This is a genomic window from Chryseobacterium sp. FH1 (assembly GCF_000735135.1).
Taxonomy (GTDB): domain Bacteria; phylum Bacteroidota; class Bacteroidia; order Flavobacteriales; family Weeksellaceae; genus Epilithonimonas.
On record NZ_JPLZ01000006.1, the window covers coordinates 173,015 to 288,357 of the forward strand.

The 115,343-nt window shown below is 36.2% G+C and carries 120 protein-coding genes (1 of these 120 cut by a window edge); 96 read left to right on the forward strand and 24 right to left on the reverse strand.

Annotated features, from left to right (window positions below):
• Nucleotides 1-62 carry the beginning of a helix-turn-helix domain-containing protein gene (locus IO90_RS07770; RefSeq protein WP_034965585.1) on the reverse strand. Its footprint begins 1,048 nt before the window's first position, so the window shows 62 of its 1,110 coding nt (coding positions 1-62); its start codon is at nt 60-62; its stop codon lies beyond the left edge, outside the window.
• A gap of 172 nt (nt 63-234) precedes the next feature.
• Here IO90_RS07770 and IO90_RS07775 point away from each other — a divergent pair, with 172 nt between their 5' ends.
• The 8 genes from IO90_RS07775 to IO90_RS07810 all read left to right on the forward strand — a co-directional run bounded on the left by IO90_RS07775 (nt 235) and on the right by IO90_RS07810 (nt 7,868).
• Nucleotides 235-660 carry a hypothetical protein gene (locus IO90_RS07775; protein WP_034965586.1) on the forward strand — a complete coding sequence of 142 codons (426 nt, stop codon included), beginning with the start codon at nt 235-237 and terminating at the stop codon, nt 658-660.
• A 117-nt stretch (nt 661-777) separates the two neighbouring features.
• Nucleotides 778-1,956 (forward strand): acetyl-CoA C-acyltransferase, encoded by a 1,179-nt coding sequence (locus IO90_RS07780; RefSeq protein ID WP_034968706.1) that lies wholly within the window; start codon nt 778-780, stop codon nt 1,954-1,956.
• 140 nt (nt 1,957-2,096) lie between these two features.
• The gene (locus IO90_RS07785) at nt 2,097-3,578 is read left to right on the forward strand and encodes an MFS transporter (protein ID WP_034965587.1); all 1,482 of its coding nucleotides are present in this window, start codon (nt 2,097-2,099) and stop codon (nt 3,576-3,578) included.
• Nucleotides 3,579-3,586: 8 nt separating this feature from the next.
• Entirely contained in the window at nt 3,587-4,399 is an 813-nt protein-coding gene (locus tag IO90_RS07790) for an alpha/beta hydrolase (protein WP_228374658.1), read from the forward strand.
• Nucleotides 4,400-4,494: 95 nt separating this feature from the next.
• Nucleotides 4,495-5,421, forward strand: coding sequence for a mevalonate kinase (locus IO90_RS07795; protein ID WP_034965590.1), 927 nt, complete (start codon nt 4,495-4,497; stop codon nt 5,419-5,421).
• Nucleotides 5,422-5,570: 149 nt separating this feature from the next.
• Nucleotides 5,571-6,494, forward strand: a complete 924-nt coding sequence (locus IO90_RS07800; RefSeq protein ID WP_051878411.1) for a UbiA family prenyltransferase — start codon at nt 5,571-5,573, stop codon at nt 6,492-6,494.
• Between the two features lie 15 nt (nt 6,495-6,509).
• The gene (locus IO90_RS07805) at nt 6,510-6,998 is read left to right on the forward strand and encodes a GNAT family N-acetyltransferase (RefSeq protein ID WP_034965591.1); all 489 of its coding nucleotides are present in this window, start codon (nt 6,510-6,512) and stop codon (nt 6,996-6,998) included.
• 33 nt (nt 6,999-7,031) lie between these two features.
• Nucleotides 7,032-7,868, forward strand: coding sequence for a GLPGLI family protein (locus tag IO90_RS07810; protein ID WP_034965592.1), 837 nt, complete (start codon nt 7,032-7,034; stop codon nt 7,866-7,868).
• A gap of 106 nt (nt 7,869-7,974) precedes the next feature.
• On the opposite strand, the gene IO90_RS07815 is transcribed toward IO90_RS07810, so the two are convergent.
• Nucleotides 7,975-8,769, reverse strand: coding sequence for a S1/P1 nuclease (locus IO90_RS07815; RefSeq protein WP_034965594.1), 795 nt, complete (start codon nt 8,767-8,769; stop codon nt 7,975-7,977).
• A gap of 238 nt (nt 8,770-9,007) precedes the next feature.
• On the opposite strand from IO90_RS07815, the gene uvrA reads away from it, so the two are divergent.
• A complete protein-coding gene (uvrA, locus tag IO90_RS07820) occupies nt 9,008-11,836 on the forward strand; it encodes an excinuclease ABC subunit UvrA (RefSeq protein WP_034965595.1) in 2,829 nt (942 codons plus the stop codon).
• Nucleotides 11,837-11,933: 97 nt separating this feature from the next.
• Here uvrA and map read toward each other — a convergent pair whose 3' ends face one another.
• Nucleotides 11,934-12,698 carry a type I methionyl aminopeptidase gene (gene map / locus IO90_RS07825; protein WP_034968711.1) on the reverse strand — a complete coding sequence of 255 codons (765 nt, stop codon included), beginning with the start codon at nt 12,696-12,698 and terminating at the stop codon, nt 11,934-11,936.
• A gap of 129 nt (nt 12,699-12,827) precedes the next feature.
• Here map and IO90_RS07830 point away from each other — a divergent pair, with 129 nt between their 5' ends.
• The 15 genes from IO90_RS07830 to IO90_RS07900 all read left to right on the forward strand — a co-directional run bounded on the left by IO90_RS07830 (nt 12,828) and on the right by IO90_RS07900 (nt 32,371).
• Nucleotides 12,828-13,016, forward strand: a complete 189-nt coding sequence (locus IO90_RS07830) for a hypothetical protein (protein WP_034965597.1) — start codon at nt 12,828-12,830, stop codon at nt 13,014-13,016.
• A gap of 169 nt (nt 13,017-13,185) precedes the next feature.
• Complete coding sequence (locus IO90_RS07835) at nt 13,186-13,587, forward strand: hypothetical protein (protein ID WP_034968713.1); 402 nt, start codon at nt 13,186-13,188, stop codon at nt 13,585-13,587.
• Between the two features lie 301 nt (nt 13,588-13,888).
• On the forward strand, nt 13,889-15,274 hold the full coding sequence (mnmE, locus tag IO90_RS07840; protein WP_034965598.1) for a tRNA uridine-5-carboxymethylaminomethyl(34) synthesis GTPase MnmE: 1,386 nt from the start codon (nt 13,889-13,891) through the stop codon (nt 15,272-15,274).
• A 260-nt stretch (nt 15,275-15,534) separates the two neighbouring features.
• A complete protein-coding gene (locus IO90_RS07845; RefSeq protein ID WP_034965600.1) occupies nt 15,535-15,900 on the forward strand; it encodes a helix-turn-helix domain-containing protein in 366 nt (121 codons plus the stop codon).
• Between the two features lie 936 nt (nt 15,901-16,836).
• Complete coding sequence (locus IO90_RS07850) at nt 16,837-17,976, forward strand: tyrosine-type recombinase/integrase (protein ID WP_034965601.1); 1,140 nt, start codon at nt 16,837-16,839, stop codon at nt 17,974-17,976.
• Nucleotides 17,977-17,990: 14 nt separating this feature from the next.
• Nucleotides 17,991-19,190 carry a hypothetical protein gene (locus IO90_RS07855; RefSeq protein ID WP_034965602.1) on the forward strand — a complete coding sequence of 400 codons (1,200 nt, stop codon included), beginning with the start codon at nt 17,991-17,993 and terminating at the stop codon, nt 19,188-19,190.
• Nucleotides 19,191-19,290: 100 nt separating this feature from the next.
• Nucleotides 19,291-19,581 (forward strand): helix-turn-helix domain-containing protein, encoded by a 291-nt coding sequence (locus IO90_RS07860; protein ID WP_034965603.1) that lies wholly within the window; start codon nt 19,291-19,293, stop codon nt 19,579-19,581.
• Nucleotides 19,569-20,660 (forward strand): BT4734/BF3469 family protein, encoded by a 1,092-nt coding sequence (locus IO90_RS07865; RefSeq protein WP_034965605.1) that lies wholly within the window; start codon nt 19,569-19,571, stop codon nt 20,658-20,660. Before IO90_RS07860 ends, IO90_RS07865 begins: the two co-directional genes overlap by 13 nt.
• A 331-nt stretch (nt 20,661-20,991) precedes the next feature.
• Complete coding sequence (locus IO90_RS07870; protein ID WP_034965606.1) at nt 20,992-21,435, forward strand: lipocalin family protein; 444 nt, start codon at nt 20,992-20,994, stop codon at nt 21,433-21,435.
• A gap of 76 nt (nt 21,436-21,511) precedes the next feature.
• Nucleotides 21,512-22,396 (forward strand): hypothetical protein, encoded by an 885-nt coding sequence (locus tag IO90_RS07875; protein WP_034965609.1) that lies wholly within the window; start codon nt 21,512-21,514, stop codon nt 22,394-22,396.
• A gap of 190 nt (nt 22,397-22,586) precedes the next feature.
• The gene (locus tag IO90_RS07880; protein ID WP_034965611.1) at nt 22,587-24,059 is read left to right on the forward strand and encodes a hypothetical protein; all 1,473 of its coding nucleotides are present in this window, start codon (nt 22,587-22,589) and stop codon (nt 24,057-24,059) included.
• Between the two features lie 159 nt (nt 24,060-24,218).
• Nucleotides 24,219-26,240: a hypothetical protein gene (locus IO90_RS07885; protein WP_034965613.1), complete on the forward strand. Its 2,022-nt coding sequence runs from the start codon at nt 24,219-24,221 to the stop codon at nt 26,238-26,240.
• Nucleotides 26,241-26,244: 4 nt separating this feature from the next.
• A complete protein-coding gene (locus tag IO90_RS07890) occupies nt 26,245-26,964 on the forward strand; it encodes a UPF0489 family protein (RefSeq protein WP_081871789.1) in 720 nt (239 codons plus the stop codon).
• 129 nt (nt 26,965-27,093) lie between these two features.
• Nucleotides 27,094-29,685: a hypothetical protein gene (locus IO90_RS07895; protein WP_034965617.1), complete on the forward strand. Its 2,592-nt coding sequence runs from the start codon at nt 27,094-27,096 to the stop codon at nt 29,683-29,685.
• Nucleotides 29,672-32,371 carry a DUF4365 domain-containing protein gene (locus IO90_RS07900; RefSeq protein ID WP_034965619.1) on the forward strand — a complete coding sequence of 900 codons (2,700 nt, stop codon included), beginning with the start codon at nt 29,672-29,674 and terminating at the stop codon, nt 32,369-32,371. The genes IO90_RS07895 and IO90_RS07900 overlap by 14 nt, the downstream gene beginning before the upstream one ends.
• A gap of 149 nt (nt 32,372-32,520) precedes the next feature.
• Here the strand turns inward: IO90_RS07900 and IO90_RS18900 are convergent, their stop codons facing one another.
• The 4 genes from IO90_RS18900 to IO90_RS07915 all read right to left on the reverse strand — a co-directional run bounded on the left by IO90_RS18900 (nt 32,521) and on the right by IO90_RS07915 (nt 36,995).
• Nucleotides 32,521-32,766, reverse strand: a complete 246-nt coding sequence (locus IO90_RS18900) for a hypothetical protein (RefSeq protein WP_131450833.1) — start codon at nt 32,764-32,766, stop codon at nt 32,521-32,523.
• A 368-nt stretch (nt 32,767-33,134) separates the two neighbouring features.
• Nucleotides 33,135-33,572, reverse strand: a complete 438-nt coding sequence (locus IO90_RS07905) for a RidA family protein (protein WP_034965620.1) — start codon at nt 33,570-33,572, stop codon at nt 33,135-33,137.
• A gap of 451 nt (nt 33,573-34,023) precedes the next feature.
• Complete coding sequence (locus IO90_RS07910) at nt 34,024-35,445, reverse strand: hypothetical protein (RefSeq protein ID WP_034965621.1); 1,422 nt, start codon at nt 35,443-35,445, stop codon at nt 34,024-34,026.
• Nucleotides 35,446-36,044: 599 nt separating this feature from the next.
• Entirely contained in the window at nt 36,045-36,995 is a 951-nt protein-coding gene (locus IO90_RS07915; protein WP_034965622.1) for a T9SS type A sorting domain-containing protein, read from the reverse strand.
• Between the two features lie 393 nt (nt 36,996-37,388).
• On the opposite strand from IO90_RS07915, the gene IO90_RS07920 reads away from it, so the two are divergent.
• The 8 genes from IO90_RS07920 (at nt 37,389) to IO90_RS07965 (ending at nt 49,670) form a co-directional block, all read left to right on the forward strand.
• Complete coding sequence (locus IO90_RS07920) at nt 37,389-39,047, forward strand: T9SS type A sorting domain-containing protein (RefSeq protein WP_034965623.1); 1,659 nt, start codon at nt 37,389-37,391, stop codon at nt 39,045-39,047.
• A 5-nt stretch (nt 39,048-39,052) separates the two neighbouring features.
• The gene (locus IO90_RS07925; RefSeq protein ID WP_034965624.1) at nt 39,053-42,481 is read left to right on the forward strand and encodes a hypothetical protein; all 3,429 of its coding nucleotides are present in this window, start codon (nt 39,053-39,055) and stop codon (nt 42,479-42,481) included.
• 6 nt (nt 42,482-42,487) lie between these two features.
• Nucleotides 42,488-46,132 carry a DUF6443 domain-containing protein gene (locus IO90_RS07930; protein ID WP_051878414.1) on the forward strand — a complete coding sequence of 1,215 codons (3,645 nt, stop codon included), beginning with the start codon at nt 42,488-42,490 and terminating at the stop codon, nt 46,130-46,132.
• Nucleotides 46,133-46,877: 745 nt separating this feature from the next.
• Entirely contained in the window at nt 46,878-47,273 is a 396-nt protein-coding gene (locus IO90_RS07940) for an RHS repeat-associated core domain-containing protein (RefSeq protein ID WP_034965627.1), read from the forward strand.
• On the forward strand, nt 47,257-47,721 hold the full coding sequence (locus IO90_RS07945; protein WP_131450834.1) for a hypothetical protein: 465 nt from the start codon (nt 47,257-47,259) through the stop codon (nt 47,719-47,721). The genes IO90_RS07940 and IO90_RS07945 overlap by 17 nt, the downstream gene beginning before the upstream one ends.
• Before the next feature lie 691 nt (nt 47,722-48,412).
• On the forward strand, nt 48,413-48,931 hold the full coding sequence (locus IO90_RS07955; protein ID WP_034965631.1) for an RHS repeat-associated core domain-containing protein: 519 nt from the start codon (nt 48,413-48,415) through the stop codon (nt 48,929-48,931).
• A gap of 19 nt (nt 48,932-48,950) precedes the next feature.
• Entirely contained in the window at nt 48,951-49,331 is a 381-nt protein-coding gene (locus tag IO90_RS07960; RefSeq protein WP_034965633.1) for a hypothetical protein, read from the forward strand.
• 9 nt (nt 49,332-49,340) lie between these two features.
• On the forward strand, nt 49,341-49,670 hold the full coding sequence (locus tag IO90_RS07965; protein ID WP_131450836.1) for an SMI1/KNR4 family protein: 330 nt from the start codon (nt 49,341-49,343) through the stop codon (nt 49,668-49,670).
• 568 nt (nt 49,671-50,238) lie between these two features.
• Here the strand turns inward: IO90_RS07965 and IO90_RS07970 are convergent.
• The 7 genes from IO90_RS07970 to IO90_RS08000 all read right to left on the reverse strand — a co-directional run bounded on the left by IO90_RS07970 (nt 50,239) and on the right by IO90_RS08000 (nt 59,879).
• The gene (locus IO90_RS07970; protein ID WP_034965635.1) at nt 50,239-51,357 is read right to left on the reverse strand and encodes a DUF4236 domain-containing protein; all 1,119 of its coding nucleotides are present in this window, start codon (nt 51,355-51,357) and stop codon (nt 50,239-50,241) included.
• A 410-nt stretch (nt 51,358-51,767) separates the two neighbouring features.
• Entirely contained in the window at nt 51,768-52,688 is a 921-nt protein-coding gene (locus IO90_RS07975) for a hypothetical protein (protein ID WP_034965636.1), read from the reverse strand.
• Nucleotides 52,678-55,008: an ATP-binding protein gene (locus IO90_RS07980; RefSeq protein ID WP_034965637.1), complete on the reverse strand. Its 2,331-nt coding sequence runs from the start codon at nt 55,006-55,008 to the stop codon at nt 52,678-52,680. Before IO90_RS07980 ends, IO90_RS07975 begins: the two co-directional genes overlap by 11 nt.
• Nucleotides 55,009-56,241 (reverse strand): DNA cytosine methyltransferase, encoded by a 1,233-nt coding sequence (locus IO90_RS07985; RefSeq protein WP_228374659.1) that lies wholly within the window; start codon nt 56,239-56,241, stop codon nt 55,009-55,011.
• Between the two features lie 204 nt (nt 56,242-56,445).
• Complete coding sequence (locus IO90_RS07990) at nt 56,446-58,260, reverse strand: tetratricopeptide repeat protein (protein ID WP_034965639.1); 1,815 nt, start codon at nt 58,258-58,260, stop codon at nt 56,446-56,448.
• Between the two features lie 386 nt (nt 58,261-58,646).
• The gene (locus IO90_RS07995) at nt 58,647-59,327 is read right to left on the reverse strand and encodes a hypothetical protein (protein ID WP_034965641.1); all 681 of its coding nucleotides are present in this window, start codon (nt 59,325-59,327) and stop codon (nt 58,647-58,649) included.
• Nucleotides 59,328-59,630: 303 nt separating this feature from the next.
• Nucleotides 59,631-59,879, reverse strand: a complete 249-nt coding sequence (locus IO90_RS08000; protein ID WP_034965642.1) for a transcriptional regulator — start codon at nt 59,877-59,879, stop codon at nt 59,631-59,633.
• Nucleotides 59,880-60,849: 970 nt separating this feature from the next.
• On the opposite strand from IO90_RS08000, the gene IO90_RS08010 reads away from it, so the two are divergent.
• The 3 genes from IO90_RS08010 to IO90_RS08020 are packed head-to-tail and all read left to right on the forward strand — an operon-like array spanning nt 60,850 to nt 67,699.
• The gene (locus IO90_RS08010) at nt 60,850-63,864 is read left to right on the forward strand and encodes a SusC/RagA family TonB-linked outer membrane protein (protein WP_034965645.1); all 3,015 of its coding nucleotides are present in this window, start codon (nt 60,850-60,852) and stop codon (nt 63,862-63,864) included.
• A 12-nt stretch (nt 63,865-63,876) separates the two neighbouring features.
• A complete protein-coding gene (locus IO90_RS08015) occupies nt 63,877-65,256 on the forward strand; it encodes a RagB/SusD family nutrient uptake outer membrane protein (RefSeq protein ID WP_034965647.1) in 1,380 nt (459 codons plus the stop codon).
• Nucleotides 65,246-67,699, forward strand: a complete 2,454-nt coding sequence (locus IO90_RS08020) for an alpha/beta hydrolase family protein (protein WP_081871790.1) — start codon at nt 65,246-65,248, stop codon at nt 67,697-67,699. The genes IO90_RS08015 and IO90_RS08020 overlap by 11 nt, the downstream gene beginning before the upstream one ends.
• Nucleotides 67,700-67,728: 29 nt before the next feature.
• Here the strand turns inward: IO90_RS08020 and IO90_RS08025 are convergent, their stop codons facing one another.
• From IO90_RS08025 to IO90_RS08035, 4 genes are read right to left on the reverse strand one after another with little or no spacing between them, the layout of a single operon-like run.
• On the reverse strand, nt 67,729-68,004 hold the full coding sequence (locus IO90_RS08025; RefSeq protein WP_034965650.1) for a DUF6520 family protein: 276 nt from the start codon (nt 68,002-68,004) through the stop codon (nt 67,729-67,731).
• A gap of 33 nt (nt 68,005-68,037) precedes the next feature.
• Complete coding sequence (locus tag IO90_RS08030) at nt 68,038-69,567, reverse strand: MauE/DoxX family redox-associated membrane protein (protein ID WP_034965651.1); 1,530 nt, start codon at nt 69,565-69,567, stop codon at nt 68,038-68,040.
• A gap of 12 nt (nt 69,568-69,579) precedes the next feature.
• Nucleotides 69,580-69,750, reverse strand: coding sequence for a hypothetical protein (locus IO90_RS18980; protein ID WP_165570254.1), 171 nt, complete (start codon nt 69,748-69,750; stop codon nt 69,580-69,582).
• Nucleotides 69,751-69,774: 24 nt separating this feature from the next.
• A complete protein-coding gene (locus IO90_RS08035) occupies nt 69,775-69,987 on the reverse strand; it encodes a hypothetical protein (protein ID WP_034965652.1) in 213 nt (70 codons plus the stop codon).
• Nucleotides 69,988-70,259: 272 nt separating this feature from the next.
• On the opposite strand from IO90_RS08035, the gene IO90_RS08040 reads away from it, so the two are divergent.
• The 4 genes from IO90_RS08040 to IO90_RS08055 all read left to right on the forward strand — a co-directional run bounded on the left by IO90_RS08040 (nt 70,260) and on the right by IO90_RS08055 (nt 74,839).
• Complete coding sequence (locus IO90_RS08040; protein WP_034968722.1) at nt 70,260-71,960, forward strand: helix-turn-helix domain-containing protein; 1,701 nt, start codon at nt 70,260-70,262, stop codon at nt 71,958-71,960.
• A 160-nt stretch (nt 71,961-72,120) separates the two neighbouring features.
• Nucleotides 72,121-72,969: an RteC domain-containing protein gene (locus IO90_RS08045; protein ID WP_034965653.1), complete on the forward strand. Its 849-nt coding sequence runs from the start codon at nt 72,121-72,123 to the stop codon at nt 72,967-72,969.
• 293 nt (nt 72,970-73,262) lie between these two features.
• A complete protein-coding gene (locus IO90_RS08050; RefSeq protein WP_034965654.1) occupies nt 73,263-74,093 on the forward strand; it encodes a transcriptional regulator in 831 nt (276 codons plus the stop codon).
• A gap of 104 nt (nt 74,094-74,197) precedes the next feature.
• Complete coding sequence (locus tag IO90_RS08055) at nt 74,198-74,839, forward strand: AAA family ATPase (protein ID WP_034965656.1); 642 nt, start codon at nt 74,198-74,200, stop codon at nt 74,837-74,839.
• Between the two features lie 634 nt (nt 74,840-75,473).
• On the opposite strand, the gene IO90_RS08070 is transcribed toward IO90_RS08055, so the two are convergent.
• The 4 genes from IO90_RS08070 to IO90_RS08085 are packed head-to-tail and all read right to left on the reverse strand — an operon-like array spanning nt 75,474 to nt 77,097.
• A complete protein-coding gene (locus IO90_RS08070) occupies nt 75,474-75,665 on the reverse strand; it encodes a hypothetical protein (RefSeq protein WP_034965660.1) in 192 nt (63 codons plus the stop codon).
• 14 nt (nt 75,666-75,679) lie between these two features.
• On the reverse strand, nt 75,680-75,892 hold the full coding sequence (locus tag IO90_RS08075; RefSeq protein ID WP_034965662.1) for a hypothetical protein: 213 nt from the start codon (nt 75,890-75,892) through the stop codon (nt 75,680-75,682).
• Between the two features lie 57 nt (nt 75,893-75,949).
• Entirely contained in the window at nt 75,950-76,342 is a 393-nt protein-coding gene (locus IO90_RS08080; RefSeq protein ID WP_034965664.1) for a DUF5675 family protein, read from the reverse strand.
• Nucleotides 76,343-76,344: 2 nt separating this feature from the next.
• Nucleotides 76,345-77,097, reverse strand: a complete 753-nt coding sequence (locus IO90_RS08085; RefSeq protein ID WP_034965665.1) for a hypothetical protein — start codon at nt 77,095-77,097, stop codon at nt 76,345-76,347.
• Nucleotides 77,098-77,347: 250 nt separating this feature from the next.
• Between IO90_RS08085 and IO90_RS18605 the strand changes: the two genes are divergently transcribed.
• The gene (locus tag IO90_RS18605) at nt 77,348-77,539 is read left to right on the forward strand and encodes a hypothetical protein (protein WP_228374660.1); all 192 of its coding nucleotides are present in this window, start codon (nt 77,348-77,350) and stop codon (nt 77,537-77,539) included.
• A 433-nt stretch (nt 77,540-77,972) separates the two neighbouring features.
• Here IO90_RS18605 and IO90_RS08090 read toward each other — a convergent pair whose 3' ends face one another.
• Nucleotides 77,973-78,281: a hypothetical protein gene (locus IO90_RS08090; protein WP_034965666.1), complete on the reverse strand. Its 309-nt coding sequence runs from the start codon at nt 78,279-78,281 to the stop codon at nt 77,973-77,975.
• Between the two features lie 103 nt (nt 78,282-78,384).
• Here IO90_RS08090 and IO90_RS08095 point away from each other — a divergent pair, with 103 nt between their 5' ends.
• The 32 genes from IO90_RS08095 to IO90_RS08245 all read left to right on the forward strand — a co-directional run bounded on the left by IO90_RS08095 (nt 78,385) and on the right by IO90_RS08245 (nt 97,761).
• Entirely contained in the window at nt 78,385-78,639 is a 255-nt protein-coding gene (locus IO90_RS08095) for a hypothetical protein (protein ID WP_034965668.1), read from the forward strand.
• A gap of 16 nt (nt 78,640-78,655) precedes the next feature.
• Nucleotides 78,656-79,204 carry a LuxR C-terminal-related transcriptional regulator gene (locus tag IO90_RS08100; RefSeq protein ID WP_034965670.1) on the forward strand — a complete coding sequence of 183 codons (549 nt, stop codon included), beginning with the start codon at nt 78,656-78,658 and terminating at the stop codon, nt 79,202-79,204.
• Between the two features lie 131 nt (nt 79,205-79,335).
• The gene (locus tag IO90_RS19140; protein ID WP_262483374.1) at nt 79,336-79,470 is read left to right on the forward strand and encodes a hypothetical protein; all 135 of its coding nucleotides are present in this window, start codon (nt 79,336-79,338) and stop codon (nt 79,468-79,470) included.
• Complete coding sequence (locus IO90_RS08105) at nt 79,467-79,724, forward strand: hypothetical protein (protein ID WP_034965672.1); 258 nt, start codon at nt 79,467-79,469, stop codon at nt 79,722-79,724. The genes IO90_RS19140 and IO90_RS08105 overlap by 4 nt, the downstream gene beginning before the upstream one ends.
• Before the next feature lie 201 nt (nt 79,725-79,925).
• Nucleotides 79,926-80,384: a hypothetical protein gene (locus IO90_RS08110; RefSeq protein ID WP_034965673.1), complete on the forward strand. Its 459-nt coding sequence runs from the start codon at nt 79,926-79,928 to the stop codon at nt 80,382-80,384.
• A gap of 39 nt (nt 80,385-80,423) precedes the next feature.
• Nucleotides 80,424-80,714, forward strand: a complete 291-nt coding sequence (locus tag IO90_RS08115) for a hypothetical protein (RefSeq protein ID WP_034965674.1) — start codon at nt 80,424-80,426, stop codon at nt 80,712-80,714.
• A gap of 21 nt (nt 80,715-80,735) precedes the next feature.
• Nucleotides 80,736-80,936 carry a hypothetical protein gene (locus IO90_RS08120; RefSeq protein WP_034965676.1) on the forward strand — a complete coding sequence of 67 codons (201 nt, stop codon included), beginning with the start codon at nt 80,736-80,738 and terminating at the stop codon, nt 80,934-80,936.
• 33 nt (nt 80,937-80,969) lie between these two features.
• Complete coding sequence (locus IO90_RS08125) at nt 80,970-83,939, forward strand: primase-helicase family protein (protein ID WP_034965677.1); 2,970 nt, start codon at nt 80,970-80,972, stop codon at nt 83,937-83,939.
• A complete protein-coding gene (locus IO90_RS08130) occupies nt 83,936-84,772 on the forward strand; it encodes a phosphoadenosine phosphosulfate reductase family protein (protein WP_034965678.1) in 837 nt (278 codons plus the stop codon). Before IO90_RS08125 ends, IO90_RS08130 begins: the two co-directional genes overlap by 4 nt.
• Nucleotides 84,772-85,167, forward strand: a complete 396-nt coding sequence (locus IO90_RS08135) for a hypothetical protein (RefSeq protein ID WP_034965679.1) — start codon at nt 84,772-84,774, stop codon at nt 85,165-85,167. The genes IO90_RS08130 and IO90_RS08135 overlap by 1 nt, the downstream gene beginning before the upstream one ends.
• Entirely contained in the window at nt 85,167-85,814 is a 648-nt protein-coding gene (locus IO90_RS08140) for a DNA cytosine methyltransferase (RefSeq protein ID WP_034965681.1), read from the forward strand. The genes IO90_RS08135 and IO90_RS08140 overlap by 1 nt, the downstream gene beginning before the upstream one ends.
• Complete coding sequence (locus IO90_RS18335) at nt 85,780-86,142, forward strand: YopX family protein (protein ID WP_051878421.1); 363 nt, start codon at nt 85,780-85,782, stop codon at nt 86,140-86,142. The genes IO90_RS08140 and IO90_RS18335 overlap by 35 nt, the downstream gene beginning before the upstream one ends.
• A gap of 10 nt (nt 86,143-86,152) precedes the next feature.
• On the forward strand, nt 86,153-86,431 hold the full coding sequence (locus tag IO90_RS08155; protein ID WP_034968733.1) for a hypothetical protein: 279 nt from the start codon (nt 86,153-86,155) through the stop codon (nt 86,429-86,431).
• A 1-nt stretch (nt 86,432) separates the two neighbouring features.
• Entirely contained in the window at nt 86,433-86,642 is a 210-nt protein-coding gene (locus IO90_RS08160) for a hypothetical protein (protein ID WP_034965682.1), read from the forward strand.
• Entirely contained in the window at nt 86,642-86,854 is a 213-nt protein-coding gene (locus IO90_RS08165) for a hypothetical protein (protein WP_131450837.1), read from the forward strand. The genes IO90_RS08160 and IO90_RS08165 overlap by 1 nt, the downstream gene beginning before the upstream one ends.
• 30 nt (nt 86,855-86,884) lie before the next feature.
• Nucleotides 86,885-87,214: a DUF3127 domain-containing protein gene (locus IO90_RS08170; protein WP_034965684.1), complete on the forward strand. Its 330-nt coding sequence runs from the start codon at nt 86,885-86,887 to the stop codon at nt 87,212-87,214.
• Nucleotides 87,215-87,274: 60 nt separating this feature from the next.
• A complete protein-coding gene (locus IO90_RS08175; RefSeq protein ID WP_034965685.1) occupies nt 87,275-87,709 on the forward strand; it encodes a hypothetical protein in 435 nt (144 codons plus the stop codon).
• 129 nt (nt 87,710-87,838) lie between these two features.
• Entirely contained in the window at nt 87,839-88,183 is a 345-nt protein-coding gene (locus IO90_RS08180; RefSeq protein WP_034965686.1) for a hypothetical protein, read from the forward strand.
• A 12-nt stretch (nt 88,184-88,195) separates the two neighbouring features.
• Nucleotides 88,196-88,426: a hypothetical protein gene (locus IO90_RS08185; RefSeq protein WP_034965687.1), complete on the forward strand. Its 231-nt coding sequence runs from the start codon at nt 88,196-88,198 to the stop codon at nt 88,424-88,426.
• Between the two features lie 552 nt (nt 88,427-88,978).
• Nucleotides 88,979-89,362 (forward strand): hypothetical protein, encoded by a 384-nt coding sequence (locus tag IO90_RS08190; RefSeq protein WP_131450838.1) that lies wholly within the window; start codon nt 88,979-88,981, stop codon nt 89,360-89,362.
• On the forward strand, nt 89,359-89,913 hold the full coding sequence (locus IO90_RS08195; protein ID WP_034965689.1) for a hypothetical protein: 555 nt from the start codon (nt 89,359-89,361) through the stop codon (nt 89,911-89,913). Before IO90_RS08190 ends, IO90_RS08195 begins: the two co-directional genes overlap by 4 nt.
• 57 nt (nt 89,914-89,970) lie before the next feature.
• Nucleotides 89,971-92,310 carry a CotH kinase family protein gene (locus IO90_RS08200; protein WP_034965690.1) on the forward strand — a complete coding sequence of 780 codons (2,340 nt, stop codon included), beginning with the start codon at nt 89,971-89,973 and terminating at the stop codon, nt 92,308-92,310.
• An 11-nt stretch (nt 92,311-92,321) separates the two neighbouring features.
• Nucleotides 92,322-93,479 carry a hypothetical protein gene (locus tag IO90_RS08205; RefSeq protein ID WP_034965691.1) on the forward strand — a complete coding sequence of 386 codons (1,158 nt, stop codon included), beginning with the start codon at nt 92,322-92,324 and terminating at the stop codon, nt 93,477-93,479.
• 10 nt (nt 93,480-93,489) lie between these two features.
• Complete coding sequence (locus tag IO90_RS18985) at nt 93,490-93,645, forward strand: hypothetical protein (RefSeq protein ID WP_165570255.1); 156 nt, start codon at nt 93,490-93,492, stop codon at nt 93,643-93,645.
• A gap of 1 nt (nt 93,646) precedes the next feature.
• Nucleotides 93,647-93,958, forward strand: coding sequence for a hypothetical protein (locus IO90_RS08210; protein WP_034965692.1), 312 nt, complete (start codon nt 93,647-93,649; stop codon nt 93,956-93,958).
• Nucleotides 93,958-94,656, forward strand: coding sequence for a DUF6808 domain-containing protein (locus tag IO90_RS08215; RefSeq protein ID WP_034965693.1), 699 nt, complete (start codon nt 93,958-93,960; stop codon nt 94,654-94,656). Before IO90_RS08210 ends, IO90_RS08215 begins: the two co-directional genes overlap by 1 nt.
• A complete protein-coding gene (locus IO90_RS08220; protein WP_051878427.1) occupies nt 94,656-95,069 on the forward strand; it encodes a glycosyl hydrolase 108 family protein in 414 nt (137 codons plus the stop codon). Before IO90_RS08215 ends, IO90_RS08220 begins: the two co-directional genes overlap by 1 nt.
• A complete protein-coding gene (locus tag IO90_RS08225) occupies nt 95,069-95,443 on the forward strand; it encodes a putative peptidoglycan-binding domain-containing protein (RefSeq protein ID WP_034965694.1) in 375 nt (124 codons plus the stop codon). The genes IO90_RS08220 and IO90_RS08225 overlap by 1 nt, the downstream gene beginning before the upstream one ends.
• Nucleotides 95,404-96,273, forward strand: coding sequence for a hypothetical protein (locus IO90_RS08230; RefSeq protein WP_131450839.1), 870 nt, complete (start codon nt 95,404-95,406; stop codon nt 96,271-96,273). The genes IO90_RS08225 and IO90_RS08230 overlap by 40 nt, the downstream gene beginning before the upstream one ends.
• Nucleotides 96,273-97,145 (forward strand): hypothetical protein, encoded by an 873-nt coding sequence (locus IO90_RS08235; RefSeq protein WP_034965696.1) that lies wholly within the window; start codon nt 96,273-96,275, stop codon nt 97,143-97,145. The genes IO90_RS08230 and IO90_RS08235 overlap by 1 nt, the downstream gene beginning before the upstream one ends.
• Nucleotides 97,146-97,157: 12 nt before the next feature.
• Nucleotides 97,158-97,355, forward strand: coding sequence for a hypothetical protein (locus tag IO90_RS08240; RefSeq protein ID WP_034965697.1), 198 nt, complete (start codon nt 97,158-97,160; stop codon nt 97,353-97,355).
• A gap of 76 nt (nt 97,356-97,431) precedes the next feature.
• A complete protein-coding gene (locus IO90_RS08245; protein WP_034965698.1) occupies nt 97,432-97,761 on the forward strand; it encodes a hypothetical protein in 330 nt (109 codons plus the stop codon).
• On the opposite strand, the gene IO90_RS08250 is transcribed toward IO90_RS08245, so the two are convergent.
• Nucleotides 97,758-97,958 carry a hypothetical protein gene (locus tag IO90_RS08250; RefSeq protein WP_034965699.1) on the reverse strand — a complete coding sequence of 67 codons (201 nt, stop codon included), beginning with the start codon at nt 97,956-97,958 and terminating at the stop codon, nt 97,758-97,760. The two genes, IO90_RS08245 and IO90_RS08250, sit on opposite strands and share 4 nt — an antisense overlap.
• A gap of 115 nt (nt 97,959-98,073) precedes the next feature.
• Between IO90_RS08250 and IO90_RS08255 the strand changes: the two genes are divergently transcribed.
• From IO90_RS08255 to IO90_RS08365, 24 genes are all read left to right on the forward strand, one after another.
• Nucleotides 98,074-98,940 carry a S49 family peptidase gene (locus tag IO90_RS08255; RefSeq protein ID WP_034965700.1) on the forward strand — a complete coding sequence of 289 codons (867 nt, stop codon included), beginning with the start codon at nt 98,074-98,076 and terminating at the stop codon, nt 98,938-98,940.
• Between the two features lie 23 nt (nt 98,941-98,963).
• Nucleotides 98,964-101,108 carry a hypothetical protein gene (locus IO90_RS08260; RefSeq protein WP_034965701.1) on the forward strand — a complete coding sequence of 715 codons (2,145 nt, stop codon included), beginning with the start codon at nt 98,964-98,966 and terminating at the stop codon, nt 101,106-101,108.
• Between the two features lie 68 nt (nt 101,109-101,176).
• Entirely contained in the window at nt 101,177-102,034 is an 858-nt protein-coding gene (locus IO90_RS08265; RefSeq protein ID WP_034965702.1) for a hypothetical protein, read from the forward strand.
• Between the two features lie 69 nt (nt 102,035-102,103).
• Nucleotides 102,104-102,391: a hypothetical protein gene (locus IO90_RS08270; RefSeq protein WP_228374661.1), complete on the forward strand. Its 288-nt coding sequence runs from the start codon at nt 102,104-102,106 to the stop codon at nt 102,389-102,391.
• Nucleotides 102,381-103,772 (forward strand): hypothetical protein, encoded by a 1,392-nt coding sequence (locus IO90_RS08275; RefSeq protein WP_051878430.1) that lies wholly within the window; start codon nt 102,381-102,383, stop codon nt 103,770-103,772. The genes IO90_RS08270 and IO90_RS08275 overlap by 11 nt, the downstream gene beginning before the upstream one ends.
• Entirely contained in the window at nt 103,772-104,728 is a 957-nt protein-coding gene (locus IO90_RS08280; protein ID WP_034965703.1) for a hypothetical protein, read from the forward strand. The genes IO90_RS08275 and IO90_RS08280 overlap by 1 nt, the downstream gene beginning before the upstream one ends.
• Before the next feature lie 10 nt (nt 104,729-104,738).
• Nucleotides 104,739-105,095, forward strand: a complete 357-nt coding sequence (locus IO90_RS08285; protein ID WP_034965704.1) for a hypothetical protein — start codon at nt 104,739-104,741, stop codon at nt 105,093-105,095.
• The gene (locus IO90_RS08290; RefSeq protein WP_034965705.1) at nt 105,083-105,952 is read left to right on the forward strand and encodes a hypothetical protein; all 870 of its coding nucleotides are present in this window, start codon (nt 105,083-105,085) and stop codon (nt 105,950-105,952) included. The genes IO90_RS08285 and IO90_RS08290 overlap by 13 nt, the downstream gene beginning before the upstream one ends.
• A complete protein-coding gene (locus tag IO90_RS08295; protein ID WP_034965706.1) occupies nt 105,952-106,410 on the forward strand; it encodes a hypothetical protein in 459 nt (152 codons plus the stop codon). Before IO90_RS08290 ends, IO90_RS08295 begins: the two co-directional genes overlap by 1 nt.
• On the forward strand, nt 106,397-106,774 hold the full coding sequence (locus IO90_RS08300; protein WP_034965707.1) for a hypothetical protein: 378 nt from the start codon (nt 106,397-106,399) through the stop codon (nt 106,772-106,774). The genes IO90_RS08295 and IO90_RS08300 overlap by 14 nt, the downstream gene beginning before the upstream one ends.
• Before the next feature lie 135 nt (nt 106,775-106,909).
• Nucleotides 106,910-107,095 carry a type II toxin-antitoxin system HicA family toxin gene (locus tag IO90_RS08305; protein ID WP_034965708.1) on the forward strand — a complete coding sequence of 62 codons (186 nt, stop codon included), beginning with the start codon at nt 106,910-106,912 and terminating at the stop codon, nt 107,093-107,095.
• A 61-nt stretch (nt 107,096-107,156) separates the two neighbouring features.
• On the forward strand, nt 107,157-107,561 hold the full coding sequence (locus tag IO90_RS08310; protein WP_034965709.1) for a type II toxin-antitoxin system HicB family antitoxin: 405 nt from the start codon (nt 107,157-107,159) through the stop codon (nt 107,559-107,561).
• 153 nt (nt 107,562-107,714) lie between these two features.
• Nucleotides 107,715-108,104 carry a hypothetical protein gene (locus IO90_RS08315; protein WP_051878433.1) on the forward strand — a complete coding sequence of 130 codons (390 nt, stop codon included), beginning with the start codon at nt 107,715-107,717 and terminating at the stop codon, nt 108,102-108,104.
• Between the two features lies 1 nt (nt 108,105).
• Nucleotides 108,106-109,062, forward strand: a complete 957-nt coding sequence (locus tag IO90_RS08320; protein ID WP_034965710.1) for a hypothetical protein — start codon at nt 108,106-108,108, stop codon at nt 109,060-109,062.
• A 244-nt stretch (nt 109,063-109,306) separates the two neighbouring features.
• The gene (locus tag IO90_RS08325; RefSeq protein WP_034965711.1) at nt 109,307-109,513 is read left to right on the forward strand and encodes a hypothetical protein; all 207 of its coding nucleotides are present in this window, start codon (nt 109,307-109,309) and stop codon (nt 109,511-109,513) included.
• 16 nt (nt 109,514-109,529) lie between these two features.
• Nucleotides 109,530-109,820, forward strand: coding sequence for a hypothetical protein (locus IO90_RS08330; RefSeq protein ID WP_034965712.1), 291 nt, complete (start codon nt 109,530-109,532; stop codon nt 109,818-109,820).
• Nucleotides 109,807-109,977 carry a hypothetical protein gene (locus tag IO90_RS18990; RefSeq protein WP_165570256.1) on the forward strand — a complete coding sequence of 57 codons (171 nt, stop codon included), beginning with the start codon at nt 109,807-109,809 and terminating at the stop codon, nt 109,975-109,977. The genes IO90_RS08330 and IO90_RS18990 overlap by 14 nt, the downstream gene beginning before the upstream one ends.
• A 230-nt stretch (nt 109,978-110,207) precedes the next feature.
• Nucleotides 110,208-110,735 (forward strand): DUF4760 domain-containing protein, encoded by a 528-nt coding sequence (locus IO90_RS08335; protein WP_034965713.1) that lies wholly within the window; start codon nt 110,208-110,210, stop codon nt 110,733-110,735.
• A gap of 209 nt (nt 110,736-110,944) precedes the next feature.
• Complete coding sequence (locus IO90_RS08340) at nt 110,945-111,322, forward strand: hypothetical protein (RefSeq protein WP_034965714.1); 378 nt, start codon at nt 110,945-110,947, stop codon at nt 111,320-111,322.
• Nucleotides 111,312-112,238, forward strand: coding sequence for a hypothetical protein (locus tag IO90_RS08345; RefSeq protein ID WP_034965715.1), 927 nt, complete (start codon nt 111,312-111,314; stop codon nt 112,236-112,238). Before IO90_RS08340 ends, IO90_RS08345 begins: the two co-directional genes overlap by 11 nt.
• A gap of 38 nt (nt 112,239-112,276) precedes the next feature.
• Nucleotides 112,277-112,504: a hypothetical protein gene (locus IO90_RS08350; RefSeq protein ID WP_034965716.1), complete on the forward strand. Its 228-nt coding sequence runs from the start codon at nt 112,277-112,279 to the stop codon at nt 112,502-112,504.
• 68 nt (nt 112,505-112,572) lie between these two features.
• Nucleotides 112,573-112,917: a hypothetical protein gene (locus IO90_RS08355; protein WP_034965717.1), complete on the forward strand. Its 345-nt coding sequence runs from the start codon at nt 112,573-112,575 to the stop codon at nt 112,915-112,917.
• Nucleotides 112,910-113,527, forward strand: a complete 618-nt coding sequence (locus tag IO90_RS08360; protein ID WP_131450840.1) for a hypothetical protein — start codon at nt 112,910-112,912, stop codon at nt 113,525-113,527. Before IO90_RS08355 ends, IO90_RS08360 begins: the two co-directional genes overlap by 8 nt.
• Nucleotides 113,528-113,611: 84 nt before the next feature.
• Nucleotides 113,612-115,342, forward strand: coding sequence for a hypothetical protein (locus tag IO90_RS08365; protein ID WP_051878436.1), 1,731 nt, complete (start codon nt 113,612-113,614; stop codon nt 115,340-115,342).
• The last annotated feature ends 1 nt before the right edge of the window (nt 115,343 follow it).

Sequence of the window (115,343 nt, forward strand, 5' to 3'; positions counted from 1 at the left end):
ATCAGCAATACACACAACAATGCTACAATGATTCCTGAAAATGTAATGTTGTCGTTTATCATAGCATAAAAATTGTTCTTGAATATCCAGTAAAGTTTTCGATTTATTTAATAAAAAGTCCAATTTAATCTAAATATTTCAATGTCAAAAAAATAAATTGAACAATGAAATTTTAAATCAACATACTTTTGCCGGTCAGGAATTTTTATTTACATTGGCAAGTAAGATTTAAGAATGAAAAATTTACAGTTAATCGGATTGTTTTTGGTTGTGGCAGGCAGTTTTCTGCCGTTGGTCCATATTCCAATTGTTGGGAACTGGAACTATTGGAAAGTAGATAACACACTCGCCATCGTACTTTGGGGATTTTCTTTATTGACGCTGGTTTTCATCCTGATTGGTAAAAATAAATTGGTGAGAATAATGTCATTTTTAATGATATTGCTTTTTGTTTTCACAATTGTCGCCATTAAGTTAAAATCTTTGGATTATTTCAGTTTTTTACCTTTCAAACCCTGGCAATCCACATTCGCCGGAATCGTGAAATTATCTTTGGGATGGTTCATCGAGTTTCTGGGCGCAGTGGTTATTTTAATTGCATCAAGAAAAAGTATCATTAAACCACAAAGTCACAAAGATTTGCACAATGAGCACAATTGATTTTTGAAATTTGACAAAGTCAAACCTTGTGACCTTAAAACATTTAGTAGTTAAAAAAAAAACTTTGTGCACTTTGTGTTAAGAATTAATATTAAATCAAAAAAAATTAAAAATATTATGAAAGAAGTATTCATTGTATCAGCGGTCAGAACACCAATGGGAAGTTTTATGGGAAGTCTTTCGACGGTTCCTGCAACACAATTGGGAACTGTGGCTGTAAAAGGAGCTTTAGACAAAATCAACCTTGACCCGGTTTTGGTTGAGGAAATCTATATGGGAAATGTTTTGCAGGCTGGCGAAGGTCAGGCTCCGGCAAGACAAGTGGCTTTGGGCGCAGGTTTGTCCAATCATACACCTTCCACAACCATCAACAAAGTTTGTGCTTCGGGAATGAAAGCCGTAACAATGGCTAGTCAAGCCATAAAAGCTGGCGACGTCGATATCATCGTAGCTGGCGGAATGGAAAATATGTCGATGGTTCCTCATTATATTGATGGAAGAAATGGCGTGAAATTAGGCGAAATCAAAATGCAGGATGGCCTTTTGAAAGATGGTTTGACCGATGTTTACAACAAACAGCATATGGGCGTTTGCGCAGAATTGTGCGCGAAAGAAAACGACATCACGAGAGAAGAACAAGATGCTTTTGCAATCCAATCTTACAAAAGAGCCGCATCGGCTTGGGAAGCTGGAAAATTTGCAGATGAAGTTGTTCCTGTTTCGATTCCTCAGCGAAAAGGCGACCCGATTATTTTCTCGGAAGATGAAGAATATAAAGCGGTTAAGTTTGATAAAATCCCAACATTAGGCACAGTTTTTCAAAAAGAAAACGGAACAGTAACCGCTGCCAACGCTTCAACATTAAATGACGGCGCATCTGCTTTAATTCTAATGTCCAAAGAAAAAATGGAGGAATTAGGATTGAAACCTTTGGCGAAAATCATTTCTTACGCTGACGCTGCTGTAGAACCTGAAAGATTCACAATGGCGCCTTCGAAGGCTTTGCCAATTGCACTAAAGAAAGCAAACTTAACAAAAGCTGACATCGATTTCTTTGAATTAAATGAAGCTTTTTCAGTAGTTGGATTGGCTAATACCAAAGTTTTAGGATTGGACGCTTCAAAAGTGAATGTGAATGGTGGCGCAGTTTCTATCGGCCATCCGCTTGGAAGTTCTGGTTCAAGAATCATTGTCACTTTGATTAATGTTTTGAAACAAAACAACGGAAAATATGGTGCGGCCGCAATTTGCAACGGTGGCGGTGGCGCAACGGCTATAGTTATCGAAAACCTGTAATAGTCATTAATTAAAATATAATTTAAACCCTTTCAGATTTCAAGTTTGAAAGGGTTTTTGTTATTAAATTTTTGATACAAACGCATTTTTTTGTCAACTTGTAATTCCTTTTTTTACTTTTGTCTAAATAATTATTTCCAATGTCCGAAATAGAAAAAACAATTCCAGAAAACTCAATCAAAAATAATCCGAAAATTATGCGCGCCTGGGCGTTGTATGATTGGGCAAACTCGGTTTATTCCTTGGTCATCACGTCCACAATTTTCCCAATTTATTACGCAATTCTTACGACGGCGTATGAAAAGAAAGAATATGTTGCAGAAACCAAACAGTGGATTGATGTTGCTGTGCCGCATATGATTAAGATATTTGGCAAAGAATACCATCCAGACACGGTTTATGGCTATTCTCTCACGCTTTCCTTTTTGATTGTCGTTTTGCTTTCCCCGATTTTATCGTCGCTGGCAGACACGATAGGGAACAAGAAATCTTTCCTTCAGTTTTTCTGTTATCTGGGCGCGACATCTTGTATGGGATTGGCGATGTTTACAGGAATGGGAACTGTTTGGCTGGGCTTGTTGTTCAGCGTTACGGCGAGTGTCGGTTTCTGGGGAAGTTTGGTTTTCTATAATTCCTTTTTGCCGGATATTGCAACGCCGGACAAGCAGGATGCGCTTTCTGCAAAAGGTTACGTTTACGGTTACATTGGTTCAGTTATTTTGGTAATTATTTGTTTGATTTTGATTCAGGTTTGTGCGGAAACACCTAAGCAGGCGCAGATTTATACGCGTGTGAGTTTCCTTTTGACTGGTGCTTGGTGGTTTGGCTTTTCTCAATATACCTTCAAACATTTACCGCAATTTGGTCAGGTTAAGGAGCAATTGCCGAAAGATTTGGTTTTGCTTAATTATAAAAATATCTTCAAAAGTCACAGAGAACAAGGTGGTTTCTTCGAAGTTTTGAAAGATAATTTCGGGTTTTATTTCGATGTATTCAAACAAAGTTTCCGCGAATTGTTCAAAGTCGGTGGTCATCTTTTTGCCGATAAAAATCTGAAATTCTTCCTTTCCAGTTTCTTTTTCTACAGTGTTGGGATGCAGACGATTTTCCTAATGGCAACATTATTTGGAAAGCGTGAGATCAATATGGCGCAGGATAAATTGATAATGACACTTTTATTAATTCAAATCGAAGCGATTATCGGAGCTTTGTTTTTCTCTTGGTTATCGAAGAAAATAGGGAACAAGAATGTCATTAGTATCACCGTTGCCTTGTGGATTGGCGCTTGTCTTTCAGCCTATTATTTGAACAAAGAAAATCCGAATGTAGAATATCAATTCTACGGAATCGCTGCTGTGATTGGTTTGGTGATGGGCGGTTTGCAGGCGATGTCGCGGTCAACCTATTCCAAGTTGTTACCACAGGATTCTATGGACAACACGACGTTCTTTAGCTTTTATGATGTCTTGGAAAAAATTGCCATTATCTTAGGAACTTTCATCTTTGCAACGTTGATAGAATATTACAACAATATGCGTTACGCCGCTTTATCGATGACGATTTTCTTTGCCATTGGATTGATATTGATTCGTTTTATGAAAGTGAAAAATAATACCAAATAATTATCATTTTGAGAATATTAGGTTTCCTGTTCTTATTACTGTTTACAGCTTTCAACGCTCAAACTTCGGTTTCAGAAGATTTGATTATTGGAAAGAAAATCACTTTGGATTCTAAGATTCTTAATGAAAAAAGAATACTGAATATCTATCTTCCACAGACTTATGACAAGACGAAAAGTTATCCTGTCATTTACATTTTGGACGGAAGTATAAATGAGGATTTCCTGCATTTGGTCGGACTTCAGCAATTTTTCAATATGCAGTTCAAAATGCCGGATTTCATCATTGTTGGTATTGCGAACGTTGATAGAAAAAGGGATTTCACATTCCATACAGATTTGAAGGATTTGCAGAAAGATTATCCTACAACAGGACATTCCGACAAGTTTATTGAATTTGTTGAAAAAGAATTGCAACCTTTCATCAATAAAAATTATAAGACAGATAAGACAAAATACATCATTGGTCAATCGCTGGGCGGACTTTTGGCAACTGAGATTTTATTGAAAAAGCCAGAACTTTTCACCCATTATTTCATCATCAGTCCAAGTCTTTGGTGGGACGATGAAAGTCTTTTGAATAAGGCTAATTCATTACTTTCCCCACAAAAAGATGAAGAAAGATTTGTCTATGTTTCTGTCGGGAAAAATGAACATAAAACAATGGTGAAAGATGCGGATTCACTTTTTCAAATTCTCAAAAATTCAGGAAAAAAGAAACTGAAATTAGAATATAATCTAATGCAGGACGACAACCACGCAACCATTTTGCACAAAAGCGTTTACGAAGGATTTTTGAAATTGTATCCATCATCAGATTAATTTTGGATTATTAATAAAAATTTAAAATCGCGGTTCATTTTTTGATAATAGTCGAATAGTTTATTTTTTGTAAATTTGCAACATCAAAACACACTATGACAAACCCTTTATTTTACGCTAAAATTCTTCTCTTCGGTGAGTATGGCATTATTGAGGATTCTCAAGGGCTCACTTTACCGTACAGTTTTTATAAAGGAACACTCAAATTTTCCGATTTGGACAACGATTTTGAAAAGAAATCCAACCAATCTCTGGAAAAATATTCCAATTATCTTTTGGATTTGGAATTGCCTGAGGAATTTAAACTCAACGTACAATCTTTCAAAGCAGACATCGCAAAAGGTTTGTTCTTCGATTCCAATATTCCGCAAGGTTATGGAGTAGGGAGTTCAGGCGCTTTGGTGGCCGCGATTTTCGAAAAATATTCTTTCACAAAAAGAGAACCTGATACGATTTCCAAAAACGAACTGAAGGATTTGAAAATGATTTTCGGTCAGTTGGAAAGTTATTTCCACGGAAAAAGTTCAGGAATCGACCCGTTGATTTGTTTTATGAATCTTCCGATTCTGATTGAAAGCAAAGACAGCGTTGACAAAGTTTCCATTCCAGCAGAAGAGTTAGGCAAAGGCGCAATTTTCCTGATTGATTCTGGAACGATTGGCGAAACTGGGCCAATGATTCAAATCTTCTTTGAAAAATTGAAAAATGAAGGTTTCCGCAAGACTTTGAAAGAAGAATTCATCCGTTACAACAACGCTTGCATCGACGCTTTCCTTAGAAAAGATATGAATCCGTTTTTCAAAAACCTAAAGAAATTATCGGTTTGGGCTTACGAACATTTCCGTCCGATGATTCCGGAAAATCTTTTCAACATCTGGAAAAAAGGAATCGATTCCAATGCCTATTACCTCAAACTTTGTGGTAGTGGAGGCGGAGGCTATATTCTTGGCTTTTCCAAAGATTACGAAAAGGCGGAGAAAATGTTGGAAGGTTTTCACAAAGAAGTGATTTACAGATTCTAAATTATTTAAAATCAATAAAATATAAAAGTCTTCGACTCTGCTCAGACTGACAGCTCTAAAAAAAACATTATTAGTATAAGCGTTGTCACACTGAGCGGAGTCGAAGTGTTTTCATAATACTCAAAAGCTTACGCACAAAGAACTTTAAAATGACCAACGAAACGAAACCTGCTTCCCGAAATGCCCTGTACCGTGTTTCTCAGTTGATGGGTTTTCTGTTGGGTGCTCGTTTTTTTGTTGCGATTCTACTCACATTTGCACTTTACGTTTCGACATTTTTCCTGTTCAATCGCGAAGAAAGTTTCAGAAATTTTGTCTTCGATTATAAAGTTCATTTTATCATCATTTGTTCCGTTCTCAGCATTTTAGCAGGCGGAATTATCAATCGGTTTTATGATAAGGAAAAAGACCAGTTGGTCAAACCTTTCCGGTCTAGATTGCAGAATTTCCTCAAGGAGAAATATTTTTTGACCGCTTATGTCATTCTCAACGCATTGTCGCTTGGATTGGCGTTTTTTGTGTCGCATCGGGTTTTTATTTTCTTCTTGATTTATCAGTTTTTGATGTGGTTTTACAGCCACAAACTCAGCAAAATTATTGTCCTTAATAACTTCACTTTCGTAGCGTTGACGCTATATCCATTCTTCGGAATGTTGATTTATTATCAGACGTTTTCGCTGAAGATTTTGTTTTTGGCAATCTTCCTTTTCCTAATGCTTTTCATCATCGATGTTACAAAAGATACATTGACGAGAAATGCCGATAAAATGTTTGGTTACGAGACGATTGCGAACCGATTGGGATTTCAAAACACAAGGTCGATTTTATTAATTTTATTAATCATTACCTTGATTGTTTCATTAATTCTAAGTGTTGGAATTGGCTTTAAAAATATTATTGCTTGGTATTTTCTACTGACAATGGTTGTGATTTTGGGAACAGTTTATATGTTGTTCAGAAATCAGAAAAATGATAAATTTAAATCATTGAACCTATTAAGACTTTGGATTTTCTTCGGAATTCTTGCAATGCTTTTGGACGGAATTTATCACAAATATCCTTGGTTAATTTAAAATATTCTCAAAAAAATGTCAGTAATCATTAGAGAAAACAAAGCTGAAGACAACGCCATTCTTGCCAAAATTATCAGAACAGCATTCCACGATTTTGAAGTAAGTTGCACTGATGGAACTGCTTATTCTGACCCGACGACAGATGATTTATATTCATTATTTCAAACTGAGAAATCAGCTTTGTTTGTAGTAGAGGAAAATGGTTTGATTTTAGGCTGTTGTGGAATTTTTCCAACCGACAATTTGCCTGATGATACAACTGAACTCGCCAAATTTTACCTTTCAAAAGAGTCAAGAGGAAAAGGAATTGGAAAATTATTACTCGAAAAATGTCTTGAAAAAGCTGAAGAATTAGGTTATAAAAACGTTTATCTCGAAAGCATTCCGGAATTTAGCAAAGCAGTTTCTATTTATGAAAAACAAGGCTTTCAATATTTAGAAAAACCATTGGGCAACTCAGGGCATTCTGGCTGTAATCTTTGGATGATTAAAAAATTAGACTAAAATTTTCTTATCTTTATTTGAAATGATTTTCGAATGAGATTAAAGCTGTTTTTTATTTTACTCACCATTTCTTTCAATCTGAAATCCCAAAACCAACGATTTCTTTACGAATACAAATCTGTTTCGGATTCTCTCAATCGTGACAAAATTGAGTCTGAACTGATGGCTCTGGATGTCTCAAACAGATTTTCGAAATTCTACAGCTACGATAATTTTAAATATGATTCAATCTCAAAATCGAATGTTGACAAAGGGATTTCTGATTCAAATTTAAAAATTAAAAAAAGTAAAAACTTGTACTTTATCATCAAAAATTATCCTGATTTTTCTGTTTTAATGATTTCAAGAATTGGTCAGGTAAAATACAATGTCAAAGATGATAGAGTTATAAATTGGAAAATTTTACCTGAAAATGATGTTTTAGGAAATTTTAAAATCCAAAAAGCAGAAACTGAATTTGCCGGCAGAAAATGGACAGCTTGGTTCACGACGGAAATTCCAATTCAGGAAGGTCCGTACAAATTCAGAGGTTTGCCAGGACTTATTTTAAAGATTTACGATTCTACTAATTCTCATAGTTTTACGCTGGCTGGAATTCAGAAATTAAAAAGTATCAATGCAAAAGATGATAATTTTGTTTTCGATTTCGGAACCAATCAAAATGTGTCTCAGGAAAAGTATACACGGATTTTAAAAGAATTCAGAGACGACCCGAATAAGTCAATTCGGCAAACTTTGAGTGAGATGGAAGAGGTTAATGATAATGGAAAAATGGTCAACAAAAATGACTATCTCCGCGAAAGAGAAAAACGGTTGAAGGAAGAAATAAAAAAGTCCAATAACCTGTTGGAATTGGACTTGTTAAAATAATTTTTATTTAATAATTTTTTCTCGCTGATTAAGCAAATTCTAAAGATTTATATTAATCTGGAAAATCTATGAAATCTGCGCGAGCTTAAATTACTTTTCTATTAATTTACCCGAAAACATCATTCAGCACTTTCGCCAAACGCAATCCGCCGTACAACAATTGTCTTTCAACAGTCGATTCAAAACGGTAATTGTAATCGTAACTCAATTTGGAATCTTTCGGCGTGTGAAAATAGATAGAATTAGCAATTTTCTGACTGTCATACAACCAATCTTGCAAAGTTCCGCCTTGGATATTTTTCACATCATCTTTTGATTTGATGTCTAAAAGATTGGCAAATTCCGTGTAAGAATATTTTCTGTCCTCTACCATTTTCGAATCCCAAAGTGAATGCAAATTCGTGTTTTGTCCAAAATAAGTCACGTTGATTTTGTTTCCTCCCAAATCTTCAAAACGGCCTACGTGAAGCGGTTGATGAAGGTCGCCCACTAAGTGAACCAGGAAAATCAAAGCATTTCTTTTATCAGATTCCGATGTGTTTTTATCTTTGATTTTCGTCGCAAGACTTTCGATTTGTGTATAAAGATTCGGACTTTTCTGAGCCTCCAAAGAATCTTTGAATTGCTGAAAATTCTTTTGTGCGTTGATGTTCACATAATGCCAGGACGACGTTTCTTTCCAAACGCCAGTAGTATCAGACTTGATGAAATCCGGCCAGTTCGCATAGTAGGCCAATTTCTGATTTTCCAGAAGTTTCTTGATTTTTCTTTCTGCTTTCGAACTCAAGTGATGTTGCGCAATCTCTGCAATCACACGGTGTCCCGTCAATCCCCAAGCGAAGCAGTAGAACGATGAGAATATTAAAACAGCAAATGTGAATTTTGATAAAATACGTTTCATTTTTTTAATTTATTTCAAGTCGCAAAGATAGGTTTATCAAAAATTTATTTATGTCCAAAACTCTGTTAAATATTATTAAACTTGGATTAAGGTAAAGTGCAATCGTCAATTAATTTCCGTAAATTTGCGTTTTCCCAGAATTGGACTTTTCAATGTAATCGCTGTCATTAAAAAGTGAAGAAAACAATAAAAATTAGCGATTCCATTTGACCTTTAAAAAAGAAATGAATATCTATAAATGAAAGATAATCAGGAATTTATCGAAATATACGGCGCTAGAGAACACAACCTCAAGAACATTACCGTCAAAATCCCACGCAACGAATTGGTGGTCATCACTGGACTTTCCGGAAGTGGAAAATCTTCCCTCGCATTTGATACCATTTTTGCGGAAGGGCAAAGGCGTTACATCGAGACGTTTTCTGCATATGCAAGACAGTTTCTTGGTGGATTGGAACGTCCGGATGTTGACAAGATTGAAGGACTTTCTCCCGTAATTGCCATCGAACAAAAAACGACCAACAAAAATCCACGTTCAACTGTTGGAACTATTACCGAACTTTATGATTATTTGAGACTTTTGTTTGCAAGGGTTTCTGATGCTTATTCGATGAGTTCCGGAAAACGATTGGTAAGTTATACGGAAGACCAGATTCTGGAAACCATCAAAGAAAACTTCAAAGGAAAAAAGGTCTATCTGATGTCGCCTGTTGTGCGTTCCAGAAAAGGACATTACCACGAACTGTTCATTCATCTTTCCAAAAAAGGTTATTCGCAAGCCAGAATCGACGGTGTTCTTCAAGACATCGAATATGATTTGAAACTCGACCGTTACAAAACCCACGACGTGGAAGTGGTGGTGGACAGATGGATTATCGGAGAATCGGCGACGGAACTGAGGATGCAGAAATCCCTGAAAACAGCTTCTGATATGGGCGAAGGTTTGATTGCCATTCAGGAAATGGGAAGTGAAGAAATTCATTTTTTCTCTAAGAATTTGATGGACGACATCACGGGAGATTCGATGGCTTTGCCGGAACCGAATACGTTCTCATTCAACTCACCGAAAGGAAGTTGCGAAACGTGCAAAGGTCTTGGAACGGTTAAAAAAGTGAACACCGACTATTTCGTCGAAAACGATAAACTGTCAATCAATCAAGGTGCACTGTTACCTTTGGAGCAAATCAAATCCAACAAATGGATTCTTTCTCAGATTAAATTAATCCTAGAAGTTTTCGATTTGAGTTTGACAACGCCTTTCAAAGATATTCCGAAAGAAGCTTTGGAATACATCTATTATGGTCATAACAAAGACATTACGAAAGAACTGAGACACGCCGGAATCTCAAAAAAAATCAAAATCAACTTCGAAGGTTTGGTTCATATTCTTGAAGAGATTGTGGACGAACGTGAAAATTATGATGCTGTTTTGGTCGAAAGAAATTTCACAACAGAGGAAGTTTGCCCGACTTGTAAAGGTGCGCGTCTTCGTCAGGAAAGTTTGAGTTTCAAGATTGATGGAAAAAATATTGCGGAAATCAACGGCCTTTCTTTATTAGATTTGAAAGAATGGCTGGCCGATGTAAAAGATACTTTCAGCGAAAAAAATAAAATCATCGCGTACGAAATCCTTAGAGAAATCGAAACAAGATTGCAATTTCTTCTGGATGTCGGTTTGGATTATCTGAGTCTCAGCAGAAGCTCGAAAACCCTTTCCGGAGGCGAATCTCAACGAATCCGTTTGGCAACACAAATTGGCTCTCAACTCGTAAATGTTCTTTATATTTTGGATGAGCCATCAATTGGTCTTCATCAACGTGACAACGAAAGATTGATTAATTCCTTGAAACATCTTCGTGACATCGGGAATTCGGTTTTGGTGGTGGAGCACGATAAAGATATGATTTTGGAAGCTGACCACGTTTTGGATATTGGTCCAAGAGCGGGGAAATTCGGTGGAGAAATTCTTTGGCAAGGTCATCCAAAAGACATCAAAAAAGCCAATACAATCACAGCAGATTATCTGACTGGAAAACGGAAAATCGAAATTCCAGCAGAACGAAGAGCCGGAAACGGAAAATCAATTGTCTTGAAAGGCGCAACTGGAAACAATCTTAAAAATGTCAACCTTGAAATTCCATTAGGGAAATTGGTGGTCGTTTCGGGGATTTCCGGAAGTGGAAAATCGTCTTTAATTAATGGCACGCTTTATCCAATTTTGAACCGCCATTTTTACAGAGCGATTCAGGAACCTTTGCCTTACAAAAGCATCGATGGGATTGATAATATCGACAAAATCGTAGATGTTGACCAAAGTCCGATTGGTAGAACACCGCGTTCAAATCCAGCGACTTACACGGGGATGTTCACAGATATTCGTAATCTTTTTGCGGAGTTGCCGGAGAGTAAAATCCGTGGTTATAAAGCCGGAAGATTCTCTTTCAACGTAAAAGGCGGACGTTGCGAAACTTGCCAAGGTGGCGGTTTGAAAGTCATTGAAATGAATTTCTTACCCGACGTCTACGTTCATTGCGAAACTTGCCACGGAAAACGTTTCAACCGTGAAACTCTGGAAGTGCGTTACAAAGGAAAATCGATTTCTGATGTTCTGGAAATGACCATCAATGAAGCGGTAGAATTCTTCCAGCCGATTCCAAAAATCTACATCAGAGTGAAAACTTTGCAGGATGTTGGTTTGGGTTACATCACGATTGGTCAGCAATCCACGACTTTGAGTGGAGGAGAAGCGCAACGTGTGAAACTGGCAACGGAACTTTCCAAAAGACAAACTGGAAACACGCTTTATATCTTGGATGAACCGACAACCGGACTTCATTTTGAAGATGTAAAAGTTTTGATGGAGGCCATCAATCAATTGGTGGAATTAGGAAACTCTTTCATCATCATCGAGCATAATATGGACGTTATCAAGTTAGCAGACCATATTATCGATGTTGGTCCGGAAGGTGGAAAACACGGCGGACAAATCATTGCGGAAGGAACGCCTGAGCAGATTATCAAATCCAAAAAAAGTTTGACGGCGAAGTTTTTGAAGAAAGAAATGTAACTTAATTAGAAGCTAGAGCTTAGATTTTAGAAGTTAGACTTTGTAAATAAATAAAAAATGTCAGTCCAAGTGGAGTGACATTTTTTGTTTGATATTTTTAATTATAAATCCCGTTCGCCTCGGTCAAAATCATTGGTTTTCCTTCAGTTACAACAATCGTATGTTCGTGTTGCGCCATAAAACCACCTTTGTTTCCAACCATTGTCCAGCCATCTTTTTGAGTGTCAGCAATCGTAGAAGTTGTGGAAATGAAAGTCTCAATTGCCACGACAGAATTTTTCTTGAATCTCTGAGTATTGAATCGGTCTCGGTAATTTGCAATCTCGTGTGGTTCCTCGTGCAGACTTCTGCCAACGCCGTGTCCAGTCAGGTTTTTGATGACTTTGTAACCGCGTTTTTTGGCTTCGGTTTCCATCAGATGACCAATGTCCGAGATTCTCACGCCACCTTTAATATTGGAAATTGCTTTCTGCAGGATTTCTTTGGAAGCGTCAATCAGTTTTTGATGTTGGTTGATGTCTTCGCCAATCACAAAAGAACCGCCATTATCTGACCAAAATCCATCCAGCTCCGCAGAAACATCGATGTTAATCAAGTCGCCTTCTTTCAGAATCGTTTTCTCGGACGGAATCCCGTGGCAAAACTCATTATTCACGCTAATGCAAGTGTAACCAGGAAATCCATATGTCAGATACGGAGCAGATTTGGCGCCCATCTCTTCTAAGATTTTTCCACCAAAATCATCCAATTCTTTGGTAGAAATTCCTGCTTTGGCAAAGTTTCTCATTTCCTTCAAAGCGTATGCTACAGCTTCGCTTGCCTTTTGCATTCCGATTAATTCTGACTCGTTGGTGATGGACATATTGATATTTTTTAATTCAGTAAAATCAAATTTATCGATTATCATTAGAAAAAACAAATATGAACAACTTACTTCACCAATAATTTTCAAATGGTATCAATTTTGTCATTAATCGTAAAAATAAAAGTTATGAAATCTTTAAAAATTTATTTAGCAACTGGTGTTTTCCTTCTTAGTTTTTCTTGTGTTGCACCGCCAAGACCACCGAAACCTCCAAAGCATCCAAGACACGGCGCGAAACCAATGCCACCAGGACAAGCTAAAAAGCTTTATGGAACCAAATCCGCAAGACCTTTTGCGCCAGGCCAAAATAAATAATTAATAAAATATTAGTTTAGAATTCCAAGATGTGAAAATGTCTTGGAATTTTTTTTTGAATTCCAATATTAAATTTTCACTGTCAATGTTAATTTAATATGAACGGAATATTAAAATGTTGTAACTTTGTCATTAGGTAAGATAAATATTAACTCAAAATCAATTGATTATGGAAATGAAAATGATTAGCAAAATGGTTGCATTATCAATATTTGTATTGGCAGGTTTGTTCAGTGTGGCTCAAGCTCAGGAATCTGAGAAAAATATACAGGAAGTGGTGCTTCGCTCTGGCGATGCTTTCGGAGAACTTAGGAAACTCGTAAAAGATAATTTCGATTTCACGGCTTCGGAATATAAGGAAGGGATTGTCAATTCGGATGTGAGATTCAGTGTTGCGGAGAATGGAAAGATTACAAACATCCACGCAAACGGTGATTGCAAAAACGTGAGCAAAGAATTGGAGAATGTTTTGGCAAGCCTCATTTACAAAGTGGATGCGGATAAAATAAATTCTAAAATGATGGCGACAACTTACGTAATGCCCGTGAGTTTGAAGATAGATAATAGATAAATGTTTAAAATTGTTAGTAAGAAGCCGTACGCATTTTTGCGTATGGCTTTTTTGTGTTTTAAAGGAAACTTTCTAAATGAAAATGAATAGTTGATTGGATAAGAAAACCCATAGCCCTGATGGGAACGGCATCCTTTTTTGGCATTGCGACGCAGGCCTGAATCAAGATAAACTCCCGTCGATCGCAATGACAAAAAAGATATAGTGGACAGCAGGTTCCCGGCTCCTAATTATGGGAGATAGAGTTTGAGAGTTGGAGGGTTTGAGTTTGGGAGTGGGTTTAATTTCGTAATTTTGCGGGATGAATCAGGACACGATCTGTGCATTGGCCACGGCAAACGGAATAGGAGCCATTGGGATTATCAGGATTTCTGGGGAGAAATCTTTTGAAATTGTGAACCAAATTTTTGAGGGCAAAAACCTTGAAAAAGTGGATTCGCATACGGTGCATTATGGTTTCATAAAGGAGGAAAATGAGGTGATAGATGAAGTGATGCTGTCGGTTTTCCACGCGCCAAGGACGTTTACGACGGAGAATTCTGTGGAGATTTCTTTTCACGGGTCGCCCTACATTGCCAAAAGAATCTTGGAGGTTTTGATAAAAAATGGTGCGAGGATGGCGAAGGCCGGTGAATTTACGATGCGCGCTTTTATGAACGGAAGGATTGACCTGAGCCAAGCAGAATCTATCGCTGATCTGATTGCATCTGACAACGAAGCTTCAAGAAAAGTGGCTCTGAATCAGCTGAAAGGTGGGATCTCGCAGGAGATTTCGGTTCTTCGGAACGATCTTTTGAATTTTACTTCGCTGATAGAATTGGAATTGGATTTTGCAGAGGAAGATGTGGAATTTGCGGATCGGTCGGCTTTGAATCAGTTGCTCAATAAAATTGAAGTTAAATTGAGTTCCTTGATTGACAGTTTTCAATATGGAAATGCGATCAAAAATGGAACAGCGGTTGCGATTATCGGGAAACCAAATGCAGGAAAATCTACCTTGCTAAATGCTTTGCTGAAAGAAGAGAGAGCGATTGTGAGCAATATTGCGGGGACGACGCGTGATACGATTGAGGAGATTTTGCACATCAAAGGTAATGCTTTCCGACTGATTGATACAGCTGGACTTCGTGAAACTGTGGATGAGATTGAGGCAATTGGTGTGAAAAAGGCCAAGGAAAAAGTGGATTCTGCGGATGTTTTGGTTTATTTGGCAGATGCGTCAACGGAGGATTTTTCTGAGGATTTTGAAATTTTGAAACCTTTGTTAAGAGAGGATTTGAAACTAATCATCTGTGCGACAAAAATCGATGAAGTGCTTCCGACGAAATATGAACTTGTGGAAGAAGCGTTCCGAAAAGAGATTGAGACTGATTTTGATTTTATAAAGATTTCGGCGGTTGAAAATCAGAATATTCAGGATCTGAAAAACGAGTTGTCTTCGTTTGTTGAACATTTGAACTCCGAAGAGAACAACGTCATTATCACCAATCAACGCCACTTTGAAGCTTTGAAGAAATCGCTTGATTCGGTAGAAAAAGTTGAGGAAGCTGTGAGTTCTAAAATCACAACCGAACTTTTGGCTTATGAGTTGCGAAATGCGCTGGAACATCTTGGTGAGATCTCTGGGGAGTTCAGCAATGACGAGGTTTTGGGGAATATTTTTTCTAAGTTTTGTATCGGAAAGTAATCGCCATTTTCTAAGTACCATATTTCTACTATACAACCCGCATTAATAAAGGAAATTCAGAAAGTATTAAGTGACATTTTCTGACATTTGTTGACATCTTTTATACCACTAATTGTGATACTCCGTTGTTTTTAATCTCTAAAAAAATGAATTTTAGGATACTCTAAGGGAAATTTAAACGGTAAATAATCGTAGATACACGCAAATACCGCTAAATACTGAGAGAGATTATTAACATACAGAAAATCGGAAAGTATCAAATGAGCAGTAACATTAGGATTGAGAAGATTTGTATCTTCTGCAAAGAGAAATTCATCGCTAAAACATTCTCTACAAAGTATTGTACTCACAGATGTAATCAAAAGGATTATAAGAAAAAAGTAAAGGAGGAGAAACTCCAAAAATCAAAAGAAGAATTTCAAACGGAGATAAAACTCAAACAACTTAAAGTGGTTTCTATTGAAGATGTTCAGAAGAAAACATACCTTACTATAAAAGAAGTTTGTTTGTTGATGAATATCTCTGAATCTACAATCAGAAAACTGATTAAAAACGGAGATTTAAAAACAATCCGTGTTGGTAAGAAACATTTTCTTTTGAAATCAGAATTAAATAATTTCAGTTGAGATTAATCACAAATATTCAAAATTTCCGTTGTATTAAATCCAAAAATCGGTTTTAAACAATTTTCAATGGAACAATACAGATTTAAGAATTAAAATTGTTGTAACTTCTTTAAAATCGTTAATGGTGTTTTGAGTGTTGTTTTCTTAATAGAAATCGTTTCTTATTTCCATTTTGTTAAATTTTGTTGATTATTTTATATTTATATACCATTGAATATAAATATATTATATTAGTATATATATTATATATAATATAAAAGGATATTTATAAAGAGGATATTTTAAGTAGTAGTAGTAGTAGTAGTAGTAGTAGAGAAAAGTAGTAAGATATTTAGTAGTGGAGTAAAATCAGTTAAGACGGTAGTAAATTAAGAGGAGAAATAAAGTAAATCAAACGAAAAATCAGAAAATATCAAAAGAGAAACGAAAATTAAGGAGAAAATTTCAAACCGAAGAGGAGATTTCTTCTGTAAGGTTTGAAATTTTGTAGTTGATTTTCAAAATATTACAAAGATGATAGTATCAAATGATATTATAGAACAAACAGAAAATGATGTTAGAATGATTTTAATATCAAAATTGATGAATTATAATGAAAGAAAAATTACTATGTAGAACTTTTTTAAAAACAGTAGTTGTATTTTTAAAATAAAAGGAAGGACTTTACACCACTTTACAATTGAGGGAGTCGAAGTTTTAATGAAGTAAAGAGAATCCGAACAGAAATGTTTGGATTTTTTTGTTAAAAATTAGGTGAATAACTGATACAGACTACCACTACTTAACTGCTGTAATAATGTGGTTAGTTTCGTATAGAGAAAGTAAACTTAGAAATTCCGAAAAAATGTAATTAGGTTAATACCACACGTTTACTGTTGTCTCCGAAATGAGTTAGAGGGAATGTTACATCACAATTAGTAACAAAACCTAAGAAAAATGAAAGTTTATTTAAAAACCAGAGAGGGGAAACTCAGTAAAAAAAGTATTGAAAAAGGACGTGTAAAAATGAATAGTTTGTTTTTGATGTTCCACGATAGTTCAACTCAAAAAAGGAGTTATGAATTTTTGAAACTTTATATCTATGATAAACCGAAAACGATAATTGAGAAAGACCACAACAGAGAAACATTACAACTTGCAGAATCTATAAAAGCTGAAAAGGTATTGGAATTCAATTCGAGAAAACACGGATTTGTAAATAGTACAAGTGGTAAGATTGGATTTCTGAATTACTTTAATGAGTTAGTAGAGAAAAGATATGATACAGAGGGAACATATGGAAATTGGTTTAGTACCTTGAAACATCTAACTATTTTTTGTAAAGGAGTAGATATTCAGATTTCCAAAGTAGATGAAACATTCTTGGAAAATTTTAAGGAATATCTTTTGAAAGAAAAAATTTCAAACAACGGAGGGAGATTATCACAGAATACGGCGTTATCATACTTCAATAAGGTAAGAACAGCATTGAAAGAAGCGTATAGAAATAAAATGATTTCAGAAAATCCTACACTAAGGGTAAAAACAATAAAAGAGAAAGAAACCAACAGAGAATATCTCACTTTGGAAGAACTACAAAAGTTGGTGAAAACAGAATGTGAAGTACCGATTTTGAAACAATCATTTATCTTTAGTTCACTCACAGGATTGAGATTCTCTGATGTGAAATCTTTGAAATGGAAAAATCTCTACTACGATTCTGAAAATGGTTGGATTTTAAAATATATACAACAGAAAACCAAAGGAGTAGAAAATCTTCCAATAAGTGAACAGGCAATAAAACTTCTTGGAGAAAGGAAAGATGATGATGTGTTGTTGTTTGAGAATTTAACGTATAGTGCCTATCACAATAAAAAATTACACAAATGGGTAAAAGAAGCAGGAATCGATAAACACATCACTTACCACAGTTCACGACATACTTTTGCTACATTACAACTAACAATGGATACAGATATTTACACGGTTAGTAAATTATTAGGACACCGAAATCTGAAAACCACAGAAATTTATGGAAAAGTGATTGATAAAAAGAAGATAGATGCTGTATCTAAAATTCCTGATTTATATTTGTAGATAAAACTTTATCTATGAATGATATAAATGGAGAACATTCCCAAAATTCTTATTTCGAAGAGTTATCTTATAAAGAATACCAAAAGAGAGATATTCTTAATGAGAACAACGGTAAAATTAATTTCTCAGAAATTAAAGATCGATTGAAAGAAATCAGGAATGTTCTTCCCCATTATAACAGAAAGGAAATAATATCATTAGAAGAAAAGTTTTATGATATTAAATCCTATGAGGAAAAACTTCAATTTTGGATTGACAAGGATTTAGGATTGATAAATACTGATTTATCATATATAAAAAAAGATAAAAATAAAAAATTTCGAATACCATTTGCAATTGAACCAATTGATGATGTTGAAGATAATTTATACTTTAACTATCTACTAAAATGGTTTAACGAAAACACGGTAAACTCCAAAATAAAATATTTCACTTTTGAAACTCTTAAAACAAATTTGTTGGATAGTGGTCAGTTGAGAAAAAAATTAATCAATACAGAATTGAACCAAACAAAAAATCGAATAAATGATTTAATTTCCAATGAACAATTTTTCATGCAAAAGTTTGTAGATGGTTTTCGTTTGAATCAGAATCTACTTACAGATTTATATGATGGTTATCTGACTACTGATAAAATTATTGTAATAGCTTACTTATTATCTCCTGTTTTGGGATATTTGGAATATGAAAAATTCCTAAACGAAAAATTAAAGAATGAAGATTTTATTTCGGAAGTTATAATGAAATCAGAGGAGAAAGGAGTCAAAGGAAATCCTGTGTTGAAAGAATATACATTTAGGAAAATACATTTTTTCACAACGGAAAATTTAGATAAGCTAAGAACTGAACTAATTACAAAAAATATTATAGAAGATATTTCCTTTGATGATTTCAAAGATATTTTTTCTGAACAACCAACTACAAAGGTAAAAAGTAGAATAATTTGGAAATTGGAAAATAAGCGTTCATCTGCTACATACATAAGATATGACTGGCAATCATTACTTAGTTTGATAAACGAAGTAGTGGAACCCGATTTTGTAAAGTATAAAGGAGAAATAAAAGAACTACTAAAATGGTATTTCGATTTCCCCGATAACACACTTTCTAACAAAATTGAGGATTCATTTTCTGATTATCTAACCACATTTGAAAAAAATCATAGAAAATCAACCAAAGAAATCATAGAAATTTTCAAAAAAATAAATAAGTAACTGATTATCAGGTACTCATTAACCCCGAAACCTACCAGTTAAAAGATTTCAACTCGACTTAAACTAAATTTCCTTTGACATAAATATAAATTACAATATTATGTCAAAGAAAATTAATTTTTTACAAAGTGATGAGGTTAGATTCCTTTTTGAAAGAAGAATGCTCACCACAAAAGAAGCAGCCTTTTATTTAGGATTAAGTGTTATAACTGTAAGAAGAAAAGCTGGAAAAGGGGTGTTTCCATCATACCGACCAAATGAGGGTAAACTATACTTTGAAATCTCAGATTTGGATGATTACCTATTATCAAAACGTAGAAGCAGTACAGAAAAAGCGAAAGAAGTAGCCTCAATGTTGAATTTTAAAATTTCTAAGAAATGGAAGATTTAATTTTTAATCAATGGGGGTGTAATGCATTTCACGGTGATTTTGTCACGATGCCAAAGTTTATAGAAAAAATCAAAAATGGGTTCTGTGATTTAATTGTTAAGAGAATAAGAGATGAATTTAAATTAAACGGAAAATCAGATTTATATAAACAGAATAAAAGTAAACTTCCAGGCATTACAATTAGTGGTAGATTTTCGACTGCAAGAAGAAAATTAGAAAATTTGGAAGAATATTACGGTTGGAAGGTGTTAGATATTGACAATATTGACAGCGAAGAAAAGTATCAGTTTATTTTTAATAAAGTTAAAGAAATTCCCTATACTAAAGTAGCGTTTCGCTCTCCAACAGGAAATGGATTAAAAATATTTGTAGAAACAAATAATAGAAATTCTACGAAACATTCTGAGTATTATAAGGAAGTAATTAATTATTATGAATCTATTTTGAATGTAGAATTCGATTCTTCAACTTGTGATGTCTCACGTTTGTGTTATTATTCATACGATCCCGATATTTATTATAACGAAGATTCAGAAATTTTTGAATTCTCCATTGAAGAAAAAGAAAGCAAAGTTTTAAATGATGATGATTTTTTTTCTTTGAAAATGGAAGAGATGGTCAGATTCACAAAGAACAAACAACAATACAAATTTGGTAATAGAAATAATTATTTAAGATTGTTAAGTTGGAATTCGTCCAACCATGGTATCTATGAATCGGAATTTTTAGAATTCTGTTTACAAAATTATTTAGAAGATGATTTTGATGAATTTGAAATCACAGAAATTGTTAAGAATACATACAAAAAATATAAATCTGATTTTGGAAAGTGGGAAAATAAATTGAAAAAACTACTTAAAGAAAAATCGGATTCTAAAATTGAAATAATAGAATCAAAACCACAAATCAAAAATATTTCTTTTGAAGATGATATTTTCCAACAATATTATGATGAACTAAGTAAAACGTTTCCAAAAAAATACACCGATTTTATACAAAGTTTGAAATCTGAACGTGAGAAAGATATTGTAATACTAACTATGATGACGGTGTTAAATTCAATATATCGAACAGAATAGTTGGTAAATATCGGATGAAATAATACCTTTACACTAATAAATAAAAAATAAAATTATAGAATAAAAAATAAAAAAACATCATCAACATTTACGAACTGATTTCTGTCCTTGGAAAGTCGAAAATTTAAGTACAACGGAAAAAAGTTTAGCAAATGTTCAAGTCAATGGCTTGAGCGTTGCTTTACTTCGTTGTACAGGGCTTCGACTCCCTCAAGGACAGGTAGAGATTAACGTCTCAAGCCTGTTTTTTTGTTTTTATACCACAGAATACGGTTTTCCGTAAGGATTGTTGAGGAAAGATTTATAAAATTGAAACTTAAATAATTCAACTATGAAAACGAAAAAATCTATCATTACATTATCTTTTTTGATAATAATCTCCTGCAGTAGTAGTAACGATGATGAAACTACAACTGAAACAAAACCCAATTTAGTTAACAAGTGGAGTTTAACTGTTTGGAAACTTAACAATGTAAATCAAACACTAACATCTTGTGATAAACAGGGATACATTCAATTTAATACTAATGGAACCTTTGAACGAAAAGATTATAATTTTAGTAATGGTAATTGTATTTTGGAGGGTGAGGATAATGGTAAATACACTTATAATTCTTCTAACCACAAAATAACATTAAATTTTGTAGATAATACAGATGGACCACAAACAGAAATTTTGAATAATGTAGAATTCACTACCTCAAAATTGAACTATAGTTGGGATGAAGATGGAAATGGAACAGATGAACATTATTTAGAATATACTAAAAATTAAAGATTTGAAAATTAGATTATTACAAACATTAGTTATAGTTATTAATAATGAGAATGTTGATTTTAAACACTAAACTATGATAAGAATATTTTTATTTTTTGCACTACTAACAATTTTTTCGTGTAAACAGAGTAACTCATTAGATGGGATTTACGAATATGAACCAAACAAAGAGAACAAGGGAAATATTTTCCAAATGGGAAGAGAAATGGGATGTTCTATAATTGGAAGATTCGAGTTTAGAGATGGTAAATGTTATTTCAATGTAATGGGAGTTGAGCAAAGAGTAGATTACGAAATTGATAATGATGTAATTTATCTTAATTCTAATAGTCTAAATAATAACGCAGGAGCTGGAATCAGAATTATAGATGATAATACACTAAGTTTTGGAGGATGTACCTTTAAAAAAATAGTAGAGAAAGAAGATGAAACCGCAACAGAGGATAATAATACTTCTACTGAAAATAAATCTGGAAACAGTAAAACTCCTCGAAATGAAAATCAAACAACTGATTTTCCAATATATACGTATAATAAATTGATGGATAAATATAACTATGAAGATAGTGAAAGTATATCCTCAGAAACAATTAAGGGATATGAATTTTTATATGGTGTTGTTAAAAAAGTAATAACAGAAGATGGGTATAGTGATTGTAAAATTCACATAGCTAAAACTTCAAAAGAATTTGATAATTTACATAGTGATATGGGTTCCTTTGTAAATAAAGATATTATAGTTAATGTAGAACCTATTGATTTGTACGATAATAATGGTAATATAAAAGAGGGATGGGAAGGAAGATATGATTTAAGTTATAATGATTACAAAAAACTAAAAGAATTATTGGTAGAAGGAAGAAAGATCAAATTCTCTTATATAAAGGGAGGAGCAGGAACAACAGGAACAGCCACTGCTGGAATATTTTATTTCAATTACATTGAAAAGATGGATTAGATTAAGTTATTCTACGTGCAGAAAATATTCAAAAATCAAATTTAAATATAAATATGAGTTTGTAATCATTTAAGAAAATATAATTGTAGAATCAATTGATTTTATGATGATTGTGGAAAAGTCTTCTTTAGTAAAGAGGACTTTTTTAGTTAAATTTGTAGAAAGACAAACTCATAATCAATAACAAATTATGATTGAAAAATTATCTAATTTTTTTAGAAAGAAAAAAATAGAAGTAGAAAAGAAAACTTTGTTAAGTTCACTTGCACCAAAGGTTCTAACAAAAATAGAAGATATTGAAAAAATACAACCGTATTTAGATAAACTTAATGAAACAATTGATACAAAGGGAATCAGTAATATTGCTTTAACAGGAGGTTATGGTTCAGGAAAAAGTACCATAATAAAAACGTATCAATCTTTAAATCCACAACATGAATATCTAAATATATCGTTAGCTTCTTTTAATAAAAAAAAGGAAGAGGAAAACGATAATCAAACTGATAGTAAAATACAAAAAGAAGAACTTGAAAGATTATTAGAAGTAAGTATTTTACAACAAATATTTTACCACGTTAGACCACAACAAATTCCAGAATCTCGTTTTAAAAGAATAGATAATATATCTGGGTGGAGAATATTTGGAATATCAGTGGGATTTGTTTTGTGGGTTATTTGTACGACATTACTTTTGAAATTTAATTATTTAGATAAGATTAATCCAAATAATTGGATTACGAAAGATAAATTCGATTGGTGGAGCGTACCAATTTTTTTAATTTCACTTAGCGGGTTGGGAATATTATCAAAACTCGTTATCAATTTGTTTAGTAATTCGAAAATTAACAAGGTAAATATAAAAGGAGAGTTAGAATTAGGAGACAACGTTAATAAATCTGTGTTTAATGAACATTTAGAAGAGATTCTATACTTCTTTGAACGAACTGATTATACCGTTGTAATAATTGAAGATTTAGACAGATTTGATAGTACGGATATTTTTACAAAACTTAGGGAAATCAATATTTTGTTGAATAATTCATTGTTGATAAAAGATGAAATCAATTTTGTTTATGCGGTGGGAGATGATTTATTTAATGATAGAAAAGAGAGAGTTAAATTTTTTGAATATATAATTCCTGTAATACCATTTATTAATTCTTCAAATGCTGATGAACAATTAAGTTTACTGATAAAAGAATCGGGATTAGATCCAAATATATTTTCCAAAGAGTTTACATCAGATATTACAACCTTTATTGATGATATTGATATGAGATTATTGACGAATATTTTCCAAGAATTTGTAATCTACCGAAAAACTCTTAAACCGGAATTCATTAAAAAAAATGATGAATTATTCGCAATGATTACTTATAAAAACCTCTATCCAACAGATTTCACACAACTTAACAGAAAGGAAGGGAAATTATACAATTTGATAAATAATAAGAAAGATTATACTGAAAATTTAATTATCAAAATAGACAAAGGAATTGAGGAGAAAAATATCGAAATAAAAGAGATTGAAAATGAATTAATTTCAGATATTGAAGAGTTAAAAAGTATTTATTTTCTAAAAATATTATCAAAATTACCTCAAACTGCTACTGTTGAAATACTTAATAAAGAAAATGATTTCGAAAATTTAATTGAAAATTAAAGTCTAAGTTATCAATATCACAGAATAAATTATAGTGGTTTACATGAAAATACATTAAGTTTTAATTTTTCAGAAATAGAAAATGAAGTTAATCCTAAATTCTCTTATGAAAAGAGAGTTGAATTAATAGAATCAAAACAAAATGATAAAACTAATTCATTGAAAAATGATATAGACAAACTAAAAAATAAAAAATCGCAAATACAAAATTGGGATTTAAAACAAATATTTATTGAAGTTGAAGTTGATCGGTATTTGGTTGATTTTTCAGATAGTAAACTTTTGAGAAACTTGATTTTAAATGGTTATATTAATGAAAATTACAATGATTACATTTCTTTATTCCACGAAGTATCGATAACAAAAGAAGATTTTACTTTTGAAAGAAATGTAAAAAGTGGTTATAATTCAGAGTTTAGTTATAAACTTAGTGATAAAACTGAAAATTTAGTTGAGAAAATAGATGAGAGGTATTTTGAAAGGGAAGCCATACTGAATTTTGATTTGTTGGATTATTTAGGTAGCAACTACAACAGATATTCTATTAAATATGATTCAGTAATTCGATTATTAAGTAGTGAAAAGGAACGTTCAGTACAATTTATCGATGGTTATATTAAAAATGAGGATAGACCGTTAGAAATATTTTTTGAAAAGTTAGTAGAAAATTGGAAAAATTTTTGGGAATATATTGTGGATGCATCTGTTTATGATAGAAGTAAAATAGATGAATATTTGAGATTAATAATTACTTACTCAAAAGTTGAAACTATACTAGATAATCAGAGTAAAAAGTTTTTAAACGAAATGATAGAATCAAATCCACAATTTTTATCATTAGTGCAGAATCGGGATGGAAAAAACTATTACTATAAGATTTCAAATCTTCTAAAAGGATTAAATACTAAGTTTGAAATATTAGATAATCCAAATCAAGAAACTGAAAAATTATTCGAATACGTCTATATTAATAATCATTACAGTATAAACAATGATAATCTATTACAACAAATTTTACTATTTGGAAAAGATGTTAATGAGGAAGATTTTAAGAATTCAAATTATTCAACAATTTTAAAATCAGATTGTAAACCATTAATTGAATACATTAATTCTAATATCACTACGTACATTAATAATGTATATTTAAAGTTAGAAGATAATAAATTTGAAGAAGAGGAAAGTTTAATCAAACTTCTAAATAATGAAAAAATAGAAGAAAAATTAAAAATTAAAATTATTCAAAAAGTAGAAACAAAAATCTCTGAATTGAATAAAATCAATGATTTGAGTGTAAAATCGCATTTACTTTTAAACAACAAAGTGATTCCAAAGTGGAGTAATATTACTAAATATTATATAGATTGTGAGGATGAGATAAATGAAAACTTAGTTGAGTTTTTAAATTTTGAGAATGTGTACACTGATTTATCTAAAGAAAAAATGATACATAAAAGTGAAACTTTTGAGTATGGTACATTTAGAGAAAATTTACTTTTAACTAATGAACTATCTGATGAAAGTTATTGCAAGATATTAGAAAGTAGTATTTATTACAGAGACAGTTTATCATTTGAAAAATTGAATAAAAATAAAGTTGACTATTTAACACAGAAAATATTAAGTACAACTAAATCTAATTACGATTTGTTGAAAAGGGGTTTTAAGAATAATCACATAAGATTATTAGAGAAGAATTTTAAAATTTTTTTAGATGAAAATTCAGAATTTGAAACTGGAGAGATTGATGTTTTACTATTACTCAATTCTGATAAAATAAGTATTGATAGAAAGTTTGATTACATTACAATATTGAGTGAAGATATAATCCAAAGTAGTAAAGAAATATCAAAAAAAGTAGGAGAAATTATTTTACAAAAATCTAAAACTGTTGAATTTGATATTAATACTTTAAAATCTATTTTTATTAATCAACCAAATTCTGAAAAAAGAATACCACTGATTAATTTGTATTTTGAGAATATAACCAATGAGGATATTATTATATTATTGAGTAGTATTTGGAATTACGATAATTTATTTAAAAATAAAAAACCTACATTTAATAAGACAGAATATAATACAATTCTATTGGAAACATTAAAATCTAAAGGGTTAATAAGAAACTATTATGATAATAAATGGAATGATGGAGAATATAGAGTAACAACCAATTATTAATAATATGTGTGAGTTAATGATTATTAATGAGAAACCAATTTTTATTTGTGATAAACATCATCATGTTTTAAAATTTTGGTATTCTCAAAAAAGTGAAAATTTATATCTTCTAACTTTTGATCATCATACTGATTTACATAGAGCATATCAGGGAGAATTAAATAAGTTTCCTTATAAAGCGAAAAATCAGAATGATTGGGATTTAGAACAAAGAAAATTATTAGAGACATTGATAGAAAATGATTTCAAAGACATTAACTTACTGCATCATGATGAACATATTGATGCTTCTATACTTTTAAATATTTTTGAAAAAATTTTAGTTTACAGTTACGACTCATACTGTAATAAACCTAAAAGAGTTTATTGTATTACTGATAAAGAGTATGAAAATCAAAAAGTAATAAATAACTATAATTATCCCGATAGTGATTATGTAATTGAATCGGAAATGCTTATTAATAATTTTAAAAAAATTGAAGTTTGTAATTTAGGAGTAGATGTATGGATTGATAATTTTATATTGGATATTGATTTAGATTTTTTTAAAACTAAAAAATCGATTAATCCGGAAAATGTTGATTTTTTTAAATATTTAATTAGTAAATGTAAGGCAATTACCATTGCAACAGAACCCACTTTTGTAAATTCTTTGAAAGAAGATGAAGACCTAAATTCAGAATATCTTTTAGAAAGTTTATTGAATTTAATAAAAACTGTGTAGCTGTTTTTAATTATGTTATCCTATAAATTTAATGATTCTAAATGTAGAAGATTGTATAATTTCAGTATCTAATACTAATATGAGTTTGTAATCATAAGAAAAAAATAAATTGTAGAATCAATTGATTTTATGATGATTGTGGAAAAGTCTTCTTTTGAAAAGAGGACTTTTTTAGTTAAATTTGTTAATAAACTATATAACGTGAAATCAATTATTACAGAAGAAATATTTAACCAAATTATTAATATTCATAATAATAAGGAATTAAGGGACTTTTTAAGACAAAATAATATCAGGGGAGTAATCTTTTTTACAGATGTAATTAACGGAAATATTTTGGGTGTTGAATTTACCTCAGAATCAGAGTTTAAAATTGACGAGATTATTTTAGATAATGTAGCTTATGATATTACTTTCAGAGATAAATATTTTTATGGAATAACGATTAAAAATAATATTGAAAAGAAAATTGTTTTCAGTAATGTAAAATGTAAAAACTTCAATTCTGAAAGTAATAACTCAATAACATTAGAATTTATCGATTTTACAGTTGATAATATTGAAATTATAAAAGATAATTTTCATCGAATTAATTTCACTAAGACTACAATAACTAACACGGCGAATATAGAAGAAAGCTACTCAAATTATTTTTATATTCAGAATTCGGTTATTGATACAATTGATATACAAAAAAGTGAAGTTAATTATGATGGTTTTTATATTAAATCTTCAATTATAAAAAGAATTAGTTTAAATGAAAAATCTGTTCTATCTCATTTTGATATTTCAGAATCTACAAAGCTCGACTACTTTTCTGCTCACGATTCCTCAATTAAAAACTTTGAAATTTCTCAATCAAATCTTATTAGTTTACATTTTTCAGCTTTAAAGTTATATGATTTTAAAATTGAAAAATCCGAAATATTAAATATTAACATTAATCTTACAAACATAAATAGAATTTTTATTGATAATAAATGTGAAATCGATGGTATTATAATCCAAAATCAATCAAATATTGGTTTATTATCAGTTAAAGATAATTGTTCAATACATCTATTTTCTGTTAATAAAAATACAAATGTTTACTTAATTAATTTTTATAAAAATGTTACAATCAATTATATCGAATCTGATGGTGAATGTATATTAGGAGATTTCGACATTTTTGACAGTACCATAAAATCTCTCCAGTTAAGTAATCAAAAAAATTCATATAATATTCAAAATTCCACAATAAATTTATTGAAACTAAGTAATTGTGAAATTCATTCTTTGAATATATTAAATGGTTGTAAAATAGAGGGATATATTGTCAGATCAAAGATTAATAAGTTAGAATTTAAACAGGTTTTCATTTTGAGAGATACTTTAATCTCTTTTTCTTCTTGTGAAATTTATTCAATCTTAATGGAAGAATTTTCTGTAATTGGAAATCTTTATTTTAGAGATTTAAGAAGATTGGCAAAACCATTGGATAATTGGTCTGACATAAATAAATATACGTTTCAGCCTAATTTACTAATTGATGATGATGAAAAATTCTATCTTAATTCTAAAAAAATAATATTAGAATACATCAAAAATAAAATTGAAGAGAATAAAGATTGGATTTATAATTCAAATGAAATTGAAGAGAGTACTTTAGAGAAGCAGTTAGTAGAGGAAATTTATGACGATTTTGATAAACCTCAAATTATCGAGTTAATTGATAGATTAAGAGATGCTCAAAATATTAATCTTTCAGCATTTGAAAGATTTCTTTTGAGAAAAATAAGAAAGCATAATAGTGAGAAAGAAAAACCTATTTCATATATAAATAGAATTTACGAAATAGTTGATTTTATTTGGAATGTTCTATCTAAGGTAAAACTTATTGATTTAGAATTCCAAAATATAAACAAACCTATATTCAGAGTATTCCACTCATCATTAGGAAAAACGGAGTTTTCTAATTGTGAATTAAATCAATTTGAATTTCAGTATAGTAATTCGAATTTTTTAGAATGTGTTTTTCTTGGAACTGAAATTCCTGAACAAAATTTGAAGATTTTAAAGAATGATAAAATTATTATTGATTCTAATGAATTAGATGAGGTAAATAAGATTAACTATTATTATCAAAAAACTGATTTCTATAATCAGTTTAAAAAAATTTATGAAAAGCAGGGCAATATATATGAAGCAGGAATATTTAATTCAAAATGGTCAGAAAATCAGGAGAAGTTATTATTATTAAAGATAAATAAGAAAGAGGACTACTTGAATGCAACTAATGATTTGTGGAGTTTTATAAAAAGTGCTTTTTTGTTCTTTGATGGTAATAAGGAAAAAGTAATGGATGTTTTTACTTTTAATTTAAATAGAATTTCAAATGGACATGGAGAAAACTGGCTGAAATCATTAAGGTTTATACTAATTCCCACTTTTGTAATCTTCACATTTTATATTTTAAGTATTAGATATGATTTTAGCATTAGATATCTCAATTGTTCTTTGGGTTTGAGTTTCGATAATGAAATATTTAATTATTTCTATATAAATCTAAAATATTATTTTGAATTTTTAAATCCTGCAAGGAAGTTTGATTTTATAAAGTTAAAGGACGGAGAATCACTTAGTTTTTGGAGTTCATTATGGGATATATTAGGAAGAATTATTGTAAGCTTTGGTATTTATCAATTAATTGTCGCTTTTAGAAAAAATGCAAAAAAATAATATGAATTATGACAACGATTACATCAGAAAGGAAGCAGATGATAAACTGAAAGGTAAATTCAGAAAGCTCTTTCATCAAAACAATATGAAGTTAAAAGAACATTCAGCTTCAGCAGGGGAAGATAATGGAACAGACTTCTATTTTGATGTTACAAATGAAAAGGAAGAGCATATTTTTTTCTTTAGAAATCAAAATAAGGGAACTTTTAATGATTTACCAATTATAAAGAATAAAGATGATGTGAATTTTGGAAAAATATATCACACAATTAGTTTAAGAAATGCCATCAATTATTATACGGAATTTGATGAAGCAATTATATTTACTATTTGTGATTTGAATACAAACATTATTTATTGGTATGATATACAAAATGACACTACCTTAAAAGAAAGAATTGTAAAACAACAAAGTGATGGTATTAATTCTATTCAAATATATATATCTACAGAAAACATACTAAATGAAGAGAGTTTTGAAGTTTTTTTAAAAGAAATAAATTTCTCTAAAATCAATCAAATTAGAAAGAAAAAAATTTTAGGAGGAAATATAGAAGCAGATTATTCTAAAACAAAAACTGATACTGAAGATAAACACGTTATTGATAAAATTGATTATACGTTAAAACTATTTGAGGGTATAAAAGTACTACCAGCCAAAATAATAATTCAATTATATCCTTTTAAAGGAACGGAAAATAACACTTTTATTAACGAATTTGAATTATATACTGATAATGAAGAATTCTTTGATTTTATGAATGGTCTGTGTTTAAAAGATGATGAATTAGAAGTAGAATCAAAGGAAATGTTTGTAGAAAATCAGAAAGACAAATTGAGAAAAATTATAAGTTTTTTCCAGGTTAACCATATACACCATATTCGATGGAAAGGTAAAAATCCTAAGTTACAGATTTGTGTTCATAAATTGTATAGATATGGCAAATGTGATTGCGAAAGATGTAATTTAGAAAGATTAAATCTCAAAAGAACAAACACATTATTAAACGATGATTTAAAAGAGGGAGGGAATTATGAAACATTAAGAAGAGGATATACTTATTATCTGTTGGGTGATTACAAAAATTCTGCTGACATATTTTTGAGTGTTTATAACGAATCTGATAGAAGTAATAATCCAATCATTTATACGATATCAACTTATAATTTAACTCGACTTAAAAAATTAATTAAATTTAATTATTACGAAGACGATAGAGATACAATTTTAGAAAAACTATCCTCAATAGATTTTGATATTGATGAACCATTTATAAATAGGAATGCTCCATATTTCTTAGATATTTATAAAGGTATTAAAGAAAGTAGATATTTTGATGATATAGAAGATGAAATTGAAAACAGTTTTAAAGAAATTCAGAAATTAAGTTTTGATGATAAATTTGGAGGTTGGATTTCTGAAAATGGATACTATAAATTAAAATCTACTTTTTTAAGATTTACTACATATTTAGAACATAACTTCATCATTTTTAATCAATATTCAGAATTTAAAAACTTATCAAAAAAAGTATTGGAGAGTATTTTTGCTCTTTACACTTTGAAAAATCCACTGACAGATAAATACGAAAAATTTGATTGGAGTATATTAGAAATGTGGATTTTTAGTGTTGATATCGGTTACTCAAAATATCTTTTGAATAAATATAATATTAAAAGGATTAAAATTGATGATGATTATTTTAAAATCATAGATAAGTTAAATGAATTGATAGAAAATCTTATTAATTCAAATGAATACATTAACGATTTTACAAATTGGTTTAATCCAATGAGGATTGATTATATACTTAGTAAAATTGTTTTAATCACTTCTTTTTTAGATGTCGAATTTAAAGAGAAGGAAAAAATAATTCTAAATATAATACATCTCGGTAAGATGTTGGAGGATAAACATATTATTCCATATGATGAATTAGTAAATTTTGTTGAAAAAAACGAAAATGAGATAAATAAAGATTTAGTAAAAGAAATAATTGATTTGTTTTTTTTCGATGAACACAAAAGATTTGGCTTCGGAAGAGTCTTAAATATTTATTCAGAAAAATCTTCACAATTAGAAATTGAAAATTTGATAAAAACAGTTTTAAAAATTGAAAATTTAGAAGACATAGAAATTAATTTGGATAATAGATATTTGGGTAAATTACTTTACTCGTTTACTTATTTAAATGAGGATTTAAAGATTCAAATAAAAAATAAAATAATTGAGAAATTAAAAGAAAATTTTGATGATAAGCTATATAATTTAGCTGTTATATATGATATTATTGATTTTGATAATGAATTTTTTGAAAAGTTTATTTCTACAATTCCAGATATGTCAAATGTGGAAAATAACAGACACCCTTTTAGATCAGAAGAAAATTTTCGTTTAACACAAACTATAAATCTCATTTTCAAATATAATATTGAGATTGATAATAAACTGAAATCATTAGTAAACAAATCTCACCCAAACTACTTTGAATATTACAGTTGGTTAATGGACATTGATAATTATGATTATTCAAAGTTCAATCCTTATTGGATTTTAGAAAATCAAACAGTACATTATTTTGAGAGATTTAAGAAATCACAAAAACTGAAAGAAGAATTATCCAAATGTTTAAAAGAAAATTACATTGAGGGAGTCGCTAAAATTTACATTGAAGAATTAGTATAATTTACAAATTGGATACTAAAATATTATAAACACCCACAAACAGTAGATAAAAACTTTCTGTATCGGCAAATAAATTAGCTTTTCTTTGATTTCTTTTTTCTATCTTTTATTTGACTATCAGATAGTTATGTAAATTTTATTTTCTCTTATTAGACTATATTTGTATATTTGTACCACTTTTGTACTACTTCAGACTTCAAAAAAGTCAAAAGTAGTACAATTCCGGCTTGCGCGTCCGATCTGGAATCTTCAGTAGATGAAGAGAAATTGATGTTGGTCTCAAGATAGAGATTGGTGTCGTCATCTAAAAATTTAAGATTCTTCTCTTGGGAATATACCAGATTTTTGATACATAGAAATGCTACTAAGCATAATTTTGTTTGGTAATGTATCAAAGTTATTAATGGGTATAATTTTAAACATTAAGTTGTTGAAAATCAATTGAAATAATAATTAAAAAATATTAAGAACGAGGGTGGATTTATCTGCTCTCGTTTTTTTTGCAGAAAAAACATATCTTAAATCATTGGGAGTCATGACAGGTGTATCAGAGTTAGTGATGGAAAAAATTTTAAATAGAATTGCTCATCTTTAGATAATAATTTTTACTTTAGAAACTGAAAATAAAGAATACCCGATAGCTCAGATTTTCAATCAGTGCTTTTAGAATTTTTTCTTTGTAGTTTAGATGAATAGATCCCGGCTGTAGTCAGAATTTTAGTTTCATTATCCTATTTTTGTGGTACATTACCTCTCAAGCTTTTTACTTCGGCAGATGTGCTATTAATTCTATTTCCAATTTTGCTTTGGGCATGTACAATCTTTGTATTTGAATCCAAGTGGCGGCAGGAAAATCATTCTGATAATATTTTTTTCTCACATAGTTGAGTTTTTTCATTTCCTCTATGTCGGTGGTATAAAGATTTTCTTTCACCACATTTTCAAATGTGGCTCCAAAACTCGCCAAGGAAGCTTTAAGGTCATTGTAAACGGATGTGATCCCTTCCGGGGTAAGGTCATTGGTTGCAGCCCCTGAAATGTAGAGAACATTATCGACTTTTAAAACTTGACAGTAGCCTGCAATTGTATCTTGTTTCAGTTTGTTGTTGTTCCAATGCCACTTTTCTTTTTTTATATGCCTTTCTTGTGAGAAAGTACGGTTGGCAAGCAATAGGAGCAGAAGTAGGATAATGTTTTTCATAATATGGTTTAAGGATACGAAAATAATGAAATCTTAAATGAAATGTGATGACATTTCAAATATAACCAAGATATCACAAAAAGTCCCCACTGGTAAACTATTCAATTCTGCTTATTTTCTTCTAGGTGCGCTTCTGGTGTGTGGACTTAAGTAGGTGCCATCTTTTCTCGTATAGCCCTTTACATGGACTGTTCCTCCCGAAGTCGCGGATCTGCAATCTGCTCTTTTATGTGTATTTATAAAACAATAGTACGAACAAAATATAAGCCTGTGGAAATAGAGAAGCTTATCTTTTTACCACTATTAGAGTTCGAGTACTGATATTTTCACAAGTTTCACTTTCTAAAAAGATCATTAAATTAATTTTAAAAAGCCACAATATTTCTAAGTTTGTAAGACTTTACAAAGCTACCTCTTAATAGTTATATTTCATAAAATCTCACAACTTGTACTATAGATCGTTGTAAATTATGTTTTCAACTTCCAAAGAATTGGTTTTGTCTGTATAGGTCAAAATTAGCTTTGCCTGAGGGGAAATAGAGAGTTTGATCGTACCTTCTTCTTCTGTATTGCCATTGAAAATACTGCTGTAAGTACATTTGTCTTCTCTGAGTAAATTAAGCTCAGATCCTGATTTTTTATCAGGCTTTTGGCCACACTTTTCAATACTACTTGGATCACCATATTTTTTTGCCAACAGGCTTTTCATACTCAAGTACTGAGATATCAGAGATTGCCAAGATTCTTTTTCGCTAAAGATGACAGAGACTTCATAAACTGTCTTAGATGTTGCCTTTACCAGAATAGATGCATCCTCGCTTGCGAATTTCCCCGAAAGTTCGGCGTTGGATCGATCGCTTTTGATAAGTATGAAATTTTGTTTTTTAAGTTGATTAACAAATGATCCCAGAGAATCGTTAATTGGAATTTCCTTAAATTTTAGATGATTACCTTTCTTTTCAGTTGAAGTTGGTTCTGCATTATCTTGCGTATATGCTGTTGTGCTTGGATTGTCTCGTTCCGAGGATTTGCCCTTCATCCTATTCTTTGCCCTCAGGTTTAAGTTCGCATTGAACCCCAATGTTATTATCGCTTGATTTCCGCTAAAACCGGGGATGTTGCCATTGCCGAAGTTTGTTAGGTTCACCTGCCCGAAAAAGTTGCTTATTTCCAGTCTTGCACCAAGATTGAAGGCATCGAAGCCCCGTTTCTCCGTTTGAATAAACTCTCTCCTGAGCGCCTTGTTTCCTTCCAGCCCATAGTCACCACCAAGACGCCTGTTAGAATAGCCACCTACTATAAAGAAATCTGCTCTACCATTATTTTGGCCTTCAATGTCCAAGCTCAATAGCCTGTAGGTCAAATGAAGGTCAAGCACTGTAGTCGTGACAGGCATGATAAGCTCGTCTTTTACCCATTCTGTATTGTAGACCGAAAATTGCCCGTAGCCCCCAAACCTTCTCCAATCAAAAAACTCAATCGTTTTATCGTCCCGGACGTCCTCAAATTTATAAAAGCTTTTTGTGCCTAGCAGGAAACTGAAGTTGCTGACATTATTCGAGCTATTGGAGGGTATCAATAGGTTTGAACCGAAAATTTTGATGTCGTTGGAAGCTTCAGATTCAATCTTGTCATTTTTTGAGAATACGGTAAAAAGAATTCTGCCATAAATGAATTTTCTGTCGAATTTAATACCCAAGGTTCCAATTCCGGCTTGCGCGTCCGATCGGGAATCTTCAGTAGATGAAGAGAAATTAATGTTGGTCTCGAGATAAAGATTGGTATAGTCATCTAAAAATTTAAGATTCTTCTCTTGGGAATGTGCCAGATTTTGGATGCATAGCAATGCAGCTAAGCATAATTTTGTTTTCATGATAATGTAGTTTATTGGTGATCATTCAAATGTGCAATTTTCATTGATTTTATTAGCTTATAAGTGCAAACGTAGATGTCTCTGGAGATTATATTCTTAATCCAATGTGTTTGATAAGATAGGCGTCAGCTATTAAAATCAGTCAAAATTAAAAGCTATTTTTATAATTTCAATCAGTATAAATACTTAATTTTCAGTATGGTATGTTAAAAATTGTGGGGGTGGAATTTATGTCTGTAGTGTTCAAATATACCAATATAACCATCCTTCAATGAGCAAGATTGGAAAAATGTAATGACGTTGAGTTTTTTAGATGAAGAAAGACGGATTCTTTTTGATTACAGACGAACCGCAGCAAAATACTTAGGACAATGCTGCTGTAGAGACAGAAGAAGGAAAGCTTTTAACGATTATTTGATCGGTCAAGGTAGGCTATTTTCTGTTGGTTTAAGATCAAGAGATGATATCTTATAATTAGTGGATTTCAATTACGTTGGTTTGGGTTTTTATGATGTTGTAATTACTAACGCATATCTACTATGTACAAAAGAAAGTGGCCGAAAGAAATTTCGGCCACCTCATTATAAATAAGTTTGCTTTTATTTTTTAATTACTTTTCCTGCCTGAAAGTAGCCGGTTTTACTAGTTATCTTATAGTAGTATACACCGGATTTTTTATTTTTCAGGTCTATTCCGTTTTTCAGATTGGTACGGTCCAATACTTTTGATCCTTTGTCATCCGATACTTCAATCTTGTATTCACTCAAGTTTTCTCCTTCGAAATTTACGACGGAGCTTGTTGGGTTTGGATATACCAATATCTTGTTTTCCCTCGAGTAAAGTGGAGTACATGCGTTGATACTGCAAGCTGGTGTTTGAGGGCCGGAAATTTCGGGGATTGCAGTTGGTCCACCTGTGTAATAGCGCTTTACTTGTACTCCATTTTTGTAAACATACAAGCCGTAGGCGATCACCGGATTATTTTCACAATCTATATTGAACTGCGGATTTTCAACATCGAACTCAAGCAAAGTGCCATTCTGGTACTTTATGTACCAATGGTAGGTAAAACACTCATCTCCAACAGGGGCTTGATAAGGAGATCCAAGATAGGCGTAATAAAGGTTAGCATATCCATTTACAGCATCAAAGCCAAAACAGCCAGGCAGATTTGAAACCGAACAGTTGTCAATAGTCCCACAGTAATCTACCACATGGCAACCTGTTTCGTTGAAGTAGGTCAGTCTGACGGAATAGCTTCCTGTCCCGACTGCTTGTATCGTGACGCTTTGATTCATGTCGCTACCAACAATTTTGATATTGCCCACAGTTTGATTGTCAGACGATGTAGAGTTGTTGTTGATGTCCCAATCATAGCAATTGCTGCATTGTGCTGCGGCCGCAGAAGTGATGACTGTCGTCTCACCTACGGAAATTTTCGGGATTCTGTTACAGAATGTTTCGGGATCATGAGGTTGAGGGTCCCCAAATTGTGCAAAGCTGGAAATTCCCAAAAATGTCAGAAAGAATAATTGTAATGTTTTTCTCATAATAAAAATATTTTATTTGTGCTAAGTTAATAAAAATATTTAATTTTTGTTAATTAATTTTAGTTAATTGTGTTAAAAAACAAGTAGAATTGATATTGTCTCATTGGGATAACATGGAATACATAATTCAAACTGATGATCATTTTTTTTAGGTTTATACGAGTAAGAATATTGATCTTTATAAAATGCTCATCAACTGTATCGCCTGATGCGAGCAGTAAATGACAAGAAGAAGAAAAAATAATAAAATGAAATTTATTGCAGACATTATTAGTAGATATCTCCCACATGTTATTAATTATTGTTAATATTTATTCAAAATAATAAAGCAAATTTTAAATTGTGTTAAATTTTTGCTAATTTGCTAATTTGCTAAAATAAAATATTAACCCAATGAAAAAACTCATTACAAGCCTGGGAGTCCTCGCTATGGGATACTCCTTTGCCCAAAAAGTAAGCTGGCAGAAGGATGTGGAATCCGGGACGCAGGATTTCCTGTCAGGTCTGGCGGTTACCCTGGATGGTCAATATCTGGTCTCAGGCTCTTCTATTAAAGCAAAAGACCTGGCAACCCCTGGTCCAAACAAAGGCTATGACTACCACATTCTCAAACTAGACCAGCAGGGTCAGAAGGTTTGGGAAAAATACTATTCCGGCAACCAGCACGACTATCTCAGTTCAACCATTGCAACCCAAGAGGGTGGCTTTTTATTGGCAGGAACTTCCTATTCGTCAATGGCACTCGATAAGAAGGAGAAATCCTATGGATCTTCTGATATGTGGATCATCAAGGTTGATGAGAACGGAAAGGAGGAATGGCAGAAGAGCATCGGGACAAGATATTCCGAGGAGGCAAGATCTGCAATCCAAACTTTGGACAATGGGTTTGTGGTTGTTGGGAGCACCAATCATCCAAAACTTGGATTCGGTTCCAAGGATGTTGTGGTGGTAAAGCTTGATGAAAAAGGAAAGATCGTCAATCAATTGATCCTGGGAGGAAAAGGGCTGGATGAAGTTGAAAAGGTCATCGCGACAAATGATGGAGGTGTCATGTTGGGGATCTATTCCAGAAGTGGCATTTATGATGGAGAGGCCAGACAAAAGATGAATTCAAAGAATCTAAACTCATTTACAGCCAATTCCTCATCAACAGATAATGGATCAGCAGATCAAGGTGCTAAAGAATCCTATGACATCAATTTCCATGGGAAAGCGAATGACAGCTATGGTGAGGGAGATTACTGGATCGTCAAACTGGACAAGAACGGAACTGTTCAGTGGGAGAAGAACTTTGGAGGCAGCGAGGACGACCATGTCCGAACGATGGCTTTGACGGATTCCGGTTACATCATTGGGGGCGAGAGCAGATCCCAGACTTCTGGAAACAAAACGGCAAAACTGGAAGAAGGTACAGACTTATGGATTCTGTCCTTGGATCAGGATGGTAATGAAGAATGGCAGAAGTCATATAATTTCAAAAACAGGGATGTGCTGATGAGTTTGAATGCCATTAGAAATCAAAACTCTGAGACAAAAGGATTTTTAATTGGAGGTTACACCCAAAGCGAAGGAAAGATTCAGAAGGATGACGAGACGTTCTGGATGCTATATATTGATAAGAATGGAAAAGAGGTTTGGAGAAAATATGTGAAAGGGAAAGAAAAGAAGAACGAGGAACGATTGGTATCAGCTCTACTCAACAGAGATGGTTCGTATGTATTGGCTGGCACAAGTGCAGAGGAATTAGGCAAAGAAAATTGGAAGATTTTGAAACTCTTAGACAGCGATGTCGAGAATTTGATCGAGAACAAGGACATCCAGATCTATCCCAATCCTGTAAAGGAATATTGCTATGTTGAGATAGGACTGGACTTTGACCAGGCGGAAATCTATGTTTATGATATGGCTGGGAGGATGTTGCAAAATATCCAAACAAGGAACAAGGTGACGAAGATTAACACCTCGAAACTTCCGCAGGGTGTCTACATCGTCAAGGCGAGCATCCCGACACAGAAAGATAAAAAACTAACCACTAAAATCGTGAAAGAATGAGGATTATGAGAAAGACATTATACTGTTTTCTATTTTTTTTCAGTGCTTATGCCAATGCTCAAACAAATAGCGTAGGAGATATAGCCTCAAAATTATTCCCTGCAAGCCCTGATTCCAACAATCTTATGAAATTTGAGGAGGTTCCGGTAAGTTATTATACAGGTGTTCCGGATGTAATCATCCCTTTGATATCCATTCCTACTTCGAATCCAAATGTAAGTATAGATACCTCCCTAAAATACCACCCTTTGAGTGCGAAATATGATGACAAAGCAGGAGTTGCGGGACTGGGCTGGAATGTTATTGCAGGGGGTACGATTGCTAGGACTGTAAGAGGTGGGATTGCCGACGATAGAAGTGGTAGATATAGTTCAACCGCCGCATCAGATTTAGGTATTTGGGGATTGTATGAGAAAAATCGTAATCCTTTAAATGAAAGGCTTAACGGGAATTATGGATCAATAAGCTTGCCTGAAATGAATTATTATGGAATAAGGGGAGAATATGATACCGAGTACGATCTATACCAATACAACTTCATGGGTCACACGGGACGATTTATGGTGATTTTAAACTCCTCCAATCAACTGGAGGTCAAAAAACTTGATCAAAATAATTTGAAGATTTTTTGTAATACCAATTTGAATTATATTCAGTCGAATAGTCTGACGCCCAGTCAATTTCTAATTATAGATGATATGGGGGTAAAATATTCGTTCGATGTTATTGAGACATCTTCTATATCAAATACGGTTGCCGAAAGCATCGGGTCAAACTTAGGATTTAATTTTGCAGCATATACATACAATAGCAGTTTTCATTTAGGCAATATATATGACCAAACAGATAATCTGCTTGCGGAATTTACATATTCAGAAGAAAACGCCGTACTCGAAGTTCCAGAAGAGGAACAGCTTACAAAAAGAAGTTTTATTCAATCCTATGCAAATACATGCCCCCTGGAGGATGAACTTGGTTCAAAGTCTGTTAGGACAAGGACAACTCAATTAGTGAAAAGGCTTGAGGAAATAAGAGTTTCAGGCAACAGAGTCATTAAATTCCAATATGAAGAGGGTCGTACGGATAGCAATTATGGATTAAACACAACGGGATTGAAAAAACTGACGTCTGTATCAAGTTTGATAAGAACTGAAAATGTAGGCGATAAGATTATTGATAGATACTTACTAGGGTATAAAAATATCAGTACAAAATATTATAAGAATCTTGATATTGGCTCAAGGACTGTTAGTAAATTATTTCTCGATACAGTTGATAAAATTAGAGTTCAGGACAATACCAGTCAGTTTTCATATTCCTTGAACTATGGTGGGGAGGGGAACAATCAGGTCTTCAACATCGATAACTGGGGCTATTACAAAGATGCCACTACAAATCAGATTTCAACAAAAGATGTATTGACTTCAATGATTGTTCCTACAGGAGAAAAAATAGAATACAACTATGAGGAAAATACCTATAGTCATGTACCAAGGGTTAATATTGATGAGGAAGAAGAGCGTTTGGAATTGGTTTGCGATGAGAATAGTTATACTTATGAAGATATTGACAGTGAAATATATAATCTCTCTTCTCAAAAAGTCGATTTGTTTGATATCGATCATGACCAAAATGTTAGTTTTCAATTTTCATTTACTTCACCACAAACAATATATGAGGGTAAATTAAGGCTTTTCAACTTGGACAATATTGAGACTGGGGGTGTGTTATATCCTACCTATGAAATCACGATTAGATTTTGTAACAGTTGCTTCGATGAGGAAAATAATCCTTTGGGAAATAATCTCAACTATTTTTTCTCCCGTCATCTTCCATCCGGGAGATATAAGGTAGAATTGTTGTCGGGTAATGGCTACATCGAAAATTTCCTCATGTCAAGTCATAGAAATAGAACTGAGGTAGGAACCAACTGTGGCAATAGAAAAGGCGGAGGGGTTAGAATCGCAAACATTATCAAGAAGAGTGGTGACAATTATGAATTTACCGACAAGAGGACGGATTATCTATATAAAGATGTTGATAATCCGTTATATAGCAGCGGGGCTACTGCTTACCCCGAGCCATTATTTAATTACAAGGAGATCTATACTTATGCTGGTTCTACAGTTCAGGGTAACGGAGGGTCGTACTGCAATATCTACTATAATACAGACACCAATTACAATGTTTTGCCCTTTCAAAAGACCCAAGGTGGAGATGTGGGCTACCAATATGTTACCGTGCTCAATACAGACGGGGAAAATCACATAGGAAAGACCGTCTATAAATTTACTTCGCCAAAAGATCATTATAACGAAGATATTGTAATGTATAATAGAGATTTGATGATTTTTCCTTTGCTCCCCATACGCAATCAGGATTATAAAAGAGGCTTGCTTCTGGAATCAAAAATTTATAATGAAGAAGGCAAGGTTCTTAATTTTTCCGAGAATGAATACATTTTCAATGAATTTTCCGAAAAAATAGGATACCGAATGATTGATCCTTTTTATAATAATATAGTTGCAGATCGTCAAGCTTACTACTTCGGGTTTATGAATACGAATATGACCCCGGGGTACATACCAAATCATTGGTATAATGTTGGAGGAGATATATTTTTTTTATTGTTTGATACCTATGGTAGCGCTAGAAAAAAAACATCAAAAGATATAAACTACACTTATGAGACTGGTGGTCAAAGAAACAATCAAACAATAACAAGCTATGTCTACAATTCCAACGACTATCCTACCGAGGTAAAGCAGGTGTTTCAGGACGGTGCGGAATCGATAAGTCTGACCAAATATGCCACGGAGACTAACAATACCAGTCTGATCTCAGCCAATATGATAGGGATTCCTCTGGTGACTGAAACAAAGGTTAAAAATTCCGGACATGCTGAAAGAAGAGTCTCTAAAACAGAGACGGAGTATGAAAACAAGCTTCCGAAACGTGTAAAGTCTTACCCTTTCGAGTCTGCAACGCCTTTAGAAGAGATCCGTTTCGATTCTTATGATGACCGTGGCAACCCTACGCAGTACACGGTTCGCAACATCCAGCCCGTGGCCATCGTATGGGGCTACGACAAGACGCAGCCCATTGCCAAGGTAGAAGGCGCGAACTATTCTGATATCGCGTCTATGTCAGTGTTAAGCGAGATGGTAACGGCATCTAATGCAGATGCAACAGCCACAGCCAACGCGGGTACGGAAGCCGCGCTTATCGCCAAGCAGAAAGCCTTCAGGCAGGCATTGCCAAACTTTCAGGTGACGACCTATACCTATGATCCACTGATAGGTGTCACCAGCGTTGCCCAGCCGAGCGGGCTGAGGGAGCAGTACATCTACAACCAGAACACCAACCAGCTGGAGATGATCGTGGATGCGGATGGCAAGGTGCTCAAGCAATTCAAGTACAACTATAAACATTAGGAAAGGATGAAAAATACAATATATTCAGGAATACTTCTGTTCTTAGGGCTTGTAGCACAGGCACAGAATCTTACTCCAAGTCAGAACTATGTCTACAGCCGTGTGATGCTTGAAGCAGTTGATAAAGATAACACGACCGAGCTGCAGAGCAAAAGACAACAGCAGTCCGTGACCTATTTTGACGGGATGGGTCGTCCGATACAATCCATCAGCATCAAGGCGACACCTGGGTCAAAAGATCTTGTGACACCAGTGGAATATGACGGTTTTGGAAGGCAGGTCAAAGACTTTTTGCCTTTGCCACAATTAAACGCAGTTTCTACTAATGGAGGCTATTATAACACATTCGATTCGAATACAAATGATATCGAGGATCTGTATGGGGCAACAGTACTTCATTCAACAAAACAATTAGAGGCTTCACCCCTAAGCAGGGTATTGTCGCAGGGAGCACCGGGCGTTTGGCAGGATCATCCCGTAAACTATTCCTATGGGCTGAACAATGCGTCGATAAGGAAATTTATAGCAACCCGCGATTATTTGACAAATACATCGGGAGGCATCACCATCGGAAGCTATGCCGTCAGTGACCTGTATGTGAACACTGTGGCAGACGAGGACGGCAGTCCCACCTTTGAATACAAGAATGCCAAGGGGCAGGTGATCATGATCAGAAAGCAAATCGCCCCCGGCGATCCTATAACTGTCCCACGTCCCAAGCCTGCGTTGTATGCCGATACCTACTATGTGTACAACAGCTATGACCAGCTGGCCTATGTCATCCCTCCAAAGGCTATGGGGGAAATAGGTGGTGCCACAGTGAATAGCACTATCCTGAACAACCTCTGCTACCAGTACATCTATGACAACCGCAATAGACTTGTGGAAAAGAAATTGCCGGGCAAGGGCTGGGAGTACATGGTGTATGACAGGCTTGACCGTCTGGTGGCTACGCAGGATGTCGAGATGAGAAAGCGAGAGGACTGGCTTTTTACCAAATATGACAAATTCGGGAGGGTGGTCTATACTGGAATTACTGGAGATGCAGGTTCAAGGTCCGACGTTCAGGGCTGGGTAGAGGGCATGTTCCCTAACAACTATGAGGAGAGTGGGTCCTTCTCGCAAGAGGGGCTGACGGTCGAGTACTCCAATGCCACTGCCTATCCCACCTACATCAGACAGCTTCTCACGGTAAACTATTATGATACCTATCCCTCCGGCACGCCTGCATGGTCATCTATTGCATCTCCTGCGCAAACTGTGGTCACGCATGATGTGTCGACTGACGTCAACACCAAGGGAATGCCCACGGCATCTTTTGTCAAGATCATTGGTGCGAGCGATGACAGGTGGGACAAAACGTACATGTGGTATGACGCCAAGCTGAGACCTGTCGGGACGTACACCTTGAACCATCTGGGTGGCTTCACCCGGACAGAGAACAGGCCAGACTTCTCAGGTGCTCCGCAGGAGGTCTACACGCAGCACAGCAGGGCCACCACGGCATCAACAGAGGTCAGCATCAAAGAAAGGTTTGTGTATGATGGGCAGAACAGGCTTCTGAAGCATTACCACAATGTAAACAATGCGCCGGTGGACGAACTTTTGACGGACAACGTCTATGACGAGCTAGGCAGGTTGACCAATAGGAAGGTGGGAGCTACGGCCACTCTGGGAAGCACTGCGGGCGTTCTCTCCCAGCCGTTGCAGGATATGGCGTACACATACAATGCCCTGGGCTGGATGACCGGTATCAATAAGGCCAGCATCACGACGCTCGGAGGGAAACTGTTTGCCTATGAAATAAAATACGACAACCCGACCGACGGCTCACTCAATCCGCCCCGATATAATGGCAACATCTCCGAGGTGGACTGGAACACGGGAGGTATGGGCAAAAAACGCTACGGCTACAACTACGACGGGATCAACAGGCTACTCTCTGCCAGATACCGGATCCCGGGAGTCACCTTGCCACAGCTGGGGATGTACGATGAGGAGTTGGGCTATGACGTGAACGGTAATATCACAACGCTAAAGAGATCTGCCCCAAACAATAATATTTTCAATCCCACGGCGGAGATCATCGACGATCTTTCCTATAGCTACGCAGGCAACCGTGTGACCAGCATCAGCGATGTGAGTGGCAATCCCACGGGCTATGAGGGTGGCGGGCAGAGCATCAGCTATGATGACAACGGCAGTATGACTGCCATGCCGGACAAGGAAATATCGGCTATTGGTTACAACTATCTGGCCCTGCCGGAATCGATGAATCTTCCAGGTTCTCAGACACTGAAGTACAGCTACATGGCGGACGGGAGGAAGGTGTTGAAGTCGCTGAAGGTACCGGTACGGGGAGGTCATAGTACGATCACCACCTTTTATCTGGACGGCTTCCACTACAAGATGGAGCAGGACGACCTAGGCACGATATCTACGGGCAGGTCTGCATCTGCCTTTGAGGAGACGGTATTCGTAGGTAGCGAAGCGTCTGTGGTGCGCTCTCAGCTCGTAACGCCAAGTCTGTTGTTCTTTCCAACGGCGGAAGGATTTTACGATTACGAAAATTCTAAGTATATTTACCAGTACAAAGACCATTTGGGCAATGTGAGGGTCAGCTTCACCAAAGGGACAAATGGCAGCGCAGAAGTAACAGACCGCAATGACTACTATGCCTTTGGGATGAACCAGAAGCCAAGTGATCTCACAGCGCCTACGTATGCGATTGGCGATGAATATACCAATTACAAGTACAACGGAAAGGAACTTCAGGAGACGGGGATGTATGATTATGGGGCGAGGTTCTATATGGCTGATGTGGGAAGATGGTTTGGTATAGACCCGCTAGCAGAAGTTAGCAGACGATGGAGCCCTTATGCCTATGCCTATAACAACCCAATAAGGTTCATAGACCCGGATGGGATGAAGGCGGAGGATACTTCTTCTTTATCAGATGACGATGTAGTGTATGAAGGTGGTTATGGTAGAACTTACACGCAGAAAACAGCTCCATTCAGTACATTTGAAATGGTTGGCAGGCTTAGTGAGGGTGCTGTTGATAGGATTTCTAATAGTTTAGCTGGTGGTAATTCGTCAAATGCAGGTAAATCAAGCGATACAGCAGATCCTCCTAGAAAATACCTACAAAAAAAAACTAAAGCATATTTTGGCGCAATTGAAAGTATTGATCAATATCAGCTTAATCATGCAAATTGGGTTGATGAATATCAAGGTACTATGGAATTTTTAGGCACTACGAAAGAATATTTTGATTCGGCTAGTGATAAATTAGGTGGCGCATCTATTTCAGGATTAGCTATCGATAATTTGAAAACGATAAAAGAGGTTGTTGAAAAATTTAAAAATTTTAATCCTAGCTTAGCTAGTACTGCATCTGCAATAATGGGAGTAGTTGGAACTTCAATTTCAATGGAAAGTGAAAGACTAGGCCAAATAATGGATATTTATAAAAATGCTAGTTACAGATATGACCAACTACACAAACAAAATCCTTATTTGAATAGAGGTGTTACAGTAAATGTTAATTCAGTTATTGGTACTAATGGAGGAGGATATACAAATATTTCAATCTATGATATTTCTACTCATAGATATTTAAGTGGTGGACGAATTTTACATAGAAAATAATATTAGAATGAAAATAGCAATACTACATTTAGTATATACAGTAACAGGATTAGTTATTTTTGGTTTGAGAATTTTTTATAGTATATCAAATAAAAATATTTTTGACAATATTTATAAAATATTTGACTATAAGATGCCAGAAATTAAATCTTTAATTTATTTTTATCTTATTACGACAATGCTATTTGTTAATGCATTTTTAAGAAAAAAAAATACAATGAACCATGTTATTATTATTTTTCTAATAATACTCAATTTATTTATTATAATGTTATCAATGAAAACGTGGTAAAACTGGCAATGTTCCAAAGTTAGTAATGCATATGATTTTAAATATTAACTTATTGGAAATCAGATAAAATAATAATTAATATATTTGGTAATGCCCCACGCTAGTGCGAGTGTCATGCTCGTATTTGTAATAAGCAAAAATCCAACTCAATTGAGGTTAATGTATCAGATGTGTTGATGTAATTATAAATTGTTGAAAATCAATATAATTCCGTTTAAGACTTGATAAGTATATAGAACTTGAAATAATATTTGGGTAGCAAGAGTAGAAAAAACTAGAAAATAAGCTACTTAAAATATTGAGAATCATAATAGGTGTTCCAAATCTCTTGGTATAAGTCTAATTATATTTACCAGTACAAAGACCATTTGGGCAATGTGAGGGTCAGCTTTACCAAAAGGGACCAATGGAAGCGCAGAGTTAACAGACCGCAATGACTATTATGCCTTTGGGATGAACCAGAAGCCGAGCGATCTTTCAGCGCCTACGTATGCGATTGGCGGGGAATACACCAACTACAAGTACAACGGAAAGGAACTTCAGGAGACGGGGATGTATGATTATGGGGCGAGATTCTATATGGCTGATGTGGGCAGATGGTTTGGAGTTGACCCTTTGGCAGAAATAGCAAGAAGATGGAGTCCTTATACCTATGCTTATAACAACCCAATAAGGTTTATAGATTCTGATGGGATGAAAAATGTAAGTGCTACGTCCTCCAGAGATGACGATGACATAGAGATAGACACGGGCTACAGGACTGTGACAAAGAAGACGGCTGCTTTCGGTACTGGTTGGTGGCATGGTGGGCATGCTTTCAAAAAGAGGCGCTTTGAAACTGGCGAGTAATATGTGGGGTCAGATGGAAAGTGGTGGGAGTTCTCAATCAAGTAATGGGGATGATGCTAAATCAGATAGACCACGTCCTTATCTTGTTAATAGTAGTAAACATGTAATTTTCTTTAAGCCTGAAGTGACAATGGTTATAAATGGAGTTGAATATTTAGATGGCGGTTCATATTCGTTGGAACCAGGAGAAAGTTGGTTTCACCCAATAGATGGAGTTGCTGCGCCTCATTTGAGAAGTGAAGAAGTCTTTAAATTATCAAATGGCGTACGAGCCACAGTTACAGACTCAGATATCGATAGAGATTCAAGTACTGCAAATCTCTTGGCAAAAACTTCTATGTGGGCGGGCGGTCTAGGTGTAAATAATATGAATCCCTTTGGCTCTGGAAGTAAGGCTGTATATTCAGGAGGTTGGAAGGATGAAAATTGGCTTAACGAAATATCCTAACAAAAAATTAACCAAACTATTTACAGCTGGAAATCAGGAAGTGGTAATACAACTTCAGTGCACGGCATGGGAGCGAAAAATTTGGTTAAATTATTTTATTCTGCGGGACTAATGAATGCTTCTCAATATCTTAAAAATCATCAACTTAATAAAGTTTATTATGGGAATTAAAAAAATATGTTATTTAGTTTTTAGATATTTGGTATTGACAGCATTATATTATCCTTTAGCTTATCTAATGTTTTTTCTCTTATTTTACTTTAGTGTTACGTACCATTTGGGTTACGAGCCTGATTCCAATGGACTGGATCCATATGCTCTACATCAACGTATTGAATGGTTTGAAACTTGGTCTTTAGAAATTGATAAGTGGTCAAACTTTTTATTGTTTTCGATAATGATAATTTTAATCTATGTTTTAATTTTTGCAATTTGTAGAAAAAATTTACTTAAAATAAATAAAATTCATTTTTATATGTTGCTCATAACTTTTTTTCTCTATCTTCTATCAATACAAAAGATTGGGTGGTATGTTGATTAATTAAATAATCTACTGAAATTAATAGAATTTTATAATTCTCATTATATTTACCAGTACAAGGACCATCTTGGAAATATGAGGGTAAGCTTCACTAAGGGTTCGAATGGTAATGCGGAAGTAACAGACAGGAACGACTAATACGCCTTCGGGATGAACCAGAAGCCAAGCGATCTCACAGCGACTACGTATTCGATTGGCGGTGAATATACCAACTACAAGTACAACGGAAAGGAGTTGCAGGAGACAGGAATGTATGACTATGGCGCGAGGTTTTATATGGCTGATGTTGGAATTTGGGGACAGTATCATCCGCTTGCGGAAATCACTTTCCAGCCTTATGCCTACGCCTATAATAATCCGATCTTCTACAATGATCCTACAGGTATGATAGGCGAAGATGCTGTAGATTGTTGCAAGGAAATAAAAGTACCGGGCGGGACTGTAACAGATATTCCTGGATCATATGATGTCAAGATTGATGAAGTTGTAATCAAGGCACAGCCCAAAGCATCTACACCTTCCTCCTCTTTGGGGGCGTTTATGGGTGGTGGTAATGGTGTTGTTCAAATGAATTTCCAAAATCACAAGTTAGTTCACGACCTTTTGACCCTTATGCAAATTGTGGACATTGCCACGATGGTCTATAAAATATATCGGAGGAGCAGGTGACACTTTAGGGATTTTTGAGATGCTCGGAATATGGCTCTCTAATGAAGATTCCAATGTAAAATATGCTGCAGTGCCACTGCTTGTTTTTAAAGGGCAGACAGATGATGCATTGAAGATTTTGGCGGCGGAGAAGGGGTTGTTTTCTGTTGCAGATTGGTCTAAATATCCATCTGCACTTCCAAAGCCTACAGGACCTTTTAAACTTTTGGAGGGAGCTGAATATGATGCTGCAAGAAAAGCTAATCCAGGAGCATATAAAGGAATGGAGATTCACGAGATACACCCAGTAAAATATGGAGGAAGCCCAACCGACCCTGCGAATAAAATTGCAATTCCCAGAGACTATCATCGAAAAACAGTTACTCCTTGGTGGAATAATAATATGAAATCTACTAAATAAATTAATAATATGAATGATTTTTTTGAGTACCCAAAAGATTATTTGGAATATATGGATAATAATGAAAATGAAATATACTCTGACTCCGGATTTATCGAATTATTTCCTTTAGAAGGATTAGACGCAATAAATAATGACTATGAGACGGAAATTTATGTTCCTAATTTTGTAACTATTGGTACCAATGGTGGAGGTGCGGGAATATTTATAAATAAAAATAATAATAAAATTTATTCCATCCCTTTTATAGGAATGGAGGAAAAAGATGCTGTATTACTTGCTGATTCGTTTACTGATTTTATTGACGGTTTTAAAGGAGGTGGTATAGACGTAATATAGTACTGTTCAATAGCTTGAACTCATAAAATAACAAAGCCAACTCATTTGAGTTGGCTTTGTTATTTTATGAGTAAGCTTTTTTCGATTTGTAATCCCGTATTGTAAGGTCTAGTAATTTTGGTTATCATTGCCCGGCTGCGTCAATACCCAGAATTTCAAAACAAGCTTAAATTTTTTAAATAATTGTCGTTGCAGTAACGCTTTGTAAGCACTAATAAATCTAAGAAAATCTGTTCGAAAATTCGAACTGCATCCAAACCATTTGTAATATCAAGTGGTTTGTTGCCTTCAGTTTAATTGATGATATTTCTTTCAGAAATATTTGCAGTCAACGAAATAAAAAATTGAAAATTGTCCTTCAGCAGGGATTTAAGCATGAAAATTCACGATTATTTTCTATCCTTTGGGGTTTGATTTCTAGCAATTTTGAAAAAATATTTTTCAAACCTGGATTTTCGTAAACGAAGAAAAAAAACTTTCATCAAATTTGAATTTTAATAATTTACCATTTTTAAAATTCCAAAGACCTGAAGATTAATTTTAAGCATATCCAATAAGCACACTGCTTTTACAACACCTTGCACACCCTCCTATACTCCTCAAAAGCCTTCCCAAACTCTTCCCCAGCTTCATAATGGCTGATCTGATATTCTTCATTCACACCAGTGGAGTTGGAGAATCTAAGTCTCCCATATCGAACCACTGGGATTTGATAGTTATTTTTGAATCGCTTATCAGGCGTTCCGTTCTTATTCACTTTTGCCCAGGTTTTACTCGTTACCTTTGAATCTCGTGGAACTGTGCTGGTTTCAGTGAAGCTGACGGATGAAAATGTCAGGCTAAGTTCATCGATGCCTACGATGGCAAAGTTTTGATCATTGGTGTACATCAGGACGAAGGTGGGGTAGAGATACAGATCGGCTCCGTTTATATTCTGAAAATAAAGTGCCTCGTAGTTAGATTGGATGATGGGAAGTGATCTTAGACCGAACTTCACATCTCTTCTGTTGACCAGCTTACTGGCGCTTGATCGCGTCGCCACTCGGTTGTGGTAATGTGCGCCCGTAATATCCCATATCCGGTGAGATGAACTCAAATTTTTAAAAGCATTGTACAGGCGGTCAAATTTTTTCTTCGTGGGATCATCGAATTGGATATCTATGTTGACTGCCGAGTTATCAATTACAAGTTTTGTTTCCTTGATGGCCTCTTTTTGAGCATTGATGTCTTCATTTAGTTTTGGAACAATGCTTTTGTTGATCAGGCCATAGATGAAAAGGTAGCTTGCAATTTTCTTGGTTTTGCTGTAGCTTAGAGCTGTTTTCATTTTCCTGAGGTCAGTTTGCAGTTCTGCTTTTTGCTGTTGGGCCATCAGGATAGATTCTTTTATTCCGGCCATATTCTGAGACGTGATCTCATGCAGGTCGGCACTGAATATATTATCCGATAACTCGGCGTACGAAGGTTGTGGAGTAGAATTGGATTGTGGGACTGTCCTTTGTGATGAGGGACCTGAGATTTTGTATGAGTTTGAAAATCCTAGAACATTGGTGTTCAATCTCGTTCCCGACGCTTTGATATTGAGGCTCGCACCTTTCACGCCAATACTTGTCGAGATGCCGCTTTTGCCAAAATTCAAATGAACTCCCGGGATAATTTTGATTCTTTTTCTGTAAGACCAAGCCATGAGATAGTTCTAATAGTGTTTGTGTATACAAATCTAAATCACGGCTGTTGAGAATTTTTACGGAAAACCGTATCTCATAAAATATTAATTGCAAACAGTTAATGAAAAGCGCCAGCTTATATTGCGTTTGATCTTCAAAAATGAAATTTATAGCTTCTGTGCTATTTTTGAAAAATGTTCTTAAGTTTTGATATTTGCGAGGAACTCTTTCATTATACTATCTTATAGATTCCACTATAACATAAAGTTGGCTGAAACGTAAGATAATGACCTTTTTAAAAATAAAAAACCCCGATTTTGGTAAATATTTTCACCCTATTTGTTAGTTTTTGATTCAATACATTCCATTCAAATATATAGTTGTCATTATTTTTATTATAGTTAACCAAATTTGACCTAATTATCTAATTCTATAAACTCTCAATGTGAATATCAAGATCTGTTATGTTTTTTTTATGTTTTATTAAATCTAATCTAATTTTTTTGCATAATTCAGCATCAAATATAAGTTCACCGGATTTTGTAATAAAACTTTCATTCCCAGTTTCTTCATCTTTGACATACTTTGCATGAGCAAATTCATTTCTCATTTTGATTATATCATTTTTAAGCTCCTCTATGAAATTTTCAACTCCTTCATCGTCCAATATTTGACTAATTGCTATTGCTCTCTGTGCAGAGGAAATAAGTAGAGGATCTTTTAAAATTTTTCCAATCGAATTTTTGTCTTTGTAATCTGTGGCTTTTCTGTGTTTTTCACCATAAAAAGATATTAGACTTGTATAAATAGCATCTTTAACATTTTGGGAGTCTTTCTTTTGTAGGTATTTAACTATAATTTCCAACATGTCATTTTCTAAATTACTAGCCTCTTGGATTAATAATCCCCTCATTGGTACAATGTGCTGAAATTTCTTAACTGTTAGTAAAAACAACTCTTTAGCTTTTTCTATAATTTTTTCATAATGAACTGTTCCTGTGATTTTTCTAGTATCAACAAATGTAATTCTATCCTTTTTAATAGTGTCAGCGACATCTCCCTGAGCAGAATAAAACATTATTTCCGTATAAACATTCTTTTCTCTTACTTCTTCAATAATTTTGTCACCGTCTCGTGCACTTTCACCTGATTCATTTAGATGATAATCCGTAAGAATTAAGTCATAGGAATCATTTAAATTTTTAAAAAATTCCTCCTCATTGCTAACTAAGTTAATTGTAGGCTCAAAGCCTTCGTTGAAAATAAAATCTTGGAGTTCTTCTGCATAATTATCTTCTATTATATCAGATTTTTTATCATCAAGCCACAAAATACTGTAATTAATTTTCATAGGGTAATATTATTTTAAATGTAGTACCAACGTTTTTAATTGATTCTACTGATATAATTCCATTTAATTTTTTAATAATTTCTTTAATCTGAAATAGGCCTATACCAGATCCATTTGTAGTTGAGAATCCTAAATCGAAAATTTTATCGTAATTTTCTTCAGGGATGTAGTTTTTGCCATTATCATAAAAAGAAAGTATAATATTGTTTTTTTCCAAATCAAAGTTAATTTCTAAAACGGAAGCCTTTGATTTTTCGGAATTGTTTATGAAATTATCAATTAACGATGTAATTTCTAATGGAATAAACCTTCTCTTATATTTCAAGTTTTCTTGAATATTAACCTGCAGATTCATTGGAGTGTCGATAACCTTATCTTCTGATAAGTAAATTTCATTTATATAGCCTTTTGTGAACTCAATTAAATCCTCATTAATTTCAGTAGCTTTCAAGTTGAAATTAGCCTTTGTGATATAATTTGCTATAGAATTTATTTTAGCTGACTCCAATGAAATTACAGATAGAAACTTATTAAACTTTTCATGCCCCTCAATTGTTCTTAACTGTTTTAGTAATAGCCCAATATTTCTGTTAATTCTACTGGACGAATGAAAGATCTGGTGCTGAAGGGCAATTATTTTTTCTTTATCGGTTCCTACTATAGAATTAGTCCATAAATTTCTTTTTATTTCAGCATCAATTTGAGAGGTTAATTTCTCATTTTCAATCATTGTTCTTAAAGTTTCTTCTTCTGCCTCATCCTTTGAGGTTTTCAAATCGGTTAACTTTTTTTCAATTTTTCTGACTGAAGAAATAATCTCGTCCGTATTAAAATCTTTATTGTTTACTCTATCTTTTATATCTTCTAGAATCTTTTTAGTGGAATCTTCTTCTTTCAATTCCAGAATTTCGAATAAATCATCTGAGTAATTAATGGAAATTAGATTTTGCGATCGTGCTAGTTTTTGCACTAAGTTTTGTAAAGCGTACACTTTAGCAGTCTCATCCAAATTTATGTAGTCATCTTCCGATAAATCTTTTCCCCAATCTGAAACTTCAACAACATATCTTTCTAATCTTCTTAAAGTAGTATAAAACCATTGATATAGCTCTTGATAAGCCTGAGTCTTAATAAGTCCATCACCACGGCTCGATGTTTCAACCAAAGATTGGTTTTCTCCACCAATATCAATATATCCTATTGATTCTCTGGTTCCAATGTATCTTGCAGTTCCTTGAGCTTTTCTATTATCCATTTTAAGAGGGTCTTCTCCTCTCTCTCCATAGGGATATATTCTTAATCCATTTTTATATACAAAAATATGTCCGTACTCCACTGGTTGTAGTCCCATTCTTTTGGAGAAGGTCAGTTTTGATGAACGATTAAGATAGTATATTATGAAATCGACATCATGTAAGTATAGATTTTTATTCTCCTCAACAATAGAATATACTAATTTCCCACCTTCAAATAATTCAGTTGTTATAGTGTCATCATTAGAAACCTTAGAAACTATTTTTGTTGTTTTTAAATCTAATGTTTCAAAAATTAAATTTTGGATTTCTCCATTTACAATGTCTTTGTAAATGGATTCCTCTGTTTTTTTCTTTTTTTTACCTCTTTCTAAAACTAAATTGTCCTCAATTTTTTCAGCATCGACTATTAATTTTATTTTAAAATTATCATCATCTTTTTGATTGTTAGGATTTATTAATTTTGCTAATGCGCCTTTAAGTCTTAATAATTTATCTCGATCCCAAAGACTTCGTAAATTTGTAATTTCTAAAACAGTACCTTTTGTTTTTCCATATGAACTTTTGCTTAATGTTTCATGTAGAACACTTATATTGATAAATTCGTCATTTAAATCATTGTCAAACTTTTCCCAATCGGTTATTAATGCTTCAACTTTTGATTCCTCTTCTTCTTTAATAGTTTCCAGATACAAATTTGAACCTAAGCGATCACAAGAAAAGCGACCTATCCCTTTGGCTCCAGCATAAGCTCTTTTAACTTTAATTCTATCTCTGTATCTATAATTATTCTCTTCGGTACCTTCCTTTTTTGCTGAATAAGCGACAAATAACCATTTGTTTACTAAATCAAAATAGTTCATTCCTTTGCCATTGTCTGAAATAATAATTTTGTTAAAATTATTACTGACGGCATCATGTTCAAATGTTATATCTACTTGAGTAGCATGTGCATCATAAGCATTCTTCACAAGTTCGAACACAGCAATAAAGTCGTCATTTATTAAATCACGACCTATTATATTTTTTAACGCAGCACTAATTTTAAAATTTAATTCATTTCGCATTTAGAGTAGACTTTTTAGAATTAAGCCAGATTGTTCTGCGAAGAGTGGTGGTATTGCATTACCAATTTGAGTATAGCGGGGCACTTCCTGAGTTCTTCTTTTACCACCAGTTGTATATTTTCCTTTAAATTCATACCAGTCAGGAAATGATTGAATCCGCGCATATTCTCTGACCGTCAATATTCGGGGTTCTAAATAATGAATATAATCATCTGGAAGGGTAGTAATTGTTGGGCTTTTACTACTTCCGCATAATGGTATTATAGTATGTTTTTTTAAATTGTATCTTTCTCTAATATCTTTTGATAAATCTAAATTTCGTCTATTGTTTGATAATTCTAAAATTACTTTAAATCTGTCAGATGTTGACTGTAAATGCTTAGGGAATCTGTGGCTATCAGCAATCTCTTTACGAATGTTTTTTCGCATATAAGCTTGATAATTAGTTTTATTACTACTGTAAATCCCTGCCTGAAAACTTGAAGTGTCTGGTGATTCTTTCGTGCCATTACTTTTCAATAAATCTGAAATTGCATCTTCTAATGTAGTGTCTTTGGATAATCCTTTTCTTTTTAAGAAGCTAAATGAATTAGCACTTAAAGATGTGAAAAAATTATCAACTAATTCTTGTGAAGAATCTACCATATTATTTTTAATTCCAATAAGTATAAATCTGGTTCTTTTTTGTGGAACACCATACTCACCAAAATTAACTAGCATACCTTTAACAAAATAACCTAAATCTTGTAGTTTTTTTGTTACAACTGACGAATATGCAATTCCTTTTTCTTTGTTTTTTTTAAATTCCATTGTAAAACCTTTCACATTTTCAAAGAAAATCATTTTTGGTTGAACATATTCAACAAATTTAATGTATGAATTAATTAAATCATTTCTTTGATCTGTTTCATCACGTCTGCCAGCCATCGAAAAACCCTGGCAAGGTGGTCCACCGGCAATGAGAGATATTTTCCCTCGTAAAGATTTTAAATTTTCTACGTAAGTATCTAAAACTGAATTTATTTCATGGTTTTGTTGAGGAAGCCAATCAGGCCAATCAAAATGCTTTTTTTTGTTGATTAAATTAAATTCTAAAGTTTTAAAAGCATCTGGACTTTTTTCTATTGCGAATAAGCCTTCCCAACCTGCATTATGAAGTCCTAAGGATAGTCCCCCGCATCCTGCGAAGAGATCAATATAAAGTTTTTTTGAAGCCATAGTATTAGTCGCCATAATATACAAATATATTATATAAATCTATTTAAAAAAAACCTTAAATAAAAAAAATATAATTAACTGATAATGAATGTTTTATTGTGTGTTGTATGTTTTTTATAATCTTGATATTTAAAAAATTTATTTATATTTTAGTAATATATCTTTGTATTCTAGCAATTCCTCTTTGCTTTTTTAACAATAAGAAGAATTTCTGCTTAATTACGAATTCATTGCTTTATCAAGGATTTTCTTTGCAAAGATTGTGTTTGAATGCTTTAGCCCATAAATTTTCATATTGATTTCTAATGATTTTTTCAAATATTCTACAGCTAATTCTTTGTTTCCTTTCAATAAGTGAACCGTCCCAAGATTATAATAGGATCCTCCTTGACTTGGCTCAATGTTGATTTCCAAAGCGATCTTCAAGCATTCATGTGCATATTTTATGCAGTTGTCATAATCTCCTAGTTGTAAACTGACATTTGCTAGATTGTGTAAAGACATGCATTCACCTTGTCTATCTCCAATTTGTCTTGTTATATCGATACCTTTCTGTAATAAGATTTTAGATGTTTTATAGTCACCTTTTTTAAATAGAGCGACTCCAAGACTAGTATACATACTACCTTCTGATTGTTTATTTCCTGTTATTTTTGCAATTGGTAGCCCCTTCTGTAAGGTTTTTATAGCCTTCTCGACTTGTCCGGTTTGGTTATAAACAGTTGCGAGATTTCCTAATGAAGGGCATAAACTTTCTACGTAGTAATTCTCAGCTAAAAATACGGCTCGTTCAAATGCTTTGGCAGCATTGTCATAATCTTCGAGATTTCTGTAAACGCTACCAAGTGCTTGTAATTGAGAAATTTCGCCTTGGGTATTACCTATTTCTCTGCAAACTTTGCTTGACTCTTCTAAACATTTTTGAGCTTCCGGAAATCTACCTGTTGCATTTAAAGCCATTCCAAGGTTACCAAGTTGAGCGTAAAAAAACAATTGATTATTTTCACTTTGAGCTATATGGAGACCTTTTTGCCATATTTGTATAGAAATATTATATTCTCCAATATCGTAGAAAAGCCTTGCTGCTAATTGATTTTTTATTGCTAAGGAATATTGAGACTCTTTCTGTATCCATATATTAATATTTTCACTCCAATTTATAGGCTCAGAAAAATGTTTTTTTAAAGTTTCACTCGAAAACTGTTCCCACAATTGTCTTACTAGAAAATCAGTGTTGTAATAGATTCTAACTCCATTGTAGAGATCGAAGGGATTGTTATACTTTTTAAAATCTATTTTTTCAACAACACAACTATTTTCATCAAAGGAATGTTCTATAAAAATTATATGACTTTGATTTTGAGTAATGAGTTGGATTTGTGGAGTTATATCAAAGTGATCTGAACAACTGTATCCCAAAAAAAGGACGTTAGGATTTATTTTTTCTGAAAAAAAGGATGAAATTGTTTTATGTTTATTTTGACTTATATATTGACGTGCAACTAGATCCAAAGTTATTTCAACTTCTTTTTTATTTGAGATGCAACCATGTATTTTAATAAGTTTAACATTACCATCATTCCAATCAATATTTTTAAACTCTTCATCACACGAAAAAACATGATAATGAGTGCTATTAATTAATTTCATTTCCAACAATGCATCTTCAATTAATGTATCAAAATTTGTAGTAATTATATTTTTTACAAATCCCAATTTGATTAATAGAGCTATCAGTTGATGGCTGTCGTTTGGCTGTCCTTTTGTAAAGATATTTAATATGTCATCAATATTTGTTTCATTTGATAACGTTTGAATGAACGCCTCAAAAGGCAGATTTGAGTTTAGGAGGATTTTTGAGTCATTTTCATTGACATCAATTACTTTTAGAATGTATTTAAGTAAATTGTTGACTAGCGGAAGGCCGGAATTGTAAGATATTCCAGCACCACAAAATATTGCAACTTCTTTGTTCTGTAACTTATTTTTAATCCTACAAATTATTTCATTGCATGAGGATGAATTTATATTCATTAAAATAATCTAATAGTGTGTACTATGAGAACCAAATATATCAACTTTTCATTTGTCCTCATTACGGTTTTCCGTAAAACAACAAAAGTAAATACAACGATAAAATTTTCAATCAGTATTTTTACTGAATTTTAATTAGGTATGGTAACATTTATCTTGTGAAACAAAAAATCCCGACTCACGTCAGGATTTTTTCTTTATTTCAATCTCTTTTATATCGTCGTATTTAATTTCATTTATTGGCTCGTTAGAAAAAAATTCTTTTATTGAACTTCCAAGCGATGGCAATAAGATTTAAATTTTTGATATCGAATTTTGCAGTTTTAGACTTTGTATCTACATTAATGATTTAACTTGCGCTCTTTCCAATGATAGGGATTTTGACTTTAGACTTTTAGTATTCTTTTACCTGTTTTGATAAAGTCATCATATTTCATTGCCAATTCATTTTCAATCGAAGAAATATTTTTCCATGCATCATCAAATCTCTTTCTGTCACTATGAGCCCATTCTTTTGGAATCGACAGCCATCCTGGAGTTCCGTGAATACCACTAACTGTATTTACTGTAACAGAGCGTAATTCTCCTATTGTTTTAAGCAATTGTTCCTTTTTCTCCTCTAAAACTGGATTAAGAAATTCAAAATATGCTTTTCTGTTTTCATCAGTTAATTCAATGATAGTGAATAGATTTTCACCGTAAAAAGCGTTGCTTGAAAATATGTTTTGTTTCACATTCATAATCATATCTTCAGTAAGAAATTCATCTCTGATTTTCATATATAAATTACAATCCAATTCAATTGTATCGTCATCATATTTGAATGTTCTATTTTGTTTTAAAATGTAGTAGATCCACATAATGAGTGAAAGAATTATTAGAACCACAATACAAATCCAGAGTTTAATAGGATAATTCCAGAATTTTAGAAATGCATCTTTGAAGGATATTTTTTGAGATATAGAGACTATTTTATTGTTAATTAAAGTAATCAAAAATAAAATTCCCACGGAAATAACTTTGCTCCACACAGAATCATTCCAAATTTTCTGTAATTTTTTAATCATTTTCGAAGATTGATAAATTTTGTATCATTATCAAATGTAACGAATTAGAAGTTAGTTTTTACAATCTTCTTTAAAAACAAAAATACCAACTCTCAACAAAATTTTTTAAAACTTTTATTATCTTTATAAAAAGCACAAATATGAAAACCCAAAAAATCTACAGCATCATAGCAGCCCTCGCTACCAGTGGAGTTTCAATTTTACTAATTAGAAAAGAATACTAGATACCTAAAAACTTCTTAGACAATGTTCTAAGCGTTACTACAAAGTAACTATAAAAAAAATCCTGACATTGTCAGGATTTTACTTTTTTATATTTTGAAACAATTCTTCTAAGGTTATCTCTTTTTTACGACAAATTTTAGCTATCGTTTTAACTGACATATTATACTCTGTTTTCGATGTACCTAGTGCAATATTTTTAATTCTTCTAACAGTACTTTCTTCTATATCACATTTAGACGCAAACTCTCTCTGTGATTTTGCTTTTGAAATCCAGTTTGTATATACGTATTTGCAAATAGCAATAATGACTTCCTGCTCATTCTCCATTAGCGCAAATTAAAAGAAAGAGAAAAAAAATAGTGCGGTTTTCTGTGCGCAATAATAAAATATTGCTATATTTGTAAAATAAGTTACTGTAATGTAACTTTGCGATACTTCAAAGAATTATAGAAGCTATTGCTTAGAATCTTGTACTAGAAAACTGGTAATTTTATTGAGACAAGAGGATAAGTATTGTAGCTCACGACCTAGGCGTGAGCTCTCTTATCTGTCTCAGGGTATACCAGTACCTCTAGTTCGGATTTGTAGAGTTTCATGCCGTTTTTGTTTCCCAATGCTGTCCGCTTTCTCCGCTTACTAAGCCGCTTCCCAAAATATACTAAAGTGTAGTATCAAACACGACACGATACAATGGGGTGTACAACCCATTGCGGCTTCACAGCTTTCACGGGACTTGCAATGTTCTATTCCATATTAAACAAGAATTTCCACCCTCCAGCGCGATGGGCAAAGGAATTCCACCCTTTAGGGCCGGGGAAAAGAATTCCTTTAGAGCCAGGAAAAGAATTCCCTCAAAAATTGGATTAGAACACAAAAAAATTACATTCAATCAAATTAATTTCAAGGATTGTCTTTGGCGGGAAAGTATTACCATGTCAATTAAGCTTTCCCCTAAAGCGATCCGAAAAAACAAAAACAAAAATGAAAACTCAAATCCTCAAAGAAATTTTCCACCCTTCAGGGTCGGGAGAAGAAATTTTTCACCCTTTAGGGTCGGGGAGAAAAAATTTCCACCCTTTAAGTTCGGAGCTAGAAATTTTCCACCCTTTAGGGCAGGGGAAAGAAAATTTCCACAACGATACCTGATACTTTATACACCATACTTTATACACCATACATAGTACATTGTACTTTTTACATCCGACAAAAAAAAGCCCTCCCAGCACCATTAGTATATTGGAGTGTACGTAGTGCAGAGGAGAACCCAAGTTCAACTAATTAAACCTTTATCAAAAGTATGAAAAAAAACTTTTGCAGCCTAAGTCATATCCAATTGGCTTTTGGCATCACCTTGCTCGTCTCAGGCGTAGCAATAGGGCAGATGCGGATCATTACCGGCACTGTCACAGACAATGGGAAACCCGTCTCGGGCGTTTCCGTATTCCAAAAGGACACAGACGTGGTAGTTGTCACGAGCAATTCCGGGGCTTATGCCGTTCAGGTATCTGGTGACAATCCTACGCTGGTTTTCAGACACCATGGCTTACCAGAACGGACGGTCACCACGGACGGTCGCCAAACCATAGACATTGATCTCGCACGGCAGGACAACCAGATCGAGGAGGTCATCCTCAACGCTGGCTACTACAAGGTCAAAGGCCGGGAGAGTACAGGAAGCATCGCCAAGGTCACCGCCAAGGACATAGAAAACCAGCCTGTCAACAATGCATTGTCGGCAATACAAGGAAGGATGGCAGGCGTGAACATTGTGCAGATCGGTGGCAATACCGGAGGTGGCTACGATGTGCAGATCAGGGGACGAAATAGTCTCCGATCCATCACCAACGGCCTGATCAACGGCAACGAACCATTGTACGTCATCAACGGATTTCCCATCGATAGCCAACTGCCCACAAGCTATACCGTCAATTTCGAGCCGGTTCGCAACATCAACCCCCTGAGCGCGATCAACCCCAACGACATCGAAAGCATCGAGATCCTAAAGGATGCCGACGCCACCGCAATATATGGTTCACGAGGTGCAAACGGCGTGATCCTCGTCACTACCAAGAAAGCCTCGTTAAGGGAACTGACGCTCAACCTGAACACCAGTCTCAGCCTCGGTCGTGTCGCGAGCAGATTCAAGATGATGGACACAGGGCAGTACGTCAATATGAGGGAAGAGGCCTTTCGGAACACTGGCATCACAACGATCCCTGCAAATGCCTATGACATAAACGGGATATGGGACAGGAGCCGTTACACCGATTGGCAGAGAAGGCTCATCGGCAACACGTCGGAAAACAGCATGACCCAGCTCTCACTCAGCGGTGCCGGAAACAGAAACTCTTTCAGGGTAGGTTTCACGCACACCGACAACGGTACGGTGTATCCCGCCGATTTCCACAACAAGAACAACATACTGAACAGCGAATTTAATTACGAGAGTGCCGACCGCAACTTTTCTATCGGTTCTTCCAACAACTTGGCATTCCAAAGCAACAATACCATGAACAGCGACTTTACCAGGCGCTCACTTCTGCTTTCACCCAACGCACCGGAGCTCTACGATGCCGGCGGAAACCTCAATTGGGAGAACAACACCTTCACCAATCCATTAGGCGCTTTGAATGGCAGGTACAGCGCAAGATCTTTCCAGCTCAACCAGACCATGCTCGTATCCTATGGTTTTTGGAGCAATTGGAAGGTCAAGCTGAACGCTGGGGTGAACTATAGAGATCTGGACGAGCTCACGCTTTCCCCGAATACTATGTACAATCCAGCATTTTTGTCAGGTTCTAGCCCCGCCTATTCTACGGCGTCGCAGGGGAGGTCGTCATCCTCCTCATACCTCTTCGAGCCGCAGTTATCTTGGAATACAAAAACAGACAATACAAGCTGGGAGGCACTTGTTGGCGCCACCTATCAGGAGTCAACCACAAAAATATCATCCATGAGAGGAACGGGGTACACCTCCAACGATCTTCTGGAGAACATTGCGGCGGCCAAGACGATCAACATCCTGAACCTGAATGAGACCCGATACAGATATGCCGCGCTCTTTGGAAGGCTGAACTGGATGTACAAGAAAAGGTATGTCCTGAACATCACCGGCCGACGGGACGGCTCCAGTAGATTTGGCCCTGACAACAGGTATGCGAATTTCGGCGCCTTGGGCGGTGCATGGATCTTTTCGGAAGAAGGCTTCTTGCGGGACTCGAAGTGGCTGAACATCGGAAAGATCAGGGCAAGCTACGGTATTACAGGAAGCGATAGGATCGGCGACTACCAGTATCTGGATACTTACGCATTGTCGTTTAACAGCTACAACGGCGAGGCAGGCTTTGCGCCATCCCGCCTTTTCAACCCCAACTTCTCTTGGGAGAGAACCAGAAAATTGGAGGTGGCAATGGAATGGTCGCTATTCAAGGACAGGGTCAGCCTTACCTCCGCTTGGTACAGGAACTCTTCGTCCAACCAGCTTGTAGGTTATCAGTTGCCTGCTACCACGGGATTTGCATCAGTGCTCGCAAATCTTGGTGCAGTTGTGGAAAATACGGGCTTTGAGCAGACGGTCGGATTTCAGTTCATCACAAGTAGCGATTGGCAGTGGGGCACAAACCTCAACATCTCCTTCCCAAGGAATAGGCTGGTCGCATTCCCCGGTTTGGAGGGTTCCCCTTATGCAAACCAGTATGTGATAGGACAGCCTGTCACGATCCTCAAGCTTCTCGAATATCAGGGCATTGATCCTGAGACAGGAAAATACAGGTTTAAAGATGCGAACAACGATGGCAAGATCACCATTTTGGATGATGCCCAGACCGTCGAGAATGTCGGGGTACGCTACTTCGGGGGTTTGCAGAACGATATAAGGTTCAAGAACTTTTCTCTCTCGTTTCTGTTCCAGTTCGTGAAGCAGAGGCAGACCAACTATTTCAGGGAGATGAATCTGCCCGGAAGCATGAACAACCAGCCCCAGGCATTTACAAATGTCTGGTCACAGAACAATACGGATGGGGTTATCATGCCATATGCCATTGAGGCCGATCCCGAGACCAGCACATTGACAAACTTTTTGAAATTCAGTACCGCCGCGGTCGGTGATGCATCATTCATTCGGTTAAAGAATGTACAGGTCAATTATACGCTTCCAATAGCAAAAGGTATTGTAAGGGAGGCCCGCATCTACGTGCAGGGTCAGAACCTTATCACATGGACCAGCTATTTCGGGCTCGATCCGGAGTTTCTCATCTCAGGATACCTCCCGCCACTGAAGACCTATGCATTCGGATTTCAACTCACCTTTTAATTACAGAAAAAAATGAAAACTTTATCTATTTACAAACGATGCTTGCTGGGTTCACTGACCCTGCTGTTCACATCCTGCGAGAAGCTCGTAGAAGTGGAGGATCCCACCAACCAGTTGAATACGCAACAGGTCTTTTCTTCGACGGCAACTGCGCAAAGCGCACTTAGTGCACTCTACACGGAGATGCAGATGTCTTCTCTGCTTAGTGGTGGCAACTTTGGGGCAGGCGCGCTGCTGGGTAGCTACGCAGATGATCTGGATGGTTATAATATCAATGCCACAAATGCGGCGACAGATCTATACAATAATATTCAGACGCCTTCCAACACTGCGGTGAACGCCGTTTGGACGAATGCCTACAAGGAGATCTATATGGCAAATGCCATTATTGCCGGTATCGGAAGATCCGTTGCTATTCCTGCAAGCGATGCAAAGAGGATCAAAGGGGAGGCGATGGTCCTTCGAAGCATCATCTATTTCTATCTGTCCCAGATCTTTGGCGATGTCCCGTACACCACCGTCACAGACTATGCCGTCAACCAGTCGCTTACCAAGACATCGGCAGATGAGGTCCTCGATAACATCTCGCTCGATCTGGTGGAGGCTGTCACAATGCTGGAGGACAACTACCGCAATCCCGAACGGATTTTTGTCAACAGGAAGACGGCAGAGCTGTCTCTCGCTCTGGTCTATAGCCGGCAGGGCAAATGGTCAGACGCAGAGGCACTTCTTGGGCGTGTGGTGCAAAGTCCGATGTACACATGGCAGCCCGATATTGCGCGAACATTCAAAAAGGAAAGTGGCAATATCATTTTCCAACTGAAGCCTGTCATAGCAGGTAATGCGACGCCGGAGGCAATGCTTTACTATTTTTATTCAAGTGATCCTAGGGACTATGCTGCCTCGCAAGATCTGATCTCCAGTTTTGAGCCACAAGATCTCAGATTGCAAAAATGGTTTGAGAAGGTCAACAGTGGCCAGCGCACCTACTACAAGATCAACAAGTACAAGACCATCAGTCAGAACAATGATGAATGCTCCGTGGTCTTCCGTCTGGAAGAGGCCTATCTGCTTTTGGCGCAGGCGCATGCCGAGCAGGGAAAAGTACTTCAGTCATTGGCCTATTTAAATCCCGTGCGCCTCAAGGCGGGTCTTCCTGCATTGCAGACAAATATTTCCGTGGAAGACCTCAAGACCGAGGTCCTGAACGAGTCACGGAGAGAATTTTTCACGGAAAGGGGCATCCGCTTTCTTCACCTGAAAAGAAGTGGCAAACTAGAGATGCTTTCCATTGCAAAACCTAATTGGAAATCATTTCATGCTTTATGGCCTTTGCCCGTTTCAGAGCTTTCTTTGAACCCCAATCTAAATCCCCAGAACAATGGTTACTAATATGAAGTGGCGATTTCTGTATGCCTTCTCTATGTTGTGGATGTCGACGGCTATCTGGGGGCAAAATAACATTCCTGAAAAATTCAGGAATAGATACTACAAGATACAAGACCTGCAGATGTCTGACGATCGGAAGCATGTTGCTTTCAACAAGGCCTATCAGCAAAGTACCGATACGGTTGCGCTGGTAGCTGCCAATGGAAGTGATTCTGTTTTGTTGGACTTTCCCAAGACGATTCGATCAGCATTTACCAAAACTGGAAATTTTTTTGTCAGGAATACAAAGAATGCAGAACTGGTGCTGTTGCCTTCCCTTCAAAAGATCAGATGGGAAGATATTCAAGGGGCGGAGTATTCGAAAGACCTCAACTTAATTTTGGTACTGAAAGATCATTTGCTTCAGGTCGTTGATGACAGAGGCAATCTGGTGCGGACTGTACAGGATGTCCATAGTGTCCACAATAAGGAAGGAAATCTATTTTACACCAGAAAACATGACTTGCAGTACCAGTTACATCAGCTGACAGAAAGATCAAGCACTCTGATCTTCGAATCGAAAAACGAGAAATTGGATGTTTTTCAACTCTCACCATACGCTTACATTGTCTTTGAATTGGTGGAAAAGCAAAATGATGTTCATTTCATCGATATTCTGGAAAACCATCAGGCAAAATTGGAGCATCCATCGCTTACCGGTATTTCCTGTCTCATGCAGAAGCCTGTGCAGATAGTCAAAGGTCAGATCTTCATGGATTTGATCGTCAAGACCACTCCCAAGGATAGAAGCGCCGTAGAGATCTGGTACGGCAATGACAATTATATCATTGAGCATACCTACGATAAAGGGGGAAATGTTTTTGTATTGTGGAATCCTTATGAAAATAAGGTTATAAAACTAGAAGATCCGGAATCCACACGCTTCTTTCACAATGGAAGTAAGAAATATGTGTTGGCCTTCGATCCGCTGAAGCACCGTGACTACACAAAAAAGCTTCCGCCATTCACCCTGTACCGTTATGATATTGCGTCGAAAAAGCAGGAACTGCTTGCTGATACAGGAAGTGTCGTTTACGCCGACCCGACGGGGAAATACCTTGCCACGCTCAAGAATGACGTGTGGTGGCTGATCGACGTCGAAACAAAGGCAGAAGTAAAAATCCCATTGAAAACTGCTCGGGCGGCCTATTTTTCAAACGATGGCAAAATTTTGCTGTTTGAAAACGAAAATAGCCTTACAGAATACAATACAGGGTCTGGAAAGCTTCGTGATCTAACTGTTCCCAAAGGATACAGAAGTCGTATCATTTCTGACAACTATGTTCCTATCAGTCCCGGCTCCAACATCAACAGGACCAATTTTGACCATGGTAAAAAGCTGTATGTCCAATTATGGAACAGGTCGGGCAATATGACCGCCATAGCAAGTTATTATAAAGGAAGGTTGGAGATCCTGATGCCACCAACAGAAGATTATATTGGTGACCTTGAGGTAATAAATGACGGCTCGAGTTTGATCTATACACGCAGCAATGTCAACATGCCCCCACAGATATGGTGGAAGAGCAAGCAGTCGGCTCTTGTGTATGATTCAAAGAAACAAGATCAAAAGGCCACAGGAATTAGGTCTGAGAAAATCACGGCCTACAATTCGGAGGGGAAAGAGGTGGTCGGAGTACTGATCTATCCATTGGATTTTGACAAAAATAAAAAATACCCCATGGTGACGGCTATTTATGAATCGCAGACATTCGAGAGCAACAAGTACTTGGTTGACGGGATGTTTGGTTCCACAGAGGGGATCAACGGGCGTCATCTTGTTGAAAATGGATATTTTGTGTTTCTACCGAGTATTGTCTATGGCGCGAGAGGTGCGGGGTTTTCAGCATTGGACTGTGTTGATGCCCAGTTGGATGCTCTTCAAAAGTACGATTTCATCGATTTTTCAAGAGTGGCATTGATAGGGCATTCGCACGGAGGTTACGAGACCAGCTTCATAGCAACCCGTTCTGATCGATTTGCGACGTTTGTCTCAGGTGCGGGCAATAGCGATCTGGTAAGATCTTTCAATTCTTTCAACTATAATTTTAAGAGTCCTTTTTTCTGGCAGTTTGAGGATGGGCAGTACCGTATGCCTGGTCCATTTGCCAGCAATAAAGAGCTATATATCGAGAGCAGTCCTGTCTATCACGCGGAAAACGTCAAAAGACCCATTTTGTTATGGGCAGGCAAAAAGGATGACAATATTATTTGGGATCAAAGTATGGAGTTTTATTTGGCCTTGCGTCGAAACAACAAAAAGGTCACGGCTCTCTTTTATCCGGAAGATGGTCATACGATAAGCAAGATCGAGAATAGGATCGATTTGTACGGCCGTATATACGATTGGTTGGATCACCATTTGAAAGATGTGAAAAAAGATTGGATCCAGAAAATGGACAATTGAAAACTGCCCCATTCCTGGGGCAGCTTTTTTTAGTTAGGTACGCTGTTTCTTAATACGTCAGGGCAACTGGTGCCACTGATATAATGCAGGCTTTCCGTACCTGGACCGGCTACGGTGCATTCATAGGAACCGGCATTATCACACATTTTTGAAACTGCTTGACAAGGTATGGCTTCATTTGGTCTGAAAAGATATCCTTGGATAGTGGTTGATCTTGCTTCTTTTTCTACTTGATGGGCATAAGCGGTCCCAATTCCCAACATACCAATAACAACTGGCAAGATGGCTTTCTTTAAATTGTTCATAATGATAATTTTAAAAATTTATGCTTACTCTGTTTAAGGTTTTTCAGCATTTCCCCTGTTTATCTCTTCCATCAGAGACCTTGCAGGTCGATAACGGACAAGATGATCTCCGACCAATGCGTAGAGGTATTGGTCGGTAACAAGCATTTGGGACAGCGATCTTCCGCTGCGGTGAAGTACATAGAAACTGCCCCAATAGTCGAATGAGTTGGTCTTGTAGACATCAATGATCGATGCCTTCTTCCACATTTCCTTTGGCTCCGATCTGCCGATAAGTGCAGACCTGTTAAATATGAGCCCATTGTGGATGGCCATCGTGTAATTCACCATGGTTGGTGCATGGCTCATTTTTACAGAACCGTCAGTCAGTTGACGGGTCTTGATTCTTGAATCTGAAGTGGTGTCGATCGTTTTGCCTTGGCCTATAAGCCTTAGCTGGTCATCCATTTTCAGGATTTGATTCCGGTGGTAGAACATATAGTACAGCTCATCTCTCTGCTCATCATAGAGTAATCTTCCATCGCTGTCAAACCAATTGTCTTTTTCACGGCTCAAGATGTGCTCCTGGAGTTGCAACTCTGGTTTTGACCCCAGATCCAGTATTGCGAGCACATTTTTCTGAGACGACCCTACATTTGTGCGCAAAGCAAATCGGACTGGTGATCTTGCTATCACTTGGTTATAGTACGCATCACCAAGGCTTATGGTCTGAAGTTGTACATTAGTGGAAAGCAATCCTTTGTAGATGACTGGAACCGTTCCGTCAAAACCATAGATATCGTTTCGTCTTATTTGATATGTCAGTGCCTTGTAAGTATGGTTACCCTCTGGCGTGACCGACAGCCTCTCCATGTTTGAAAGATCATTGCTGACCCTCAGTATATGAAATGGCGAAGTCTTGTTGGCTAGATAAATTCCATTTTTATTTGCGCCTGCAAAATAGTAGGAGTCGGTTTCAAGGTTCAGTACTTGATCTTGGAGGATGGGCTGGTGTGGAAACCTTCTGGTAAAATTGTTCTCCTTTTTGATGATCTGTTCCGAAGAAAAGAAAAGGGAGATCACCACAAGCGAACTGGCGATAAAGATACCTAGTAATAGAGAACATTGCATCAAAAGGAATGGTCTGACATCTTTATCTTTTTTTCTTTCTTCTTGTTTCAAAGAGAGAACAGATAACGCGGCCACCAACACACATGCAATATTAAAAAACAGATGTTCCGTCCATCCCATCTTTTCAAGGATACCACCACAGGAACAAGGCACAAAATCACTATGATTCAAAATAAGGTAGATGTACGCAGTAAACGCACACATGAGACCAAAAGAAGCATAGAGACCTGTGAGCCGGAATTTTGGTACAGTGAGGAGAACGACGATCACAAGCTCCAGTATAACCACGCCATACGACACCTGATTGGCATAAGAACTGAGCAACGGTGACTGCGCTATTTGAACCTGGAAATTTTCAAAATCAAGGATTTTGCTCACAGACGCATACGTGAACAGCAATATAAAAAAGTAGGTCGTCACCTTGGTCAGTATTGAAATGAGAGTTGTTTTCATATCGTTCTCTTTTTATCCGATCCGCACAAGCATCCAGATGGTTTTTTGATTGCAGTAGTAAGGCATTCTATTTCCCTGCGAAACAAGGCATGTCGTTTTGAAGTTCCCGATGCTTTCCCAGATCCCACTCACGGGACAGATGTTGCCGGTCGTGCATAATTGGGTAGAGTAATTGGGGTTCATAGATGGATGTGTTTTTTGTTATTGCTAAGGTTGTTTCCAGTCTTGGCCGTCTCTTACGGGTGGGTCGGGGTCCAGTTCCCATAGGTCGCGATGGCTGTTCGATGGGTCTTGGATACTGTCGGTTGCTCTTTTGTTAAGTTTTGGTATGGCAGAAACTTCGGGGTTGTCATGCTCACGGCATTGTTGGGTCGTGATGCCAAAAGCGAGGATGATTGCAAATAGGATGAACTTTTTCATAAGGTTGAATGTTTTAAAAAGTTGATCCGGCCGGATGTTAATGATTAGAATTCTTTGTCAAATGTAGAAGGCTTAAGAGCTTGTGGCAAGCGCTTGGCGTAGGGATTTATAAATCTGGACGGCCAGATTTATAAATTTTGACGACAAATAATGTTGCCATATTGCGTTATGCATTGGTTTTGTGTGTTTTTATTCATTTATGTTTGTGTAATCTTTCATTTTTGTGTCATATTGATTAAATTTGATTGATTTCAATACAAAAAACACAGACTGTGAAGAATCAAAAATTACTGATGATATGGGCTCTGCTATTTTTCAGCTGGTTTCATGCCCGGCACTCTGGATCGGACGATTACCAGAATATCCGCAGACACTACGAGTTCAAGAAGAAAAATGACAGTTTCGCGCTACCTTACGTTTACCGATACATTGGTCTTGCGAAGAGAAATGGAAGCAATGCCCACTTGTATCAGGCCTACAAGGATGCCGTAATGTTCACGCCTTCCGAGGCCACGAAGTTAAGATATGCAGATAGCACGATCGCTGTGGCATTACTGACAAAAAACGATAGTTATATCACCAGTGCATACCTGGGAAAGGGGATTATTTATTATTTCAATTTTCGGAAGTACAGGTTGGCGCTCAATGAATATCTCACGGCCTATGACCACGCGCAAAAAATTAAAGATGAATACCTGCGGCACAAAGTGATTTACCACATAGGAGTGGTAAAGTCCTATCTGGGCTACTACGATGAGGCAGAAGGTCATTTCTTGGAATGTGCGGCGTATTATAGGGCGCAGTCCGAAAGGTCGGGGCATCCCAACCAGCTGTACAATGATAGGAGAGGTTATTACAAAAGCCTGCATCAATTGTTGGTTTGCTATCGCTATCAGAGAGATTTCAAAAGATCGGACAGCCTTTTGGGTCTGGGGCTTGAACTGACAGGAAAGGATCTTGATTTTGAGGTGGAGAACGCGTATTTTAAAAAATGCCTGGGAATTTCTGAGTTTTATAATGCCAAAAATAGCCAGAGCATCTCATCGTTGGAGGCATCGCTCCCTGCCATTCGCAGGGCAGGCGATTTTGCCTGGGCATCGGTTGTTGATTATTACTTGGCAAAAAATTATGTACAGCTCAAGGAGCAGGGCAGGGCAATGGCATATTTTCAGCAGGTAGATTCGATTTTCAACCGGCACGCCTTTATGCTGCCGGAGCTCCGTCCTGCTTACGAATATCTGATAAAGCATTACAGGCAGCAGGGGGATTTGAGAAAACAGTTGTATTACACAGATCAGCTCTTGAGGGCAGATAGTTTGATCACGAGAGACTTCAGCTATCTGTCGGGTAAGATCCACAAGGAGTATGATACAAAGATGCTGTTGGATGAGAAGGAAAGACTGGAGGTATCTGGTCGTTATAAGGTTCTGTATGGAGTGCTGTCTTCGCTGGTAGCATTGGTGTTATTGCTGTTGCTGATCTTCCATTACAGAAAAGAGAAAAGGGTAACCGTGCAGTATGGGCTGTTGCAGCAGAAGCTTCGTACGGATGCTCTGGAACCGCTGGAACCTGTGGTTTCCAATGACCTTTCCAGGAAAACGGTCTTGAGTCAGGAGAAGAATAGGGATTTTGATGCAAAGATCAGGGATTTCGAAGAGTCAAAAGGATATACGAAGCCGGGTCTGTCACTCTCGAAGCTTGCAACCAGGTTTGGGACCAATACCCAATATTTGTCAACTTACATCAATGAGAACAAAGGGGTTAATTTCAACCGCTATATCAATGATCTGAGAATTAGCTATATCACCCACTTGATGAATACCGAAAAGAAGTATCTCAATTATAACATAAAGGCCTTGGCCTCAGAATGTGGCATGGCATCCCGACAGCATTTCTCCGACCTCTTTTTTGAGATCAATGGCATTCGCCCCACAGATTACATCCGCAAAAGAAAACAGGAATTACAAAATTAATACCTCTTTCATCCCCCAGCTCCCAAACCCTCATTTCCAAACCCTCAAACTCTAAACCCCTCGAACTCTCAAACCCTAAAACGCACATTCATCAATCTCCCACCTCCCTTACCCAACACCCATTTTCCACTTTCTTCGTAAATTATCTCAAAAAACAGACATGGTAACAAACAATTTTTTGAGAAGGGTAGAGAAAGAGTATGAACGGATGGAGCGTTCATTGTCGGAGATTGATCAGCAACAGGAAGACCGGCTGGTAACAGCTGAGCAATGCCTGATGTTGATTGATGGACACGTTAGGAAACTAAAAGCACAGGTGATCAGACATCAGTTTGATTCGATGGCGGATGAGGTTTGTTTCTTCAGGGATCTCAAGCCGAAATTCATATCGAAATATCTCTACTACAATCAGATTTTGGAAATCGAATCTCTAAGACCCAGATCTGGCAAAAAAGCCATCAAAAAGTTTTATGAGAACAGAATGGCAAAGCTTAATGAAGATTACTTGGGCTACATTGAGTTTTACAATTACTTCAAAAGAGGGGCAACGTACCTGGATCAGAAGTATTTTGTACGCAACGCCTACGACCTGAAGATGAGGTTGCCGGATCATTTGTACAGCTTCGACGACGGCTTTACAACTTTTTATGACCACCAGGTCGCAAAGATCATCGCTAATGATGATATGATAAATTTTCTGATGGCTAGGCTTAAGGCATTGGAAATAGGGGAGGAACAGCAAACCATTCCGAAAAACACATTGAAATGGACCGCGCCCAAGGTGGCTTTGATCGAATTGATCTATGCCTTGCACCACTGTCGCTGCTTTAATGCCGGAACGCTGGATCTGAGTGAGACCACCAAGGTCTTTGAGCAGTTGCTGGAGGTGGATCTCCATAATTTCCATAAGGTGATTGCCGAAATTAAGGCGCGCAAAAGCAACCGGACAAAATTTCTGCAGCACCTGCAGCAAAATCTCGAACAACTATTCTTGGACACCGATTTTTAACGGTGTTTTTTTATACCATCATTTTCCACATCTCATCCACAAATGGCGTGTTCATAGGCTTTTTAAAAGAATCGTTCGGTACTACCGAAGACCTACCGAAATAATGTCGCCTATATTTTCAAAATTTGCTTTATCAAATCACAACAAAACCTACCAATATGAATGCCCCATAAATAGATATTATAAAATATAAATTTAAATCCTCGAACTTCCAACCTCCAACCTCCAACCTCCAACCTCCATCTTCCATCAATTATCAATTATCATTTATCAACCATCATTCATCCTCCATCATGAACTACATCAAACACCTCACCGGCTTCTTCGAAAAAGTAGCTGACGAAAAAACACTTAATCCTACGCACATTAGTCTGTACATTGCCTTGTTCCAGTTCTGGAATTTCAACCGGTTCAGGAATCCGATTAGTATTTCGAGAGATGAGGTGATGCGGATCAGCAAGATCAGCTCAAAGGCAACCTACCACAAGTGTCTCAAGAATTTGCATGCGCTGGGCTACATAGATTATCAGCCATCCTACAATCCATTCAGGGGAAGCCACGTCGTGATGTTTGATTTTGCTGGGGAGCTCAAACCTGTTCCAAGGCAGACCAGGACAAAAAATGAACTTTTTTCTGAATCGGTCGATGAACAAGACTCGAACAACCCTTGTTCAAGTGATGGGACAGGCACTGGACAGGCATTGGTATATTCTATAAACAGTACAAACAAGACAAATAATTCAAATGAAATAAATGGGGTTGGGGCAGTTCAAAAATTTTCAGAAAAGGAAAATGGAGAAGCAAATGAAAACATACCCGGAGAAAAGAAGGGACCTGATAGAGATAGGGCTTTTACACAACCTGAACTTTCAGAGGTTCACGCCTATTTCCAACACCAAGATTGCCCTGGGATCGAAGCTGAAAAGTTCTACAATTACTTTTCAAGCAACGGCTGGCTGGTCGGCGGAAAATCCAAAATGAAAAATTGGCAGGCGGCCGCCAGAAATTGGATGCTGAATTCAAAAAAATTCAACGCTTCACCTCCCGTTCAGAGTGTCACCAATAACATCAGACCCAGCAACCTCACCGCCTCCGTCAACAAATCATACCAGGAAAAATTATGAACTTCCCCCCATCCACCACTTCCAGCTCCTGCCAATTCCCCTCCTCTGGAGAGGTGCCCGCGCCAGCGGGTGGGGTGGTTTTTCAAGTATCTAAATCCAAAAACATGAAACTCCCGCACGAATCAATCCAAATGTCCTACGACTATCAGGCTGTCATTTCCCACCTTGTCCGAAATGGTGAAAAGGTTTTAGGCAAAAAATTCCAAATTCCGGAAAGCGAACGTGGCATCATCTTCCGAATCCTTGCGTGGTTTTTGGAAGATGGGCCTGTTGCGGAAAAAATGGAAATTGACCTCGGAAAAGGTATTCTTCTCAGTGGTCCTATTGGCTGTGGTAAGACGACACTTTTTAATCTGATGCAAAGTTTTCCCACAAAAAGAAAGAACTTCCGGATCATTTCCACGCGCCAGGTGGTTTCAGAGTTTATGCAATCGGGCTACGAAATTTTGGAAAAGTATTCCAGGGGGAATGTTAGCCACGATGTGCGATCTCCGAAATCGTACTGTTTCGATGACCTTGGGACAGAGACCACTTCAAAATACTTTGGCAACGACTGCAATGTAATGGCGGAGATCCTTTTGACGCGCTATGACTTATTTAAGGAAAAAGGGGTCATCACGCACATTACAACCAACTTGTCGGCCACCGAAATAGAATCCCAATATGGCAATCGCCTTCGTTCAAGAATGAGAGAAATGTTTAATCTTTTTGGATACGAGGAAACCTCAGAAGATAAACGGAGGTAAAAACAGAACTTTGTATTAATTCTTCTCAAGAAAAGAGACGCTCATGTTTTGAGTGGCCCATTGGTTCCGGAATTACAATTACTTTATTTATGTAAATTGTATTTGATAGAAAATTTCTCATAATTTGAGACCTACAGGAAAAATCCCTCCCTTTAGGGTCGGGGGAAGGATTTTTCTGATGTAACGATTTGCAACTCCAGATGCGGTAGATCTATCTTCTGCATACTTACTTGGTTTTTGTAAGATGTACCCGATACAGAAAAATCCCATTCCCCTCCTCTGGAGGGGTGCCAGCGCCAGCAGGTGGGGTGGTTTTTCACGCCCAGGAGTCATCGCAGATTCGCAATTTATGACTGTAGTTTAGGCATTTCAAAAGAAAAATTCACAAACCATGCAACTCCAACATACCGTGGATCTATCTTCGGCATCCTTACTTGGTTTTTGTAAGATGTATCCGATACAGAAAAATTCTCATTCCCCTCCTCTGGAGGGGTGCCCGCGCCAGCGGGTGGAGGTGGTTTTTCGCGCCCAGAAGATATCGCTGATTTCCATCCCATAACCTTTCTTTAATATGTTTCAAAACAAGAGCCTCTCGAGATACGAGAGGCTCAGTAGTTCCAGAGTCACTACAACTTTATTTCTGAAACTTGTTTTTAAGGGTTGTGATAAGAGATTTGACCATCAAGGTCGCCACAAAGCTGGAAATACCACCCACCGAGGCCAATATGATGGTCTTGATAAGGTCTTCGCTGTGTATGTTTACAAAGATGGTCAACACCGTTCCAAACGCAGTACTGACTTTCGTTGGGTTATCCACGTAATGCATAGCTGATACATTTGCTAATCATCCCTGTGAATGGCGGTTTGACTGATGGCTGAGGCAATACCGCCCGCAACGGCGAGATAACCCGCAGTGGTGATTACAACAGCAGGTAGTGCTATGGGAGCTGTGGCGATCACACCACTGACTGCCGTCAGAAGCAGACCTAGATTTCTTATCACTTTAAAGAATTTCGGAGTGGGCTCCTGAATTCTATCTATTACTTTTTTCATAATATGGGGTTTATTGGAAAAATCCCTTCCTTTAGGGTTTGAGGGAGGATTTTTCTCTTATTTAATGGTTAATGTTATCGTATATCCTTTCTCCAGATACGGAAAAATGACTTCTTTTAGTCGTTCGAAGGCGATCCGCGATCGGAGGCCTTTTCCTTCACCGGTCAGTTCAGAGACCGGGGCAATGCAACCATTCAGTTCTTTCAGGGCATCATTGGCGGGATGAAACAGGATCAGCGCTCTGTTTTTGACATTCACCACTTCCAGATGCCATTTGAATTTTCTGCTATAACGTTTCTTGAGACGGTAAGTGCCTTCGGGAATGCAGGAGATTCTTTTTTGATTGTCCCGCCAGGGCAATTCGATCGTATGGCAGATCTTGTGACCGTTGACGGATAAAGTGCCGTTGCTTCCTGTTGGGAAATACTGTCTTTTTAGCACAAGTTCCATGGTTAGCCAATAACGTCAATGAGCTTCAAAGCATTGTAGGTGCCATTCTTCAGCGGGTAGTTCACACCGTTGACTTGTTGGTAGAATTCGACACCTAAAGCCAAAAAGAGCGGGTGGGTGGAATCTTCGGTAAGTTGCAAAGGGATATCTAGTGCTGCTGTAAGATGATTGTCCCATGCAATTACATCAGACTCTCCGCTTGGTGCCACATACGTCTCGTTTTCGAAATCGATTTCCATGGCGGCGGCAGTGAGTTTAAAATGGGTGGTTCCTCCGGGAGCGGTGATCATCTGGGTCGGGACAAACGGTTGGAAGGATATCCCAGCTTCGCCTGTTGCTCTGTCCAATGTGTTTTCCCACGGCGCGTAGATGGTGTTTCCCAATTTCCCGTTCGCATTGAAATCGAATCCGATCAGAAGTTCCGCCTCGCCATCGATGACGTTTCTAAGACCTCTCGGATTGGTGGTGTCCATTTGTACTACTTTTACCATTTCCTTGGTCAGCCTGCTCACCATTTTGCTGTCATTGATATTTTGCAAAAGGTGACGGATAGAATTTCTCAGCACTTTGCCTGCCTTTCCGGCCCGCCCGAATTCAGCACCGTTTTCCCGGGTTCTTTGGAAGGCTGGGTCGTTTCTGATCCTGTCTGCAGATACGCCACCTTTCTCTCTAGCGAGGTAGCCGTCTTTGGATTTGTAGAAGGTGATGCCTCCGATGGTGCCTCCTAGTTTGATAATACTTCTTTGTCTTGCCATTTGTTTTGAGATTTAAGTTAAAATTGGTTTGATTACACTTCAATCATTTTTTTGTTGCAACAGTTTTGATTGATTTCTACAGCAAATTTTAGCTTAAAAAATAGACCGTCAAAGCCTTGGGTGTTCCAGATGTCCTGAATTGACACAGATGTCTTGAATGATCAGAAAAGACCTGCAGAAAATTTCTTAACTTGCATAGATCAGAATAGATAAACCGAACCAAAGGCATACATAGAGTATGGAAAAGAAGATGAACAGGGTGTGCATCTATCCGAAAGACATACAGCTGATAACGGGTAAAAGTTATCGCCAGAGTACACGATTGATGCAGAAGATCCGAAAAGATCTCAGCAAACGCCCCAACGAGTTCCTGACAATTGAAGAGTTTTGCTCTTATTCAGGCATCAAATACGAGCAGTTGGCTCATCTTATCATCGGATAAGTTTCAAAGGAAAATATAGTTATTTATCTCTTTTACTCTCTTATGTGATCAGGAAACCGGTTCAAAAAGAAGCCTGAATTTTAGTCTGTATAGGATCAAATGCGAAGCAAAAACAAAAGGGCAATTAGACAGGAAGTCTTTGCATCGATAGTCGAAAGTATTATAAATGAATTAGGATATGATGGAAAACAATTCATTTCAATCACTTGCACTGATTCATCTTAATTGAAGAAGGTGATGATCGAAGGTATTGGGAATATGATTGGATATGATAAAGATGATCATTCATAAAGGAAACAGAATGACTAGTAACAAGGATAAAAAAAAGCAATCTATTGATTTCAATAGATTGCTTTCATTGTTTGTACCCAGTGCCGGAGTATTTCGACTAAAGATTGTGACTGATTATTAATAAGTTATAAAAAATTTGTATCTACTTTGTGTCAAGGTGCTTTTTTAAAATTCTTTTCATCTCTATTAAAATGACTTCTGCTTTGTCATTATTGCTGAAATACACATTTTTTTCCTCTGCAACAATATTCTCGTTTTCCTCGTAAAATAAACTTTTCAAGTCTGGATTGTATTTTCTGATAAACCAAACTAAAAAATCCATTGGCATTTTTCTTTTTCCGTGCAGATAATGGCCAACGGAAACATCACTTATCCCCAATTCTTTACCGATTTCTGTAAAGGATATATCGTTTTTTGTAAAATACAATAAAATTTTCTCTCTGATTTCCATAGAGTTACGTGAAAAATTCAACAAATTACATCTAACATATTGTTTGGTTTCTAACAATATGTTAGATTTGCTAATATATAACGATGTATAACAAAGTATAACGATGACAAATTTAAGCAAAATTAAGGCTCCAGATAATATTCATTTGAATATTAGCGAAACCTTCGATTTTATTTATGAATGGCTTCCCCGCAATTACGCTAAGCAGTGTAAAAGAATTCTTCGTGGAAAAGACAAAAAATCGGAAGAATACATTCGTCTGGTAAAGACAAAGCGCATCAACAATCGTAAGATTTACACCGCACTTTATCGTATTGCTTTGTTGAATAAAACTCAGATAGAAGAGATATCAAACTAAAATAATTTTTAAACTTATGACCAAAACTAGAATCTATCCAGGGATGCTCGACAAATCCTTAGAATATTTCCAAGTGCACGACGTAGTTTACTTCCTGCAAAATGGAGTCGTCAAAAAGTTCACAGAACGTGAACATCATTCGGAACTTCAAGAAGTCATTGACAACGACCGGAAACTTAAAACAGTCCTTACGCAACTCTGCGGACCAGAACCAACACAACAGCAGATGCTGTTGGCAAAATGCAGATTTGGAGGATTGGACTTTGAACCCGATTTTAAGGAAGGCAAGTCGTCTCACGATTATAGAGAATGTTCGAAACGTGGCAATTGCATCGGCGAGAACATTGTCTGCAGACCACCACTGATTAACGGAAAGGAGGTTTCACAGCAAGAACTGAAAATCCTTAGGTACTGTTCCGGAAACACCAAGAACGAAGCGATAGCGTCAGAAATGAACATCCCATATGGCACACTGACCGTAATGAAAACGAAGATTTACAAGAAATATAATTTCCAAACCAAACAACAATCGGCGACGACCCTTATGGCGAAAGGCTTATTGTAATTTTTTCCCTTACCCAAGTGCGTCGAGTTTGAGACGACGCACTTTTTAAAATCCAAAATTATGAAAACAATATTCTTAAAAATCTGCCTCCGCTTTTCCGATAAACCCATCATCAAAACCCATTGGTAATTATGAAAAAGACCCACAAATTCCACTTTGATGATCGGAAAACAGAAAGCCGAAACTTTGACCTATCCAACTGCTTTGTCAGTATGAACGGCGTTACCGAGAAAGTAATTGTAAAAATCCTAAATCCTAAAAAATGAATTATTACATCCAAAACAAAGATGCCGGATATCTTGGAAACGCAATTTATTTCTGGCGAAAAGGAAACTGCGGATATACCGCAGATTTAAATGAAAGTCAAATTTTCTCAGAGGAAGAAGCGAAAAGTATATGCAATGGAAATCCATCCAAAAATAAAGCTTGGCCAGTAGAATATATTGATAACAATCAAGGCATTCAGAGGGTTGTTGACAGTCAATATTTATGCGATGAAAACATTAAAATTTTCGACTGATGGCCACAATAAACAAAAAGCGGAAATACAACGCATCCCACAGATTACGCAAGAAATTGGGGGGGGGTAATTTTCCCCAACCGTTCCAAAATAATCTACACAGACCTCGATAGCGACATCACAGCTATCCCAGAAGTAAAAATATTAATCCAAGAATTCGGCTTCATCATCCAGCCGTTATTCTTTCCAAAAATTTAAACAATGAGAACTAAAAAATTCAATAAGTACGAGAAGAGAGCAATCTTCAGCAATAGATTAACACATTTTGAAGAAATAATCGATGATTCCACAGTGTACCCTTACCATAAAGAAAAAAAACTTGAAGATGGTTATTTGGTGAATCCAACCTGGGAGTATGAATATTTTAGATATGGAATAACTGAAAGCGAAAAGTTTCATTGCTATGCAAAGAGAAGTTCTGAAAGAAAACAAGTCGAGGAGCACGGACTTCGGTCAGACTACACTATTTCTGTTAGTAGATTCAAACAAGATGAAATTCTTAAGATTCCAACAAAAGATATATATCTGTACCCTAAAGAAAAGGAAGTTGATACAGGCTTTTTTTATATAAAAATTATAGATGCTAAAATATTTATAAAGGAAAATACATTCTGGTGGAATTATGAATTTGAATTTGTAGGAAATTCATTAGAAGCTTAAAAGACTAATTTTTTACTTGAATAATTTTAAAAATATATTATGAACTGCGATTGCTTTAAAAATACTGCCCAAAAAATTCTTGATAAAGAAACTTGGGAAAAGAGAGAGATATTGGATGTGACACACACTGGAATAATGTACACATTTGGCAACAATGCCGGAAAAACAGGTACACTTTCTTATGAGGAATTTGAATTGGAATTAGAAGGTTTGAAAAAACCTAAAATAGTTAAGGTTAGTCACACATTTTGCCCTTTTTGTGGTGTTAAGGCTGGAAAATTAGATGAAAACGAACCAGACTCCAATCCTCTGGAAGATTTCAAAAAATAATATTAAAAATTATCAAAAATAATGGCAACGAAAAAAATAAAAATAGGAACAAAAGTTAAAGCTGGTCGTGAACCTAATGAGTTCACAGGAGTGATAGATGGTTTTTTGGAATGGACAAATCCGTTTTCAGCATTTAATAAAAAAGGATTCGATTATATAGTCTTGGCAGATGACGATAAAAAGCAATATAAAGTACCGTCAATGCTAGTCCAAGAATTATAAAAACTCCATAACCAACAAACTCAATCCACAAGAATGTCTTTCCTAATAAAAGCTGACGACGTACTTTCCGCATCCAATGGCGGACTGGAAATATTCCTCGAAATATTCAATATCAAGGACCCGAAAAAACACTTTCAAATCCGTGATGATGATGATTCCTTTTCTGCAAAACTCAGAGAAAGCAAAGGTGTTTTCTGGGTCAAGGATTACGGCGATGTGAATGGTTTCTATTCCAAGTCAAAAGATGCCATCAATGCCTATGCTCACGAGCGCGCTTTGAGTTATTTCGAAGCCTTGAGACTTTTGGCGTCGCAATATGGCGTTATCTCAGAAGCCAAAGCGGAGAGAGTGGACTTGATGCGCACCTGCAGACTTTTCGAATATCAGGGAAGACTGAATGCTGAAGGTTACGAAATCAAAACAAAAGAATTCACAGCGGAAGAGTTGCAGACTTTAGGACCATTGGTGACTGCTGAGCTTTGCAAAAAAATGGGATTCCATTCCGTTGCAGAATATTCCTGGCTCAAGGAACCGGAAGAAGGCGAGGACGGTTTTGGCGATCCGAAAATGAACAAAGTGATTACCAAGCGCTCAGATGACAGCTATCCGATTTTTGCCTACATAGAACCGGAAAAGAAAGTCACTTATTCTGATAAGGATGGAAAACCGCAGAATTTCATTATCAAAGAATTTGCGAAAATCTTGCAACCAAAAGACACGAAATTCCGATTCCGGTATTTTGGAAGCAAAGGTCAAGACCATATTTTCGGGATGGATTTCGTGGAGAAACTTCCGAAACCAATGATTGAGAAAGAAGAGGAAGATGATGAAGGGAATGTAACGATTGTAAAATCTCAGGCTTCCAAACATCCGAGGTTATTCATTTGCTCAGGCGAACGTGATTCAATCAATATGGCATCCACAGGAGCGCCTGTGGTCTGGTTCAATTCCGAGACAGCGAACATCAATCCTTTGATGATAAAGAAGCTCTACACCTTAGCGGATGAAATCATCAACGTTCCGGATATCGACCCGACAGGAATCGAAGCTTCCAAAAAATTAGCTTTGGAATTCATCAACATCAGAACAGTCTGGCTTCCGGAATCGCTGACGAAAAAAAACAGCTGGAAGGGAAAACCGCTAAAGGATTTCACAGATTACGTGAAAGAACTTTACAATCCGGATGATGAGAACAATCAGGAGTTTTACCGCCGATTCAATACGTTGGTGGATAATGCAAGGCCTGCCAAGTTCTGGGATGAAGCCCGCACGATAAAAGACGGCAAAGCAGTCGGACCGGTGCGATACAATATCCATTATTTGAATGCCTTCCACTTCCTTACGCTCAATGGATTTTACAGGATGCGGGATCCGCACCAGTCGGATTTATATTATTTCGTTAGGCAGGACAAGCACATCATCAAACCGCAGACCGCTCAGGACATCAAATCCTTTTTCATCGATTTTCTTTTGGAAAAGCAAAAGGAGAACGGAAAAAGATTCTATCCGGATGAGTTAATTAATATGCTCTACGCATCCGAAGCGGTTTCCGACAAGAAGCTGAGCAGTTTGGAACTCAAAGATTTTGATTTCTCAGACAATACGGAATCTGCGCAATATATGTTCTTTGATAAGTTCATCTGGCAGGTCACCAAAGACGGCGTGAAGCAACTCAGCAAAGGCTATCCGCGTTACGTTTACGAAGAAAATATTCTAAACAATATCATCAAAAAACAATGGAGAAAAACAGTCGATTCATCTTCTATCAAAATCGAAGAAGATTATTTCAAAATCTTCAAAGACAAAGAGGGAAACTGGGATATCATTATCAACGAAAAAAACTGTGATTTTCTCAATTACCTCATAAATGCCAGCCGTGTCCATCACAAGAAGGAACGGGAAAGAGTTCCGCCAGCGCTGTGGGAAGCGTACATCAAAAAGAATAAGTTCTCCATAGATGGCGGATTGATACACGAGGACAATCCGGAACTTGGATTTTCATTGACAAAAGATGAGATCTACGAACAGAAGATGCACCTTATCAATAAGATTTTTTCTTACGGATATCTTGGCCACAACTACAAGCAAGGTTCGAAAGCGTGGATGGTGTATGCGATGGACAATGAAGTTTCCGAGGAAGGAAAGTCTGAAGGTAGAACCGGAAAGTCTTTGATGTTGCACAGAGCGATGTTCATCTTCAAAAAAGCGGAATACATCGGTTCCAGAAATCCAAAGGTAATTGATAACGAATTTCTCTTTGGACGGGTTACAGAGCATACCAAATATCTTTTGTTTGATGATGCGCACAAGACTTTTCCATTCAACAGATTGTTTACTTGGATTTCCGGTGATTTGAATGTGAGTGTGAAGAACAAGGATGGCTTTGTGATTCCTTTCTTCAACTCTGGGAAGTTTGCGTACTCCACCAACTTTGCTCCGCTGGATCTGGATGATTCCACGAAAGACAGGATTCTCTTTATGGCATTTTCCAATTGGTACCACGGTCCGAAACCGGATATGCCGGCACACAAGCCAATCAATGATTTTGGTTATGAATTCTTCAACGGTTGGGATAAAGTTCAATGGAACAAATTCTTTAACTGCACCGCACAATGTTGGAGCTTCTTTCTTTCGACAGACGAAAAGATTGGCGCTCCGGAGAACAACATCAGACTGAGGAACATTATGGGGGAAATGGGTGTGAGCTTCTACGAGTGGGCGCTGGATTATTTCGCCAAAGAAAATCTCAATAGAGATATCATCAAGAAACGAGCGTTGGAAGACCTTACGACCAAGAAATCAAATCTTAAGAACATTTCATCAACCGAGTTCAAAAAACGTCTGGAATACTACTGCGAGATATCCGGCTTGACATTGAATCCAGCGACAATGATAACCGACAAAAAGAACAACCGAATTATGAGATTCATCGAGAATCAAACGCAGGAAGTTCTCTATGTAACAGATAACCAAAAAGCCGTGGAAGCGGAGGAATTAATATGAAAGAAGATATAATTTGTTGGTGGTCAGGTGGAGTAACGTCCGCTGTTGCCGTCTGGTTAGCAATCCAAATTTTTGGAATTGAAAGATGCCGAATAATTTTTATTGATACGTTCAATGAACATAAAGATACTTACAGATTTAAAGATGATTGTGAAAGATGGTATGGAAAAGAAATTGAAACCATAACTGCCATTGGTATTGAATTTCAAAAGATTCAGGATGTTTGGATGCGATTTAAAAATTTGCAAACTGCAACCGGTGCAAATTGTTCAACATATCTGAAAAGAAGGGTGCGAGAAAAATGGGAGAAAGAAAATCCGAATTATACACATCAGGTTTTCGGATTTGATATTTCAGAAGCAAGTAGGGCAATTTCAATGAAACTTAATAATCCACATACCAAACCAATATTTCCACTTCTTTTTAACGCTTTGACAAAAAAGAAATGTATTGAAGAATTGCAATTCAATTTCATTCCCATTCCAATAATGTATTTCCTTGGATTCCATAATAATAATTGTTTCGGAACCGGATGTGTTCAGGGTGGAATTGGTTACTGGCAGAAAATGTTCAAGGAATTTAGAATTAAATTTTTGAGAATGGCAGTTATTGAAAGATGGCTTTCTGATTTGGTGGATGAACCCGTAACTATCAATAAAGACCAGAGCAAAATGGCAAAGAAAAAACCAGAAAAGGAACAATTGGTTTTTCTGGTTCATAATCCAAAATTTCCTAACAATAAATGTTTAGCAGATTTCAAGCCTCAGAAAATAGAATCGCTTATGGAATGTAGCGGATTCTGTGGAACCAATGATTTAAAAGCCGTAGTGTAATGGACCCAATAAAAAACAACGCCTTAGGAACCACGTTTTCCGGAACCAAAAAGATTCCGGTGACGCTTCTGGCAAGCAAGGATTATGGCTTCATCAATTTTCATATTGCGCTGGCAGATTATGAAATTGTAGGCGCGCATCTTTTGAAATCGGATGAGTGGATATATGGTCTTTATTTCGGTGCCAATTATTACGGCTACCTCTATTTGGGAGAAAAGCTGACGCTGGAGCAACAGATGAATTGCATAAGGGATTATCTCCCAAAGGACAGAAATGAGCTTACGAACTTCAAAGTCCTCTACAACAAAAGAATAGACTACTACGAATCCACCGCAGACTCTTTCGTAATCGCCGGAGAAATTAATAATAGAAAAGTAATTGTAAAATCTAAGTAATGAAAGTATTGAATTTATGTGCTGGAATTGGAGGTAACTCCCATAAGTGGGAAAACTGCGAAGTTACCGCGGTAGAAAATGACCCAAAGATTGCTGGGATTTATCAAAAGCTAAATCCTACTCACACGGTAGTAATCGCTGATGCTTACGAATATTTTAAAGATAACCATCAAAACTTTGAATTTGCCTGGTGGTCTCCACCTTGTCAGAAGCATTCAAAAATGATGAAAGCAACCCGGCATAAAGTTGCAGATTACCCAGACTTCAAATTGTATGAAGTAATTGTTTTCTGCCAACATTTTTATAAAGGAAAATGGATTGTCGAAAACGTAATGCCTTATTACCAGCCGTTGATTCATCCAACAAAAAAAATAGGAAGACATCTTTTCTGGTCAAATTTCGAAATCGAAGCCGACGAAGTAAAGCAACCTAAAGGATTTATAACAAAATCAAGTTTGCAAGGAAAAAAAGATATGATGGAATGGTTGGGATTGCACTTCAACGAAGTTGTTTACTATAAAAAAAATCATTGTCCAGTTCAGATTCTTCGGAATTGTGTTCATCCGGATTTGGGGAAGCAAATTTTTGACTCGTTCATTAAAAATATAAACAATGACAAAAACAAAATTCAAAGTTTGGGATGTTGACCAAAATAAGATGTTCTACGATGCTTTAGAACTTGTGGCAAAAGGAACAATGCAGACTTTCCAGTTTCAAAACACATCTTCTGATAATCTGATTTGGTTGCAGTTCATTGGTTTGTTGGATAAGAACAAAAAAGAAATCTACAAAGGCGATATCCTAAAAACAGAAACAGGTAAGCTGATGGTTGTATCGTGGTCAGAAAAGTTTGCATCATTTGTTTTAATCAGAGAAGAATGGGCTTTTGCACATTGGTTCGGTGAAAGTTGCAATGCAGATGATTGTGAAATCGTTGGCAATATCTATCAGAATCCAGAATTATTACCCAATTAAAAATTTTAAAATGAAAATAGCAGGTTGCGTTATTAGAAAAATTATCGAAAAAAGTCCAAAATATTTCGAAGCCGAATATAAAGGATATCACATTTATGTTAGTACAAATCACGGATTTGGAAAACCAAAAGATAAAAATCTTAAAAGATTCAACATTGAAGTAACTCATATTGAATCTGGGATTTATGGCGTGAATACTTGGGAAGATTTCGAAACAATTGAAAAAGCGATTGAATATGCATTAGAAGGTTCATTGCTTGCAAAAAATACACTTCCAAAACCTAAATAATATGAAACTACTCATTTTCCCCGAAGACATAGAGATTTATAAAATTTCTAAAAAGATTGTCGAACTCAACGAAAAAATAGAGGGTCTGGAATGCGAAAGACTTCAAGGCGTGATAGATAACAATCTCTACCTGAGAACACTCGCAGAAGACCAACTACGAGAGGCCAAAGCCGAGCGCAACAAAAAACTGGAAGAACTCAAAAATATCTGATGATGGAAAACTTTTTAGAACCACCAAAATACTCAGAAGAGTCACTCATCAAGGTAATCCGGCAGACCACAGATATAGATGACCTCTGTCGCCTTGGCAAACTTCTCACAGCGCTGGAAAGTGCCGGAGACTTTACCATCACGCTCCGGATGCGGATGGAAATAGATGTCACGCACGCGCAACACATCTACGGAAAAAGAACAAATCAATAAATCAATTAGTATTTAAATACCCAAAACATTATGGACATAAAAGGAAAAGTACTCAGAATCGGCGCATTGGAAGAGAAAGGCGCTAGCAACTTCAAAACTCAGGATGTTTTCCTGGACAGAACCAGAAAAGATGATTACTCAGATAAGGTTTTTCCCAATTTTACAAAGCTCACATTTCTGGGAGATAAGACCGCGCTGGTAGATAAGATTACCGTTGGCGACGTTGTGACAGCAAAGTTCAATATCAACGGACGATTCTTCACACACGACGGCAAAGAGCTCTTTAACCAGGACCTAGCGGTTTTCGAAATCACAGTGGATAGAAAAGCGGAACCGGTTGCGGAGAATAGTATTGTTTAATCTACTATCAACTACTAATTGATTTATAATTAGTAGTTGATTTTAAAAATAATTTGACTTATGGCAAACACCCGAATTGTAAAAATAGTTTTTGAAGACGGTTCCGATTATGAATTCAAAGAACTTCCAAAAGAACATTTTGAACAAAAATATCCAGGAAATAAACATTGGATTAATTTTAAATTCAATCGTCAATATCCGGATTTTGAAGAAAGAATAATTTCAGATTTACGGTTGGATGTTGAAGAATATGCAATTGAGCAATATAGCCTGATTCCAAAGCGTGACCAGAAAAAAGTAGATGACTTTGACGATGATGAGATAGAAGCTGAGTTCATCAACAGAGGATTAACCATCGAAGACCATCATATTCAAAATGAGAATATCACCAACGATAGTTTCGTCACGAGATTCATCAACGTTATCAACCGAGGTAACGATGCCGAGATTGAAAACGCACTTACAATGCTTGAAAAAAATTACAGGATAAAATGATTTTCATTTACCTAAACCACGAAATCTGGCGCATCTGCATCTATTGCAAATCTGAATTTGACTGGAAGAAAAATCCAGACTGCAGATGTCCGGACTGTGGGAAATATTTAGATTATTTATAAAGAAATTATGGCAACAATCAAAGACTATCTCAAAACCATTAAGGAAATTTTCACGCTGGGAAATGCGCAAATGCTTAAGAAAATGCACAACGAAATTTTTGAAGCAGATGTGGAAAAACTGACAGGACGTTGCAATTTTCTATCAGCCAAAAAAGCGATATCGGAAATTCCTGTTCACAAGTGGACTATTTTTTTAAACTGTTTAAAATATGGCTTGTCGCCTGAGGATGCAATCAAGTGCACAGATAACATTTTCATAGGAGCAGAGAAATCACCTTTAAGTGCTGATGATATATTTTTCTTCGCTCAACGATATGGAAAATTAGAAACCTTTATTAACCTAAAAAAATAATAAATTTACATTATGGACAAACCAACAGACTTTTTAATTGAATGCAACAATCCTCACGCATTCGATAAAACTATTCAACAACTGGGTCCCGCAGTTTTACTTGATGGCGGAACCAAAGGAAATTATATCAAGAAAGAAGGATATTACGTGATGCGTGTATTTATGAACTCTGGTTATATAAAATTCGCAGTAGAATCTCAGGGCTACGGCAAAATAATAAAAGAATTGGAAGAATTACTGTAGAGTTTCATTTTATGTTATTAATCCAATCCCACTGTATTTCCATACAGTGGGATTTCTTTTGCGCAATACTTACCATATCGTGACATTTCTTAGCAACACCGCAATTCAGACTTTTCCGGCAATCTCCGCTCACCGCCGTCTGAGTTTTCCCCCTTACCCCTAGCTATTAATGTCAAAAATTTTGTAATAATGTAATTAATAAGGCGGAAAGCGTTTTGTAATGCTGTGGTAAAGGCTTTATATATTACATTATTATATTTATTAATTGTAATTTAAAGAAGTCATTACAAAAAAAATGTAATGTAATAAAGCCTTTTTCAGACCTTACAAAAATTACAAAAGCACATTACAAAGTGTTGTGAAGTTTAACGTTCTGACAATCAAAGAATTATTACAACCTTACAGAATTACATAAAAAAGGATGAAAATTTTCATCTGTCAAAACATTATGTTAGAAAATAAACATTTTGTTAATTATTATATTTATATTTGGACGTGGAATTTCTTAGAAAAATAGCAAATAACAACATCCGAAAACTTGAACTGCTTTCAGTGTTGAATAGTGACCCGTTGGAATTGGTTCCCATGGAAGGCGATTTTTCAAAAAACAAACCCATCAATACCAATCTGGACAAACTTTATTTCACGGCCGGCTATGCAGAACTATCGGAATCCGGAGAAGATACCGATGCCGGATATAAGTATGAGCAGGAATTTGGATTTGGTTTCCCTACCAATGACGACCGAAAAAAGATTCTCCAGCGTTACCGTTTCCTAAAACTGATTAGGATTCATCTCTGCAACGGCAAAACGATAGAGCTTGGCAGGAATGATTATCGTCAGAATAAGCCAATGGTCGGGACCTTCAACACAGACAAAAATTTTACAGAACTCAATTTCAAGATATCAACGATTTTCCCATACGAGGCTAAATGAATCTAATTCCCTTCCGGCTTTCTCCGCATCTGATACATTACTTCTTTCAGGAGTTTGAAGGAAGCGTAAAGAAATATGCCGGAAAGGAAGTAAAGACAATCAAGATAGAACCGGACGGATTCATCGGAAAATTCATAGTTTCCAATCTCCGGAAGATAGATTATCCGGTAAAAAATATCTCAAGCTTCAATCTCTTCATAGAGATGACGACAATTAAGTCCAAGCGTTGGTGCAGTAAGCAAAATCTTTTCAAACGTGAGGATCTTTCCAATTCCTATGTCGAACTTCCTGCAGAACTGATGGAAGATGTGGAAGAAATGCTGGAAGACATTCTCCGCCACAATTTCTATTATTATGTTCTGGGTTACATCAAAGGCGATGACGGAAAAGTGATGCGCGGAATTCGCCAGTTTATGGATGAATATTCACTTTGGGATTACGAATTCAATCTTTCCCAATTAAGCCGTCTTTTCTACCGGATGAAAAATGAAGGACCGGCGACCCGTCTTCAAAACAAAGGAATGTACCACGTGAAATATTCCGGCAAGTAATCCTGCGTCACACTTTAATTTTCCTTTACAAATTAGTTTTGCTGGAAACTAATATCGATGTCAAGTACTACTGATAAAATCAATCAATTAATTCCGGATAACAACAAAGGACTCGTCAAACCCGTGGATTTGAGGAAGAGTTTTGCTTTGATTGATAACAGAATTGCCATGTTTGAAAATGGCACAAAAGGTATTCTGAAAATTGCAGATGCCAAACCTGATGCGGATGCTATTGGAATTTATAACCTGCCAGATTTCGGGGAATATGTTAATTTGATTCCTATTGTTCCAATTGGCGAGGACTCGCCATCAGAATTACCAATTACCACCACTGACGGATATTATAACGCCGTCTATTTTGATGGCGAAACTTTTTTTCAAATAAAGTCTACGGTTGCCAGTTTATCAGAACTCAAAGATTGGAACGAAGATTCTGGAAGTTTCCCTATGACTAGGGTTTTTGAAGAGAATATCTACAGGGTCAAGCTAGGTGAATCTGTCACCATTCAAGACATCCCTGGGCAGTCCGAAAAATGGGAAATCATAGGCATTGACGGTGTGAAAGTTGAAAATGAAGAATTTTTGAAAGCCTGGGTTGACAAGGATGGTCTACTTCTCTTTGGGATAAGAAATGACGGTTCATTATATTCTGCAACCTTCGATTTTGAAAAGAACAAAGTACTCACGGAAATTGCATACGATGATGAAAACAGGTTAGAATATACACGAGATTCTGAGGGGAAACTAGTTAAATCTGTAGAAGCTGACGGTACCAATTATTTACCTATAGCACGGATAGATAACCTTGAGTTAGGCGGAATATTCCTAAAGGAAAAAGCCTTGGAAGATCTGGGAAAATCTTTGAAGACCGCAGGATTTGGCGGAGGTAAAGGTGATCAGACCGATAATACCTATATACAGCTTCCTATTCCAAAGACTATCGCATTTGTCAACTTCGAAATCAATCCTGACGAGTTACCTACCTTCAAAGGGTTCGACATTGATACTACTATGCAGTACTGGGACAAAGAAGGCAATTTCTATCAAAAAGATATAGTTCTTTCGGTTCAAGGTACATCATCAGCCGGACACTTGCGCAAGAACTTCACAATCGATTATAAAGATGCTACTATCCGTTATGAGAATTGGGCTGAACGTGATTCATACTATCTGAAATCGTTCTATACGGACGCTTTCAGAGGTCAATGTGTGATGGCTTACAGATTGTTTAAAGATGTTATCAACACACGTCCTTATAATCAAAGAAAAGCCTTCTATTCGGACTATCAAGCCCCAAATTACTGGAACGCAAAAGGCGCTATCCAGACAGATATGTCAAGCGGTGCCAATTATGTTGCAGACGGTTTTCCGGTCGCGATTCATTGCAATGGAGAATTTTATGGGGTCTACACAATCGTTCAAAAAAAGCACCGTGATAATTTCGATATGAAAAAGGGCACGGCAAAACACGTTTGGCTGGATGGTATGTTGGCCTATGATTTCTTCAACGGAAATATTATCTGGACGGATTTCGAAGTCCGTAATCCAGGAATAGACTTCGACATCAACGGGCTACCATACAATGGAGATTTCCCCACGGAAATTCCAGCTTCACCAACAAAGAATTATATCATCGCACTGAGTAATTACGTCAATCAGATAGATGCTCTCACCACGACCGCGAGAAAGGCAAAATTTCTGGAATACTTTGATCTCAATGGAATAATGGATTATTTCCTTTTTTCAAACTTGGTAGTAAACTTTGACGGCTTTGCCAAAAACTGGCAATTCTACACTAAGGATGGTGTTAAATGGTCCATAGCACTTCACGACCTTGATAACATCTTCGGTCAATTCTGGAAAGGCAATATTATTTTAGTGGACGAAATCCCGACAAAGATATACGGGTTAGGCGCAAAAGATCCTACCAAATATATGCACTCGCATTTTATGGACGAAACAAAACTGCGTTACAAGCAATTAAGAGACTCAGGAATATTTTCCGCTGATTATATTACTGATAAACTCAAAGAATGGTTGGATGGAATCACTTATCCAATGCTTAAAAATGACCTTGATAAATGGAAGGATACGCCATCATTTAGAAACTCGAAGACCAATCCTAATTGGGTCGCATACGCAATGGACGAGAGCAATCTAGCAGGTGTTCAATCTTGGAATAGCGCGACTAATTACGCTGTCGGGGCAAAGTGTAAGATGGCATTATTGGATGATGTTTACGGATTCAAGGCATTGACCGCGAATACAAATGTAAATCCGGTAACGGGAAGTTACGAGACCTATCCGCCAGACCTCGGCTTCTTTAACTCCATCGACAGAGTTAGACAAACGATCATACAAAGAATAGCATTGATGGATGCAACCTATAATTATTAAAAAACTTCACAATGAATAAATGTTTAGTAACAACCTTGCCTGGTGTAGCAGTTTCGGGCAATTTGAAAAAGCTTAATGAGATCATATTTAATTTCGTTGAGCGCCCTAACTGGGTCGCTGGTAATTCCAATTATGTAGTTATCAATATCGCTACTATCACCGCTGTGAAGTTTACGATTGAAGATGGTTATTTCACTGACAATCTGGGGAATAATACGGGTACCACTTTTACTACTGTTACGGGAAACAACTCCATCATTATGAGAGTTGCCGGAAGCAATGCAAAGTTGAGATGTGAGAATAAATATTACATCAGTTATTTTGGTCTGCCATTTACGCCATTTTGCACGCCATTCAATGGTATCATTCCGAAGTATATTCCAGCGATAGATTCCATAGAATTGAAGTATCTCACCAATCTGCAATACTTCAACGTTGGAATGCACTTTATGATCACCGGAGAGGCAAGCAACATCAATGGCGAGAGCTTCATCTACTACAACGCTTTCAATCCAAACTACGTCATCGATGTTTCATACAATAATTACAAGCAACCATTGATCGGTAGTGGTTATAATATCATCAAAGGTGCAAATCTGAAAGAGTTTACAACTGGTTTCTTTGCTATAGACTTCAACATAAACGATTTCAACGACGATATAGAGATCATCGACTTTTGGGACGGCGTTTTGAAAGGTGATATAACTAACAAAAGATTTAACAAGATTAGAAGGTTGAATCTTGGTTTTGCCTTAACATTCAAGCCTTTTGAAGTAACTGGAGATGTAGATTTCTTGACCTATGACAATCCTAATGACATTATGATAAACTTTAGGAACGCGCCTCAATTGAAAGGCAATGTAGGTGGTTTTGGAAAGCGTTGCTATCTCTTTATCTCGAATGGGATTTCTGAATTTACCTATACTCAAGGCACTGCAAGAACGCACATCATGGCGCTGAACAATGTAAAGCTTACTAGTGGATTAGATAATTATCTGATTGATATGGCATCATTGCCTATTAATCCTGGCGTTGATACCGGAATGTACAACTCGGGTTCTGAGAAGATCATCAGTCTGATAGGTGAGAGAACATCTGCATCTAACTCGGCTGTTTCCACTCTAGTGAGCAAAGGCTTTGTTGTCATCATCAACGGTTTACCAACATAAAAAACATACAATGGAAAAGTACAACGTAATCTATAAGGACACGCAACACATCGGCACTTTCAAAGGTGGAGAAATCAATTTGCCAACTGGTTTTTCAGTAAAGGTTTTCGACACGATCGAGGAAGCTGAAGAATTTGTGAAGGAAAATCTTAGCACTTCAAAATGAAATGGATAACAAAATATCAGCATTTGACAAACTCACTGGGATCTTCCAAAAAAGACCCATCGCAAGTATGGCGGTGGTTCTTTTCATCTCGCTATATGTGTGCTACAAGGTAGTAACATCTACCTATCAGGAGCAATTGAAGCAAGCTCGTAAGGATGCTGATGTTTGTGAGGACGAGAATAGAAAATTGATTTATAATCTACTAATAAAAAATAAGATTATCGATGCCAACAGAGAGTTGGATAAAGTCGCAGACAGTGTGATAAAGCACGATACGCCCGAAGCAGTTGAAATTATTAAAGATCAGAAATAATGAACAAAAAAAACATTTTAATAGGAATTATGGTATTTGTGATCGCAGTACTTGCGTTGAATACCGTTGAAGGTTGGTTTACTTTTTCCAAAGAAGAAAAACTTGCCGATGAATCGAAAATTGAGAAACCGCAATTGCCTGACCTTGATTTTTACACAAATGCAATTGACAGTACTTTGCATGCCAATTTCGAGACAAACAAAGGGATCGACCCTAAAAACTATATCACTCACAAACATTACAGTTATGTGAGCGACACGCTTGCACCTGCTCTCAAAATAAAAATGAACGAGGTGAAAGAATTGACACAGGTCAGGGCAAAATTGGAAGATAAGGTAAAAGCACAACAGGTAGAGATTGATGCTAATAAAAACAAAGTTTACCACTACAAAACAAAGTTTTTCGAAGCCACAGCAACCGATGCAGACAGCTCTTTGAAATATGCCTACAATGCGGAAATCAACCTTTTGAAATATGATAAAAAAGAATCTCTTTTGAAAGGGAAGAAGACTTACATCGATATTTCAAGTCCTGATAAAAATATGAAGATTAACGGTGTTGAGAATTTCATAAAGGATATTTCTTCACCGCCTACAAAGTTTGGTTTAGGCGTTCAAGCTGGATATGGCTTGAATTCCGAAATGAAAATATCTCCTTACATCGGCGTTGGAGTGAGTTATAATTTAATTAGATTCTAATGGCAAAACATAGCATAGCATACAAAAAAACCGCTGGAAACGAGGGCGGTTGGAATCACGTTAAAGGTGATAACGGTGGCGAAACTTATAAAGGAATAGCAAGAAATTATCATCCGAAATGGGAGGGTTGGAAATTGGTTGACAAGGCAAAACCATTGAAACATAATCAAATCATCAAAAATGATGAGCTTGACAAATTGGTAGTTTCTTTCTACAAAAAAAACTTCTGGGACGTCATTGGTGGTGACCAAATCGAAGATCAATTAACAGCTGATACTCTTTACGATTTTGGAGTTAATTCCGGTCACGGTCGCTCGATTCAAAACATTCAAGAAGTTCTTGGATTGCCTAAAACTGGCAAAATCACAAAAGAACTTTTGTCCGCAATTAATAATCCTGAAAAATATTTATAATGAAAAATTTAATTTTAATTCTCGTCATTTTTTTATCAGTCTTTTCTTGCAAAAGAAATGACGTGAAACCACCTGTTGTTAATGAATCTGTCATTGTTGTAGATTCATTTCCCGTGATTGTGAAAGATACAGTTCAAATAGATTTTGGCTATCAAAAAAAATATGATTCATTGCTTGTTTTGAACTTGCGGAAAGATTTTAAAATAGACAGTTTAACCGGTTTTAATAATAAAATAGCCAAAGATCTACTGCATCATAAATTGATAATCAAAAACGCTCAGTACTATCTCAATATTACAATCAAAAACCCATCTCAAGATAAATTTCTGAAAGGATGGATGAGACGAGCTTTAAACCAAGAAACCGTAAAGTAATGAACTGCAACGCCAAACAACACAACCTTTGCCGACTAATCCAAAATTCCTACAAATCGCCTTTGTTGGCTTTTGGCGATCTTGATGTTTCTGCGGATGCTGTGACTTTGAAAATTTACACAGACCAGTTTAGCAGAATTTTGAAGCAAGAATTTAGTGGTCAAATTGATACTGAAAATAGGTTCTACTTTCCGGAATTTAATTTGCCAAAGTCTGACAACTATTTTTACGAGATCATATGGAACCACCTTGGCAGAAATTACCTCGTAGTTTTCGGTAAATACGAAGTCAAGACAAAAGCAAATGATTGCGGTTGTGGAGATAAGTCTGATGTCATTAATATTTCCGTCAATGATGGCGATACAGTTTTCAATGTATCATTCTCGCAAACTGTGCTTAATGTTGGCGGTGATGGTGATCCAGGTATTCCAGGTCCGAAAGGTGAAAAGGGCGATAAAGGTGATCCGTTTTTATATTCAGATTTCACTGCTGAACAATTAGCTTCTTTGAAAGGGGAAAAAGGCGATCGTGGTGATGATGGAATTGATGGAATTCAAGGTGAACGGGGCGAAAAAGGTGCTACTATTATTCAAGGTACGACAATGCCTACTGGTGTTATTGCTACGGATGGGGATATGTATATCAATGTTTTAACCGGCGATACTTTCATTAATGTGTTAGGAAATTGGAATCAAACGGGAAACATCAAGGGAGTCAAGGGCGATTCTGGGAATAATGGGACATCAGTATTGGTTATTTTAGCACCTGATGAAGCGACGGCGAAAGCTTTGAGCATTTTAAATCCTAACAATGTTTATCACTGGATATAATGGGAGCTGTCAAAAATTCAGGTGTTTTTAAAGGAGTTGCTGTTAATGGTCAAATCGTTAAGGGTTTGGTTAAAAATGGTGTGGTATTCTGGAGGCAACAATCTTATGATGTCTCTACACAGGCAATCATTGATTCTGCCAATTCTAAAGGCTATCCATTGCCGGTTAATCTAACGCCTTTGGATAATTTCATCCGAAATTTGAAAACTATTTCGAGTGGTAACTTTTGGGAAAAAAGGGATTCAATATTTATTTCTTCAATCATCGGTAATTCGGTAAACTACCACGGATTCAGAAAATTAAATCTAAAAAATCCATCAGGACAAGAGCGTGTTTTTTATGGTGGTTTATCGCTCAATTCTTATGGAGGAATTCAAGGTAACGGTACCAATGCTTATACTGATCACGTTACACTTGTTAACGAATACATCAACTTTAAACAAAATGATGCTGGTTTGATTGTTGTAAAAAGCTTGGATGCATCGGGTATTATCGTGGCAGGATTAAACTCAAACAGCTTGTCAATTATATTAAGGGGAAATCTTTCAACTAATGTAAGGTTGAATACATTAACTGTAACTCCTTCTTTTGATAGTGGAGGGTTTGGTACTATCGGATCGTCAAAAAATTCTATTTCCTCGCAAGTTTGTTATAATAAAGCAATATCCGCAAATCATACAGTCACATCTTTGTCGGTTCCCGCGAATGCAGTAATACAAGAATTTAGAAATAGTGCTAATACGGCGGTTTATTACGCTATAGATAGCTTGATAACATTAATTGGAGCAAGCTACACACAAGAAGAATTTTTACAATTTAGGACTTATTTCAATCAATATCTTGTAGAATCGGGATTTTCATCCATAGCATAAACAATTATAACAATGGTAATAGCAATAATAAGTGCTGATAAAGCACACGAATTAAAAGGGAAGGTTTTCGAAAATGAAATCCTCTACAATCCCAATCAATTAGAAGATGGCAGATGGTTTATTTCGCTTCCTGAAGCGCAATATCTAAACGCTTCTGATATTGTAGAATTATTTGACTTCGTTCGGGTGGATGATGAAAGCGAGATATAGTCTCGCTTTTTTATTTTGTTACAATTTTTAACAAGAATTATTTTTCCATTGTTCAGAAATTTGACAACTTTGGAGAATGGAAATTAGTGGAACAATACTTATAGTTGGACCTAATTATATTAGGATAAGAACCGTCAAGAAAAAGCAAGAAATAGATGTCTTCTTTCCAGACAGTAAGGCTAAGGCTATGGAAGCCTTATATGAGCCAAATATGGGTACAACAATAGAAGTAGAAGTTCAATCTTTTGAATTTGAAAATGTGAGATATGCTAAATTTTGGGCGGTTTTTGTTATTAGACCTCGAGCAAGAAGATTAGACGATTGTCCACATATGGCAGCAATCAATTGGAAGAATCTTACTGATACACTATACAAGCCCGAAGATAGAGATTCATCAGATTTTTAATTATTTGTCAAATACCCAAACCATAGAATCACATCTAATCTTGGCACTCTTCCTTCTTTCAAAGAAAAATATATAATATTTCCCTCTCTTCGATAATGCCAGTCTTCTGCCATCGTCAATCCCATTACGCCGTTTTCAAGATGTGATATGATATCGTCAATCACATCGGTCTGTTGACTTATTTTAAATTCTCTCATTCTTCAAAATTACCAAAGACATAAAAGAGTTGGTTACGGGTTTCCGTAATTCGTTAAAATAACAATTTCCCCTGCGTCACACTTTTTTTTTTGCCGGTAAATCATCTTTGCCGGTATGAAAGTCAATCATCTTATTTCCGACATTCTGCGAGGTCCCTGGTTGGTAAATCCAGAGGCTGTTTCGCAATATGAGCAACTTGCCAATAACTATTTGACGGGTAAATTCAAAGGTGCATCAATCAACAGGACAGAAATTCTTGCGGCCGCCAATTCTTATACTGTTGGCTCCGGAAAATCAAGCGAACCTGAAAAAAGAATTGTTAAAATTCCGATGCGTGGTATTTTGGCCGCTTACGGTGACGATTGTATGCTTGGCGCAGATGATTATCTGCAGATTTTCCGCGCATACAATAACAACGATTCCGTTGCGGCGGTCATTCTTGATATCGATGGTCCAGGATCATCAGTATCCGCCATCAATATGATGAAGGAATTTGCATCGGAAAAAAAGAAACCTTTCATTGGGTTGCTCAATACTGCCTACTCCGGTCATTATTGGTCTGGTTGTTTGATTTGTGACCATCTGATGGCCTACGGAAATATATCTTCTGGTTTTGGCTCTATCGGAGTTCTTTCGATGGTTGTTGACAATAGAAAAGCAATGGAGAAAGAAGGCTACAGTGTGATGATGATCCGCGCACCACAGTCAACGACCAAAGCACAACAAGGAAAAGATTTCTACGAAGGCAAAGATGAAGAATTCAGAGCATCGTTGGAGGAAGAAATGAGACCGATGGCAGATGCATTTATCAAGGATATCAAAGCTTTGAGACCAAAGCTTGACCATTCCGCACCAGGAGTTTTCACCGGATCGACTTTCAATGCAAAAGATGCTTTAAAATATGGTTTGATCGATAGCATCGGAGACGAAAAAAAAGCAATCGAGCGCGCAAAAATACTAATAGAACTTTACGAAAATTAATAACCCTATAACTCAATTTCATTATGAAAAAAACAAAATTCGCTGCGGTGATGGCGTTCATCTATACCGCACTCGGAATTACAGAACTGCCAAAAGGAGAGTCCGGAGAATTGGCATTTTCTGAAGATCAGGACAAAACATTGCAAGAGCAATTTGGCGGACAGTACGATATGGCAATCAAGGCGGCCAAAGATGTCTTGGCGGAAGAGTCTGGATTGGATGCTCAGAAAAAGGCGGCTTTGGATGCTTTGGCTGGAGCTGTCGGAGAAGATCCGGAAAAAACTACTACGGAAACTGTTGTGACTGCTGCAACGGAGAAAATCAAAGAGCAGGAAAAAACCATCGAAAAACTTGGTGCTCAACCAGAAGCTGACAATGTTATGAACAGAATCATAAAAGGCGCAAAAACGGCTGGCGTTGCTTCTTTTTTGGCGGCAACTACCGCAACGCAACTTTTCGGAATGCCAAATGCAGAATTCTCAAGAACTGCTCCGTGGAACGAAAGAGCTTACAATGAACTGACTGGAGAAAAAACAGCAGCCGTAACAGATTTCAATGATGTATCTACGGTTACAAAATTGAATGCAGATCTTAAAGAATTCTATACTAAAAATCCGGAAGTTCTTAGAGACCTGAAAAAAAACACTTTCGGTCTTCCTGCTTTCTGGCCAAAACGCTTCAATGTTGTAAATGAAATCACAGATGCTGTGATTGATGTTGCTAACGTAACTCAAGGAAGAAAACCAGATTGGTCTCCGAATCCGGAGTTTATGATCGAAGCAGAAAAAAGAAAGAACTATCCGGTTCAGATTGATATTGAATTCTCAGGATATCAATTGCAACAATTTGAGTCTGCTTGGATTAATACATTGTTTGACTTCAACGGATCTTCGCCTTACAAAACATCTTTCGTTGCTTATTTGGTAAAGAAAATTGACGAACAGGCAAGACTAGAGGACAGGATTTCTTCTATCAATGGCGTGTATGTTTTCAAACCTGCAGGAATCAAATCCAAAGGTTATTTCCTTAACAGACAAAATGGTCTTAGATATCAACTTTGGAAGTTCAGAGATCTTGACAAAAAGATTATTGCCTTCAAATCTAAGTTAGGACAATTGACGGTTGCAAATGCCTATGACTATTTTGCAGAATATGCACTTTGGTTGAAAAATGATGTGAGAACTCAGACTGGTTTGAAGATTTATATTTCTCAGCAGATATTAAATGGATATAATGCTGGTTATAAATTGGCTAATTCGTTGAACCAGGATTATGACGGAAATAAACTTAACTATATTGATGGTTATTCAAATTTGCAGTTCGTTGTTCTGACAGATCTGGAAGGTACAAATGCTTTCTTTATGACAGACGAAAACAATGTTGAGATCTTGGAAAATGTACCAAATGAAAAATCGATCTATAGATTTGAGTATTTGAAAAGAAATACTTACATCCATGCAGATTATTATCAGGCGGCAGCATTTGTTTTTGCAGGTTTCAAATTACCGGCAAACTCTCCATTCTTGGGTCAGGCGCAATTCATCTGGATGAATGATGCTCCATTGTTTTCGAAAGATTTTACGGTACCAATGTATGGAACTGTTCTATCAACGCCTGTTAGTGTTGATTTCAACAGAATCCGCACAGATATCAATCTATTGTCGGATGTTGTCACTGTCAAAACTTCACTTACTGCTGGACAGATCGTGAAAATTGAAGGTAATACAGGTCAGTTGACCAATTCTAAAATAATCAAAAAAACTGGCGGAAACGGTGGTAATTTAGATTTGACAGCGGATTTTGATCCTAAATCTGGCGGTAGTTTGACATTAGTTGTTACAGCTGATGGTGGTTTGAAAGAGTTGAAAAGAACCACTGCCCCAGATGCTCCATCTGCAAAAGCAATTGACTTCACAGGAACTGCAATCGATTATGTGAATGGAACAGAATTCATCTACAAAGGAACAGCAGATGCAACCTTGACAGATATTCTTAATGGACAGGAAGGTGCAGAAGTGAAGATTTACGGCCAAGCCACAAATTCTTTGACTGTCGCCGACGTGGTTGGTAAGATTGACGTAACTGCAAGCTACGATCTGGATGCGCCGGAAAAATTCATCGTACTTAAAAAATTCGATGGAATCTGGTTCGAGATATCCAGAGGATAAAAACAAATAAAGCCGTCAACTCGGCGGTTTTATTTTTCATAAATTTTTAATCTACAAAAACTAATAATATGTCTTTCGAATTACCAGTTGGACAACTGAAAAAACCAAAATCGGGAGCAGGCGGTCCTAGCTTTTCAAACAGCAGACCGGTCTATGCCATCCCTGTGGATATGTTTACTGAAAACGGATATCCGGCAACTGACGAGAAAAAAGTCAGAATGTTGGAAAATATTGTTCTTCAGGCGGGCGCTGTCCCTTTTGATCTCTATCTTACTTCGGGTACAAAAGATTACACCGTAGAAGTAGAAGGTGATCAGGATGCAGAATCTTTCAAGAAAAAAGTAGTTGGAAATTTCCCTGGTGACGAAACTGAAGCCACGGAATTTGCGGTGAATAATCTTGCAAAAGGTTTTGTCCTAGTTGCCGGCAAATGTAAATCCGGATTAGCGTCAAAAGTGATAGGTGATCTTTGTAATCCTTTGTATTTGAAACCTAGCTTCCAAGCCAATAATCAGAAAACAGGATTTGTTTTCACATTTGAGCAAACGAATGGTGACGAGCATATGCACAGAGATTACTTCGGAACACTTCCAACAGAAGAAACCGTATCTCCAGTATTTCCACCAACTGCCATTCAGGTTTTAGCCTCTGACTACAATGTCGTAAAAGTTGCTGTGGGTACTGCGTCCACAGTTATCGCCTTTACAAGTGTAACCAAAGATGCTGATGCTGTTTTTACAGTTGTTGGACAAGATGTAGACTCTACCAAAGCAGGCACACTTTCCTCTACAACAGATTTTGTTGGAAACATCATCGTTTTGCTGAAAAATGGCGTGAGCTGGAAATCTTTGGCTGGAGCTTCTATTTCCTTCAAGGTTTTCAAAAACGGAACAAAAACCTTCTTGATAGAAACCAATAGAAAATAGTTTTTCTTATTTAAGTTGTTATATGAATGCGTCACACTTTTTTGGTGTGACGCATTTTAATTTCGCACTATGGCGAAGACAATTAGCACTTTGAAAGCAATCAGTATTATGAGACAGTTGTCCCGTGATAAAGTGCCATTCAATATTTCCTTTTGTTCACTTAATGAAAGTGACGGAATATCAGAAGGTTTGAAGTCGGAAACTAAAGTAATATTGATGCAGGGTTATCGCAGAAATCAATCCGAAAAACACGAAGTACTGATCAGTTTTCTCCGCACCGAAAGCAATGAAAGAAGACAATTCTATCTGCCATTACTGATGGAATTTAACGGAATAAAAATCAAAAATGACAGATAATTTAACAATAGAACGATATGGTCAGGATGCTGTGGTCTCTACACCTGTGGCGGTTTTTTCCTACGAGGTAGAAAAGAATGTTGTCGATCCACGTGACACCAATTTTACACCGCGTCAGGATTCTCCATATTTATATTCTGAGGCTTTTCAATTTTCTGATAACTTGCAGATATTGCCGTACGGTGACAGAAATGATATGCCGACTTTGCTTCGAGATGTTGTTTCTGCAAATCCTAATATTCTGGGAGTTTTCGAAAAAAAGCAAGGTTTGCTCTGGGGCGGAGGTCCATTGCTTTACAAAGAACAATTTGTAAAAGTTGATAACAAAAGTGTCCGCGTTAGAGAATGGCAGGAAAACAAACAGATTCAGGATTGGTTGGATTCTTGGGATTACCTTGATTATTTGCTGGCGACCATCACAGATTTTAATTTTATCCAGGGTTCTTTTTCAAAATTTAGAAGAGAAAACAGCATCAATTCATCCGGAAAGAAATTCATTCATTCATTAGAACATCTCAATCCGGCTTGGACAAGATTGGCAAAAAAGGTCAATGTCCAGAAACCGACACACGCCATTTTTACAGAGTTTTGGCAAAATCAGAATGCTTTGGATTATCAGATCTATGATCTTTTCAATATGTCAGATCCTTTTGCAAAACCAAATAGTGTGATGTTCAGCAGAACGATGACTTTCGCGACTGATTTTTACGCGATCCCAACAATTTACGGAGCTTTGGAATGGATTAGAAGATCGACCGCAATTCCATTGATATTAAAAGCGCTTTCCAAAAATTCCATCAATGCAAAATATCACGTGACTTCTCCAGCCAAATTCTGGGATGACAAAAGAAAACAGTTGGAAGAAAAAGCAGAAGCCGAAGGAAAAGATTATGATGAGAGAGATTTAATTGCCTACGAACGTGAATTGTTCAAAACGATTATGAGTACTCTATCCAGTGATGATAATGTTGGAAAGATCTGGCATACAAAGAATCTTTTGATAGTTGACGGAATGAACATCCTTGAGCAAGGCTGGTCCATCAAACCAATCGACCAGAATATCAAAGATTTTGTTGCCACTCAGATTAGTATTGGAAACAAAGCAGATTCCGCAGTTTCCGCCGCATTGGGAATTCATAAGTCCATTGCCGGAATATCATCGGAAGGAAGCGCAGACAGCGGTTCAGAACAACTTTACGCTTATCTGATGTACAAGCTTATCGGTGTCGATATTCCAGAATACATCGTAACTAAAGCAATCAATGCGGCGATAAAAGCCAACTTTCCAAACATAGATCTCAAACTTGGATTCTACCACGAGGAAGCGCAACGCCAGGAAGACCAAAGTTCTAAAGACCGTGTAAAAAACAACGTAGCATAATGAAATTACTATTTGATAAAAGTGACGAAAGTGGTGCGGAGTTGCACGATATCCTTGGATTTGTAGATGCTGGTTTTTCGATGACTCAGATTCTTCCGTACATCCGGAAATCTACAAGAGAACTCATCAAGTGGATTGGCGAAAACAATTACGAGAAAGCGATTGAACTGTATGAAAATGGAGATTCGGAAGATGAATTTCTAATTTTTGTCAGATATGCAATTTCCTTAGGCGCTTTCCGTGAGTTTATGCCACTCAGTGATATTTCCTTCACAACATCCGGACGACAGTTCCGTGCAGATGACCATATGAAAGCACCTTGGGAATGGCAGATTGATAAATCGGATGAAGCTTTGGAAAGGTCTTATTACGCATCCTTGGATGAAGTGATTTGCCACATCATAGAAAATTATGAAGAGCCTTTGCTGATAGAAATTTCGGAAGAGGAAGGTTCTGCAGAAGCCGAAGAAATCAAATTCGATTTACCGCCAAGAATCAAGACCATCAAAGAATTGTGTGTGAGCAGTCTGGATGTTTTCCAGGATTCGGTGAAGATCAATGATTCCTATTTGTTGTTTTTCAATCTGGTTCCATCTCTTAAGCTGGCGGAAAATCAATTACTGAAGACCAGAACCGGTGCAAAATTCGAGGAATACAAAGAAAACACACAATCACATATCCGAGAACTGATGCAGACGATTTGCGTCTATTTCGCAATGGCTGACGGCTTGAAAAAGAATTCAGTACAACTGTTCCCGAAATCAGTTTTCCAGGAAAATAAAAATGGAAGAAACTCTGCGAAACGATTGGATATAGAAGCAACGGTTCTTTACTACAACGAGCAAAACAAAATTTTGCTTGCTGATCTGGAAAAGGCCGTCGCAAAAGATAAAAATAGACCCATCACCGGAAGCCTTATCAACTTTGGTTGTGATGATGCTTTTGTAACAATGTAAAAAAAAGTAAATGGAAGTAACAGAATTAAGAATCGGAAACAATGTTTTGCACAATGGGAAAATTAAAACTATAAATGCAATTGAAAAGTTCGCGGTGAATTTTGAAAAAGAAGATCCCGAATTAACATTAAATTACTCAGATGAAATTGAGCCTATTTTAATTTCTGAGGAATGGCTTTTAAAATTTGGATTTATGAGGTTACCTTGGGGTTTGGTTAAAGGCTCTCTTTTATTCAAAGACCAAAACCACGAGTGTAAAGTCCTTACATTGGAAGTGGGTAATGGATTCAGGACGACGGTCACTTACATTCATCAGCTTCAAAATCTTTATTTCACTTTAGCAGGAGAAGAATTATGCACTCAATAGAAGTCAAAGAACTTAACAAAAGATTCTGGATTCCGGAGAATCTTGCAGAATGCAAACGCAAGCAATACCTTGATATGTCCAAACTGGTTTTGATGTATCAGATGGCGGAGATTTCCAAGGAGCAATTCAGAGTTTTGGCACTGTACAATCTGATGAATATGGTGTATTCGGAAAGTGAGTTGCCAAATGTCCAGGAAGAAAAATGGCAGAACATCTATATCTGTTCAGAACTCATCGATTCATTTTTCCACGTGGATGATGCTGGTGTGATGCATCTGGTTCAGGATTACATACACAATCCCGTGAAAGTTGTCAGCTACAAGGCAATGACTTTTAAAGGACCAAAAGACGGTTTTCAGGATATCACCTGGAAGCAGTTGGTGGATGGTTTTGGCGAGGTAGATGCTTTTTTGCAGGATGGCAAAGTGGAAAGATTGGTAAGGCTTTTCGCGATGTTTTATTTGTCACCGAGATCTCAGTACGGAAAGTTCGATATGGACAGAAGATTGAAATTCTTTGATCAATTGGATATCCGCTATGTATATTCATTTTATCTGCTTTTCCTGTCATTTAGAAAATTCCTGCGGGAACAATCTGTGATAAAGATTGACGGCCGTGAGATAGATTTCACAATCCTTTTCGATGGTTCTGCCAACACAGGCGAGGAAGTATCGATTGATCTTCCGGAATTAGGTTTCCGATCCACCAGTTTCCAATTGGCAGAAAGCGGTGTTTTTGGTCCCAAAGAAATGCTGGACCAGACCAACGCCTGGGATGTCCTGACAAATATCTACGATATGGTCGTTCGAAACAAAAAGAAAGAAGCGGAAATGGAAGCTCAAAAAAATAAGAAATAATGATATCACTACAGCAACTCCGAGAAGCTCTTGCCGAAATAAAATCACAGATTCCACAAATCAATAGGATTGAGAGAGTAGGGACGGATGATCAGTTTGTGAGTAGTCTCAAAGATCACAAAATCACGGACAATGCATTGCTTGTTTCCGTGACACCATCATATCAAAGTTTCGGCAATGAAGGATTCCAGGGATATTATTCTTACCTGCAGTTTTTTATCCTTAATAAAATTGATTATAAAAAGCAGAAAGCCGTTGACGAGCAGGAAAAACTACAACCGATTGTCTTGGATTTTGTGGAAAAACTCAGCGAATATTCTGACGGGGAATGCGAGATTTTTGGCGAGATAGATTTTGAAAATTACAAGCTGATGCCTATTACCAATATTGCAGAATGTTGTGGCTGGGAAATCCAGTTGGAAGACAAATCAAACTCAGGAATCAATGGACTTACTTAAACAACGGGAAAATGAAGGGATTGCCATCTTTCGAGCCTTTGCCGAGCGCACGCTTAAACAGCACGCCCAACAGATCAAAGATCATCAGGATGCGGTTCTTTCCGGCTTTTCCGATTCAGTTTGGAATGGTGTTCAGATCCAATCGAGTGATGTGAGTATTGACATGAAGTTGCCCAAGGCGCTCAGGTTCATAGATATGAAGACACGTTTCAAAAAATCTACCAACGAAACAATCCAGAAAAAGCATTACGATGTGTACAACCGGATCATCATGGGGAATTATCACGGCATTCTGATGGATCTCACTTATGGAATGACGGAGGCTGTGGTCGCTGAGATGAAGAAAAATTTTAGATTGAAATAAAGCCTGATGAATTCAGACTTTTATATTAGAGGATAAAAAAAAGGAACAAATTTGTTCCAAAATATTTGCATAGGAACAAAATCGTTCCTATATTTGTATTGTCGTTAGGGAAGACGATCTTTAAATTCAACGTTTATGAAAATTTCAGAATTACTCAAGGTCCTAAAAAAGGACAGTTGGTATCTGCATAAGAATGGCTCCCGTCATGATCTATACAGACACCCAACAAAACCAGGGCAAATTGCTGTTCCAAGACATAGTTCGCAAGAAATTGCAAAAGGTACTGAACAGCAAATTTTGAAAGATGCGGGGCTTAAATAGCCCTCCATCTTTTTTTCAAAAAAATCCTTAATAAATTTAACTAGACAAATAAAAACAAAGTATGGATATCATTAAAGTAATTCTAGAAAAAACAAACACAGGATACAGTGCTTATGCACCGGATGAGAAAGGTTTAGTTACTGCTGGAAATACTTTTGACGAAATTAAAGAGAACTTTAATGAAGTCATAGATTTACAGGCAGAATATCTAGAAGAAACTAATAACAAAGAAGACGCCTCGAGACTGAAAAAAGCAAAATTGGAATTCTATTTAGATGTAGAGCAGTTTTTCGAACATTTTAGTATGATCAACAAAACAGCATTTGCCCACTACATCGGGATGAATGATAGCCAATTAAGAAAAATTAGCAATAATATTGTTCCGCTATCTTCAACTAAAGCATTGCAGATTCAAAATGGATTGCATACTTTAGCTAAAGATTTGAGTTCAGTACACTTTGCTTAGAACCAACTCTGAAATTTTATAAACAAAAATTCCCTCCGAAGCACTACAGAAATGTAGTGCTTTTTTTATTGCCTAAATGGCTGATGCAAAACGTTTTTAGCGCAAAATGTATAACGATAATTTTTTTCTTATTTTTAGAGAAAATTATATACTATGAAAAAACTGTTATTAGTTGCCTTTTTTTTAATTGCAAACTCTGCCTTTGCGCAGGAAACACCAAAGTATGTTTATGCCGAGATTTTGGGAGAATCCAGATTACTGAGCAATAAGATTACTGTATCGATTGATTACGGTCAGGCAACATCCTTTTTCCAAAGCAACAAAGTGAAAAATGAAGATGGTTCCAATAGAATTTTTAATTCTATGGTAGATGCGATGAATTATATGGGCGCGCTAAGTTGGGAGTTTCAGCAGGCATACGTTGTGACCATTGGTCAACAAAACGTTTATCATTGGTTGATGAGAAAAGAATTTTCAAAACTTGATCAGTCGGTTCAGGATGAAATGAAAAAGAATTTTCCTACAAAAAGAGACCTAAATTAAGATGAAAAAACTGTTATTAGTATTCAGCTTCTTGTTTTCTATACTTTTGTTTTCTCAGATTGACTCACTTATAGAATTTAATTCAGTAAAAGTTTATGACGATTCATTTATAGGATTAGAAGTGATAGCTCTACCACGAAGTGAAAATGATTTAACAAGAAATTTTCCAATAGAATTATTTTCAGATGGTAAATTTCAGAATTCAAAAAATTCGGAAGAATATATTCAAAAAATTAGTGGTAAAAAATTCAAGATTTATGATTTAAAGACAACAGAAAAATCAACAGAATTTTATTTCACTAATAACGAAACTGTATTTCGTTGGAGAAAGTCAAATTTATCATATATGAATTACGAAAGATTTCTATTGTCAAGTCCTTTCTACGAACGAATCAAAAAAAAAATATCAAACCAAACCTTTGTTTATGCTGATCAAGAATTTCAATTTGATAATAATTCGAATATTGATTCGAGTGCGATTAAAAAATTTGTAACAAAATCTATCGATTTTTATCCTCCAAACAATAAGGGTTCTAGGACATATTTACCTTTAATAATAGCTTCTGATATAAACAATAAGGAAACTATCTTTAATGTTTTTGATTTTAGTTTTAATAAATATTACAAAGGTGAATTGTATGATTTAGCTTTGGAATTAAAAGCTTTGAAAGAAAAGAGAAAGCAAATAATTGAGAAAAAAGAAAATGAAATCAGGTATTCAAGTCTAATTAAGAAATATGGAAAAAGTATTGGTCAAAAAATTTTTGAAGGCGAAATTTGGATTGGAATGAATAGGCAGATGTTGCTGGATTCTAAAGGAAAGCCAACACGGATAGGATTAATTACAGAAACAAAATATGGCACATCATCACAATATATTTATGAAGATGAATTTTTTAAAACATTAACCTATGTTTATTTGGAAAACGGAAAAGTAAATGCAATCCAGTATAATTGATTTTTTTAAAATTTTACTTGTGCATTAAAAAAAAATATTGCATTTTTGTAAAGCTAAATCAAACTGACGAAGAAGAAGTCTAAAAAAATCTTCACTCAACTTTTTTACGAAATATACAAGCTAGTCTTGATAAGTATTGGAAATCTTCTTCGGATGGTTTGGTTTAGCGACACCAAGAAAGTCAAGGCTTTTGTCTTTTTTTTTCTTGGTTTATTTGAAAATAACTTTTTTAAAATAAATCAAAATGCTAAACCAAACCAAACAAAAACCAGTAACAAAAAAAGACTCACTAGTAGTAGCTTTTCAAGATTTCAACGGCGTTTATCTCGCCAAGATCTCCAATGCGAAAGACAAAGAAACACACGCTTTTGGCGCTACCAAATGCCTAGCTGAGCAAAACGCCATCAGCAACTACAATCTAAAGTATAATACAGCGTATTATAATATGTAACTAATACAATTATACTATGAATACTTATGCTTTTACACGACCGGCCACAGGCTATCCGATTGATGATTTCCAAATGAGGATCTCAGAATTGTTCCTTCGTCTCCAAACCGACCTTGGCGGTGTAGAGAGAATCAACGATGTTTTGTTTCGTATGTTCGAACTGGCTTTTCCGCTGGCAACCGAGCAGGAACTGAAAGACTTTACCAAACTGCAAGGCGCAGCACGATGTATGAATATCCTCATAGATGAGCATACAGAAGCTATTTTCGACTTGCAAAAAGAACAGGAAGAATATGACAAACGTTAAGTCCTACTACAGAAATATCGAAGACCTCATATCTATTGAGGGAATCTTTGTAAAGAAACAAAGTCTTTGGTATAGAGAAAATGGCATTGTAATTTTGGAAAATCCTGAAATCTTTGCGACTGCAGGATTCAATCACAAAGATTTTTTATACGCTTAGTTTATTGGCTCTAATGCCGATTGTTGTTAGGTCGTCTGCTCAAACCAGACGGCCTATTTTTATTTTGTCAATATTATAAAAGAATCTTATTTTTGCGGGATTATTATTTAACAAAACTAAAAATAACTATGAATAATTTATTTAATAAGCGCTACTCAATTAGGATGGTCTGGCTAATTTTTATCTTGTTGGCACTGGTATTTTGCTGTGTTTTTTTATCTTTCAAATTTATGGGATGGAAAACCTCTGCATCTTTAGATTATACTGTAAAAATTACTTTATCTATTTTAGCTTTTTTGACATTGATTTATCATATGCATAATTTAGAAAATCAGATTAAAACACAGGAAAATAGTAACAAGCAGAATTTGGCAAAATATACATACGATATTTGTGCAGATTTTCGCAAACCAGGAATGATGGAAATTAATGAAGACATAAGATGTTTAATTATCAGTCAATCTGATAATTTGAAATCTCAAAATATTCATAAATTTTTAGCCCATATTGATGATCCTGCAAATAGAAAAGATAGACAAGCTGTTATTATTACACTCAATTATTTTGAAAGTATATCTGCAATGGCCTTAGCTGGAGATTTAGACTTGAATATTGTAAAGAGATTATTTGGCAAACTTTTTGGTCGTTATTATTTGAAATTTGCACCTTTCATTTTATCAATCCAACAAGAGAGCGCTAAAAGTTGGTGTAATTTTGAAAAATTAGCATTAAAATGGATAAATGAGGAAAAGATGTAATTAATTTGTTATATTTGACCGACCTAAATACTTTAAAAACTAAACATTATGGCAATTTCCAACGAAAGACTAGATTATTACGGTTTCTAATCCGTAAAATCAAAAAGAAAAAAAGTAACAATCAACAAGGCCTCCATTATTTGGAGGTCTTTTTTGTGCGTCACACTTTTGGCGAACGCCGTATTTTACTTTAGCAGAAAATAAGACAGATGTCCCAATCACATAAATTTTCTTACTGGTTTCAATTTTTGATTCTTATCGTTAATGTTTTCATGTTTACTTTTTTCGGAAGCTTTGGCAGTGCTATCACGGTTCTGCTTTGGCTTCCGTTTTTTGTTTCTGAGATCATCATTCTGGAAAAGCAGAGAAGGACGCCACGCGAACAGATTTTCTATCACAAATCTTGCCTTTTTGGATTTCTGGATTTGGGATTTGCATTGTCATTTTTAACGCTGTTTGCACTTCAAATCTATCATATCATTGTTCAAACTGATTTTGCGGTCAATCAATATTTTCTTATCACACTTTTCACCTATACATTAATCCGAAAAATTTACATCTATAAAAACTATTCCTATGAAAAATAAGGTTATCAAAGTTCTGAAAGATTCAGAATCCTCTCAAGTTCAGAAATATAATGAACTGCTCGATTTTATATCGAGATCTACAAAAAACACCAATCTGGTAAGAACATTCCAGACGGGTTTTAGTCCGTCAAAATATGACCAGCTGGAGCATCAGGTTAAGAAACAATTCGAGATCTCGGATCTCGATATCTATAATTTCCAAGATGAAGAAAACAATCAAGTCCAAGAACTTACTGCAACAGGCGCTGACCAAGGAAACGGAGACCAAACACAATCCAATCTGGAACCGGAAAACAAACTTCACATCGCCCTTGCCGGAAACGAACCAGCGCAGGAAGGATTAAAAATTCGTGATGAATATGAATTTTTGAATGACACCAATTGTCCGGAAGAATTTCACATTCTTGTAGGCCAGAAGATCACGGCGTGGAAAGAATTTGCTAAAGAGCATCAGCAATTGGCAATCATCTTAAGTCCGGAAGAAGCTGAGACCGAAGAAGGAAAAGCTATTTTAACGGAATTCGCAGAGCTGTCTGACGAGGAAAAAGAAGAAGTTATCTACCAGTTAGCAAAATCTACCGTAGAAAATTTCCAGCTGAATGCCGATATCAAAAACGAATTGGATTTCTACAAAGAGCAGGGAAGAGTTCTTGGTAAACATCCAAAACTGAAATTCCTTTCAATGAAACAGGAAATCTATGAGATGTCAGAAGCTGATTTGATAAATCACAGAAACAACGGACAGAAAAATGTTTCCAAAATCAAAAAAGAATTGGAAGCAGAACCAGGAAAAGAATCTGCTTTGGAAAGATTGGAAAACTGGGAATACAGAGTGAAAATCGTTCTGGAAAGATTGGCAACAGAATTTCCACCAAAGGAACCTTCGAAGCCAGTCAAAACTATTACTAAAAAATAAGGTTTGGGAAGCCTATTTAAAACCCGAAAAATAATAAAATGGAAGAATTAACATTTGGACAAAAAGCCGTTGGATTAAATTTTAATCCATCTGGAGATGACAAGGTTGGACAAGTTAAACAAACATTTGCTACTTTAATTGATAACGTGGTTAACGAGCATGAATCACCATCAATATTAAAAAATTTGTTTCAAGAGATGGCTGTGAAAAGCCTTGTTTCTGCACAGATGGCTGTTGTTAAGTTTATTACTTATTCAGAAAATTAAAGGGGGTAGAAACTAGTAACCAAAAACTAAGGCGGAGCAATCCGCCTTTACCTCTATAATACCATCAGATGAATCAATCCGAAGATCTTATCCCATTTGTAAAACCATATATCGAACTCTCTCAGGAAGAATTTGAAAAGGTTATGATTTTGGCTGAATCCGGCATTTTCGCTTCGAGAATTGCTGAGATCCTTCAGAAAGACAAACGTCTTTTTATGCTGGATTGGAAACGCAACGGCACGCCCGTTTTCCTCGCATATTACAAAGGATTGGAGAAAGCAAAGGCGGATGTCAACGCAAAATTGCTCAAGAAAGCCAGAAAAGGAAATGTGACCGCAGCGCAACAGATGGAAAAGATATGGCAGGAACAAAAACTAAACGATATCAAAGAAGAAATATTCAACAGTGAGTGATCGATTTGAAAATATAACCATAGAAGACCTTTACGAATTTCTGGAATTTGGCGATATGACCAAAGCACCACAGGAACTCGTAGATTATATGTTGATGCTGGAAATGATATGGGGAATGCACAAGAGAATGTTCGATTTTCCAAACAATGAAGCCATCATCACGCATTTGGTGTTGACCCAAGGTTACAAAAGACCGAAGGCGAGACAGCTTCTCAAAGACGCATTGGAATATTTCTCACGGGAAAACCAACTTTCCAAAGAAACTTGGCGCTCCATCGTAGCAGAAAAAGGAATGCAGTCTTTTGTTGCCGGAATCAGAATGGCCAGAAACTCCAGAGATATCAAAGATTCGGTTTGGATTCTTTTGGAACTCGGAAAATTTCTTGGTTGGGATGTTCCGGATGCAGAAAAACCAGACGAAAATTTCCTGCGACAAATGCAGATCGTAACTGCAGATATCGAAATGTTCGATTTGCCGAAAGTAGACCGTCGGGAAATCGGAAGATGGATAGACGCACTTCCGGAAGTTTCCGAAAAAATGAAAGCCAAAGCCAAAGCAGAAGTTGACGGTGTTCCATTCAAATTACTTAAAAATATGGATAATGAATAAACCAAAAATTCCAGCGGACAGAGAAGAATACACACCTGGTTGCCTGGGCTTTGTAATGATTTTTCTTCTGATTATAATATTAATATGAGTAATCGGATTTTCGAAGATAAAAACGGCAAGTTTGGAGGAAAGGCAGAGTTTGTTTATGCAAATCCGGCGCATATCTTCTGCGAAGTCGTGGACCCGAAAGATCTCTTCATAGTTGCTGGCCGTGCAACCGGAAAAACCACGACAATATTAGCCAGAAGATCGATCCGAATTTCAAAATCAATGCCTGGAGCCTACTTTGCTTTTGTTGGCGATTACTACTCAAATTTACTTTCCAACACAGTACCAACATATATAGATGGTCTTAAAGATGCAGGTCTAGAAGAAGGAAAACATTTTGTCCTGAACGAAAGACCGCCTGCGCATTTTGACCAGCCTTACAAATCTCCATTAAGTTACAAGCATACAATATCCTGGGCAAATGGTTGTTTTGAGAAATTAGTTTCGATGGATATTGTTTCGTCAGCGGCCGGAGATTCCTTCCAGCATATCAAAGGTGATGAAACAAAATATCTTGATAAAACTAAGATTGATAAGCTTCTGCCTGCGAATCGTGGACAGAGAATGCGCTTCGAGGGCTCCACGTATTACCGTGGGGTAACATTTACCACGGATATGCCTAATGTTCTTGCACCAAACGAATACGATTGGATTCTTGATATGGAAGCCAATATGGACACAGAGCAGATTAAGACTGTTATCTATGCCTCATTAGTTGTCAATGAGATAAAAATGGCGCTCCGTGATGCTTATTTCAAAAATGACAGGGCGGAATATGAGAAGCAAAAAAAATCTTACTACCGATGGAATGAAAGATTGTACCGCGCGCGCGTCGGTTCAACTTGTTTTCATGTGATCTCTTCTTTTGCTAATGCGGATATTCTTACTTTGGACTGGTTTCAGGACCAGCTGAATCTTTCCGGAATAGAAGGCTTCAAGGCTGCAATACTTTCTATGAAACAAGAATTGAAAGCAGGAGAAAAATTCTATCCACAGTTTGAACCAAAACATCTTTATGATGATGGTTTAGTTTCTACATTTTATGATTCGACTGGATTTGGTGAAGAAAAAAAACTGAACAGCACAGGACTTAAATATTGCCTCACTAACCAGCATCTTGAAGGCGGAATGGATTTTGGAAAAATGATGTCTTTAATTATTGGTCAAAAGCAGGGTTGGAGCCAAAGAATTCTTAAGAATTTCCACAGGTTAGGCAAGGATAATATAGAATTTCTAGCGCAGGATTTTATCGAATTTTTTCAATACCATAAGAGAAAGCACCTGAAGCTTTATCACGACCGATCCGGAAATCAAAACCGAAGCTTTGGAAAAGATATGGCAACACTTTTCAAAAAATTGGTAGAGGGTGGCGAAATTAATGGCATTAAACAAGGCTGGAAAGTAGAATTGATGTCTGTTGGACAGGGAACTATCTACCAATTTGAAGAATACAATCTCGTAAACCAGATGTTTTCTGAAATCAATCCTGCGTTACCTCGAATTTTAATTGATAAATTCCAATGCTTGGAGTTGATTTCATCGATTAGTTTGGCCAAAATTGTTATTGATAAAAATAAACGTGGAGAAACTCAGCTGAATAAAAATAAAACTTCGGAAAGTATGCCGTTAAAAAGTCTGCCGATGTTCTCAACAAACTACTCTGATGCTTTCAAATATTATTTTTGCCGACCAGAATATATGAAAGAAGCTGCGAGCCGACTTGGATCTTCCAATTCTTACGCACCAATCATTCATAGTTTGAGTTAAA

Bases quoted from the DNA above. Each gene is read 5' to 3' on its own strand.
- IO90_RS07775 (WP_034965586.1), top strand. From the start codon at position 235: ATGAAAAATTTACAGTTAATCGGATTGTTTTTGGTTGTGGCAGGCAGT.
- IO90_RS07780 (WP_034968706.1), top strand. From the start codon at position 778: ATGAAAGAAGTATTCATTGTATCAGCGGTCAGAACACCAATGGGAAGT.
- IO90_RS07785 (WP_034965587.1), top strand. From the start codon at position 2,097: ATGTCCGAAATAGAAAAAACAATTCCAGAAAACTCAATCAAAAATAAT.
- IO90_RS07795 (WP_034965590.1), top strand. From the start codon at position 4,495: ATGACAAACCCTTTATTTTACGCTAAAATTCTTCTCTTCGGTGAGTAT.
- IO90_RS07800 (WP_051878411.1), top strand. From the start codon at position 5,571: ATGACCAACGAAACGAAACCTGCTTCCCGAAATGCCCTGTACCGTGTT.
- IO90_RS07805 (WP_034965591.1), top strand. From the start codon at position 6,510: ATGTCAGTAATCATTAGAGAAAACAAAGCTGAAGACAACGCCATTCTT.
- IO90_RS07810 (WP_034965592.1), top strand. From the start codon at position 7,032: ATGAGATTAAAGCTGTTTTTTATTTTACTCACCATTTCTTTCAATCTG.
- IO90_RS07815 (WP_034965594.1), bottom strand. From the start codon at position 8,769: ATGAAACGTATTTTATCAAAATTCACATTTGCTGTTTTAATATTCTCA.
- uvrA (WP_034965595.1), top strand. From the start codon at position 9,008: ATGAAAGATAATCAGGAATTTATCGAAATATACGGCGCTAGAGAACAC.
- map (WP_034968711.1), bottom strand. From the start codon at position 12,698: ATGTCCATCACCAACGAGTCAGAATTAATCGGAATGCAAAAGGCAAGC.
- IO90_RS07830 (WP_034965597.1), top strand. From the start codon at position 12,828: ATGAAATCTTTAAAAATTTATTTAGCAACTGGTGTTTTCCTTCTTAGT.
- IO90_RS07835 (WP_034968713.1), top strand. From the start codon at position 13,186: ATGGAAATGAAAATGATTAGCAAAATGGTTGCATTATCAATATTTGTA.
- mnmE (WP_034965598.1), top strand. From the start codon at position 13,889: ATGAATCAGGACACGATCTGTGCATTGGCCACGGCAAACGGAATAGGA.
- IO90_RS07845 (WP_034965600.1), top strand. From the start codon at position 15,535: ATGAGCAGTAACATTAGGATTGAGAAGATTTGTATCTTCTGCAAAGAG.
- IO90_RS07850 (WP_034965601.1), top strand. From the start codon at position 16,837: ATGAAAGTTTATTTAAAAACCAGAGAGGGGAAACTCAGTAAAAAAAGT.
- IO90_RS07855 (WP_034965602.1), top strand. From the start codon at position 17,991: ATGAATGATATAAATGGAGAACATTCCCAAAATTCTTATTTCGAAGAG.
- IO90_RS07860 (WP_034965603.1), top strand. From the start codon at position 19,291: ATGTCAAAGAAAATTAATTTTTTACAAAGTGATGAGGTTAGATTCCTT.
- IO90_RS07865 (WP_034965605.1), top strand. From the start codon at position 19,569: ATGGAAGATTTAATTTTTAATCAATGGGGGTGTAATGCATTTCACGGT.
- IO90_RS07870 (WP_034965606.1), top strand. From the start codon at position 20,992: ATGAAAACGAAAAAATCTATCATTACATTATCTTTTTTGATAATAATC.
- IO90_RS07875 (WP_034965609.1), top strand. From the start codon at position 21,512: ATGATAAGAATATTTTTATTTTTTGCACTACTAACAATTTTTTCGTGT.
- IO90_RS07880 (WP_034965611.1), top strand. From the start codon at position 22,587: ATGATTGAAAAATTATCTAATTTTTTTAGAAAGAAAAAAATAGAAGTA.
- IO90_RS07890 (WP_081871789.1), top strand. From the start codon at position 26,245: ATGTGTGAGTTAATGATTATTAATGAGAAACCAATTTTTATTTGTGAT.
- IO90_RS07895 (WP_034965617.1), top strand. From the start codon at position 27,094: ATGATGATTGTGGAAAAGTCTTCTTTTGAAAAGAGGACTTTTTTAGTT.
- IO90_RS07900 (WP_034965619.1), top strand. From the start codon at position 29,672: ATGCAAAAAAATAATATGAATTATGACAACGATTACATCAGAAAGGAA.
- IO90_RS07905 (WP_034965620.1), bottom strand. From the start codon at position 33,572: ATGAAAAACATTATCCTACTTCTGCTCCTATTGCTTGCCAACCGTACT.
- IO90_RS07910 (WP_034965621.1), bottom strand. From the start codon at position 35,445: ATGAAAACAAAATTATGCTTAGCTGCATTGCTATGCATCCAAAATCTG.
- IO90_RS07915 (WP_034965622.1), bottom strand. From the start codon at position 36,995: ATGAGAAAAACATTACAATTATTCTTTCTGACATTTTTGGGAATTTCC.
- IO90_RS07920 (WP_034965623.1), top strand. From the start codon at position 37,389: ATGAAAAAACTCATTACAAGCCTGGGAGTCCTCGCTATGGGATACTCC.
- IO90_RS07925 (WP_034965624.1), top strand. From the start codon at position 39,053: ATGAGAAAGACATTATACTGTTTTCTATTTTTTTTCAGTGCTTATGCC.
- IO90_RS07930 (WP_051878414.1), top strand. From the start codon at position 42,488: ATGAAAAATACAATATATTCAGGAATACTTCTGTTCTTAGGGCTTGTA.
- IO90_RS07940 (WP_034965627.1), top strand. From the start codon at position 46,878: ATGAACCAGAAGCCGAGCGATCTTTCAGCGCCTACGTATGCGATTGGC.
- IO90_RS07955 (WP_034965631.1), top strand. From the start codon at position 48,413: ATGAACCAGAAGCCAAGCGATCTCACAGCGACTACGTATTCGATTGGC.
- IO90_RS07960 (WP_034965633.1), top strand. From the start codon at position 48,951: ATGCTCGGAATATGGCTCTCTAATGAAGATTCCAATGTAAAATATGCT.
- IO90_RS07965 (WP_131450836.1), top strand. From the start codon at position 49,341: ATGAATGATTTTTTTGAGTACCCAAAAGATTATTTGGAATATATGGAT.
- IO90_RS07970 (WP_034965635.1), bottom strand. From the start codon at position 51,357: ATGGCTTGGTCTTACAGAAAAAGAATCAAAATTATCCCGGGAGTTCAT.
- IO90_RS07975 (WP_034965636.1), bottom strand. From the start codon at position 52,688: ATGAAAATTAATTACAGTATTTTGTGGCTTGATGATAAAAAATCTGAT.
- IO90_RS07980 (WP_034965637.1), bottom strand. From the start codon at position 55,008: ATGCGAAATGAATTAAATTTTAAAATTAGTGCTGCGTTAAAAAATATA.
- IO90_RS07985 (WP_228374659.1), bottom strand. From the start codon at position 56,241: ATGGCGACTAATACTATGGCTTCAAAAAAACTTTATATTGATCTCTTC.
- IO90_RS07990 (WP_034965639.1), bottom strand. From the start codon at position 58,260: ATGAATATAAATTCATCCTCATGCAATGAAATAATTTGTAGGATTAAA.
- IO90_RS07995 (WP_034965641.1), bottom strand. From the start codon at position 59,327: ATGATTAAAAAATTACAGAAAATTTGGAATGATTCTGTGTGGAGCAAA.
- IO90_RS08000 (WP_034965642.1), bottom strand. From the start codon at position 59,879: ATGGAGAATGAGCAGGAAGTCATTATTGCTATTTGCAAATACGTATAT.
- IO90_RS08010 (WP_034965645.1), top strand. From the start codon at position 60,850: ATGAAAAAAAACTTTTGCAGCCTAAGTCATATCCAATTGGCTTTTGGC.
- IO90_RS08015 (WP_034965647.1), top strand. From the start codon at position 63,877: ATGAAAACTTTATCTATTTACAAACGATGCTTGCTGGGTTCACTGACC.
- IO90_RS08020 (WP_081871790.1), top strand. From the start codon at position 65,246: ATGGTTACTAATATGAAGTGGCGATTTCTGTATGCCTTCTCTATGTTG.
- IO90_RS08025 (WP_034965650.1), bottom strand. From the start codon at position 68,004: ATGAACAATTTAAAGAAAGCCATCTTGCCAGTTGTTATTGGTATGTTG.
- IO90_RS08030 (WP_034965651.1), bottom strand. From the start codon at position 69,567: ATGAAAACAACTCTCATTTCAATACTGACCAAGGTGACGACCTACTTT.
- IO90_RS18980 (WP_165570254.1), bottom strand. From the start codon at position 69,750: ATGAACCCCAATTACTCTACCCAATTATGCACGACCGGCAACATCTGT.
- IO90_RS08035 (WP_034965652.1), bottom strand. From the start codon at position 69,987: ATGAAAAAGTTCATCCTATTTGCAATCATCCTCGCTTTTGGCATCACG.
- IO90_RS08045 (WP_034965653.1), top strand. From the start codon at position 72,121: ATGGTAACAAACAATTTTTTGAGAAGGGTAGAGAAAGAGTATGAACGG.
- IO90_RS08050 (WP_034965654.1), top strand. From the start codon at position 73,263: ATGAACTACATCAAACACCTCACCGGCTTCTTCGAAAAAGTAGCTGAC.
- IO90_RS08055 (WP_034965656.1), top strand. From the start codon at position 74,198: ATGAAACTCCCGCACGAATCAATCCAAATGTCCTACGACTATCAGGCT.
- IO90_RS08070 (WP_034965660.1), bottom strand. From the start codon at position 75,665: ATGCATTACGTGGATAACCCAACGAAAGTCAGTACTGCGTTTGGAACG.
- IO90_RS08075 (WP_034965662.1), bottom strand. From the start codon at position 75,892: ATGAAAAAAGTAATAGATAGAATTCAGGAGCCCACTCCGAAATTCTTT.
- IO90_RS08080 (WP_034965664.1), bottom strand. From the start codon at position 76,342: ATGGAACTTGTGCTAAAAAGACAGTATTTCCCAACAGGAAGCAACGGC.
- IO90_RS08085 (WP_034965665.1), bottom strand. From the start codon at position 77,097: ATGGCAAGACAAAGAAGTATTATCAAACTAGGAGGCACCATCGGAGGC.
- IO90_RS18605 (WP_228374660.1), top strand. From the start codon at position 77,348: ATGAACAGGGTGTGCATCTATCCGAAAGACATACAGCTGATAACGGGT.
- IO90_RS08090 (WP_034965666.1), bottom strand. From the start codon at position 78,281: ATGGAAATCAGAGAGAAAATTTTATTGTATTTTACAAAAAACGATATA.
- IO90_RS08095 (WP_034965668.1), top strand. From the start codon at position 78,385: ATGACAAATTTAAGCAAAATTAAGGCTCCAGATAATATTCATTTGAAT.
- IO90_RS08100 (WP_034965670.1), top strand. From the start codon at position 78,656: ATGACCAAAACTAGAATCTATCCAGGGATGCTCGACAAATCCTTAGAA.
- IO90_RS19140 (WP_262483374.1), top strand. From the start codon at position 79,336: ATGAAAAAGACCCACAAATTCCACTTTGATGATCGGAAAACAGAAAGC.
- IO90_RS08105 (WP_034965672.1), top strand. From the start codon at position 79,467: ATGAATTATTACATCCAAAACAAAGATGCCGGATATCTTGGAAACGCA.
- IO90_RS08110 (WP_034965673.1), top strand. From the start codon at position 79,926: ATGAGAACTAAAAAATTCAATAAGTACGAGAAGAGAGCAATCTTCAGC.
- IO90_RS08115 (WP_034965674.1), top strand. From the start codon at position 80,424: ATGAACTGCGATTGCTTTAAAAATACTGCCCAAAAAATTCTTGATAAA.
- IO90_RS08120 (WP_034965676.1), top strand. From the start codon at position 80,736: ATGGCAACGAAAAAAATAAAAATAGGAACAAAAGTTAAAGCTGGTCGT.
- IO90_RS08125 (WP_034965677.1), top strand. From the start codon at position 80,970: ATGTCTTTCCTAATAAAAGCTGACGACGTACTTTCCGCATCCAATGGC.
- IO90_RS08130 (WP_034965678.1), top strand. From the start codon at position 83,936: ATGAAAGAAGATATAATTTGTTGGTGGTCAGGTGGAGTAACGTCCGCT.
- IO90_RS08135 (WP_034965679.1), top strand. From the start codon at position 84,772: ATGGACCCAATAAAAAACAACGCCTTAGGAACCACGTTTTCCGGAACC.
- IO90_RS08140 (WP_034965681.1), top strand. From the start codon at position 85,167: ATGAAAGTATTGAATTTATGTGCTGGAATTGGAGGTAACTCCCATAAG.
- IO90_RS18335 (WP_051878421.1), top strand. From the start codon at position 85,780: ATGACAAAAACAAAATTCAAAGTTTGGGATGTTGACCAAAATAAGATG.
- IO90_RS08155 (WP_034968733.1), top strand. From the start codon at position 86,153: ATGAAAATAGCAGGTTGCGTTATTAGAAAAATTATCGAAAAAAGTCCA.
- IO90_RS08160 (WP_034965682.1), top strand. From the start codon at position 86,433: ATGAAACTACTCATTTTCCCCGAAGACATAGAGATTTATAAAATTTCT.
- IO90_RS08165 (WP_131450837.1), top strand. From the start codon at position 86,642: ATGATGGAAAACTTTTTAGAACCACCAAAATACTCAGAAGAGTCACTC.
- IO90_RS08170 (WP_034965684.1), top strand. From the start codon at position 86,885: ATGGACATAAAAGGAAAAGTACTCAGAATCGGCGCATTGGAAGAGAAA.
- IO90_RS08175 (WP_034965685.1), top strand. From the start codon at position 87,275: ATGGCAAACACCCGAATTGTAAAAATAGTTTTTGAAGACGGTTCCGAT.
- IO90_RS08180 (WP_034965686.1), top strand. From the start codon at position 87,839: ATGGCAACAATCAAAGACTATCTCAAAACCATTAAGGAAATTTTCACG.
- IO90_RS08185 (WP_034965687.1), top strand. From the start codon at position 88,196: ATGGACAAACCAACAGACTTTTTAATTGAATGCAACAATCCTCACGCA.
- IO90_RS08195 (WP_034965689.1), top strand. From the start codon at position 89,359: ATGAATCTAATTCCCTTCCGGCTTTCTCCGCATCTGATACATTACTTC.
- IO90_RS08200 (WP_034965690.1), top strand. From the start codon at position 89,971: ATGTCAAGTACTACTGATAAAATCAATCAATTAATTCCGGATAACAAC.
- IO90_RS08205 (WP_034965691.1), top strand. From the start codon at position 92,322: ATGAATAAATGTTTAGTAACAACCTTGCCTGGTGTAGCAGTTTCGGGC.
- IO90_RS18985 (WP_165570255.1), top strand. From the start codon at position 93,490: ATGGAAAAGTACAACGTAATCTATAAGGACACGCAACACATCGGCACT.
- IO90_RS08210 (WP_034965692.1), top strand. From the start codon at position 93,647: ATGGATAACAAAATATCAGCATTTGACAAACTCACTGGGATCTTCCAA.
- IO90_RS08215 (WP_034965693.1), top strand. From the start codon at position 93,958: ATGAACAAAAAAAACATTTTAATAGGAATTATGGTATTTGTGATCGCA.
- IO90_RS08220 (WP_051878427.1), top strand. From the start codon at position 94,656: ATGGCAAAACATAGCATAGCATACAAAAAAACCGCTGGAAACGAGGGC.
- IO90_RS08225 (WP_034965694.1), top strand. From the start codon at position 95,069: ATGAAAAATTTAATTTTAATTCTCGTCATTTTTTTATCAGTCTTTTCT.
- IO90_RS08230 (WP_131450839.1), top strand. From the start codon at position 95,404: ATGGATGAGACGAGCTTTAAACCAAGAAACCGTAAAGTAATGAACTGC.
- IO90_RS08235 (WP_034965696.1), top strand. From the start codon at position 96,273: ATGGGAGCTGTCAAAAATTCAGGTGTTTTTAAAGGAGTTGCTGTTAAT.
- IO90_RS08240 (WP_034965697.1), top strand. From the start codon at position 97,158: ATGGTAATAGCAATAATAAGTGCTGATAAAGCACACGAATTAAAAGGG.
- IO90_RS08245 (WP_034965698.1), top strand. From the start codon at position 97,432: ATGGAAATTAGTGGAACAATACTTATAGTTGGACCTAATTATATTAGG.
- IO90_RS08250 (WP_034965699.1), bottom strand. From the start codon at position 97,958: ATGAGAGAATTTAAAATAAGTCAACAGACCGATGTGATTGACGATATC.
- IO90_RS08255 (WP_034965700.1), top strand. From the start codon at position 98,074: ATGAAAGTCAATCATCTTATTTCCGACATTCTGCGAGGTCCCTGGTTG.
- IO90_RS08260 (WP_034965701.1), top strand. From the start codon at position 98,964: ATGAAAAAAACAAAATTCGCTGCGGTGATGGCGTTCATCTATACCGCA.
- IO90_RS08265 (WP_034965702.1), top strand. From the start codon at position 101,177: ATGTCTTTCGAATTACCAGTTGGACAACTGAAAAAACCAAAATCGGGA.
- IO90_RS08270 (WP_228374661.1), top strand. From the start codon at position 102,104: ATGGCGAAGACAATTAGCACTTTGAAAGCAATCAGTATTATGAGACAG.
- IO90_RS08275 (WP_051878430.1), top strand. From the start codon at position 102,381: ATGACAGATAATTTAACAATAGAACGATATGGTCAGGATGCTGTGGTC.
- IO90_RS08280 (WP_034965703.1), top strand. From the start codon at position 103,772: ATGAAATTACTATTTGATAAAAGTGACGAAAGTGGTGCGGAGTTGCAC.
- IO90_RS08285 (WP_034965704.1), top strand. From the start codon at position 104,739: ATGGAAGTAACAGAATTAAGAATCGGAAACAATGTTTTGCACAATGGG.
- IO90_RS08290 (WP_034965705.1), top strand. From the start codon at position 105,083: ATGCACTCAATAGAAGTCAAAGAACTTAACAAAAGATTCTGGATTCCG.
- IO90_RS08295 (WP_034965706.1), top strand. From the start codon at position 105,952: ATGATATCACTACAGCAACTCCGAGAAGCTCTTGCCGAAATAAAATCA.
- IO90_RS08300 (WP_034965707.1), top strand. From the start codon at position 106,397: ATGGACTTACTTAAACAACGGGAAAATGAAGGGATTGCCATCTTTCGA.
- IO90_RS08305 (WP_034965708.1), top strand. From the start codon at position 106,910: ATGAAAATTTCAGAATTACTCAAGGTCCTAAAAAAGGACAGTTGGTAT.
- IO90_RS08310 (WP_034965709.1), top strand. From the start codon at position 107,157: ATGGATATCATTAAAGTAATTCTAGAAAAAACAAACACAGGATACAGT.
- IO90_RS08315 (WP_051878433.1), top strand. From the start codon at position 107,715: ATGAAAAAACTGTTATTAGTTGCCTTTTTTTTAATTGCAAACTCTGCC.
- IO90_RS08320 (WP_034965710.1), top strand. From the start codon at position 108,106: ATGAAAAAACTGTTATTAGTATTCAGCTTCTTGTTTTCTATACTTTTG.
- IO90_RS08325 (WP_034965711.1), top strand. From the start codon at position 109,307: ATGCTAAACCAAACCAAACAAAAACCAGTAACAAAAAAAGACTCACTA.
- IO90_RS08330 (WP_034965712.1), top strand. From the start codon at position 109,530: ATGAATACTTATGCTTTTACACGACCGGCCACAGGCTATCCGATTGAT.
- IO90_RS18990 (WP_165570256.1), top strand. From the start codon at position 109,807: ATGACAAACGTTAAGTCCTACTACAGAAATATCGAAGACCTCATATCT.
- IO90_RS08335 (WP_034965713.1), top strand. From the start codon at position 110,208: ATGGGATGGAAAACCTCTGCATCTTTAGATTATACTGTAAAAATTACT.
- IO90_RS08340 (WP_034965714.1), top strand. From the start codon at position 110,945: ATGTCCCAATCACATAAATTTTCTTACTGGTTTCAATTTTTGATTCTT.
- IO90_RS08345 (WP_034965715.1), top strand. From the start codon at position 111,312: ATGAAAAATAAGGTTATCAAAGTTCTGAAAGATTCAGAATCCTCTCAA.
- IO90_RS08350 (WP_034965716.1), top strand. From the start codon at position 112,277: ATGGAAGAATTAACATTTGGACAAAAAGCCGTTGGATTAAATTTTAAT.
- IO90_RS08355 (WP_034965717.1), top strand. From the start codon at position 112,573: ATGAATCAATCCGAAGATCTTATCCCATTTGTAAAACCATATATCGAA.
- IO90_RS08365 (WP_051878436.1), top strand. From the start codon at position 113,612: ATGAGTAATCGGATTTTCGAAGATAAAAACGGCAAGTTTGGAGGAAAG.